Here is an 84,478-nt window from a genome sequence, read left to right as displayed (position 1 = left end):
AAAACTTCACGGCCTTTCCCCGATAGAATATCGGGAAAAGGCCGTGGCATAATACTCTTTTTATGACTGTCTACTTGACAGGGAGATGACCAATTTGGCCCTTTTTTTATTGCTGATTTCTCATAATCCACTCTGCATGAGCATTCGTAGAAGGAGGGGGATCAGTTGGTGTTTTGTCCTGATTCGTTTCTTTCTTCGCTTTTTCGTTAGAGTTAGAATTTGAAGAAGGATTAGATTCGGTTTTTGTTGTTGTATTTTCTTGCGTGTTTACCTTTTCTCCTAATTCTTTTTTAATTTCGTTACGTACTGCCTCAACACCGTTTGGATCTGGAAGGAAGTAATAAACACCACCTATTTTTTTATCTTCTCCTTCCAGTTTGAACGTTTGTATTGTAGAAGGATCAAATCCAGAGAGTTTATTGTAAAGAGCAAGACCATCTGAAATAGGAATGTCAGTTTTTATATATTTTCCAACGACTGCCGTTAAATCTTTAATTTTAAATACGGTAGAGGTAGAATTTAGTTTTTGAGCAACAGCAGCTAGTAATTGTCTTTGTCTAGCGGCCCGACCATAGTCGCCATTCGGATCTTGCTTTCGCATACGAACGTAAGCGAGTGCTTCTTCACCATTTAATTCTTGTTGCCCTTGCTTAAATTCGATTTTTTTGTAGTAATCCACGTCTGAACGCTCCCAAAAATCGAAGGGGACATCAACAGTAACACCGCCAACAGCATCAACAATACCTTTAAAGCCTTGGAAATCAATTTTAAGATAATGGTCTACAGGCACTTTTAGAAAACCTTCGACAGTTTTGATTGCCATTTCTTCTCCGCCGTAAGCATGCGCAGCGTTAATTTTGTCCTCTTTATTCTTTCCGACAATTGGAACGCGACTATCACGAGGGATACTCATAAGCGAAATTTTTTGCGTTTTCGGATTGACTGTCGCAAACATTATTGAATCTGTACGGCCGTTTTGACCGTCTGTTGCATAATCTTCTATCCCCATAATAAGGAGTGTAAAGGGCTCCTTTGTAATTTCTACATCTTCGGTTCTCAAATCCGATTTTTCACGAGTAAAACCACTATACATCCCCATGAGAGAAGAGTAGGAATTTAATATATAAAGTCCTACACTACCAAATAAAAATAAGAAAATAAGGAAGTAGAAAAACTTTCTTCTTCGTTTCTTTTTTATTCTGCTATTTTGGAGATGATAATAACGTTCTTCCATATATAATCTCCTTAGTTCATTTGTAGGAAAGTAATTCACTACATTAATCTTTAAAGGCGATAAAGTAGTTATTCTTAGATAACATCTTGTTCTAAGTACAACATATCTCCTTCTGTAATTGTACATTTCCCATTTGTTAATTCAATCATCCAATCCGTGAATGCTTGTTTTCCATCTTCTTCTACATACGTATCAAATGTGACATTTTCGAGGTAATGTATATCTTTAATGGCATATTTTGAATTACGTAATTCATTTTCAATTTTGCCAAGTAATGTGTAATCAATTTCGGTCTGCATAACACGCATTAGCTTTCGCTCGACAACACCGACATGATTAATGCCTTCGCTTGTACATTTTCCATATGCACGAATTAATCCACCAGCGCCCAGTTTGATGCCACCAAAATAGCGGGTAACGACAACGACGGTATCTTTTAAACCGCGTTTTTTGAGTACCTCTAACATAGGTACACCAGCTGTACCACTAGGTTCCCCATCATCATTTGCTTTTTGGATTTGATCTTGTTCGCCAATTAAATATGCAGAACAATTATGTGTTGCATTCCAGTTTTGTTTTTTGATTTTTTGTATGAATTCTTGAGCTTCTTCTTCGGTTGTAGCACGACTAACATAACAAATGAATCTTGATTTTTGAATAACAATTTCGTGTTCACCGTAGTCTTTTATTGTTAAATATTGTAATAACACTTGTATACGCCCCTATCCATCAAAGTGACTAGTACTTTACATTTTAAAAGCGGGCGTTTTTATATTCAAACATTTTTTATAAATAAGCTGAAATTTTTGGTGAGTATTTTACCTTTTTGTTGTAATTTGTCGAGATGATGAGTATAATTTCAAACCCGCATTTTCATGTATGGATGCACCATTTTTAGTTTTCGTGTAAAATTAGGAAATAAAAACTTTTTTATAAGGCAGGTACGAAAATGAAAACAGCTATTGTTACTGATAGTACAGCATATATACCGAAGCATATTCGTGATGAACTCAATATATATATGATTCCATTAAACGTTGTGTTTGGAACGGAATCTTATCAAGAAGAAGCTGAAATTTCAGCAGATGATTTTTATGTAAAAGTACGTGAGCAAGAAGAACTTCCGAAAACTTCTCAACCAGCAATCGGAAAGTTTGTTGAGCTATATGAAGAATTATCTAAGGATTATGATGCAGTTATTAGCATTCATCTTTCAAGTGGAATTAGTGGTACATATCAAACGTCAACAACAGCGGGTCAAATGGTAGAGGGTATCGATGTATATACGTACGACTCTGAAATTAGTTGTGAAGTGCAAGGATTCTATGTGCGTGAAGGTGCAAGGCTAGCAAGCGAAGGAAAGGATCCAAAAGAGATTATCGCCCGTTTTGATGAAATGAAGAAAACGATGGACGCTTATTTTGTAGTAGATGATTTACATCATTTACAACGTGGAGGACGATTAAATAGCGCGCAAGCTTTCATTGGCAGTCTGTTACAAGTAAAGCCGGTTTTATATTTTAGAGACAAAATCATTATTCCATTTGAAAAGATTCGTACGCGTAAAAAAGCGTTAAAACGTATCATTGAAATTTTTGATGAGCAAGCGAGTAAAGGTGTACCTATGGAAGCAGTTATCATTCATGCACAACGTGAAGAAGAAGCGAATGAATGGAAGAAAGAATTAGAAGAAAAATATCCACATGTTACAATTCGTACCGGTTATTTCGGTGCTGTAATTGGAACGCATTTAGGTGAAGGTGCACTAGGTCTTGGATGGTATACGAAGTAATAAAGATATAAAAAGCTCTCTTTCGGAAGAGGGTTTTTTTACGGATATTTTACGTTTAGTTGACAAGTTAATATTTGGAAATGGTAAAATGTACGTAAAATAAAATAATGAGGAAAGTTTTATAACTTACTTTTTACAAGAAACTATATTATAATAGAAGAGAGGTGAAACATATGGAGCATAATTCTTGTTTATGTCCAAAGTTTGAGTCAGCTTTTACTTTGCTTAGTAAGAAGTGGACTGGCTTAATTATTAAATCTTTGCTGGAAGAGTCAAAACGTTTTAGGGAAATCGCAGATATTATACCGAATATGAGCGATCGTATGTTATCAGAGCGTTTAAAGGAATTGGAAAGCGAAGGCATTGTAGTTCGTAATGTTTATCCAGAAGTACCAGTTCGAATCGAGTACGGCTTAACGGACAAGGGAAAAGCGTTAGAAAGTGTTATGGATGAAGTCCAAAATTGGGCTGAGAAATGGATGAAATAACGTTTTGATTTCATCCGTATTAGTATATTTAATAAAACGTAAGGGAAACCTTGCGTTTTTTTCTTTGCTTATAAAAACCTTTTAAAACTCTACACATATATACAAAAATATGCATATTTTGCGATAGAGTTACATATAATATTACATTTGTTTTACAAAAGCGTAACATTAGCAAAAAAAATCCCGAATTATGGTATAAATTTTATAGGTTATATACGGAAAAAAGAAAAAAGAAAGCGGTGTAAAAAATAAAATGAAAAAGCTAAAAATGGCATCTTGCGCATTAGTTGCAGGGTTAATGTTTTCAGGGCTAACACCAAATGCATTTGCAGAAGATAAAATTTCTGACGTGAAATCACAAATTAATACACAAAATGACACTTTACATAAACAACAACAAGAGCGTGATGAATTACAAAAACAAATGAATGACTTAAACAAAACAATTCAAGGTTTAGATAAGTCTGTTCAAGAGAATGCTGCAAAACTTGATGAAACAACGAAAAAAGTTGCGGATACTGAGCAATTAATTGAAAAGAAAAATAAAGATATTGCAGAATTACAAACGAAAATTGCAAAACGTGAAGAGTTATTAAGAAAACGCTTAGTTGCACTTCAAGAGCAACCAAACACGAACGTTGTAACAGAAGTTCTTGTAAACTCTAAAAACGTTGCAGATTTAGTTGATCGTTTAGCTTCTGTTTCTAAAATTCTTGAGTCTGACGAAGATATCATGAAAACACAACAAGAAGATCAAGCGAACGTGAAAAAAGATGTTGAAACGGTAAAAACGAAGCAAAAAGAATTAAAAGAAGCACAAGCACAAATTGAAACTGCTAAGAAAGAACTTGACGCTGAAAAAGCGAAAAAAGCAACAGCAGTAAACGATTTAAGCGGTAAAATGGATACAGTTGTAAATTCAATGACAAGTACAGAAAGCCAATTAAAAGAGCTTGAACAACAGGCATTAAGATTACAACAAATTGCTGAAAAAGAAGCACAAGAAAAAGCTGCGCAAGAAGTTGCTGCTCAAAAACAAGCAGAACAAGCTGCTCAGCAAGCTCAGGCTCAACAAGCTCCAGCTCAACCAGCACAAACACAAGCAGAGCCAGCAGCTCCAGCAAACAATGCTGTACAAGCTCCAAAAGAAGAATCTAAAAAAGAAGAGCCTAAAAAAGAAGAAGCGAAAAAACCAACACCAGTAGTAACAAATGATGGTGGCGGAAGACAAGATGTTGTTGAAAAAGCTAAAGGCTTAGTAGGTCTAAAATACGTATGGGGTAGTGCGTCAATTTCAAATGGTGGATTTGACTGCAGTGGTTTAATCTCTTACGTTTATGGTTTAGGTCGTCAAGATACTAGAGGTCTATGGAACTCTGTACAAAAAATTAGCGCATCTGAAGCAAAACCAGGAGATCTTATCTTCTTACAAGGTACTTATAGAGCAGGCGTATCTCACGTTGGTATTTACATTGGTGGCGGTCAAATGATTCATGCTGCTGATGAATCAACAGGTGTTACTTACGGTAGCGTAAATAGCTCTTACAACCAAAAGCATTTCTTAGGTTACGGAAGATTATAGGATTATAATTCAATAAAAAAACGTGTATAAAGTCGATAGCTTACTATTTTATAAGTAGGTTATCGGCTTTTTTGAGTTTTTACGAAATTATAAGAAAGGTTTATAGTAATACTGGGGGTGGTTGCTGATGGTTGCTGGAAAGCAGTTACTATTAGAAGAACTCTCTTCAGATTTACGGAGAGAATTAAGTGATTTGAAAAAGAAGGGAGAGATCATATGTGTACAAGGCGTAATAAAGAAGGCTTCTAAATATATATGTCAGCGCTGCGGAAATATAGAGCAGCGGCTATTTGCATCATTTTTATGTAAAAGGTGCAGTAAAGTATGTACGTATTGCCGGAAGTGTATAACGATGGGGAGAGTTAGTGAATGTGCTGTACTTGTTCGCGAGATTCATGAAAGAAAAGGAGAAAGGGAATTACATTCGTTACAGTGGAAAGGGAGTTTGTCTCTTGGTCAGGAGCTGGCGGCGCAAGGTGTTATAGAAGCTATTAAGCAAAAAGAATCTTTTTTTATTTGGGCTGTGTGCGGGGCTGGAAAAACAGAAATGTTATTTTACGGTATAGAAGAGGCACTTCAAAAAGGAGAAAGAGTGTGTATCGCAACGCCAAGGACGGACGTTGTACTGGAATTAGCACCGAGATTACAAGAAGTGTTTCCAAGTATAAATGTAGCTGCTTTATACGGAGGAAGTGTAGATCGTGAAAAAGATGCAGCGTTAGTCGTTGCAACGACTCACCAACTGTTACGTTACTATAGAGCATTTCATGTGATGATTGTAGATGAGATTGATGCCTTTCCGTATCATGCGGATCAAATGTTACAGTATGCAGTGCAGCAAGCAATGAAAGAGAAAGCAGCGCGTATTTATTTAACTGCAACCCCTGATGAAAAGTGGAAGCGCAATTTCAGAAGAGGGAAACAAAAAGGTATCATTGTCTCTGGACGATACCATCGTCATCCGTTACCAGTTCCTCTATTTAGCTGGTGCGGAAATTGGAAGAAAAGCCTCCATCATAAAAAAATTCCTCATGTGTTACTACAATGGTTAAAAATGTACGTAAACAAAAAATACCCTATTTTTTTATTTGTTCCTCATGTGCGATATATAGAAGAAATAGGCCTGTTATTGAAAGGGTTGGATCATAGAATCGATGGCGTACATGCAGAAGATCCGATGAGAAAAGAAAAAGTGGCAGCGTTTAGAAAGGGAGACATTCCGTTATTAGTTACAACGACAATTTTAGAAAGAGGGGTAACTGTGAAGAACTTACAAGTGGCTGTGTTAGGGGCTGAAGAAGAAATATTTTCAGAAAGTGCGCTCGTACAAATTGCAGGCCGAGCAGGTCGTAGTTTTGAAGAACCGTATGGTGAGGTTGTTTATTTTCATTACGGTAAGACAGAGTCGATGGTACGTGCGAAAAGACATATTCAAAGTATGAACAAAAGTGCGAAAGAACAAGGATTAATTGATTAATGCATTGTTTACTTTGTGATGAATATATTTTGGAAACAGTTAGTTGGTACACTTTCTTTGTAAAGTCTCATAAAAAATATGTATGTGATAGATGTGAGCGGAAACTTTCCTATATTATAGGAGAGATTTGCATGGAGTGCGGGCGACCTTTAGAACTTCTCTCTACTGTATTTAAAAAGGATGATATTTGTATGGATTGTATACGGTGGATGAAGGAAGAGAAGTATCGACCTTTAAAAAATCGTTCTTTGTATGTATACGATGATGAGATGAAAGAAGTGTTGGCACAGTTTAAGTTTCGAGGTGATGCGGAATTAGTTCGTATTTTTTATCGATCTTTTCGGGAGCTATTTCAAAAGTATTTTACGAGCGTTTCAACTGTTATTCCTGTTCCGCTTAGTAGGGAACGGGAATATGAACGTGGTTTTAATCAAGCAGAGTTATTAGCAGCTTGTTTGCCTGTCGAAATTTCTTATTTATCATTAAGAAGAAGGGAAACAGAAAAGCAAAGTAAGAAGACACGTAAAGAAAGGCTATCGGGAAGTAATCCTTTTTATTTTCAAGGAGAAGAGATGTTTCATGGTCAACGCATTTTACTCGTTGACGATGTATATACGACAGGAATTACAGTGAGACAAATTGGAAGTCTTTTGTATGATAGAGGAGCAAGGGAAGTTTCTAGTTTGACGCTCTGTAGAAGTTGATCTGTAACTGTCGAAAGTGATAATAAAAAGGCGATAAGTCTTCTTTGACTTCGTATGTTGTCATTCGTTATAGTCAAATTATGGGGCGAATGTCCTGATTTTTAGAGTGAAGGGAATGGAATGAACATGCAAGGAAGAGTGAAATGGTTTAATGCAGAAAAGGGATTTGGGTTTATTGAGCGTGAAGATGGTGATGATGTGTTTGTTCATTTTTCTGCTATTCAACAAGATGGATATAAGTCATTAGAAGAAGGGCAACAAGTTGAGTTTGATATTGTAGATGGAGCACGTGGACCACAAGCAGCTAATGTGGTAAAACTGTAGGTATATTGTTTTTGGGAAGAGAAAGCTGCGTTTGTGGCAACGTTATATATATGTAGTAGAACCTCTTGTTTTTTTTGCAAGGGGTTTTTGTTATAAAATGAGTTGTCAAAAAGTTGTTTCTTTTCTGTAACGAATTGTCCACAGTTATATTCGTTATTCACGATGTTAATAGGATAAAATAAAGATAGAAACGATGCATCTTTTCATTTCAACAAAAAACGATAAAAAAATCGCAATTCCACTAATTTTTTTAAAAAAGTTAGAAGGGGTTTTTAAGCCAGTGTCGAAATTATAGTACATAGGCTTGAAAGGAGGAATTCATCTATGAAATTCAACATTCGTGGTGAAAATATTGAAGTAACTCCAGCATTAAAGGAATATGTAGAGAAAAAACTAAGTAAGTTAGAGCGTTATTTTGATACATTTCCAGAGATTAAAGTTAATTTAAAAGTATACTCTGACAAGCAACGTGTCGAGGTAACAATTCCATTTACTGATTTATTACTTCGTGCAGAAGAAACTAATAGCGATATGTACGCTGCTATCGATTTAGTAGTTGATAAACTAGAGCGACAAATTCGTAAACATAAAACAAAAGTAAATCGTAAGTTACGTGAGAAAGGTTCTATGAAAACGAACTTTATCCTTCCAGAAGCAGTAGCTGTTCTGGATGAGGTAGAAGAGGATGAACTAGAGCTTGTACGTACAAAACGATTCGATTTAAAACCGATGGACGTTGAAGAAGCAATCCTACAAATGGATATGCTAGGACATAATTTCTTCGTCTTCACAAATGCTGATACAAATGAAACTAATGTTGTATATGGCCGTAAAGATGGGAAATATGGTTTAATCGAAACTAAATAATAATTCAAAAGCGCAGCCGAAATGGCTGCGCTTTTTTGAGCTAAAAATAGATCTTTTAAAAAAGTTTTCTTAATTTAGAACGTGACATTCGGCCGATTGTTGTCATAGTTATAAGACAAGTGTTACAATTATCATTAGGTATATACATTTTAGTTTTTTTAATTAGGAGAAAAATTGGCATAACATACATTTGATTTTTATAACGACTGATTGTAATAGAGAAAAAGAAAAACAATCGGAAGTTTTATTTTAATAAAAAGAGGAGCGTATTTCCTATGATCGGTATTTTAAAAAAGGTGTTTGATGTAAATCAACGCCAAATTAAACGTATGCAGAAAACAGTTGAGCAAATTGATGCATTAGAGTCATCTATTAAGCCACTAACTGATGAACAATTAAAAGGGAAGACGCTTGAATTTAAAGAACGTCTAACAAAAGGTGAAACAGTAGATGATCTACTACCTGAAGCTTTTGCGGTTGTTCGTGAAGCTGCGACTCGTGTTCTTGGAATGCGTCCGTATGGCGTACAGTTAATGGGTGGTATTGCCTTACATGAAGGGAATATCTCTGAGATGAAAACGGGTGAAGGTAAAACGTTAACATCTACATTACCTGTATATTTAAATGCTTTAACAGGAAAAGGTGTTCACGTCGTTACAGTCAATGAATACTTAGCGCAACGTGATGCGAGCGAAATGGGACAACTTCATGAGTTCCTAGGCTTAACAGTAGGAATTAATTTAAACAGTATGTCACGCGAAGAGAAACAAGAGGCTTATGCTGCTGATATTACGTATAGCACAAATAATGAGCTTGGATTCGATTACTTACGTGACAACATGGTTTTATATAAAGAGCAGTGCGTTCAACGCCCACTTCACTTCGCTATTATCGATGAAGTCGATTCTATCTTAGTCGATGAAGCGCGTACGCCACTTATTATTTCTGGACAAGCTCAAAAATCAACAGAGCTGTACATGTTTGCAAATGCATTCGTTCGTACGTTAGAAAATGAAAAAGATTATTCATTTGATGTGAAGACGAAAAATGTAATGTTAACAGAAGATGGTATTACGAAAGCGGAGAAAGCTTTCCATATTGAAAACTTATTTGATTTAAAACATGTAGCACTTCTTCACCATATTAATCAAGCACTTCGTGCGCACGTTGTAATGCACCGTGATACAGATTATGTTGTACAAGAAGGCGAAATCGTAATTGTAGACCAATTTACTGGTCGTCTTATGAAAGGTCGTCGTTATAGTGAAGGTTTACACCAAGCTATCGAGGCAAAAGAAGGCGTAGAAATTCAAAATGAAAGTATGACGCTTGCGACAATTACGTTCCAGAACTACTTCCGTATGTACGAAAAGTTGTCTGGTATGACTGGTACAGCGAAAACAGAGGAAGAGGAATTCCGTAACATTTACAATATGAACGTTATTGTAATTCCAACGAACAAACCGATTATTCGTGATGATCGTGCGGATTTAATCTTCAAATCAATGGAAGGTAAATTTAATGCTGTTGTTGAGGATATTGTAAATCGTCATAAACAAGGGCAACCTGTTCTTGTCGGTACAGTGGCGATTGAAACGTCAGAGCTTATTTCAAAAATGTTAACGCGTAAAGGTGTACGTCATAACATCTTAAATGCGAAAAACCATGCGCGTGAAGCGGATATCATTGCAGAAGCTGGTATGAAAGGTGCTGTAACGATCGCGACGAACATGGCAGGGCGTGGTACTGATATTAAGCTTGGAGACGATATTAAAAACATTGGTTTAGCAGTTATCGGTACAGAGCGTCACGAAAGTCGTCGTATTGATAATCAGTTACGTGGTCGTGCTGGTCGTCAAGGGGACCCAGGTGTTACGCAGTTCTACTTATCAATGGAAGATGAACTAATGCGCCGCTTCGGTTCTGATAATATGAAAGCAATGATGGATCGCCTTGGTATGGATGATTCTCAGCCAATCGAAAGTAAAATGGTTTCTCGTGCAGTAGAATCTGCGCAAAAACGTGTAGAAGGAAATAACTATGATGCACGTAAGCAGTTACTACAATATGATGATGTACTTCGTCAGCAACGTGAAGTTATTTACAAACAGCGTCAAGAGGTAATGGAGTCTGAGAACTTACGCGGTATTATTGAAGGTATGATGAAATCTACAGTAGAGCGTGCGGTTGCGCTTCATACACAAGAGGAAATTGAAGAAGATTGGAACATTAAAGGTCTTGTTGACTACTTAAATACAAACCTTCTGCAAGAAGGAGATGTGAAAGAAGAAGAATTACGTCGCCTTGCTCCAGAGGAAATGAGCGAACCAATTATCGCGAAATTAATAGAGCGTTACAATGACAAAGAAAAGCTTATGCCAGAAGAGCAAATGCGTGAGTTCGAAAAAGTTGTTGTATTCCGTGTTGTAGATACGAAATGGACAGAGCATATCGATGCGATGGATCACCTTCGTGAAGGTATTCATTTACGTGCTTACGGTCAAATTGATCCACTTCGTGAGTATCAAATGGAAGGGTTCGCAATGTTCGAATCAATGATTGCTTCTATTGAAGAGGAAATTTCTCGTTACATTATGAAAGCTGAAATTGAACAAAACTTAGAGCGTCAAGAAGTTGTTCAAGGTGAAGCTGTTCACCCATCTAGCGATGGCGAAGAAGCGAAGAAAAAACCAGTTGTAAAAGGTGACCAAGTCGGCCGCAACGATTTATGTAAATGTGGTAGCGGTAAAAAATATAAAAACTGCTGTGGTATCGGGAAGTAATATAGGGCGGTAGCCCGGGCTGTTTTGCAAACTTTTACATCAAAAATGTATAATTAAGAAGGATTAAACTCTCTCCGTCATAAGTGGAGAGAGTTTCCCTTGTTTTCATACGAAAGTAACAGCAATTACATAGAGGTGAAGGAAATGGAATTAGTAGAAATTAGACAGGAATTAGAGAAAATGGCTAAGAGATTAGCGGCTTTTAGGGGGTCTCTTTGACCTCCCTACTAAGGAGAAACAAATTGCAGAATTAGAAGAGAAAATGATGGGCGCAGGATTTTGGGATGACCAACAAGGTGCACAAGCTGTAATTAATGAAGCGAATGCACTGAAAGATATGGTTGGAAAGTTCCGTCAGCTAGATGAGACGTTCGAGAATCTAGAAATTACGCATGAGCTTTTAAAAGAAGAGTATGATGAAGATTTACATGAGGAGCTTGAATCAGAAGTAAAAAGCTTAATTCAAGAAATGAATGAGTATGAACTTCAGTTACTACTTAGCGATCCTTATGATAAAAATAACGCGATTTTAGAATTACACCCAGGTGCTGGTGGAACAGAGTCACAAGACTGGGGCTCTATGTTACTACGTATGTACACACGTTGGGCTGAAAAACGTGGATTTAAAGTAGAAACAGTTGACTACTTACCAGGTGATGAAGCTGGTATTAAGAGTGTTACGTTATTAATTAAAGGTCATAACGCTTACGGTTACTTAAAGGCAGAGAAAGGTGTACATCGTCTTGTACGTATTTCTCCATTCGATTCTTCAGGCCGTCGCCATACATCGTTCGTATCTTGTGAAGTTGTACCTGAGTTCAATGATGAAGTTGAAATTGAAGTGCGTACAGAAGACTTGAAAATTGATACGTATCGTGCAAGTGGAGCTGGTGGACAGCACGTTAATACGACAGATTCAGCAGTTCGTATTACGCATACACCGACAAATACGGTTGTAACGTGTCAGTCAGAGCGTTCTCAAATTAAAAACCGTGAGCATGCTATGAAGATGTTAAAAGCGAAATTATATCAAAAGAAATTAGAAGAGCAACAAGCGGAGTTAGATGAAATTCGCGGAGAACAAAAAGAAATTGGATGGGGTAGCCAAATCCGTTCTTACGTATTCCACCCGTATTCTCTTGTGAAAGACCACCGTACAAATACAGAGGTCGGTAACGTGCAAGCAGTTATGGATGGAGAAATTGATCCATTCATTGATGCTTACTTACGTTCTCGCATCTAATGAGAAAAAGGCCAACAAAATTGTTGGCGCATGTTGAGGACAATAGAGGATATACAGAGTTTGATTTTATTTCTATAGATGAAGTAAAGAGGAAGAGAAGTTGGAAACGACAACTTCTCTTTTTGATGGGATTATATGTAGCATACAATGTTGTATATTGTTTTGTAAAAAGTAGAAAATAGTAAAACAGAGTGACAATAGAGTAAGGCTTTATACAGGATTCTTCTAAATTCCCTTTCAAAAAGGATTCTTTATAGAAATTTTTACGTTGTTCACAGAATTGAAACAACTTATAAAAGCTTTATATCATTAGGGTTCTTACTGTATTTTTGAAGAATGTGAAATATACCTTAGTTTTTCTATATAAAGATAATGCTTATAATGAAAATGAGTGTGTTAGGAATGAAAAGAATATCAACAGTGGGGAGCGATAGAAGTGAAAAAGAAATTGTTGGCTATTGCGCTAGGAACATCAGTCGTTTTTGCTTTAGGAGCATGTGGAAATAAAGAAGAGAGTAAGCCTTCGAAACAATCTGCAAGCACAGATAGCGCAGAGCAAATTTACCAAAAAAGTTGTATAGGCTGTCATGCAAAAGATTTATCTGGAGCAACTGGACCGGATTTACGAAAAGTAGGACAGAAATATGATGCGGCAGACATTGAAAAGATTATTGAAAAAGGTCGCGGTTCTATGTCACCAGGAATTATTCAAGGTGAGGATGCGAAAAAAGTAGCTGAGTGGTTAGCTGAACATAAATAAAAAGGGTAAAATGGACGAGTTGATTCATATAGTCAACTCGTTTCCCTTTTTTTGGAATGTAACATAACTGTAACAAAAATGTATCCAAACTGGAAACCGTTTGATGTTACAATGAGGTTTGTAGAATTTTGCTGAAATATATTACATAGTAGTATTGCTTATAAAAAGAGCATAAGTAGGCTACCTTCAACAAGAGTGGTTTAAACGAGAATAAAAGTTCATCTTTTATTTTCAAATGTACAGAAAAGTATTTCGAAAAAAATCATTAAGTATTGGGTGATAAATAATGATAAAAATGACGAATGTTTATAAGGAGTACCCGAATGGTATGAAAGCCATTGCTGGTCTTACAGTTAACATTAAACAAGGTGAGTTTGTATACGTAGTTGGACCGAGTGGAGCCGGGAAATCTACATTTATTAAAATGATGTATCGTGAAGAGAAGCCATCTACAGGATCAATTAATGTAAATGGTCTTACTATCGAGTCGTTAGCAGAAAGAGACGTTCCATATTTCCGTCGTCAATTAGGCGTAATTTTCCAAGATTTTAAATTACTACCTAAATTAACGGTATATGAGAATGTTGCGTTTGCCTTAGAAGTAATTGAAGAAGAGCCAGATGCAATTCGTGAGCGTGTAACAGAAGTGTTAGGTCTTGTAGGTCTTGAAGATCGTGCAGACGCACTTCCAGGCGAACTTTCAGGCGGGGAGCAGCAACGTGTTGCGATTGCGAGAGCAATTGTTAATAGACCAAAGGTTGTAATTGCCGATGAGCCAACAGGTAACTTAGATATTGAAACAGCTCTTGATATTATGAAGATTTTCACGCGCATTAATGAGCGTGGTACAACGATTGTTATGGCGACACATAACGCAGATATCGTAAATACAATCCGTCATCGTGTAATCGCGATTGAAGGCGGAAAAATTGTTCGAGATGAGATTGAGGGAGGATACGGATATGAAGGCTAAGACCCTTAGTCGACATTTGCGAGAAGGTGTAAAGAATCTATCACGTAACGGATGGATGACGTTTGCTTCTGTTAGTGCAGTAACAGTTACATTATTACTTGTAGGTGTCTTTTTAACAGCGATTATGAATATGAACCATTTTGCGACGAAAGTAGAGCAAGATGTAGAGATTCGTGTACACATTGATCCAGCAGCAAAAGAAGCTGATCAAAAGAAATTAGAAGATGATATGAGTAAGATTGCAAAAGTAGAATCTATTAAATATTCTTCTAAAGAAGAAGAATTAAAACGTTTAATTAAAAGCTTAGGTGATAGCGGAAAAACGTTTGAGTTATTTGAACAAGATAACCCACTGAAAAACGTGTTCGTTGTAAAAGCGAAAGAACCAACAGATACAGCAACAATTGCGAAAAAGATTGAAAAAATGCAGTTTGTAAGTAATGTTCAGTACGGAAAAGGGCAAGTTGAACGATTATTTGATACTGTAAAAACTGGTCGTAACATTGGTATTGTGTTAATTGCTGGTCTTTTATTCACAGCGATGTTCTTAATCTCTAACACAATTAAAATTACAATTTATGCTCGTAGTACAGAAATCGAAATTATGAAACTTGTAGGTGCAACAAACTGGTTTATTCGTTGGCCGTTCCTATTAGAGGGATTATTCCTAGGAGTATTAGGATCAATTATTCCAATTGGCTTAATTCTTGTTACGTATAATTCACTACAAGGTATGTTTAACGAAAAACTTGGCGGAACAATTTTCGAACTTCTACCATATAGTCCGTTCGTATTCCAATTAGCTGGTTTACTAGTATTAATTGGGGCTTTAATCGGTATGTGGGGAAGCGTAATGTCAATTCGTCGTTTCTTAAAAGTATAAAAAGTTGCAAACATAATTCGTACAAGCTTATCATATAGTAGAAATAGGTAAAGGCATCACACGCTGTGTGATGCCTTTTGCTACACCACCTGTGTGTTTTGGAAAGGGGAATTCCGCATTGAAACGTAGAGTTGCAATTATTGGAATGGTTGTTGCATTTTTAATTGGTGCTGGCGGAATGTTTGCAGGTATGTCTTTATTTGGGGTTAACCCAGCAGAAGTAACGCAAACAATTTCGAGTGGAAACGCTAGCACTGCACAAGGGAATTTGGCAAAAATTAATGAGGCGTATGCACTAATTGATTCACGTTATGTGGAAGACGTGAAAGATGAAAAGCTAGTCGAAGGTGCAATACAAGGCATGTTGTCTACGCTGAAGGACCCTTATTCCACGTATATGGATAAAGAAACGGCTAAACAGTTTAGTGAATCGCTTGATCCTGAGTTAGAAGGGATCGGGGCTGAGGTGAACAAAACGGACGGTAAGCTTATTATCGTATCTCCAATTAAAGGCTCACCGGCAGAAAAGATTGGAATTAAACCAAATGACCAAATTTTATCTGTAGATGGAAATAGTGTGAAAGATTTATCACGTGAAGAAGCAGTGTTAAAGATTCGTGGTAAAAAAGGAACGACTGTTGCGATTGAAATTAAGCGTGCAGGAGTAGCTGATCCGATTGTATTTAAAATTAAGCGTGAAAAAATTCCAATCTTCACAGTGTTTAGCTCTGTGAAACAAGAGAGCGGAAAAGATATCGGTTATATGCAAATCACTTCTTTTGCTGAAAATACAGCGAAAGAATTTAAGGATCAGTTAAAAGAGTTAGAGAAGAAAAACATAAAAGGGCTAGTTATTGACGTGCGTGGTAATCCTGGTGGCTACTTAAATAGTGTAGAAGAGATACTAGGGGAAATTATGACGGATAAAAAGCCGATGCTACAAGTAGAGCAAAGAAATGGTGAGAAGAAGAAATTCTCTACGGAACTAAAAGAGAGAAAGCCATATCCAATTTCAGTATTAATTGATAATGGAAGTGCTTCTGCTTCAGAGATTTTAGCGGGTGCGCTAAAAGAGGGAGAAGGATACGATTTAATTGGTGAAAAAACGTTTGGCAAAGGTACTGTTCAGCAAGCTGTTCCATTTAAAGATGGCAGCAATATCAAATTAACGATGTTCAAATGGTTAACACCGGATGGAAACTGGATTCATAAAAAAGGAATCAAGCCAACTGTAGAAGTGAAACAACCAGATTATTATCATGCGACACCAATTCAAATTGAAAAGACACTTTCATACAATGCAAATGATGTACAAGTAAAACACGCACAAGAAATGCTTAAGAGTTTAGGATATGTACCAGGACGTGAAGATGGATACTTTAGTAAAGAGACAGAATCAGCACTGAAAGCATTCCAAAATGCGAATAAGATGGAAGCGACAGGGCAGCTTGATAAAAAGACAGCTGAGGCGATTCAAACGAAAATTATTGAAAAAATCCGTTCTGGAGAAAATGATTTACAATTACAGTCAGCATTAAAATTAATGGCGAAATAAAAAGAAATACAGGCAGTTTGCTGCCTGTATTTTTTTGTGTTAAACAAACGCTTGTCCAGTTATGATAATATAAAAAGAAAGAATGATATAAATGGTGGTGAATGGGTTCGTGGAGGCATGGATTTTTGAAATAATGCGGGCAGTTGGACGTTTTTTCTTACACCCTGCTGTCTATGTATTTTTAATAAGTAGTATCTTCGTTGGATACTTACGTATGTTACGAGAACGAAAAGATTTTTCTTTTAAAGTTTATGATATTTGGTTTGAACTGCGAACATCTTTATTTGCGGGGATTGGGTATGGATTAGTAGTATCTATTATTACGATTGGGCTCGGACTTGTCGTTTCTAAAGCGAGCTTATGGGCCATTTTACTTTGGACATTACTATTTGGATTAACTGCTATGTACCGATATTTATCAGCAGCTTATACGTTTAGTATCGCGATTGTATGTGTTCTATTATCTTCTAAGCTACCAGTTTCCTTCTTACAGCTTGGGGAAGGTGAAGAGAATACAATTGTGTCCCTTGCTATTTTGCTAGGCATTATGCTCGTTGTAGAGGGCTTGTTGATTTCTAAAAATGCAGTAGGATATTCGACGCCGAAGATTAGGAAGGGTAAGCGTGGACTAAAGATTGGTTTACACGAATCAAAGCGTTTATGGATCATTCCTATTTTTATTCTCGTACCAGGTGACGCAGTAACACAGTTTATTTCATGGTGGCCTGTCGTTTCAATCGGTTCACATACATATTCTCTATTCCTCGTTCCATTTTTAATTGGATTTATGAGAAGGATTAGAAGTTATGAGCCGACGGAAGCTTTATTATTTACAGGAAGACGTGTGTACGGATTGGCAGGGCTTGTGCTTATTTTAGGAATCGCAAGTTATTGGTGGCACGTACTTGCAATTATCGCAATGGGAGTTGCGATGCTTGGACGGTTCACGATTTCCATGCAAGAGAAAATTTCAGATGAGACAAGACCAGCGTATTTCGCTGCACGTAATGATGGACTCGTTGTATTAGATACAATCCCGAATACAATTGGGGCAGAGCTGAATTTACTACCCGGAGAAATGATTACGAAAGTAAATGGAGTCATTCCAAGAAGCGCTGAGGAATTTTATGATGCGCTTCAAACGAAGACGACAGGAGCATTTTGTAAATTAGAAGTATTAGATACAAATGGTGAGCTTCGCCTTGCTCAAACGGCATTATACGCCGGAGGACATCATGAACTAGGTATTGTATTTGTTCAGCAGGAGCATGAGTGGGATTCGGAAGCGATGTAATAGATGTGAGGGTGTCACCTTGAGGTGAAGCCCTTTTTTTGTTGGGTGGGCGGGGGAAGGTAGTTAGTAAATGAAATTTATATCGGCGATTTTCCGAATATATCAGCGCAACTTGAGATATATCGGCGATTTTGAAAATATATCAGCGCAACTGAAATTATATCGGCGATTATTGGAATATATCGACTTTCCGGCAAAAAACGACAACTATCGCAAACCTTATTTTTAGTTTTATAGACGGATAACTTGAATAATTATTTGATAATGGTTATCATTTAGGGAGTCTTTTTAATTTTGGAAAATGGAGGGAAGATATGCTACGTAAATTTTTTTCTTACTATAAACCGTACAAAGGTTTATTTATACTCGACTTTTCTTGCGCAGTTGTCGCAGGATTACTAGAGCTTGGCTTCCCACTTATCGTAAATCAATTTATTGATAAGTTATTGCCAGGGCAAAACTGGACGCTTATTTTATGGGCTTGTTTCGGTTTACTTGCAGTTTATATGTTAAATGCAGGTTTGCAATACGTTGTTACATATTGGGGACATATGCTTGGTGTTAACATTGAAACAGATATGAGGCAGAAATTATTTGATCATATTCAAAAGCTATCATTCAGATTTTTTGACAATAATAAAACGGGTCATCTAATTTCGCGTCTTACAAACGATTTAATGGAAATTGGGGAAATTGCTCACCACGGGCCAGAGGATTTATTTATCGCTGTTATGACTTTAGTTGGGGCGTTCTCATTTATGATGATGATCAACTGGAAGTTAGCGCTATTAACGTTCTTTGTCATTCCATTCTTATTATGGTTAGCGCTTTACTTCAATAAAAAAATGACAGGTACATTTAGACGTTTATTCTCAGACGTTGCTGATTTCAATGCATGTATTGAGAACAACGTTGGTGGTATTCGCGTTGTACAAGCATTCGGAAATGAAAAGTTTGAGAAAGAGCAATTTGCTGTGAACAACGCTCGTTTCCGTACAACGAAATTAATGGCATATAAAATTATGGCATTAAATTCATCGATTAGTTATATGCTTATGCGTCTCGTAACGCTCTTCGTCTTAATATGCGGTACATGGTTTGTTCTGCAAGGTGAATTAACGTACGGTGGATTTATCGGATTTGTTTTATTAACGAATATTTTCTTCCGCCCAATTGAAAAAATTAATGCGGTAATTGAAAGCTATCCGAAAGGGATCGCCGGTTTTAAAAGGTATGTAGAGCTTCTTGAAACAGAGCCTGACATTGTAGACTCTAAAGATGCAATGGAAGTGAAGCATGTACACGGTGATATTCAATATAACAACATTACGTTCGGTTATGAAAATAAAGAACCGATTTTAAATGATATTAGTTTGAAAATCCACGCAGGTGAAACGGTTGCGTTCGTTGGACCATCTGGAGCTGGGAAAACGACGTTATGTAGCCTATTACCACGTTTTTATGAGCAATCATCTGGATCGATTCAAATTGATGGTATTGATACGAAAGATATGACGTTATCTTCACTTCGTAAGCAAATCGGAATTGTGCAGCAAGATGTGTTCTTATTCTCAGGAACGATTCGTGAAAATATTGCTTACGGAAATTTAAAAGCATCAGAGGCTGAAATTTGGCAGGCGGTAAAGAGAGCTCAATTAGAAGATTTAATTTACTCACAACCAGACGGTTTAGATACTGTTATCGGTGAGCGCGGCGTGAAACTTTCAGGCGGACAGAAGCAACGTTTAGCGATTGCTCGTATGTTCTTGAAAAATCCGCCAATTTTAATATTAGATGAAGCAACTTCTGCGCTAGATACAGAGACGGAACTTGCGATTCAAAAATCACTTGCTGAACTATCTGTCGGTCGTACAACATTAGTTATCGCTCATAGACTTGCAACGATTAAAAATGCAGATCGCATCGTCGTTGTAAATAAAGATGGGATTGCAGAACAAGGTTCACATGATGAATTAATTGAGCAAGGCGGAGGATACAGCAGGTTATACGAAGCGCAGTTTAGTTCGTAAATATAATTTTTGCCGAATTAGCGCACCATAAGTAAGTGGAAATCTTATATGGGAGGCTATACAGTATGATTGTAACAACAACTTCTACAATTCAAGGGAAAGAAATTATTGATTATGTCGATATCGTGAATGGAGAAGCGATTATGGGGGCGAATATCGTTCGTGACCTTTTTGCTTCTGTCCGTGACGTTGTCGGTGGTCGCTCAGGCGCTTACGAAAGCAAATTGAAAGAAGCACGTGACATCGCAATGGAAGAGATGAAAACTCTCGCAAGACAAAAAAATGCGAATGCCATCGTTGGTATCGATGTGGATTACGAAGTAGTTCGCGAAGGGATGCTAATGGTTGCTGTGAGCGGGACTGCTGTCCGTATATAAAGTAAAAGGCCGTGCTGATGAACTGCACGGCTTTTTGTATGCTATGTCGAAAATTCAATATTTCTTGGGAAATGTGGAAGGCCCCGTCGATATATAGGGAAGACATTAAAGTGCTTCTTTACATTTCCGGATTTTAACTAATAATGTTTCGTATTCTTGTTCGAGAGATGTGATGTCATCGTGATGATTTGGTATGGAAATTCGGCCGATGATTTCTGTTAATTTTGTTTGTAATCGTAATAATTCTTGTGCAGTAACGTTTACAGAAGCATCGGTTGTTCTGTTTGTGTATTGCTCGTAATTACCGTGGAATACTCTTGGTTCACTTTCATCTACTTGTAGAATATGGTCTGCAACAGAACGAATGAAGGAACGGTCATGGCTAATGAAAAGTATAGTGCCAGGATATTCTTGTAGCATGCGTTCTAATTCCTCTTGCGTTGCTAAGTCTAAATAGTTTGTCGGTTCATCGAGCAGAAGCATATTGTAATTTCCTAAAAATACTTTTGCGAGTGCAACCTTCATTCGTTCACCCCCGCTTAGAACGTGCACAGGTTTATGAACATCTTCACGGCGGAATAGAAGCCGTGCAAGTATTGTGCGAACGAACGACTCTGTATAGTTTGTTTCTTCTAGAACATTTTCTAAAATGGTTTTATCTGTTTTTAAAATGGATAGTGTTTGTTCAAAGTACCCAATCTTACAACTTTTTGAAAGCTGAATGCCACGCTCGTTTGCGAGAAGCATGTTGAACAGGGTCGTTTTTCCACTTCCGTTTGCCCCTAAAATAGCAAGCTTTGCACCAGGAGCAATCGTTCCATTCATATTTTTAAATAGTGTGCGGTCACCTATTTTCTTTGTTGCTTTATTGAACTGTACTGCCACTTTACTATGAATGGGTGTATGGTATTGTACGTCAAACTGGGCTTGAGAAAGCTCCTTTGGCTTTTCTTTCTTTTCTAGTTTTTCAAGACGTGTCTCTAATGCTTTTGCTGCTTTACTAACCTGTTCTTGGCCATGAGCCCCACTTAATTTATAAAGTTTAGATTCAGATGAACTGAACCGTGTTGGGATTTTGGTCATGCTAGAAGCACGTTGCTTTTTTTGTAAAATGGATTGCTCTAAACGATTTTTTTCTTGTACATATTGCTCATATTCTGCTTGTTTTTGTATTTGCTCACGTTCTTTTTGTTTGCGATAGTTTGAATAATTACCTTTATACTCTTGAATAGTACCGTCTTCGATTTCGATGATTTTTGTACATATCGCATCTAAAAAATCACGGTCATGTGATATTAAAACAAGTGCCCCTTTATAGGATAAAAGTGCTTTTTCTAATTGCTCTGTACCGGCCATATCTAAGTGGCTTGTTGGTTCATCAGCGAATAGAAGGCCTGCATCTTGTTCGAGCGCATGGGCAATCTTTAGGCGCATTCGTTCCCCGCCGCTCATTGAATCTGCAACGTTTGAAATACGCCATTTTCCTTTTGCGAGAGAAGTAGCAGTTTCCGGCAGTTCCTCGCTAAGCTGAGGAATGATGGAGATAGAACTATGATGAGTTACTGTACCTTTGTCAGCTTCTATTTCTTTACTTAATATTTGTAGTAACGTAGACTTTCCAGCCCCGTTGACGCCAACAATTCCTATGCGATCCTTTGCTTGAATTTCCAGTGATGGTAACGTAAATAGGGTGCGATCACCAAAGCTCTTCTCAATATTACGTGCGAATAAAATAGTCATAAAAAAACCTCCCTAGTTTCACTAGAGAGGATAAACGTCGCCCTTGCATGTAAAAATCGTACATAAATAAACGATTTTTTTACATGATCGTTTCGAAAGAAAGTATCGACAAATGGACAGACTAATCCCCTGCTAGTTTTCATCATTTTTGTTCACTATTTGTGATGGATGAAATAAATAAGAGAATTAGAACTTCATTGGTCAAAGTACCTTCCTTTCATAATATTACTTTTATTGTATGCGCATACAAACGAATTTGTCAAACTTATTTCTGCTTGTGATTTTTGAATTCTTTATTATAAATTTGTGCCTTCGCTAGCGCCTCAGCCTCATTTTGAATTTCATCCAGTCCATTCGCATCCCCAATAACATACCCTTCAAATGATGAATCAACAAAATCAAAGATGTATTGAAACTGAGTGATAAGCGGTAATGCTTTTAGCTTTGGGTTATCTCCGCCAACGATGACAACATACATTTTTTTACCTTTCATTTTCTCTTTGAAATGAAGTGATGTATCGCGTAAGCTTTGTGACCAGCGATCAACGAAGTTTTTCATATGTCCGCTCATTCCGTACCAGTATAGCGGTGTAGCAAAGATAATTGTGTCGTGCTCTAACATGCGTTTCATTAACTGCTCGTAGTCATCATCTACAGGTTGGAATCCTTCTGCATTATGACGTTGGTCTGTAATAGGATGGATTGTATGGTCTCGCAAGTAAATTTGTTCTGTTTCAATGCCCTCTATCATCATATGTGTTAAAGCTTCTGTATTTCCGTTTTGTCTTGAACTGCCATGTATAACAAACATGTAATCATTCCTTTTCTTTTGCTTGTTTTAGGAGTGAAACGTGTTTTTGCAAATTCGTTTGAATGCTGGAAAGTAATGAGATTTGTTTTGTTACTTCATTAAGTTTATCTTCGTAAAGCGTAAGGATGCTGCTGCACGGATTGTCGTACAAGTGCGGTTCAATTTCAAGGCAGCGCAGCATCCTTGCTGTCTCGTCTAAATTTAGGCCGAGCTGTAAGTATATTTGGATAAGCTCTACTTTTTCGACGGCACTTTTGTCGAAATCACGATAGCCATTTGCGAGGCGCTTCGATGGGAGTAATCCCTTTTCTTCGTAATGTCTTAGTGATCTTTCGCTAACGCCAGTTTCTTTTGATAACTCCCCGATTCGCAATGCGTTTCACTCCTTTTACATGTATTGTAAACCTTCACACTAATGTGAGGGTCAACTCTGTTTTTTCGCAAAAGAATCTACATGATTTAAAAACACTTGAATAGCTTTAGATGGGATGAAATATTTGCCACGCACGATGGAGAATGGACGGATAAGTTGTTCATTAGGAACTTCGACGTGGAATAGCTCTTTTGCCAGTAGCTCTTTCCGTACAGTCCAATCAGAAAGTATAGCAATGCCAAGCCCAGCACTAACCGCTTCCTTCACGCTTTGTATACTGCTGAATGTAAAAAATCGCTTCATTTTTAAATGGTGTTGATGAATAAAGCGGTCACTATAAGCGCGTGTACCAGAACCACTTTCTCTTAATACCCATACTTGATCTTGAAGTGTGCTTTCATTCACTTCATTTGTGCGGAGCAGTGGATGGTTTGGTGGAACGACGAGCTTCATTTCATCTTGCATAAACGTTTCAACGTCAATGTCGGCGTATACGACTTGCCCTTCTACTAAGCCGATATCGATTTGATTAGAGCGAAGGCTTTGCAAAACGTCTTCTGTATTTGAAATGAAGGTGTGAACTTCGACGTGTGGATTTTCATTCGCGTAGTTAGCTAGTATTTTCGGAAGTAAGTATTCGCCAATTGTAAAACTAGCACCGATGCGAAGAGTTCCTGTTACAACGTTATGTAGCTCGTTAATTTCTTGCTTAGCATCTTCGTAAAGAGAGAGCATTTGCTTTGCATGTATATATAAAATGTTTCCGGCCTCGGTCACTTGAACGTGCTTCGGTGAGCGCTGAATAAGTGTAGTTCCAAATTCATTTTCTAAGTTGCGTATATGCATGCTTACGCCAGGCTGTGAAAGGTTTAATAATTCTGCTGCACGGGAGAAATGTTTCTGCTCAACGACAGTAACAAAGATTTTTAAAATGTCTACATTCATATAATCGGCTCCTTTCTTTTTCTATCATCTTATCATAAGTATTTCTGATGATAGAGATTTGGTATTGGTATTAAACTTATTATAGAAACTCTCTTATAATGTAAGTAGAAAGAACATGCATGTTCCAATACGATTATTGGAGTGGTTCAAAGTGGAACAAACACTTGTTATACAAAAGAAGAAGCGTTTTGGATTTTCGCAAGGAATTGGGATTACACTATTAATCGCAATCGTGGCGAAATATTTAGCGGAGCTTCCATTCTTAAATATTATGGGACAATTAGTAATTGCTATTCTAATTGGGATGGTTTGGCGCGCGGCAATTGGAGTCCCTCATGAAGCAATTGCGGGGACGAACTTTGCCAGTAAGAAATTGCTTCGCTTTGGGATTATCTTACTTGGAATGCGGTTAAATCTTGTTGATATTGCAAAGGCAGGACCGAAAGTATTGGTTATCGCTGCGGTTGTTATTACATTTACCATTTTCGTTGTATATGGGCTAACGAAAGTGTTTAAAGTAGAGAAAAAACTTGGGATTTTAACAGCATGTGGAACAGCAATTTGCGGCGCCGCAGCGGTTGTGGCAATTGCACCGCAAGTGAAAGCGAAGGATGATGAAACAGCAGTTGGTGCTGCAATTATTGCGATTTTAGGTACGATATTTACACTTATTTATACGCTATTATATCCAGTGCTTGGCTTTTCTCCGTACGGTTACGGTGTATTCTCGGGTGCGACGCTGCATGAAATCGCTCATGTCATCGCAGCTGCGGCGCCAGGAGGAAGCACGGCTGTAGACATCGCAGTTATCGTGAAATTAACGCGCGTAGCAATGCTTGTACCAGTAGCGATTTTAATTGGAGTATGGTTTGGGAAGAGTGAAGGTAGCAAGGAAAAAAGATCGTGGCGTGACCTTCCAATTCCATGGTTCATCTTCGGATTTTTAGCAATGAGTGCAGTGCATTCGCTCGGGGTTATTCCAGAAGTTGTTGCTGGGTACATCGTTGTTCTTGCTTACATGCTTATCGCAATGGCGATGGCGGGACTTGGTTTAAATGTAGAGTTTAAAACATTCCGTAAGTTAGGAAGCAAAGCATTCGTGGCGGGGCTGATCGGCTCGGTTTGTCTATCGGTTCTTGGATACGTTCTTGTATATGCGTTAGGATTTATGTAGTAGGAAGAAGAAGCTGTTCCAAAAGATATTTTGGGACAGCTTCTTTCTTATGTTTATAGTGCTACGGATGTCGGTATTTGTCGGTAAGTCGATATATTGAAAAAATCGCCGATATAAATGGAGTTGCGCTGATATATTTGGGGAATCGCCGATATAATTTCAGTTGCGCTGATATATTTAGGAAATCGCTGATATAAATTTAATTCCCCCTGTACTTTGTTAGAAAAGATGTTCAGTGAAATATTTTTCTAAAATTTGTAAAGATATCTTTACTTGTAACTGGAAAATATTTATAATTTAAGTAAAGATATCTTTACTTTCGAAGGTGGAGCCTATGGGTGTAAAAAATAAAATTAAAGAATTAAGAAAGCAGCATCATATAACGCAAGTTGAAATGGCAAAAGCGATGCAGGTGACGCGGCAGACAATTGTGGCGATTGAAAACCATCATTACAATCCGAGTCTAGAGTTATCCTTAAAAATCGCCAAATATTTTGGAGTGAAGGTGGAAGAAATATTTACGCTAGAGTAAGGGGAGAGAAAAATGCAGGATGAGTTTGAGAGATTTCAGTCGGATAAAGCGTTTAAATATGTAGGGTTATTTTTCGCGATTAGTTTAGCTGTGTGGAGTTTGTACAATTTAATCATTTACGGAAGTGCTGGTATGCCGTTTGTGTTATTTGTACTAGGGCAGTTTGTTTATTTCTTTGTGAACTATTGGCCGAAATGGAAATATAGAAATCAAAAAGAGGCTGATCATGTATGAGTAAGCAAGATGTTATAAGGTTTATAGGAAGTTTATTTATAGCGGGGCTTATTTTAAATGCGAGTTTAATAATGTTAAGTATTTCGTGGGGAACTATTTTCATATCGAATGTAGCGCTAGTTATTTTATATGGAGTTTCAGAATATAAAGAACAGAAGCGTTTGAAAGAAGAGGGAGTGCCGTCGATTGATGAGCGTGTTGTGAATAAGATGAAGTCATATTTTACGATTTGTATGACAAGCTTCGTTTTTTTGTTCATTATGTATCTTTGCGTAAATAAGTATTTAGATAGGCCAGTAGTACATGTAAATGAGTTATTATATATTGTTATTTTTGGTTTATCAATAAGTATGGCATCAACGAGTATTTTCGCAACAAGGAATAGATAGAAAAAGGGGAACTGGGATGGGATTACCGGTGTTATGTGTCGCTACAGTCATATTTGCGCTTCTTTGGGGAATGCAAAATTTTTCTCGTAATCCAGTGCCAAGCATTTGTATTGTGATTGGTACTGTAGGTTTATCGTATTATTTATTACTATTAGCTCATTATCATAAAACAGCAACGAGCGTTGTTGTTGGAGCACTTATTTTATTTTGTGGGCGTGCTGTACACAAGGGGTTATTTCCATAAAAGCTGTTTATACAAAGAGTATAAACAGCTTTTTGTATTTTTTTACAAAAGGCTTGAAAGTTACGTAACGTCATCTTTTATAATGAAGGGGGAAGAGGTGATGGTAGTGATTTCAATACAACAATTGACGAGAGAAACAGGGGTTACGGTACGTACATTACGTTATTATGATCAAATAGATTTATTGAAGCCGAGTGGTAAAACAGAGGGTGGACATCGATTATATAGTGAAGCTGATGTTATTCGTTTGCAACAAATTTTGTTTTTAAAGGAAATGGGATTTTCATTAAAAGAAACTGCGAATATGTTAGTAAAAGGTGAGCTCGATTTAAAAAATTCGCTTGAAAAACAACTTCGGTTTGTACAGGAAGAACAAAAGAAATTTAATCGAATGGAGAGTGTTTTACAAGCAGTTGTTTATTCGGTAGATGTGGAAGGAGAACTCGATTGGAAAGTTATGTTTGAACTGATTCAGCTTTCGAAGCAGTCTTCTCGTATACGTGAAATATTTCAAAATGAAGTGTTTTCAAAGGAAGAACAAAAATTGCTTCATAATTTACCAAACATGAGTAAGGAAGACCCGAATGTTTTAGAATGGGTAGATTTATTAAAGCAATTTCGTACTTTTATGAAAGACGGTAAAGAAGTAGCTAGTGATGAGGTACAAGGGGCAACGAAGAAATTAATGCAGAAATGTTTAGAAATGGCTAATGGTGATGAAGCGTTTTTAGATAAGTTATGGGAAGTTAGAAAATCGAAGGAAGATTCACAGAAAATGAGCCTGTATCCGATTGAAGAAGAACTTTTACTATATATGGATGAAGCTTTTCGTATTTATGATGAAAAGGAGAGGGATAAATGAGTATGCTCGCAGAATATCGTTGGTATTTTTTAATTGGGGCAGAAATTGTATTTTGGTTATCGGCTATCGGTTTCTTTTTACTCCGTTACGGATTTCGTTTGAAAAAGGCGAGTTTTATTATGGGGATTGTACTACTCGTAAACGAAGTATTCATTTTAACCTTAGGGGTAGTGGACTATTATCAAACAGGAAAGTTCTCTAACTTTCAAATCATTACTGTAATTATTTTATTGTATGCGGTCTTTTACGGAAAAAAGGATTTGAAGAAGCTTGATATATTTGCGCAAAAGCTAGTTGCGAAACGGAGGAATGAACCATTACCAATTATGGAAGAACAGATAGAATTAACAGGTATGGCCTATGCGAAGCAGGAAATAAAAAATTGGGTATTGCACCTTAGTTTGTTTGTTGTTGTGCATATTTTCTTTTTCTTTCTGTACGGTTTTGTACCATTTGAACAATGGGGGAATTGGTTAGAATCAGGAATCGTTTTAAATAAAGCAGCGAGTCGCGTTAGCCAAGTTTGGGCGATTATACTTTTAGTGGATACAGCTATTTCATTTTCATATGTTCTTTTTCCGAAGAAGGAGAAAGGGAAAGAGAAGCTACTTTCGTAGAGGAAAGTAGCTTCTTTAGTATACCAATAGTTTGTATAGGAGAGGATGACAGTAGGAAAAAGAGCTGATTTTAAATGAAGTGGAATCTTAATCAGTGTGGTGCTTACTGTTTGTTCATGCGGAAGAAGATTTGATAAGGAAGGAAGTGTACTCTCCTTCCTTTTTCTATATATATTGTCGAAAACTTTACCGAATATCTGTTCGTTTTTTTAGGTTTTTTATGGGCATTCGTGGTAAAATAATAATACAGATTTTTATGAGGAGGTCGGATTTTTTTGGAACGTCAATTTGAAATTGTCTCAGCGTATTCCCCGCAAGGTGATCAGCCGGTAGCTATAGAGAAGCTTGTAGAGGGAATTAATAGTGGAAAGAAAAAGCAAGTGTTGCTTGGGGCGACAGGAACGGGTAAGACATTTACGATTTCAAATGTCATTAAAGAAGTGCAAAAGCCAACGCTTGTCATGGCTCACAATAAAACGTTAGCAGGACAGTTATATAGTGAGTTGAAAGACTTTTTCCCGAATAATGCAGTTGAATATTTTGTTAGTTATTACGATTATTATCAGCCAGAAGCGTATGTGCCACAAACAGATACATTTATTGAAAAAGACGCACAGATTAATGATGAAATTGATAAATTACGTCACTCAGCAACGTCTGCATTATTTGAACGGGATGATGTAATTATTGTTGCGAGTGTTTCATGTATATATGGTTTAGGTTCTCCAGAAGAATACCGCGAGTTAGTTGTTTCACTTCGAGTTGGTATGGAAAAGGACCGCAATCAATTGCTTCGTGAACTTGTTGATGTGCAGTATGGACGTAATGATATTGATTTCAAGCGTGGTACATTCCGTGTGCGCGGAGATGTAGTTGAAATCTTCCCGGCATCACTTGACGAGCATTGTATTCGAATTGAGTTTTTTGGCGATGAAATTGACCGTATTCGCGAAGTAAATGCTTTAACGGGGGAAATATTAGCAGAACGTGATCATGTAGCAATCTTCCCAGCATCTCACTTCGTTACACGTGAAGAAAAGATGAAGGTCGCTATTGAAAATATCGAAAAAGAATTAGAAGAGCGTTTAAAGGAATTAAATGATAACGGTAAGTTGTTAGAAGCGCAGCGTATAGAACAGCGTACACGCTATGATTTAGAAATGATGCGCGAGATGGGCTTTTGTTCAGGGATTGAAAACTATTCCCGTCATTTAACACTCCGTCCAGCGGGGGCAACGCCGTATACGTTATTAGACTATTTCCCGAAAGATTTCTTAATCGTTATGGATGAGTCGCACGTATCAGTGCCGCAAGTAAGAGCGATGTATAACGGGGACCAAGCGCGTAAGCAAGTGCTTGTGGATCATGGATTCCGTCTGCCATCAGCTTTAGATAATAGACCGCTCACATTTGATGAGTTTGAAGAGAAAACGAATCAAGTTATTTACGTTTCAGCAACACCAGGACCGTACGAATTAGAGCAGTCGCCAGAAGTAATAGAACAAATTATTCGTCCAACAGGGCTTTTAGATCCGCCAATTGATATACGACCAATTGAAGGGCAGATTGACGATTTATTAGGAGAGATTCAAGATCGCATTGCAAAAAATGAACGTGTATTAATTACAACTTTAACGAAGAAGATGTCAGAGGATTTAACAGACTACTTAAAAGATGTAGGAATTAAGGTGAATTATCTGCATTCTGAAGTGAAAACGTTAGAACGTATTGAAATTATTCGGGATCTTCGCCTTGGTAAGTTTGATGTTCTTGTTGGTATTAACTTATTGCGAGAAGGATTAGATATTCCAGAAGTATCTCTTGTAGCGATTTTAGATGCGGATAAGGAAGGGTTCTTACGTTCAGAACGTTCATTAATTCAAACAATTGGCCGTGCAGCACGTAATGAAAACGGCCGCGTTATTATGTACGCAGATCGTATAACGAGATCGATGGGAATTGCGATTGAAGAAACGAAGCGTCGTCGTAGTATACAAGAAGCTTACAATGAAGAGCATGGTATTACGCCGAAAACGATTCAAAAAGGTGTGCGTGATGTAATCCGTGCAACGACAGCTGCTGAAGAGCCGGAAACGTATGAAGCAACGCCAGCTAAGAAGATGACGAAAAAAGAGCGTGAAAAGACAATTGCGAAGGTGGAAGCAGAAATGAAAGAAGCAGCAAAAGCGTTAGACTTCGAGCGTGCAGCTGAATTAAGAGATTTACTATTAGAATTAAAAGCGGAAGGGTGAAAAGAGTGAGTAAGAGCAAGGATTTTATCGTTGTAAAAGGTGCTAGAGCACATAACTTAAAAAATATTGATGTAACCATTCCGAGAAATCAACTTGTCGTTGTAACAGGATTGTCAGGTTCAGGGAAATCCTCATTAGCATTTGATACGATTTATGCAGAAGGGCAGCGCAGATACGTAGAATCGTTATCTGCGTATGCACGCCAGTTTTTAGGGCAAATGGATAAGCCGGATGTAGATACGATTGAAGGCTTATCTCCAGCAATTTCAATCGATCAAAAAACGACGAGTCGTAATCCGCGTTCAACTGTCGGAACGGTAACGGAGATTTATGATTACTTACGTTTATTATTTGCGCGAATTGGTACGCCAATTTGTCCGAATCATGGCATTGAAATTACATCACAAACAGTAGAGCAAATGGTAGACCGTGTACTTGAATATCCTGAACGTACGAAATTACAAGTGTTAGCTCCTATCGTTTCTGGGCGTAAAGGTGCACATGTGAAAGTACTTGAAGATATTAAGAAACAAGGATATGTTCGTGTTCGCGTTGACGGTGAAATGCTCGATGTGTCTGAAGATATTGCGTTAGATAAAAATAAGAAGCATTCTATTGAAGTTGTAATTGACCGTATTGTTGTAAAAGAAGGAATCGCAAGCCGTCTTGCTGATTCACTTGAAAGTGCATTAAAGCTTGGCGGGGGACGAGTGTTAATCGATGTTATGGGAGAAGAGGAGCTTCTATTTAGTGAACATCATGCTTGTCCGCATTGTGGTTTTTCAATTGGAGAATTAGAACCGCGTATGTTTTCATTCAATAGTCCGTTCGGGGCATGTCCTTCTTGTGATGGGCTTGGTTCAAAGTTAGAGGTAGATTTAGAACTTGTTATTCCGAACTGGGATTTATCATTAAATGAGCATGCGATTGCGCCTTGGGAACCGACAAGTTCACAATATTACCCACAGCTTTTACAATCTGTATGTAATCATTATGGCGTGGATATGGATGTGCCTGTAAAAGATATACCGAAAGATTTATTTGATAAAGTGTTGTACGGAAGCGGTGAAGAGAAAGTTTATTTCCGCTATGTAAATGAATTTGGTCAAGTAAAGGAAAATGAGATTTTATTTGAAGGTGTTATTCCAAATATTGAACGTCGTTATCGTGAAACGAGTTCGGATTACATTCGTGAGCAAATGGAAAAGTATATGGCCGAGCAGGCTTGTCCGAAGTGTAAAGGCGGACGCTTAAAGCCTGAAAGTTTAGCTGTTTTCGTTGGCGGAAAAACGATTGCTGATGTAACGAAGTATTCTGTTCAAGAAGTACAGGAATTCTTCTCAAATGTGGAGCTAACAGAGAAACAACAAAAAATCGCTCATTTAATTTTAAGAGAAATTCAAGAGCGCGTTGGGTTCTTAGTAAACGTTGGTTTAGATTATTTAACGTTAAGTCGTGCCGCAGGAACTTTATCTGGTGGTGAGGCGCAACGTATTCGTTTAGCAACGCAAATTGGTTCGCGTCTTACTGGGGTGCTTTACATTCTTGATGAGCCTTCTATCGGTTTGCATCAGCGCGATAACGATCGTCTTATTCGTACATTGCAAGAAATGCGTGATTTAGGTAATACGTTAATTGTTGTTGAGCATGATGAAGATACGATGATGGCAGCTGACTATTTACTTGATATCGGGCCTGGCGCAGGTATTCACGGTGGACAAGTTGTATCAGCAGGTACACCAGCTGAAGTGATGCAAGATGAGAATTCGCTAACAGGGAAGTATTTAAGCGGCAAAGAGTTTATTCCGGTTCCACTTGAAAGACGTAAAGGTGATGGACGTAAAGTGGAGATTGTCGGTGCAAAAGAGAATAACTTAAAGAACGCGAAGATGTCATTCCCGCTTGGTACGTTTGTAGCGGTAACGGGTGTATCTGGATCAGGTAAAAGTACGATGATTAATGAAGTACTATATAAATCGTTAGCGCAAAAGTTATATAAAGCGAAAGCGAAGCCGGGTACTCATAAAGAAATTAAAGGTCTTGAGCATTTAGATAAAGTTATCGATATTGATCAATCGCCAATCGGTCGTACACCACGTTCTAATCCAGCAACGTATACAGGTGTGTTCGATGATATTCGTGATGTGTTTGCGCAAACGAATGAAGCGAAAGTGCGCGGATATCAAAAAGGGCGTTTCAGCTTTAACGTAAAAGGTGGACGTTGTGAAGCGTGCCGTGGTGATGGAATTATTAAAATCGAAATGCACTTCTTACCAGACGTATACGTGCCGTGTGAAGTTTGTCACGGTAAACGTTACAACCGTGAAACGTTAGAAGTGAAATATAAAGATAAGAACATTTCTGAAGTGTTAGGGATGACGATTGAAGACGGAGTAGAGTTCTTCGCTAATATCCCAAAAATTAAGCGTAAACTTCAAACACTTGTAGACGTTGGGCTTGGTTATATGAAATTAGGGCAACCAGCTACGACTTTATCTGGTGGTGAAGCACAGCGTGTGAAATTAGCTTCTGAATTACACCGTCGTTCTACAGGTCGTACACTATACATTTTAGACGAGCCAACGACTGGTTTACATGCGCATGATATCGCCCGTCTTCTAGAAGTGCTGCAACGTCTTGTTGAGAGCGGTGAGACGGTACTTGTCATTGAACATAATTTAGATGTAATTAAAACAGCTGATTATATCGTTGACCTTGGACCAGAAGGCGGAGACAAAGGTGGACAAATCGTTGCTTCCGGAACGCCAGAGCAAGTAGTGAAAGAAGAGCGTTCGTATACGGGTAAGTATTTAAAAGAGATTTTAAATCGTGATAAAGCAAGAATGAAAGAGAAAATAAAAGAAGTAGAGTTATCACAATAAGGGGATTACGAAAAACCGAGTGGAAATAACACTCGGTTTTTCGTTCATAGGGGGAGAAAATGGAATTTGTAGATGTTTTAAGAAAGAAAAATATGAAGGTAAGAGAGTTTCAAAAGTGGGGTGTTTATTTCCGTAAGCGCTGGGAGGACCATTTTGCAAATCATGTAAGTGATGAGGAAAAAGAAGATATTTTCCTTTATGGAGATAAGCATGCATGTGGGTATCTATGGCACATATTTAGTTATGAGAGAAAGAAGTGTTTAGAGGGAGAAGAAGCGGAGAACGCGTTTCATAATGAAGTGAAAAAGGATTGCTACATCTTCTATCAACACTGTGCTGATGTACTACTAATAAAAGATGCGAGTTTATTAAGTATGGATGATATATTGCGTGAAACAGATGATATGTATAAAGGCGATGTTTATATTGTAGATAAAGATTTCACTTGGACTTTTGTAAAAACGCATGAGCATAGATGGTATGGGCCGTATTTCGCTAAGAAGTGTTAGTAGGTATACAAGCATGAAGAGTAGAATAAGTTGATATAAGTGTTTGCATGATACTTGCGTTTATTATCTATTAGCGTATGATGAAATATATATGTTAAAAGGATGTGTAAAGAAATGAGATGGATTGTATCACTTCTTGTAAATAGCGTTGTGTTAATCGCTGTATCGGGACTTTTAAAAGGGATTGCACCTGACGCGTTTTACGTAGCAAATATACAAACTGCAATTATTGCGAGTATTATATTAGCTGTTTTAAATGTGTTCGTAAAACCGTTTTTAATTTTAATTACGCTACCAATTACAGTTGTAACTTTCGGGTTCTTCTTAATTGTTATTAATGCGATTACGTTAAAAATAGCAGATTCATTATTAGGAGATGCATTTAATATATCAGGTTTCGGTGTAGCAATTGTTGCGGCCATTTGTATTTCAATTTTTAATATGATTATTGAAAAGGCAATTGTGGAACCTTTATATGAAAAAAAGAGAAAATGACAAAAAGAAAAACATTTCATGATGTGTATGAAATGTTTTTTTCTATTTATTAGAAACCGTATTTCTTGTTTCCAGAAAAAAATGGTACAATATCCGGTAGAATGGAATTTTACATCAAATGAGACTGAACCCGCAGCGGAGTGGAGGTTTATACATATGCCAAAAGTAAGGACAAAAGATTTGATTGAACAATTTCAATTGGAGTTAATAAGTGGTGAAGAAGGAATTCATCGTCCGATTGATACAAGTGATTTATCACGACCTGGAATTGAAATGGCAGGATTTTTTACATATTATCCAGCTGATCGCGTGCAGCTTCTTGGAAAGACGGAGCTTACATTCTTTGACACGTTAACGTCAGATCAAAAACAAGAGAGAATGAAAGCGCTTTGTACTGAGGAGACGCCATGTATTATTATAACTCGTAATCAAGATGTACCAGATGAGTTACTGCAAGCATCACGTGAATCCGGCATGCCTTTATTACGTTCTTCTCAAACGACAACAAGATTATCAAGTCGTTTAACAAACTATTTAGAAGGTAAGTTAGCGCCAACAACTGCCGTTCATGGTGTGTTAGTAGATATTTACGGCGTTGGTGTTTTAATTACAGGTCAAAGTGGTGTTGGTAAAAGTGAGACAGCTCTTGAACTTGTAAAACGTGGTCATCGCCTTGTTGCGGATGATAGTGTAGAAATTCGCCAAGAAGATGAAGACATGTTGGTCGGAAGCTCTCCAGATTTAATTGAGCATTTATTAGAAATTCGTGGCTTAGGCATTATTAACGTTATGACGTTATTCGGTGCAGGGGCAGTGCGAAATTATAAGCGTATTACACTTGTTATTAATCTTGAAATTTGGGATCAAAAGAAAAATTATGATCGCTTAGGTCTTGATGAAGAGAAGATGAAGATTATTGATACAGAACTTACGAAGATTACACTTCCAGTTCGCCCTGGTCGAAACTTAGCTGTTATTATTGAAGTGGCAGCAATGAACTTCCGTCTAAAACGTATGGGAGTGAATGCAGCACAGCAGTTCTCAGAACGATTAATGAGTGCGATTGAGTTAGGGAATCAGGAGTAAACATTGGAGAGGGAGGTCATACATATGCTGTTAGGTTCTGTACCGCAGCTTGACCGCGTAGCTGTCCAACTTGGACCGTTTCCTGTTTATTGGTACGGGATTATTATCGGTACAGGTGTGCTATTAGGTCTTTGGCTAGCAACTCGTGAGGGAGAAAGGCTAGGTATTCCAAAAGATACATTTGTTGACCTTGTATTAATTGCAGTACCGATCGCTATTCTATTTGCGAGAATGTACTATGTTATTTTTGAATGGGAATATTACGCACAAAACCCGAGTCAAATTATTAATATTCGTCAAGGTGGCTTGGCGATTCATGGTGGTTTAATCGGGGCTGTTATTACAGGAATTCTTTTTGCCAAACGTCGCGGGGTTTCATTCTGGAAGTTGGCGGATATTGCTGCACCAAGTATTTTACTAGGACAAGCAATTGGCCGATGGGGAAACTTTATGAACCAAGAGGCACATGGTGATGAAGTAACGAGACAGTTTTTAGAAGGTCTTCATTTACCGGATTTTATTATTAATCAAATGTATATTGATGGTGTATACTACCATCCGACGTTTTTATATGAATCACTATGGAATTTTGCAGGTGTCATTTTATTACTCGCATTACGAAAAGTGAATTTACGCCGCGGAGAATTATTCTTCACATATTTAATTTGGTATTCAATAGGACGCTTCTTCGTAGAAGGGTTACGTACAGATAGTTTAATGCTAGGACCGCTTCGTATTGCACAAGTAATGTCAATTGGACTTGTTGTTATTTCTATTATTTTCATTATTGTGAGACGAAAAATGGGGCAAGCTGATAAAAGATATTCAGAAAATTAGAGACAAGTAGCATCTTATTATAAGATGCTGCTTCTTTCATATTCAGGAAAGAGAAAGGACTAAGGCAATGAAAATAAATACAGTGTTATTTGATTTAGATGGAACGTTAATTAATACAAACGAACTTATTATTTCTTCTTTTTTACATACTTTACATACATATTATCCAAATCAATATAAGCGTGAAGATGTATTGCCATTTATCGGTCCATCTTTACATGATACTTTCAGTAAGATTGATGAAAGTAGGGTTGAAGAGTTAATTACGAGTTATCGTCAATTTAACCATGATCATCATGATGAATTAGTAGAAGAATATGAAACTGTATATGAAACAGTTCAAGAGTTAAAAAAGCAAGGCTATAAGGTTGGTATTGTTACAACGAAAGCACGACAAACTGTTGAGATGGGATTAAAGTTATCGAAGCTTGATGAGTTCTTTGATGTTGTCGTGACAATTGATGATGTAGAGCATGTGAAACCACATCCAGAGCCGCTTCAAAAAGCGCTCCAGTTATTAGATGCGAAACCGGAAGAAGCATTGATGGTTGGGGATAATCATCATGATATTGTTGGCGGACAAAATGCGGGTACGAAAACAGCGGCGGTTTCATGGACATTGAAAGGTAGAGCGTATTTAGAAGCTTACAAGCCAGACTTTATGCTAGATAAAATGAGTGATTTATTGCCGATTTTGTCCGACATGAATCGTTCGTAAAGATAAGTAGAGGAGCGATTTAAGTGCGACGGACAACGCGCTATCCTGTTTCAGGAGAAAATTCACTATGGAATGTGTATAAAACAGTGTCTTTTTGGAAGGTAATGAAGAATTTTATTATTATCCAAATTGCACGTTATACACCTTTTTTATCCGTAAAAAATTGGTTGTACCGCACATTTTTGCGGATGAAAGTAGGAAAGAAAACATCGTTTGCGCTTATGGTAATGCCGGATATTATGTTCCCGGAAAAGATAACTGTGGGAGACAATTCGATTATTGGTTATAATACAACGCTTTTAGCACACGAATATTTAATTCGCGAATATCGACTTGGAGAGATCGTCATTGGAAACGAAGTGATGATCGGAGCAAATACGACTATATTACCAGGTGTGAAAATTGGGGATGGCGCGATTGTTTCAGCTGGCACACTTGTTCATAAAGATGTGCCGGGCGGTGCTTTCGTGGGTGGGAATCCAATGCGTGTTATTTATACGAAAGAGCAAATGGAGGCTAGAGAAGGTTCATACTAAAAATGTAACATTTCTCTTCTTTTTTAATGAATAAAAAGGAAATAATTGAGTATAATATACTGTTTTGTTTTTTACGGAATCGTTTATACTTATAGATAGAAGAATGTGTGAACGAAGAAAACAAAAAACTGGAGGATATATGGGGAAAAATCAAAGAATATATAAGGAGAACGGACAAGTTATCTCTTTTAATCAATTAGCGGACTTCTTTTATAAAAAAGGGATGAGGGCTTACAAAGGGCAAAAATTGCAAGATGCAATTAAATATTTTCGAAGAGCGGCACAAAGTGAGAAGGAGCCGTTTATTTTATGTCAATTAGCAACAGTATTATCTGAGGCTGGTGAATACCAAGAGTCGAATCAAACCTTCTTTAAGCTTGTTAGATCTAATCCAGAACTTGAACAGTGTTATTATTTTATTGCAAATAATTATGCATATATGGGACTATTCCAGCAGGCGAAGAAGTATGCGGATCGCTATTTAGAAGTTGCAGAAGAGAAGGAATTTGTTGAAGATACATTAGAATTACTTGAAATTATGGAAGAAGAAGCGATGGGTGCGGAAGAGATTGAGGATGAAGATGATTTAATTGTTATGCAGGAAGAAGCCAATCGTTATATTCGTAACGGACAATTGGAAGAAGCAATTGCTACATTAGAAATTGTTACGAAAGATTATCCGGAATTTTGGTCGGGGCATAATAATTTAGCCATTGCGCATTTTCAATCTGGTAATGTAGATAAGGCGCTGAAATTAACGGAAATGATTTTAGATAAAAATCCTGGTAATATACATGCGCTTTGTAATACGCTTATTTTTCTATATTCAATTGGAGAGCATAAACAAGTAGAAGTATTAGCTACTCAGTTAGTTGCAGTATATCCAATTTCATTTGAACATCGTTTGAAACTTGGAACGACACTTGCAACAATTGGTCATTTTGAGCATGCGTACAAATGGTTTAAAGTATTAAAACGTCAAGGATACGAAGGAGACGTTAGTTTTTATTATTGGTTTGCATATTCTGCTTACATGGTGAAAGATCAGCAAGTAGCTGAAAAAATGTGGCAACATGTTATAGAATTGCACCCTGATAAAAAGGGGAAAGAACCGTGGAATGCAATGAATTTAGCGGATGAAGGACAAAACGTGTTATTTGAAGAATTACGAAAATCATTTCAGCAAAGTGCGACGCTAGAGGAACAAATGCTAGCTTTATATTTAATGAATGAATTATCAACGCCGGAGAAGGTGGGATTCTTCTTTGATGTAACGCAGGCAAAGAATGGTGTTCCAATCGTATCGCAACTTGCAAAGTATTTCTTTTTACTGAATAGCCATAAGAGCATCCCAGCTGATTTACAGCAATTTGAACAGTGCGCGCGAATCGCGGATGCTTTATACAATTATACGAAAAAAGATGATGAATTAATCGAAGAATGTTTACAATTTTGGTTTTGTACATTCATACGTTTATATACATCTGGGGCAGTTTTCACAAATGTATACGGCTGGTCAGCTGCAGTGGAATATATCGTACGCAGCGAACAAGGAAATAAGATGACACAGTCAGAGCTCGGAGATGTATATAATGTATCTGTAGCGACTGTTCGAAAGTATGTGCAAGCTGTTAAGCGTACGCACACATAAGTAAGCAAATCATTGGGAAAAAAATGATGCGAACAGTATAATGAAGGTAACTTAATTGTGTAGGAATGAATAGGAGTGAATAGTGTGTCAGAAGAAAAAATTTATGATGTCATTATTATTGGTGCAGGACCAGCTGGTATGACAGCTGCAGTATATACATCTCGTGCAAATTTAAGCACATTAATGCTTGAGCGTGGTATTCCAGGCGGACAAATGGCAAATACAGAAGATGTAGAAAACTACCCAGGTTATGAGTCTATTTTAGGACCAGACTTATCAAATAAAATGTTCGAGCATGCGAAGAAATTTGGTGCTGAATATGCATACGGTGATGTGAAAGAAGTCATCGATGGTAAAGAATACAAAACAATTATTGCTGGTAAAAAAGAATATAAAGCACGTGCAATTATCGTTGCAAGTGGTGCAGAGTATAAAAAAATTGGTGTACCAGGTGAAACAGAACTTGGCGGCCGTGGTGTATCATATTGCGCGGTATGTGATGGCGCATTCTTTAAAGGTAAAGAGCTTGTAGTTATTGGTGGCGGAGATTCTGCTGTTGAAGAGGGTGTGTTCTTAACACGCTTCGCATCAAAGGTAACAATCGTTCACCGTCGTGACACGCTTCGTGCACAGAAAATTTTACAAGACCGTGCTTTCCAAAATGAAAAAGTAGACTTCATTTGGAACCACACGATAAAAGAAATTAACGAGGCAAATGGTAAAGTAGGAAGTGTAACACTTGTAGACGTAAATAGTGGAGAAGAGAAAGAAGTCAAAACTGACGGCGTATTCGTATACATCGGTATGTTACCACTTTCAAAACCATTTGTTGAACTAGGTATTACAAATGAAAATGGTTACCTTGAAACGAACGAACGTATGGAAACGAAAGTTCCTGGTATTTTCGCAGCTGGTGATGTTCGCGAAAAAATGCTTCGTCAAATTGTAACTGCAACAGGTGATGGTAGTATTGCAGCCCAAAGTGCACAACATTACGTAGAAGAATTATTAGAAGAACTAAAAACTGTATCAGAAAAATAAGGAATAACATACCTTTTGAGAAGAAAGCTACCGATAGGAGCTTTCTTCTTTTTTATGAAAATGTCAAAGTTTTGTCAAAAAATATTGGGATTATAAGCTCTCTTATTGATATACTGAACTTTACGGAAAAAATCACTATAAGAAATGAGGAATTTATTCAGTATGGAATGGCGTAATATATATCGTGGATTTTGTATGGGCGTTAGTGATTTAATTCCTGGTGTGAGCGGCGGTACAATCGCTGTTGTGTTAGGGATTTATGAACAATTGCTTGCGGCAATTAGTGGATTCTTTAGTCGTGAATGGAAAAAACATTTAGGATTTTTAATTCCACTTGCAGCTGGTGTGGCAGCAGCGTTTTTAACGTTAAGTCACGTTATTAAATATTTACTTGCAAATCATTATGAACCGACTCAATTTTTCTTCCTCGGTTTAATTATTAGTATATTACCGATGTTAATGAGGGAAGCTGATGCAAAGTCATCGTTTAAAGGTAAGCACATTGTTTTATTAATAGTTGCAGCAATTCTTGTTGCGATCACAGCTTTCTTTAAACCAGATAAGACAGCAGATCCAATTACGACGTTAACAATTTTAAATGCAATTGGCTTATTTTTCGCAGGATGGATGGCTAGTATGGCTATGTTACTTCCTGGAATTAGCGGATCATTTATTTTATTAATTATTGGTGTGTATCCAACAGCAATTAATGCTTTAACTACACTCAACTTGCCTTTAATTGCAGTTATTGGTGCTGGTGTTATGGTAGGGTTTGTTGTAAGTAGTAAAGGAATTAGTTTCTTATTAGATCGTTATAAAAGTATGACATTTGCGGCAATTATTGGACTAGTTATCGGTTCGATTGTAATTGTGTTCCCTGGTATTCCAACTGGAGGATTTTCAATTATAAGTTCAATTATTACCTTTATTTTAGGATTTGCGATTGTTACTTATTTCGGTAAGAAATAACGGCTTTAATCCCCTTGGCGATAAAAATCGTTAAGGGGATTTTTCATGCTATACATTGAAGGGCCAGGCATTTACATTGCTTGTTATAGAAAGCTTTTTTAAAATTGTTGAGTAGCATATGCTTAGCGGAAGAGGACTGGCTCCTTCGTTGTAGCAAACTGTTTTTGATAGTATAATGAAATGAGTATGCAGTGAGAAATTTGCTGCAAGTAGCTGAGGTGAAGAAACATGCAAAGAGTGACAAACTGTGTGTTAATTAGAGATAATGAAGTACTCTTACTCCAAAAGCCTCGTCGGAATTGGTGGGTTGCACCAGGCGGGAAAATGGAGCGTGGTGAGACGGTAAGAGATTCCGTTGTTCGCGAGTATCGTGAGGAAACAGGTATTTATTTAAAGAACCCAGCGTTAAAGGGGGTCTTCACCTTTGTTATCCAAGAAGGTGATAAAGTTGTTTCTGAATGGATGATGTTCTCCTTTTTAGCGACAGATTTTGCAGGAGAAAACAAACTAGAGAGCGAAGAAGGCATCATTGGTTGGCATACATTTGATAAAATTGATGATTTAGCAATGGCACCAGGAGATTATCACATTATTGATTATTTAATTAAAGGAAATGGAATAATCTACGGTACATTTGTATATACCCCAGATTTTGAGTTGCTTTCATATCGATTAGATCCGAGTTAAACCGTCAAGGAGAGGATACGATGACAGAGAATAATGATATAAAAATGGTAATTATTACAGGAATGTCTGGAGCTGGAAAGACAGTAGCTTTACAAAGTTTTGAAGATTTAGGATATTTCTGTGTAGATAATTTGCCACCGATGTTATTGCCGAAGTTTATTGAGCTTATGGCGGATTCAAAAGGAAAAATGAATAAAGTAGCACTTGGCGTTGATTTACGTGGCCGAGAGTTTTTCGAACATTTATGGGGAGCGCTTGATGATTTATCAGAACGCACATGGATTATTCCTCATATTTTATTCTTAGATGCGAAAGATAGCACGCTTGTAACTCGCTATAAAGAAACGAGACGTTCGCATCCACTTGCACCAACTGGTTTGCCGTTAAAGGGAATCGAGATAGAGCGCAGCTTATTAACTGATATGAAGGCACGCGCTAACATTGTGCTTGATACATCGGATTTAAAACCGAAAGAATTACGTGAAAAAATTGTTCACCTATTTTCAACTGAAACGGAGCAAGCATTTCGTGTAAATGTTATGTCATTTGGATTTAAGTACGGCATTCCAATTGATGCAGATTTAGTATTTGATGTTCGTTTTTTACCAAATCCATATTACATTCCACATATGAAGCCATTAACAGGACTAGATGAAGAAGTTTCATCGTATGTGCTGAAATTTAATGAGACGCATAAGTTTTTAGAGAAATTGACGGATCTTATCACTTTCATGCTGCCTCATTATAAAAGAGAAGGCAAGAGTCAACTTGTAATTGCAATTGGATGTACAGGTGGACAGCATCGTTCTGTTACGCTTACAGAATACCTTGGGAAACATTTGAAACCAGAGTATAGCGTTCATGTATCTCATCGTGATGTGGAGAAGAGAAAGGGCCATTAAGGGATGAAAAAAGAGAGAAAACCTAAAATTGTTATCATGGGAGGCGGAACGGGACTTTCTGTTTTATTACGAGGGTTAAAACAATATCCGGTCGATATTACAGCAGTTGTTACAATCGCTGATGATGGTGGCAGTTCAGGTAGATTACGTGATGAGCTAGAAATTCCACCCCCAGGTGACATTCGTAACGTACTTGTTGCGTTATCAGATGTAGAGCCACTGGTGGAAGCTTTATTTCAGCATCGTTTCACAACCGGAGATGGGCTGAAAGGTCATGCGTTAGGAAATTTATTATTGGCAGGTATGACCTCGATTACAGGAGACTTCTTCCATGCCATTACAGAAACAAGTAAAGTTTTAAATGTTAGAGGACGTGTATTACCGGCAGCGAATCAAAGTGCAGTACTGCATGCGGAACTAGAAGATGGAGAAATTGTAACAGGTGAATCAAAGATTCCTTATTTCGGAAAGAAGATTAACCGTGTCTTTTTAACTCCAGAAGATGTAGAGCCGTTACATGAAACGTTGACTGAGATTAAACGAGCTGATTTACTTGTTTTCGGTCCAGGAAGTTTGTATACGAGTATATTACCGAATTTAGTTGTTAACAAAATTGGGGACGCTGTTCTTGCTGCAAAAGCGAAGAAGGTATATGTGTGTAATGTTATGACGCAAGCTGGTGAAACAATGGGATATACTGCGTTTGACCATGTGCAGGCGTTACATGATCATTTAGGTAAACCATTTATCGATACTGCAATTGTAAATAACCGTGATATTCCTTGTGAATTACGTCAGTTATACGAGGAAGAAATGTCGGCACCAGTTGTAGTAGATGAAGAGCGTTTTATTGAAAATAATATTAATGTGATTCAAGATCAATTAGCGAAGTATGATGACCGTGTTGTAAGGCACGATACATTAAAATTAGCTTCTATTTTATATTCACTGTTGTAGATGTGCGTTATCTCGTTTGAGGTAACGCTCCTCACTTCATATAGGACAAGATTTTTGTTCCACAATAATCGTATAAGGAGGTGTTGGCTGTGTCATTTGCATCAGAAACAAAGAAAGAGTTGACGAATCTAGAGATGAAGGAATGCTGTGAGAAAGCAGAATTATCAGCGTTACTTCGCATGAACGGATCGCTTTCTTTTTCAAACCGTCGTCTATCAATCGATATTCAAACGGAAAATGCGGCAATTGCAAGAAGGATTTATACGCTTTTGAAAAAAGGATATGACGTGACGGTAGAATTACTTGTTCGTAAAAAAATGCGATTGAAGAAAAATAATGTATATATCGTAAGGCTTGTTGAGAAGTCGCGCGAAATATTAGCTGATCTTCATATCGTTCGAGATGACTTTTCATTTATTCGAAATATATCACAAGAATTGATTGAGAAGAAATGTTGTAAACGATCGTATTTACGCGGTGCATTTTTAGCAGGTGGTTCAGTAAATAACCCAGAAACATCATCTTATCATTTAGAGATCTTTTCGTTATATAAGGAACATAATGATGCTATATGTGAACTGATGAACGGATTTGATTTAAATAGTAAGACGTTGGAAAGAAGAAAAGGGTACATTACGTATTTGAAAGAAGCAGAAAAGATTACAGAGTTTTTAAATATTATAGGTGCTCATAATGCACTTTTAAGATTTGAAGACATTCGAATCGTACGTGATATGCGTAATTCTGTAAATCGTTTAGTGAATTGCGAAACAGCTAATTTAAATAAAACAATCGGTGCAGCGCTAAGGCAGATTGAAAATATCCGCTATATTGATGAGACGGTTGGTCTTGATATATTGCCGGATAAACTACGCGAAATTGCGCAATTGCGAAGAGATTATCAAGATGTAACATTGAAAGAGTTAGGTGAGATGGTATCCGGGGGGAAAATTAGTAAATCGGGTATTAATCATCGTTTGCGTAAAATCGATGATATTGCAGAGAAATTACGCGCGGGGGAAACAGTAGCAAAAAAATAAGAGGTTAAAGGGGAAATGGAGCTGTGGTTCAAAAAAGAGTTCAGGTTTCATTAAAAAACGGTTTACAAGCACGTCCGGCTGCGTTGTTTGTACAAGAGGCCAATCGCTTTCATGCAGATATCTTCATCGAGAAAGATGGAAAGACAGTAAATGCAAAGAGCATAATGGGGATTATGAGCTTAGCAATTGGAACTGGTAGCATGATAACAATTACAACAGAAGGTTCAGATGCAGAAGAGGCTTTAGAAGCATTAGCTGCATATGTACAGTAAGAAAGCTATCGCGTATGTGCGATAGCTTTTTTGTTTTGTTATTTGCGCGGATTGGTGGGGAGGGTATGTGGGGTGTGCATGCTTGTCGAGGATTGTCGGTAAGTCGATAAGTTGTGTCGAAACGTCGATATATGAAAATAATCGCCGATATAATTGGAGTTACGGTCGATATATTTGAAAAATCGCTGATATATTTAGGTCGATACCGGGTGGAGTATACGTGTGCAGAGATCTAATTATAAAAAAAGCGCCCTGTGAGAGGGCGCTTTTTTATGTATCCAGCTCCAGCGGCTAGAATCTCCGGTCGCTTCGCCCCTTCATTCGAGGCAAAAAGCGCCTCGGAATCAGGGGCTCCATCGCCCTGCGATTCTAAACGAGCCGCTTCCGCTTTAAATTAATTAACGATTTGTAAAGATCTTATCGATTAAACCGTATTCTAAAGCTTTTTCTGCTGTCATGAAGTTGTCGCGGTCAGTGTCGCGTTGTAGTACTTCAAGTGGTTGACCTGTGCGGTCAGCAAGAATTTGGTTTAGTTTTTCACGTAAGAATAGGATACGTTTAGCAGCGATTTCGATTTCAGTCGCTTGACCTTGTGCACCACCAAGTGGTTGGTGAATCATTACTTCACTGTTTGGAAGTGCATAACGTTTTCCTTTTTCACCTGCTGCAAGTAAGAATGCACCCATAGATGCAGCCATACCGATACAGATTGTTGATACTTGCGGTTTAATAAACTGCATTGTATCGTAAATTGCCATACCTGCTGTGATAGAACCACCAGGGCTGTTGATGTAGATATGAATATCTTTTTCAGGATCTTGAGATTCCAAGAATAAAAGCTGGGAAACGATTGAGTTAGCTACGTTGTCATCAATTGCACTACCAAGCATAATGATGCGGTCTTTTAATAGTCGAGAGTAAATATCGTAAGCGCGTTCTCCACGATTTGTTTGTTCAATTACTGTAGGAATTAAATTCATCTGTTATTTCCTCCTTCAAAAGCTTTCTTAGTCTTATAATACAATTATGGTCAATAAAGGTCAAACGAAACCACTTTAAATCAAAAAAATATGTAGTTGTACCATGAAATATTCGCTATGTTTTTGAAATTCCCTGCTTATGTATCTTCAACATCATAACCGAATTACATAAATTTAAACGTTAGAAAAGCGATAGGAAAAAAGAAAAGAACGCCTTTTTACTGAAGCGTTCTTTCGATATCTATTCTTTTAAAAGATAGGTCACTTTATTTAAAATCTTTTCGATTTGTTTCGCGTTTTTACTATACATTTCGCTTGCTGATTTCGACTTTGTTTCTAAGGAAAATAGTTCAAGATCAGCATGACATTTTTTTAAAGATGCCAATAATAAAGGTTTGTTTTGAGGAGAAGGCATTTGTAGTTTGTCATTATAAATGTCGATAGTAAGTTGTCCATATGAATCCACTTGACCGAGAAAGACGTTTTCAATGACAACACCGAGTTTTTCTAGTTCAGAATGTAGCCAAGCTCGGTTATGACCGCTTGCGGAAAGTGGTTCATCTAGTACATTCCCATCCATAATAACAGTTTGTGGTTCTTTTTCATTCGGCACTTTTAAACCGAGATCTTTTGCAGTAAGTGGCTGAAAATCTTTCTTTAATAATACATTTAATTCTCCGCTCGGTTCTAAGACAGCAAATTCGACTTCAGCTATACTGAATGCACCATTTCCTCTAAGAAGTTCAAGTAACTCATCACTTGTATATTTTTCTTGTTTTAAATTATCCTCAAGTACTTTGCCATCTTTTATTAACACTGTAGACTTCCCTTCAAAAAAATCTCTAGCAGTTTTGTTTTTTAGGGAGAGAATTCCGACAAAGAAGGGTACTGAGGCGAAAATAAGTATGGCAAAGACACCATGGAAAAACTTTTGATCAAGCCCTGTAGCTATTTGAGCGGCGATATCACCGATTGTCATTCCTGCTATGTATTCAAAAAAGGAAAGTTGGGAGATTTGCCTTTTTCCTAAGCATTTTGTAATAGTGAATAAAATGATTAATATGAATACAGAGCGAAGAATGACCAGTGTCCATTCCGGCAGGTGAGACATAGTCATTTCCTCCAGTCTACTTAAAACCCTTTATATTGAGGTTCTTCACGTTCTAATACGGAAACTCTATTTTGTAAATCAACGATGATGCTGTCCATTTCTAACATACATTCATGAAATACGCGTTTTGCTTCATCGTCTGTAGAATTTAGCGAAAGGGAGCTTAAGCTTGCTTGAGCGCCCCTGACACTAGCAAGGCAGGTTTTTACGCTAGCGATAACAGTCATACAAACACTCCTTATCCTTTCGGTTTGAATAGCAATGCTCCGATGAAGCCGAAAATAATAGCTGCGGACACACCGGCGCTCGTTACTTTAAACATGCCAGTAATAACGCCAACGATGCCATGTTTTGCAGCTTCTTCCATTGCACCGTGAACGAGGGCATTACCGAAGCTTGTAATAGGTACGGTTGCCCCAGCTCCAGCGAAATCAATTAATGGTTCATATAAATTGAATCCATCTAATATAGCTCCAGCAACAACGAGTGTTGCCATTGTATGAGCTGGTGTTAGCTTTCCAACATCAAACATAAGTTGGCCGATTACACATATAAGTCCGCCAATGACGAAAGCCCAGAAAAAAATCATTGCGTTGCACCTCCAAATTCAATCGAAACGGCGTGAGCGATACACGGAATCGTTTCTTCTTGTTGGAATGTAAGTGGAGATAGTAAAGCGCCTGTCGCAACGACAAGTATTTTATTAAACTCTCCTCTTTTCATTCGGTTTAATAAGTGACCGTATACGACAGTTGCAGAGCATCCTGGTCCGCTAGCACCAGCGATGACAGGTTGCCCTTCTCTATAAATGAGTAGCCCGCAATCTTGAAACTGTTCGCTCGTTACTTTCGTTCCATGTTTATGTAGTAAGTCATAAGCAATTTCGCGTCCTACATGTCCGAGGTCACCCGTTACGATTAAATCGTAGTAAGAGGCATCAATTTGTCGTTCGCGTAAATGGGCTTCAATTGTATCAACGGCAGCTGGAGCCATTGCACCTCCCATATTAAATGGATCTGTTAATCCCATATCAACCACTCGTCCGATTGTGGCAGATGTTACCCTAGGGCCGTGTCCAGTATCGCTTAAAATAGCAGCACCAGCACCGGTTACTGTCCACTGCGCGGTAGGCGGCTTTTGCCCGCCATATTCGGTAGGATAGCGGAACTGTTTTTCTACAGCGGTGTTATGGCTTGATGCCCCGGTTAATAAATATTTTGCGCCTTTTGCATTTACGATACTTGCTCCAAGTGCTAAACCTTCCATAGAAGTAGAACAAGCACCGAATAGTCCGAGATAAGGAGTGCCCAGTGTACGGCAAGCAAAGCTTGTAGGGGTAATTTGATTAATTAAATCGCCTGCGAGTACAAACTGAATATCGTCTTTACGAAGGTTTGCTTTTTCAGTAGCGCGGCTACAAGCTTCTTCGAATAAAATTTTATGTGCTTTTTCATAGGAATCTTGTCCGAGCCATAAATCTTCATGGAGGGTATCGAAGTCTTCTGGAATTTTTCCTTTAGCTTCAAACGGCCCACCAACGACTCCCGTCGAAATAATAACTGGTTTGTTTTCAAATACCCATGTTCGGTGTCCTTGTAACATTTATAGCCCTCCCCATTGAACGAGAATCGTTTTAATAAGTGCGATGACGAAAGCGGAAAATACACCAAATAAAATAACAGAACCAGCTAATTTAAACATGTTACCGCCAACACCAAGGACAAAACCTTCTGTTCGGTGTTCGATACATGCGGCGATAACAGAGTTGCCAAATCCAGTGACAGGTACAGCTGTGCCTGCTCCGGCAAACTGGCCAAACCGATCGTATATACCAAATCCAGTTAATAGCATGGAGATGAAAATAAGAGTTGCGACTGTTGGATTTCCTGCTGAGCGTTCAGTGAAATCAAAATATGTGATATAAAATGTAGAAATGAGTTGTCCGATGAAGCAAATAAAACCGCCGACGAAAAAGGCTTTTATACAATTTTTCAAGACAGGGCGCTTCGGTTCTCGTTCTTGTTCGAATTTTTTATACTCCTGTTGCACAGGGGTTAAGTTTTTATCTTTACTAGACATTGCAATCCTTCCTTTTCTTAAAAAAAAGCGTTAAGTGTTAGACTCCATTTTTTTCCCAATGAATTTTAATTGTTTATTAATTTCATCTTTAGATACTTCTTTTTCCTTAATTTTTCTTTCGAGTTTTTCGAGTAACATAAAGATTTTTTTATCTGTACTGACACGAACATCGAAAGTAGGATGCTCATCACTTAGCTGCTTTTGAAGCTTCTTACGAAGAGGTTTTAATCCAAACCTTTCGTGATGCTCCGGTATAACTGCTATATAGAGATCTAAATTTGAATTTACTGCCGCACTTTTTATAATCCCATCCATAGCGAGGGCCCTTTTCTTGGCTCCTTGTGATATAGATTGATTAAAGGATTCCGTACTCATCTTTGTTAGTTTAGGACCTTTTTCTTTCTCCGTTCGTTTTGCTTCTTCTTTCACTTTTTTATCTAAGGGACTATTATCACATCCGGTAAAAGAGCTAAATAGAAGGGCAAATAATGCGGTTATGAGTCCGAGTTTTCGCATAATTATCATTCCATTTCTATTGCAATATGTAATGTGATAGAAAAAGGATGACTGCATATCATCCTTTTTCTATTTCACAGCATGGCGAATCCGTTATTGCTGTGAGTATTGTGGTTCTTCTTGTTGGACTTCTTCAACGCGAGGGTTTAAAGAATCGATAATCGTTTGTGTTTGCTGCGCAGCTGTTTGGAACAGTTGCTTTGCTTGTTGGTTATCCGTATCAAGAGCGAATCCCTCTAAGCTAGCTTGTGCACTTTTTAATCCAGAAACAGTTTGCTTTAATTTCGTAATTACAGTCATTGAATGAAGCCCCCTTTGGAATATCAATTCAAAGATTATAATTTGTGAGTTGGGGGGAATTTATGATTGGAAAATTTAGGGCATGGTGCTTTGTTGATGTAATCATAACTAAGGTGCATAAAGGATTATGGGGATATTTTTATTGATTTAGATGGATTTTATTGCTATTATTATGAGAAGAAAATGAAGTATATTTTATAATCATGCGCCCATAGCTCAGTCGGATAGAGCGGTGGTTTCCGGTACCACGTCTGCCGGGGGTTCGAATCCCTCTGGGCGCGTTACTTATCGTTAAAGTCTTGCTATATCTACATTCTTTTAAGAAATAATTTGGATAACCGTCATACATTTAGCGTTAATATGACACGTTCTATTCCAAAACGGAAAGAATTAAGGTATTAAGTAAGCGGCACTCAACAGCGTGAAGAACGTGTTGAAAATTAATAGTAAATCTAGTGAAACCCCTTGTATGTGATTAGAAATAATCGTGTACAGGGGTTTTGTTATGAAAAGAATGAAAAGGCGTGCTGTTGGAAAGAGACGTGATGTTGATACGGATATTGTTCTATATAAGCCGTCTATCACTGTGAATAAGCCGTTAGAACGTGTTATGGGTATTTTAATTTAAATGAAGAAGTAAATAAGCAAAGTATAGAATTATGAAAAAACAAAAAAGCCATACAAGTAGTATGACTTTCTTTATGAAACAGTTAAGCTTTTGGTGCAGGTGTGTCACCTTTATTGTAAGTTGGTGAACCAGTATTACCATCAGTTATACCCCAAGGTTCCCCGTGTGTGTAAGATGGAGACCAACCTTCTCCATGTGTATATTCAGGAGAACCACCAGTATGACCGTGACTATACGCTAAGTCAGGTCTTTGTGGTGCAGGTGTGTCACCCTCAGCCATTGCTAAGAAACTAAATACCGTAACCGATAATAGTAGTACTGTTTTAAGCTTTTTCATTATATTAACGCCCCTTTTTCTTCATATTTTTTTCTTGCTTCATTACTCATGTAAAAATACCTACTTGCCTTCTTTTCGTTTGCTTCCTTATAAAACATAGTTGCTAATATTTCTGTGTATTCTTGTACGCAACGTGTTAAATTTTCTTCTTCGAAGTAGGAAATTCCTTCTAAAACAACACTTTCTAACGTTAGAGAATCAGAACCATTATTCATTTCCTTCAAGATATTAAAGCGATGTACGTATTCCTTATTTTCTATCTTAGTACAAGCTGCAAGCCCTTTTTCAATGAGTGTATCAACCTTATTGTGTTCACCCAATTTATAATATTCCCTAGCCTGTAAGAATATAGCTTTATAATGGTTTGGAAGATGTTCTGTAACTTCTGATAAGTGACGGATAGCTAATTCAGAAAGACTTTGACTTGCATATAACCAGCCTAAATTATTTCTAATACGTAACAGTAGTTCGGTGTTATTAAGTTCTTTAATAATGTCAATCGCCTTATGTAAATGTTCTTCTGCTTGTTCAAATTGTCTTATCTGTATACATGTTAAGCCTAGGACGTTATAACATAAAGCAATGTTAATGTTATAACGGTTAGTTTTGCTGAAAAAGTCTTTTGCTTTGTTAGCATATGAAATAGATGGTAGTGGTTTATAAGTTTGGTAATAGAAAGATGCCAACCTATAATTAAATTCTGCTTTTTCTACTTCGGCAGGCACATACATTAAAAGTTTCTCTGCTTTTCCAAAGTATTCATTTGCTTCATTATAGTCTGCAAGAATTGTGCTGTGAATAGCTTTGAAGAAGTGATAATAATAGGATAAAAAACTACTATCAGGTACATCAAAGGAGTTAATTTCATTAAAGCTATCTTTTGTAATGTTAAGTCCATCGGTTAGTACTTTATATCTAAAGTCTAATAACGAATAGTATAATAATAAATTTTTATCTTCTTTTATGCTGGAAAGCTTATCTTCAACTTCTTGTTTTAAGTTTGTTGCTTGTATATTTTGATGTTGTAGTATAGCTTGATACCAGTCATTAAGTAACTTTGAAATCTGTTCATTCTCCTTCACTGGAACACGCATATAATCCCTTCCTTTTCTGAATAGTATTACATTAAATGATAGCAAGAATAGAATATAATGGAAATTGAATTTCGATATTTCTCAACATTTGTTTGAGAATTATATTTTAAAGGTAAAAGTTCATTAATTCATTTTGTTTAGTAAATTCAAGCATTTAAGGTAGTGAGGGAATTTAACATGGCATAATTTTCGGGTGGAAGAAGTAGAGTTAAAGGTGTACAAGAAGTAATAAAAGATTATGCGGATAAAGTTCTTGATAGAGTTGAAGTGAAAAATGAGTATCCTGATTCGTATACAGCATCTAAAATATTACGTGAAGAACTTAAGGATGCAGGGATTGAACCACCCCCATATTCTAATGCAGCACATCATCTAACACCTTGGAACGATAGTAGGGCAGAAAATGCACAAAAATTATTAAGGGAATTTGGGATAGATCATGATTCGGCGGCTAATGGAGTATTTTTACCTTATAAAGTTAATGAATACGTGACTACTGAGGTCTTACACATAGGAAAGCATAGTTCAGAGTACATACTTGAAGTAGAGAGAGTATTAAGTCTTGTTAAGAAACGGGGCGGTACGCAAGAAGATGCTGTTGAAGCTTTACATGATATCAGAGAACGTTTATTGGATGGTGAATTAAAATTAAATAAACCGAAGAAAAAGTAATCTTATTTATACTAGAAAAATAGCAAAGGAGAGTAAAAATGAAAATTTGGGAATTAAAGAGTTCATTTGATGACTATGAATCCTTTCAATTATTGAATTTAGAAGAAGATTCTAAAAAGTATTTTGAAGGAAAAATTGACTCGGCAGCAAAAGCATCTAATTCATGGGGAGAAATACGTATTAAATGTGTAGAAGAAGGAAAGCAAAGTGATTTTCCTCATTTTTGGGGAGAAGTTGGTACACCAATGGTTAGTGAGAAAGCTAAAAAATTCCTAGAACCTAAGCTGGTTGATAATGTAGAATTTCTTCCCCTAATTCATGATGTGACAGGCGAAGTGTATTATATAATTAACGTTTTAAATGCAATAGATGCTGTTGACTATGAAAAAGCTATACTAAAGAAATTACGTTCTGGCTTAGTAATAGATTTTAAAAAATACGCATTCTTATCTAATATGGTTAAGAACCAAACAATATTTAAAGTTTACTTAAATGAAATATTACATATTCCTTCCGTCTTTGTATCGGATGAATTAAGAAATGCAATTTTAGAAAGTGATTTAAAAGGTTTTGAATTTGTAGAGGTATGGGATTCAGAAGCAAACATGTAAAAGATAGTCCTAAAATAACTGATAGTTAACAACATGGACGAAAAAATTTCAGAAATTCTAAGAATGTTAGACAATTATGAGGGAAATGAGAAAGGAATTTTTGAAATGATTCAAGCTGAAGCAATGGTGAAATATAAACAATGTGAAGAAATAATAGATACGATACTGAATAATAAGTCTAGAAGTGAAACAGAAAGACATGAAGCTATAATGAATATGATAGGGTACGTTTTTACTTGTGGTGTATCTTATGGAACTGTTCAGATTCCAGTAGCAATGATCTCAAAACATCAATTACCTACACATTAATTTGTATTTTAAAACAAAGGTGAAACAATAGAAGAAATGAAATTAATATTGAAAAAAGTACGCAAGCGATTTTATAATCGAAATAGTTTAGCATACATACCGTTGTATGTTCATTTCAAAAATTTTTATTTCTACATTACATGCAAGGTAAAACCTTGATTTTACTGATAATTTTACATAACCGTTACTGTGTGGTTTCCGGTACCACGTCTGCCGGGGGTTCGAATCCCTCTGGGCGCGTCAAAAAGTCCTAACTTACGTTTTGTAGGTTAGGACTTTTTTTATTTCCCTCTTGTTATATCTAGTGATAAGATTTACTATTAGTACTTGGTAATAATTTTTGGTCTTAATATTTTCTTTCAATATTATTCAAATTTCGGTTGTAAGTTGTAAATCTCATTAATACATATAAATTAATAATATTTTGGAATGGGTGTCTGTGATAGCATTCTCCTTTTACCAAACTTATTGTACAATAGAAACAAGGGGGAGATTAGTTTGAAGGCAAGTCTTTTACAAGAACAAAGCTTACGTTTGGCAATGACACAAGAGTTAAGGCAAGCGATTACAATGCTCCAGTATAATGTACAAGAATTATCGGAGTTTTTGTATGAGCAATCGTTAGAGAATCCCCTTATTGAGTTAGGTGGTTTTGAGAGGGAGAAGAAAAAGAGCTCTAACAACAGTAAAAGTACCAGCAAACAAGTCGAGAATCAGATGGAAATCTACAGTGTGGATTCAACAACGATTCAGCAACATTTATTAAATCAAATACAGTATTATAAAATAGAGGAAGAAGAGCGGAAGGTAGCTTCTTTCATTATTATGAACATGGATGGAAATGGATATTTACAAGAAACGAATGAAGAGTTAGCAAATCTTCTTTCCGCACCACTTCATGTAGTTGACCGCTCTGTAGAGCTTGTCCAATCACTTGAGCCAGCAGGGGTAGGGGCGCGGAATATTCAGGAATGTCTAACTTTACAATTGAAGCGCTTACAAAGACGGAATGGATTAGCGGAGGAGGTTATAGAGGATCACTTTGCTTATTTCGTGAAGAAAGATTGGCGAAAGCTCGCTCAAGTGTTGAAGTGTAGTAATGAAGAATTGCAGGATGCGGTAAATTGTATAACGTCATTACAACCAAAACCAGGTCTTGCGTTTTCTTCCGATAAACCACTTTATATTGTGCCTGATATGGCGGTGAAAAAAGATGGCGATCGTCTCGTTTTACAAATGAATGAGAGAAATATGCCGAGAATTGAGATTCATTCTGAATATAGTGCGCTTCTTAATAATAGTGAAAGTGAAGTAGCATCTTACGTATCAGAAAAGTATCAGCATGTGCAGTGGATTATGCGTAGTTTGAAACAGAGAAAACAAACGCTTTTGCAAGTAATGACCATTATTATGGAAAAACAACGTGATTTCTTCTGGAAAGGTCCAGAGTATTTAAAGCCACTTGCTTTAAAAGAAGTAGCAGAAGAGTTAAGTGTGCATGAATCGACAATTAGTCGTGCGACGCGAAATAAATATGTGCAAACACCACACGGTTTATTTGAGATGAAATCGTTCTTTAGTAATGCCGTTTCGACTACTGAAGATGAAGCAGTTTCTACAAAGCGTGTAAAACAATTTATTCAAACGCTTGTTGAGGCGGAGAATAAGAAAAAGCCACTTTCAGACCAAAAGATTTCAAAATTATTAGAAGAAGAGCATGAAATCGTTATTTCTCGAAGAACAGTGGCGAAGTATAGAGAGCAAATGCACATTCCGGCTTCGTCATTACGAAAAACGATCGGATAGGTGAAGAAGATGAAAGTTGTACTGTATACAAAAAAAGATTGTGGCCTTTGCGTGAAGGCGAAACAAGTTTTACAGGAAGTGCAATGTGAATATTCTTTTCAAATTGAGGAAATAGATATATATGAAGATAATGACCTTTTAGAAAAATATCACCTAATGATTCCGGTTGTAGAAATGGACGGAAAACAAGTAGAATATGGTAACATTCACAAAGGTGTCATAATAAACTATATAAAGAATGCAGTTAAGAGTTGAATAAGTTTCTATCTCCTGTTACAATAATACACGTAGCAGGGATTATTTTTTTAACCTATGTGGGACACAAAATGTCACTACGGGACGTAAAGTGACCACGAGGGAAAATGAACCGATGTAGTGAGGAGAAAAGATATGCGCTCATGGATTCAGAACACAAAAAAATTATTACCTGATCTGCTACCTGTTATGCAAACGAGAATGCAAATTCTTCAATACATTAGGCTCATGCAGCCGATTGGAAGAAGAAACTTATCAGCAAGTCTCGGTATGACAGAACGAGTATTGCGAAGTGAAGTTCAAGTTTTGAAAGAACAAAACTTAGTTCACGTCGCTTCTTCTGGAATGACATTGACAGAAGAAGGAACAGCTTTAGTTCTTGCTTTGGAAGACTTTATGAAAGAAATTTCCGGGTTAAAGGTTTTAGAAAAGCAACTTAAGGAAACATTAGACTTGGATGAAGTTTTCGTTGTCCCTGGTGATAGTGATGAATCGCCTTGGGTCAAACTGGAGATGGGCCGTGCTTGTGTGACTTGTATAAAAGACCGTCTGACAGCGAATAATATCGTTGCTGTGGCTGGAGGAACTACGCTAGCTGCTGTTGCGGACATGATGCAGCTTGATTGCAAAGATTTACATATGCTATTTGTCCCAGCACGTGGTGGAATTGGAGAAGGCGTCGAATTAGAAGCCAATACCATTTGTGCCAAGATGGCGCAAAATACGATGAGTAATTATCGCTTATTGTATGTCCCAGACCATGTTAGCAGCGAAGCATATGCGTCTATTGTGACAGAGCCTTCCGTGAAAGAAGTTCTTGAGTTGATTCGATCTTCCAATATCGTCATTCATGGAATAGGTGATGCGTTAACAATGGCACGTCGCAGAAATACTTCAGAAGCAGATTGGTTAAAGATTCAGGCAAGCGAAGCAGTTGGCGAAGCTTTCGGTTACTACTTTAATGAACAAGGAAATGTTGTTCATAAAGTAAGAACAGTTGGTATGCAACTAGAGGATTTACAACATGTATCTCACGTTGTTGCAGTCGCTGGAGGTTCTTCAAAGGCAAAGGCAATACAGGCTGTAATTAAACAAGGGCACACTTCAATTCTAATTACAGATGAAGGTGCAGCAAAACAGTTAACAAAGGGTATTACCCTTTAATATAATCCCCCAAGGAGGAAATTCAAATGACTAAAATTGGTATTAATGGATTTGGACGTATCGGACGTAACGTATTCCGCGCAGCTCTTAACAACTCTGAGGTAGAAGTAGTAGCAATCAACGACTTAACAGATGCTAAAACATTAGCTCACCTTTTAAAATATGACACAGTTCACGGAACTTTAAATGCAGAAGTATCTGCTAACGAAAACAGCATCGTTGTTAACGGTAAAGAAATTAAAGTTATCGCTGAGCGTGACCCAGCTCAATTACCATGGAGCGACTACGGAGTAGAAGTAGTAGTAGAATCTACTGGCCGTTTCACTAAAAAATCAGACGCTGAAAAACACTTAGGTGGATCAGTTAAGAAAGTTATCATCTCAGCTCCAGCTTCTGACGAAGATATCACTGTAGTTATGGGTGTTAACCACGAACAATACGATGCAGCTAACCACAACGTAGTATCTAACGCTTCTTGTACTACAAACTGTCTAGCTCCATTCGCTAAAGTATTAAACGAAAAATTCGGCGTAAAACGCGGAATGATGACAACAATTCACTCTTACACTAACGACCAACAAATCTTAGACTTACCACACAAAGATTTACGTCGTGCTCGTGCAGCAGCTGAAAACATGATCCCAACATCTACTGGTGCAGCTAAAGCTGTAGCATTAGTATTACCAGAACTTAAAGGTAAATTAAACGGTGGCGCTGTACGTGTTCCAACTGCTAACGTTTCTCTAGTTGACCTAGTTGTTGAACTTGACAAAGAAGTAACAGTTGAAGAAGTAAATGCAGCATTCAAAGCAGCAGCTGAAGGCGAATTAAAAGGTATCCTTGGATACAGCGAAGAGCCATTAGTATCTATCGACTATAACGGATGTACAGCTTCTTCTACAATCGATGCATTATCTACAATGGTAATGGAAGGTAACATGGTTAAAGTACTTTCTTGGTACGATAACGAAACAGGTTACTCTAACCGCGTAGTAGACTTAGCAGCTTACATGACTTCAAAAGGTCTTTAATTCTTAATTATATAAGTTATCAATGACAAAACGAGGGAGAGGGTTTGTTCCCTCTCTCTCTTCTTTCGTTTTAAAAGCAAATGTGTTAAGCTTTTGAGTGGGTTTTGTCAATCCTAACTAGTAGTCGGAGGGAAATCCAATGAACAAAAAATCAATTCGTGACGTAGATTTAAAAGGTAAGCGTGTATTTTGCCGCGTTGACTTCAACGTACCTATGAAAGAAGGCAAAATTACAGATGAAACTCGTATCCGTGCAGCTCTTCCTACAATTCAATATTTAGTAGAGCAAGGTGCGAAGGTTATTTTAGCAAGCCACTTAGGCCGTCCAAAAGGTCAAGCAGTAGAAGAATTACGTCTTACTCCAGTAGCAGCACGTTTAGGCGAGCTTCTTGGTAAAGATGTTAAAAAAGCAGACGAAGCATTCGGACCAGTTGCACAAGAAATGGTTGCAGCAATGAACGAAGGCGACGTATTAGTTCTTGAAAACGTACGTTTCTATGCGGGCGAAGAAAAGAACGATGCAGAACTTGCGAAAGAATTTGCAGCTCTTGCTGACATCTTCGTAAACGATGCATTCGGTGCAGCTCACCGTGCTCATGCTTCTACAGCAGGAATCGCAGACTACCTACCAGCAGTATCTGGTCTATTAATGGAAAAAGAGTTAGAAGTATTAGGTAAAGCACTTTCTAACCCAGAACGTCCATTCACAGCTATCATCGGTGGTGCGAAAGTAAAAGATAAAATCGGTGTAATTCGTCATCTATTAGACAAAGTAGATAACTTAATCATCGGTGGCGGACTTGCTTACACATTCGTTAAAGCTTTAGGTCATGAAATTGGTCTATCTCTATGTGAAGACGACAAGATCGAACTAGCAAAAGAATTTATGCAACTTGCAAAAGAAAAAGGCGTAAACTTCTACATGCCAGTTGATGTTGTAATCACTGAGGAATTCTCTGAAACTGCAACAACTAAAATCGTTGGTATCGACTCTATCCCTTCTAACTGGGAAGGCGTGGACATCGGTCCTAAAACACGTGAAATTTATGCAGATGTAATTAAAAACTCTAAGCTTGTTGTATGGAATGGACCAATGGGTGTATTCGAAATGACTCCATTCGCAGAAGGTACAAAAGCAGTAGGACAAGCATTAGCAGATGCAGAAGGTACATACTCTGTTATCGGCGGTGGTGACTCTGCAGCAGCTGTTGAAAAATTCGGTATGGCTGATAAAATGAGCCACATTTCTACTGGCGGCGGTGCGTCATTAGAATTCATGGAAGGTAAAGAGCTTCCAGGTGTAGTTTGTCTTAACGACAAATAAGTAGCAGCCAAAGAAAAAGGACGGTGCAAAGCATGCGTAAACCAATTATCGCAGGTAACTGGAAAATGAATAAAACTCTATCTGAAGCAGTTAGCTTCGTAGAGGAAGTTAAAGGTCAAATCCCAGCAGCTTCAGCTGTTGATGCAGTAGTTTGCTCTCCAGCTCTATTCTTAGAGCGCCTTGTAGCAGCGACTGAAGGAACTGATTTACAAGTAGGTGCACAAAACATGCACTTCGAAAAAAATGGTGCATTCACTGGCGAAATTAGCCCAGTAGCACTTAGCGACTTAAAAGTAGGCTACGTAGTACTTGGCCACTCTGAGCGTCGTGAAATGTTTGCTGAAACAGATGAGTCAGTAAACAAAAAGACTATTGCAGCATTTGAACATGGTTTAACACCAATCGTATGTTGTGGTGAGACTTTAGAAGAGCGCGAAAGCGGAAAAACATTTGATCTAGTAGCAGGTCAAGTGACAAAAGCACTTGCAGGTTTAACAGAAGAGCAAGTTAAAGCAACTGTTATCGCTTATGAGCCAATCTGGGCTATCGGTACAGGTAAATCTTCTTCTTCTGCAGATGCAAACGAAGTATGTGCGCACATCCGTAAAGTTGTTGCAGAAGTTGTTTCTCCAGCGGCTGCAGAAGCTGTTCGTATTCAATACGGCGGTAGCGTAAAACCAGAAAACATTAAAGAGTACATGGCACAATCTGACATCGACGGCGCTTTAGTTGGCGGTGCTAGCTTAGAGCCTGCTTCGTTCTTAGGTCTTCTGGGGGCGGTAAAATGAGAAAGCCAACAGCTTTAATCATTCTTGACGGTTTCGGACTTCGTGAAGAAACTTACGGGAATGCTGTAGCACAAGCTAAGAAACCTAATTTTGATGGTTACTGGAACAAATTCCCTCACACAACGCTTACAGCTTGTGGCGAGGCAGTAGGTCTTCCAGAAGGTCAAATGGGTAACTCTGAGGTTGGTCACTTAAATATCGGTGCTGGCCGCATTGTATATCAAAGCTTAACACGCGTAAACGTTGCAATTCGTGAAGGTGAGTTCGATAAGAACGAAACGTTCCAAAGTGCAATTAAAAGCGTAAAAGAAAAAGGTACTGCACTTCATTTATTCGGTTTACTTTCTGACGGTGGTGTGCACAGTCACATGAACCACATGTTTGCTCTTCTTCGCTTAGCAGCTAAAGAAGGCGTTGAGAAAGTATACATTCATGCATTCTTAGATGGCCGCGATGTTGGACCAAAAACAGCACAAAGCTATATCGATGCAACAAATGAAGTAATTAAAGAAACAGGAGTAGGACAATTCGCGACTATCTCTGGTCGTTATTACTCGATGGACCGTGACAAGCGTTGGGATCGCGTAGAAAAATGTTACCGTGCTATGGTGAATGGTGAAGGCCCTACTTATAAATCAGCAGAAGAGTGTGTAGAAGACTCTTATGCAAATGGTATCTATGATGAATTCGTATTGCCGTCTGTAATTGTTAACGAAGATAACACGCCAGTTGCAACAATCAATGATGATGATGCAGTTATCTTCTATAACTTCCGTCCAGACCGTGCAATTCAAATTGCTCGTGTATTTACAAACGAAGACTTCCGTGAGTTCGATCGTGGTGAAAAAGTACCTCACATTCCAGAATTCGTATGTATGACACACTTTAGTGAAACAGTAGATGGTTACGTGGCATTCAAGCCAATGAACCTTGATAACACATTAGGTGAAGTTGTTGCGCAAGCGGGATTAAAGCAACTTCGCATCGCGGAAACGGAAAAGTATCCGCACGTTACATTCTTCTTTAGCGGTGGTCGTGAGGCTGAATTCCCAGGAGAAGAGCGTATCTTAATTAACTCACCGAAGGTTGCAACGTATGACTTGAAACCTGAAATGAGCATTTACGAAGTAACGGACGCTTTAGTAAATGAAATCGAAAATGATAAACATGATGTTATCATTCTTAACTTTGCGAACTGTGATATGGTTGGCCATTCTGGGATGATGGAACCAACAATTAAAGCAGTAGAAGCAACTGACGAATGTTTAGGAAAAGTTGTAGAAGCGATTCTTGCAAAAGATGGTGTAGCACTTATTACTGCTGACCATGGTAATGCTGACGAAGAATTAACTTCTGAAGGAGAGCCAATGACAGCTCATACAACTAACCCGGTTCCTTTCATCGTTACGAAGAACGACGTAGAATTACGTGAAGATGGTATCTTAGGTGATATCGCTCCAACAATGCTTACACTTCTTGGTGTTGAGCAACCGAAAGAAATGACAGGTAAAACAATTATTAAATAATTTGCTTATATAAAAAGGAGAGAATTTATTATGTCAACAATTATTGATGTTTATGCTCGCGAAGTCCTTGACTCTCGTGGTAACCCAACTGTAGAAGTAGAAGTTTACACAGAAAGCGGCGCTTTCGGACGCGCTATCGTACCAAGTGGTGCATCTACTGGTGAACACGAAGCAGTAGAATTACGTGACGGTGACAAATCTCGTTACCTAGGTAAAGGTGTTATGAACGCAGTAAACAACGTTAACGAAGCAATCGCTCCAGAAATCGTTGGTTTCGACGTAACTGACCAAGCTGGTATCGACCGTGCTATGATCGAATTAGATGGCACTCCAAACAAAGGTAAACTAGGTGCTAACGCTATCCTTGGTGTATCTATGGCAGTAGCTCACGCAGCAGCTGACTTCGTAGGTCTTCCATTATACCGTTACCTTGGTGGATTCAATGCAAAACAATTACCAACTCCAATGATGAACATCATCAACGGTGGTTCTCACGCTGATAACAACGTAGACTTCCAAGAGTTCATGATCTTACCAGTTGGTGCTCCAACATTCAAAGAATCAATCCGTATGGGTGCTGAAGTATTCCATGCACTTAAAGCTGTATTACATGACAAAGGTCTTAACACTGCAGTAGGTGACGAAGGTGGATTCGCTCCAAACCTTGGTTCTAACCGTGAAGCATTAGAAGTAATCATCGAAGCTATCGAAAAAGCTGGTTACAAAGCTGGCGAGAACGTATTCTTAGGAATGGACGTTGCTTCTTCTGAGTTCTACAACAAAGAAACTGGTAAATATGACCTTGCAGGCGAAGGCCGTACTGGCTTAACTTCTGCAGAAATGGTTGATTTCTACGAAGAGCTTTGCAAAGACTTCCCAATCATCTCTATCGAAGATGGTTTAGACGAAAACGACTGGGATGGTCACAAATTATTAACTGAGCGTATCGGTGATAAAGTACAATTAGTTGGTGACGATTTATTCGTAACTAACACTCAAAAACTTGCTGAAGGTATCGAAAAAGGTATCTCTAACTCAATCTTAATTAAAGTTAACCAAATCGGTACTTTAACTGAGACTTTCGAAGCTATCGAAATGGCTAAACGTGCTGGTTACACAGCAGTTGTATCTCACCGTTCTGGTGAAACTGAAGATGCTACAATCGCTGACATCGCAGTTGCAACTAACGCTGGCCAAATCAAAACTGGTTCTATGAGCCGTACTGACCGTATTGCTAAGTACAACCAATTATTACGCATCGAAGACGAACTAGGCGAAATCGCTGTTTACGATGGTATCAAATCTTTCTACAACATCAAACGATAATTGTAGAAAATAATGACAGACCGTGAGAAATCACGGTCTGTTTTTTTATGTTAAAATTGCTCACCCGTCATAAGTGACATGAAATGTTTAAAGAAACGGTTATAATCAAAATCAATTGCGATTTGATGACTCGGCCAATCCATAAATGGTTTAGGTTTTCCTAAGGAACGAAATTCTCCAATGCTTGCTCCTTGTGCATAAGATTCTGCCATGACAACGATAGGTGATTTGTGATACGTAAACATAGAGTTATCAAGTAAAGCGAGTATTGGCATTGTGTCATGGAAGGGGCTACCTTTTAAATCTGGCAGGGCATTTTTATAATATCCATAGTAATAATGATCGAATAACGGTTTGACGAGTGGGGCTTTTCCTTTTGCTTCAATGTACTCGGCCATTTCTGGTGTAATGACGGAGTATTGGGTAACGTTTAACGGGTATATGTACATGTTCGCTGCAGATTGAAGAACAATGTTAGCAGCAGTAGGATCGCCATAAAAGTTTGCTTCGGAAATAGGGGTAACGTTACCAGGGTGTAAAAAGGCACCGCCCATTACGTAGTAAGATTTAATTTGTTTCATTAACTGTTTGCACATAATAAACAAAATTGCTAGAGAGGTAAGTCTTCCTAAACTTACAATAATTAATTCATCTTTATACTGTTCAATAAGAGGGATCACTTCGAAGAAATTCTCCATTTCTCCGTCAGCCACATTCCCCTTTGGAATGATTGACCCAAGCCCTTGTTTTCCGTGTACATCTGTAAAAAAAGCAGGCGGGGCACCAGTAAGCGGACGCTCTGATCCGCCAAATATCTTAATATTTCTATTCCTTGTTTCGTTCGTAAGAAAATGAGCATTTTGTACGGCCATCTCTTTTGGAACATTGCCGTAATCAGCAACGATGCCGATGATTTCTATTTCATCGATAAAGAATGCTAAGAGGAGAGCCATCGTATCATCAATCCCAGGATCACAAAAAATAAGAACTTTTTTGGGCATATGTTCACCACCTATCTTCTTTATATATATGTAAGCTTAAGAATAAAAAGATTATTTTATTGAAATAACAACCTTTAAAATTCAGAAAATAAAAACTTCTTATATTAGGTCAAGGTTTTTGACTTAATTTTTATTTAGAAATGTAGTCATATCAAGGTTGTAAGCGGATAACATAGGCGTTTTTTGCTGTCAAGTTGATAAATTGCAGCTTTTTACAATTTATACTATGATAAAGATATTAACAGAAGATCGTATAAACAAGAGGGATGATGAACATGAAATTTACAAAAATTCTTGTCCAAATTGCTGCTCTTTACGTCTTTTATATGGTTGGAACGTGGGTACAAGAAATGCTAAATATTCCAATCCCAGGAAGTTTAATTGGAATGTTCCTCTTACTTGTTTTACTTAGCCTAAAAGTTCTTCCAGTGAAATGGTTCGATTTAGGAGCAGAAACACTCGTTGCTATTATGCCGTTTTTATTAATTCCGCCAACGCTTGGCCTAATGAATTACGGTGCTTTTTTTATGAGTAAAGGAATTTCTCTTTTCATTACAGTTGTAGCGAGTACATTTTTAATTATTATTGTCGCAGGACATACAGGACAATATCTTGCGAATAGAAAGGAAAGAGAGTCGCGATGAGTCAAATATTAATCGGAATTGGTTGGGTTCTTTTTACGGTGCTATTATATCAATTATCTAAAAAAATCTATAAATTATTTCCAACACCATTCACCATTCCAATGCTTGTAGCAACAGGATTAATGGCTTTTTTATTAATCGTGCTTGATATACCGTATCAACATTATATGGAAAGTGGCGGCGGCTGGATTGCAAAGCTGCTCGGACCCGGTGTTGTAGCATTTGCAATTCCTCTTTATAAACAACGTCACGTTCTGCAAAAGTATGTTGTACCGATTGCTGGTGGTGTACTAGTAGGTACAACAGTTGCCATCGCAAGTGACTTTGCTATTGCCTCACTTATGGGAACAGATAAAAGCTTAATTTTATCTTCTTTACCAAAATCGGTGACAATGCCAGTTGCGATGAGTGTTTCGGAGCAAGTTGGTGGTGTACCGTCATTAACAGCAGCTTTCGTTGTTATTGCAGGTATTACTGGAACGATTACAGGCCCGCTTTTATTAAAATGGAGCCGCGTTACAAACTCAGTTGGTAAAGGGATCGGATTTGGATGTGCTTCTCATATTATGGGCGTCATGAGAGCGATGAAAAATAATGAACATGAAGGTGTTATTGGATCGGTAACAATGACATTAACAGCCATTTTGACATGTTTGCTCGGGCCGTTATTTGCAATGATGTTCATGTAAGAGAAGAAAAGCGAGAGCGACTGTATAGCTCTCGCTTTTCTATAGAATTTATGCTACAGTTACAATAACTGAATTTTTGTAGGAGGTACGCCAAGTGCATACGTTATTATCCGTTTTACTTATTATTGTATCGATTTTAATGATTGTTATGGTACTTATGCAGTCTAGTAATAGCTCAGGCCTTTCAGGTGCAATTTCAGGCGGTGCAGAGCAATTATTTGGTAAGCAAAAAGCACGTGGAATTGAAGCGGTATTAAACCGTATTACAATTGTTTTAGCTGTATTGTTCTTCGCATTAACAATTGGTGTTACGTACTTAAACTTATAGAATGGAAAGAAGAAGCGTTAGTAAGATGTACTAATGGTTCTTCTTTTTTTGTTTTGCCATTTGAAAGATGTTTCTAATTAGATTATAGAAATACAAATATGGTACACTAGATATAGAAAGAATACGACTAGATTACAGAAGAGAAAGAGGAGAAGTACATGATGAAATTAGCATCTCCGAAACCATTTACATTTGAGGGTGGAGACCGCGCTGTTTTATTACTACATGGATTCACAGGAAACTCAGCTGATGTACGTATGTTAGGGCGTTTCTTAGAAAAGAAAGGCTACACTTGTCATGCGCCAATTTATAAAGGGCACGGTGTCCCACCAGAAGAGCTTGTTCATACAGGTCCTGAAGATTGGTGGCAAGACGTAACGGAGGCATATCAGCTTTTAAAAGATAAAGGTTTTGAGAAAATTGCTGTTGTTGGTTTATCTTTAGGCGGAGTATTTTCTTTAAAATTAGCGTATACAACACCGGTTTTAGGTGTAGTACCAATGTGTGCACCGATGTATATTAAGAGTGAAGAAACGATGTACCAAGGTATATTGGCATATGCCCGCGAATATAAAAAACGTGAGCAAAAATCACCAGAACAAATTGAACAAGAAATGTTGGAATTCCAAAAGACACCTATGAATACATTAAAAGCATTACAACAATTAATTGCTGACGTACGTAACAATGTGGATATGATTTATGCACCAACATTTGTTGTACAAGCACGTCATGACGAAATGATTAATACAGATAGTGCTAACATTATTTATAACGGTGTAGAATCTACGTTAAAAGACATTAAATGGTATGAAGACTCTACGCATGTCATTACACTTGATAAACAACGTGACGAGCTACATGAGGATGTATATAACTTCTTGGAGCAACTAGATTGGTAAGATCTAGTTGCCTCTTTTTTTCATAAGGAATTTTTTGTGAAAACTGTAAAAATCATAAGGGGAGTATTGAAGTTTCACTTTATACATCCCCTATCTTTCGGATACACTAAATAATATAAGGTTTTAAAGGAGGTATTTTTGCTTGGAAGAAATCATACAAGAACATATTGATAAGTTGTTATTATTTATGAGAGAAGAAGCGTATAAACCGCTAACGATACAAGAGTTAGAAGAGGCATTTGGGATTGAAGGTTCTGAAGGCTTTAAAGATTTTGTAAAGGCACTTGTAATGATGGAAGAGAAGGGACTTGTTATTCGTACTCGTAGCAACCGTTACGGTCTTCCGGAAAAGATGAATTTAGTACGTGGTAAGTTAATTGGACATGCACGTGGCTTTGCATTCGTTGTACCAGACGAGAAGAAAACAGGAGACGATGATCTTTTCATCCCGCCTACAGAATTAAACGGTGCACTTCATGGCGATACAGTATTAGCACGCCTTAGTTCCCAATCGAGCGGTTCGCGTCAAGAAGGTTCAATTGTACGCATTTTAGAACGCGGCACGAAAGAACTAGTTGGTACATATACAGAATCGAAAAACTTTGGATTTGTTATACCTGACAATAAGCGCTGGACGAGTGATATCTTTATCTTGAAAAGTGCATCGATGGGTGCTGTAGAAGGTCATAAAGTAGTTGTGAAAATTACGAGTTATCCAGAGAATCGTTTAAGTGCAGAAGGTGAAGTTATTCAAATTCTAGGTCATAAAAATGATCCAGGAGTAGATATTTTATCTGTTATTCATAAACATCATTTACCTTTAGCGTTCCCTGAAGAAGTGATGGAGCATGCAAACAGTGTACCAGAAACGATTTCAGAAGAAGATTTAAAAGATCGTCGTGACCTACGTGACCAAATGATCGTAACAATTGACGGTGCAGACGCGAAAGATTTAGATGACGCTGTCACAGTAACGAAGCTCGAGAACGGTAACTACAAGCTTGGCGTTCACATTGCGGATGTAAGTCATTACGTTCAAGAAGGTTCTCCAATTGATGTAGAAGCAGCGGAGAGAGCGACAAGTGTCTATCTTGTAGACCGTGTAATTCCGATGATTCCGCACCGTCTATCTAACGGTATTTGTTCATTAAATCCGAAAGTAGACCGCCTGACGTTATCTTGTGAAATGGAAATCAATAACTTAGGTGACGTTGTAAAACACGAGATTTTCCAAAGTGTAATTAAAACGACAGAGCGTATGACGTATGCTGACGTAAGAAGCATTTTAGAAGATGAGGACGAAGAATTAATTAAGCGCTATGAGCCGCTCGTACCGATGTTTAAAGAGATGGGGCAATTAGCACAAATTTTACGTGAAAAACGTATGCGCCGCGGTGCGATCGACTTTGACTTTAAAGAAGCGAAAGTATTAGTAGATGAAGAAGGAAAACCGACCGATGTTGTCATGCGTGATCGTTCTGTATCAGAAAAACTAATCGAAGAATTTATGCTTGTTGCGAACGAAACAGTAGCAGAGCACTTCCACTGGATGAACGTACCATTCATGTACCGTGTCCATGAAGATCCAAAAGAAGATAAGTTAGAGCGTTTCTTCGAGTTTGTAACGAACTTCGGATATGCGGTAAAAGGACGTGCGAATGAAGTACATCCTCGCGCGCTACAACAAATTCTTGAAATGGTGCAAGGGCAGCCTGAAGAAGTAGTCATTTCAACAGTAATGCTTCGTTCAATGAAGCAAGCGCGTTACGATGCGGATAGCTTAGGACATTTCGGTTTATCAACTGAGTTTTACACGCATTTCACATCGCCAATTCGTCGTTACCCAGATACGATCGTTCATAGATTAATTCGTGAATATATTATTAACGGTAAAGTCGACAATGAAACACAAGCAAAATGGCGTGAAAACTTACCTGAGATTGCAGAACACTCTTCTAATATGGAACGCCGTGCTGTTGAAGCAGAACGTGAAACAGACGAAATGAAAAAAGCAGAGTATATGGTTGATAAGATCGGCGAAGAGTATGACGGTATGATTAGCTCTGTAACAAACTTCGGTTTATTCGTAGAGCTTCCAAATACAATTGAAGGTCTTGTACACGTTAGCTACTTAACGGATGATTACTACCGTTATGACGAGCAGCATTTCGCAATGATTGGAGAACGTACAGGTAACGTATTCCGCATCGGTGACGAAATCACAATTCGCGTTATTAACGTAAACAAAGACGAGCGTGCAATCGACTTTGAAATCGTTGGCATGAAAGGTACGCCTCGTCGTAAGTTCAAAGACCGCCCAGTCGTTATCGAACAGCCAAGAACAGGCAGAAAGAAACGCGGTGGACGTAGCGAACGCAGTAATGAGCGCGGCGGAGAACGTGGCACAGGAAGAAAATTTGACCGTGGTGGCAAAGGAAAAGGAAGAGGAACAGCTTCCGCGTCCACATCAGCATCAGCTAGTCAGCCAGGGAAAAAAGATGGTAACGGCAAGAAGAAAAAAGCATTCTTCGAAAATGTACCAGGATTCAAGAAGAAAAAGAAAAAGCGTAAGTAAGAAAAGAATGGCTTCGCTTTGATGAAAAGCGAGGCTTTTTCTTTTTTTGTTGGTGGCTTGAGAGCGAGTCACTTTCGCTTTTTAGTAACATTTGTTAAAATAATAAAAATAGGGGAGGAACAGTAAGTATATATTTATAAAAATATATACTTAACAATGAAATATTTATAGATAAAAAACGATTGTCGGGAGAAAGTAGTTTCCTGGGATGAAAAATCTGAAACTATATTCAATTGGTGATTTTGCAAAAAAGACAGGTTGGACGGAGCAAACTAATTGCCATCTTTAAGGAAAAAGGAAAATAAAGCTAAGAAGATGGTTAAGGAGCTGCTGGAAAGTGATGCTTGCGAAGAAAGTGAGAATCAAGCCGAATAAAGAACAAGAATTTCAACTTTGGAAATCTGTTGGTACGGCAAGATGGGCTTATAATTGGGCACTGGCGAAGCAAGAAGAGAATCATAAGAATGGCGGAAAGTTCATATCAGACGGTTTTTTACGGAAAGAATTAACCGCATTAAAGCAGACTGAAGAATATGCGTGGTTGTATGATGTTTCGAATAATATAGCCAAACAAGCGATTAAAGATGCTTGTGAAGCTTATAAGCGATTTTTCAAGGGAGTGGTTGAGAAACCGCTATTCAAAAGCAAAAGGAAATCAAAACCCTCTTTCTACAACGATAACATCAAGTTAAAAGTAAAGGAAAAACAAGTTTTGATTGAGAAAGTTGGCTGGGTAAAAATATCCGAAAAGTTACCTTTAGGGGTTAAGTATTTTAATCCGCGAGTTAGCTTTGATGGTAAGTATTGGTATTTATCTGTCGGTATTGAACAGGTGGTTGAAAAAGAACAGCTAACGGATGTTTCGTTGGGAATAGATATTGGAATCAAAGAATTAGCATATTGTTCTGATGGCCAGAAAAAGAAAAATATCAACAAAACAAAGGTAGTAAGACAGGCAGAGAAACGCCTGCGGAGGTTGCAGCGTCAAGTTTCTCGTAAATATGAAATGAATAAGGAGGGAAACCGCTTTGTCAAAACGAGCAACATTATAAAAATCGAACAAAAGATACGACAACTACATAGAAGGTTATCAAACATCAGAAAGAATCATCTTCATCAATCAACGAACGAGATTGTGAAAACCAAGCCATTTCGTATTGTGATGGAGACGTTGCATATTCAAGGTTTGATGAAGAATAGACACGTAGCTAAAGCGATTGCGAAGCAGTGTTTGTATGAGTTCAAAAGACAAATGCAATACAAGTGTGAAAAATATGGTATTGAATTTGTAGAAGCTGATACATGGTATCCCTCTTCAAAAATGTGTTCGAATTGCGGAAGCATCAAAAAAGAACTAAAACTTTCTGACCGTATATACAAATGCACTTGTGGTCACGAAATGGATAGGGATTTAAATGCGGCTATCAATTTGTCACGCTATGAATTAGCAAGCTAACATCTAAAAAGTTACTGCTAATATGTAGGATTCGTTGTATCCGAATTTACGCCCTCGGAGTGTTAGATCAAACGAAAGTAGCTTCTGCGAAATCGGACACTTAGAACAGGGAAATAAACAAAAATTTATAGATTTTTATAAGTTTATGGCAACGGGACGTTATATGCCAAAAGGTTCAGGTAAGGTTATTGCACAAAATAAAAAAGCATTTCATGATTATTTCATCGAAGAAACATACGAAGCAGGGCTTGTCCTTCAAGGAACGGAAATTAAGTCGATTCGCGCTGGACGCGTGAACTTGAAAGATGCGTTTGCACGTGTACATAATGGTGAAGTATGGGTTCATAATATGCATATTAGTACGTACGAACAAGGAAATCGTTTCAACCACGATCCGCTTCGCACGAGAAAGTTACTTCTTCATAAAAAAGAAATTGAGAAGTTAGCGGGTGCTTCAAAAGAAACAGGATATGCACTAGTTCCAGTTAGAATCTATTTGAAAAATGGATTTGCGAAAATGGCACTTGGTTTAGCAAAAGGTAAGAAACAATACGATAAACGTCACGATTTAAAAGAGAAAGAAGCTAAACGTGAAATTGCACGCGCGTTCCGTGATCGCCAAAAGATGTAATACAGATATTTACATTTGTAAAATGGCGCGCGTATGTTATAATAACTTATGTAAGATTGTTGCACATTGAAAAACAGCTCTTAGTAGCTATCACGAAATTTTCTTCGTATGCTCCATTTTTATCATGGGGACGTTACGGATTCGACAGGGATAGTTCGAGCTTAGGTTGCGAGTCGAGGGGATCGGCCTCGTTAAAACGTCAAAGCCTATAATTGGCAAACAAAACAATCTTTCTTTAGCTGCTTAATTGCACTAAAGGTTCCTCCCTCCATCGTCCATGTGGTAGGGTAAGGGACTCAAACTAAGTGGACTACGCCGGAGTTCGCCGTCTGAGGACAAAGGAAGAGAACAATCAGACTAGCAACTTGGAAGCCTGTCGATAGGCCGAAGAGTTCGCGAAATGCAAATATATCGACTACACTCGTAGAAGCTTAAGTGCCGATATTTTTGGACGTGGGTTCGACTCCCACCGTCTCCACCAATACATATTTGGTGGTTTTTTATTTTGTTGTGATTTGAACCATAACTTTGCCCAAACGGCAAGGTTATGGTTCTTTTTGTTTGTGGCAAATTTATGGTTCCGAAAATAGAATATATCTAAATTTTTGTAATTTAGATTATAAATTGTTCTAAATGAAAGTATATGTTATATTTTTTAAGGAAAAATTATGCTTTATGGAATAGTGAGTAGTTAATTATTTAAAACTGTTCTCAGCTTTTTTTAAAAGGAAATAGAATATATTAGCGTTGAATAGTTAAAATTGGAGAACGGATACTTATATAATATAGGGGTATTTTTATATTTGATTTATAGGGTGTATATTCTTACTATTTATATATCTCCAGTAAGGTAATATTACAAAAGTGTAATTTTAGTGTAAGAAAACTTGATTGTACTCTCTTTCCATGTAAAGCATAATTAAGGTGAGGATTAACCTTAAAAATAAATAAGTAGAAAGGTGAGGAATTTTTGTATGAAATGGTTATGGAAAGTATTTCTACTATTAGCAGTGATTTTTGGAGGGGTATTTTACTATCTTACTTCGAGTAATGGATACTATGCAACAAAAGAATATTATGTAAAAGTAACAACAGATCCAAAAATAGAACAGGAAAAATTGAGTACTGGAGAAATCCACACTTATAATGTCTATGATGTGAAAGCGTATGATAAAGATGGAAAAGAAAGAGATCTTCGCATTTCTTCAAGGGACTTATTTGAAAAAAATCAATATTACACTATTGATTGGGAAGATAGACGTGGAGTTCTCATTAAGAAAGAGAAGATCGATAGAACTAAAATAGATAAAAGTGTAGCAAATAAATTGGATAGTGCATCATAATAAATATGAGTTCACTCGTATTTATATTTAGGGAAAGGCTTATAAGAATAAGTAAGGAGGATAGTATAGAAAAATATTAGAGATTTTTATACATCGAATCAGACCGGTCGGTTTGGTCTGATTCGGTTTTTTAGGAGGTTAATATGAATACAACTTTGTCTTCAAAAAATCGAATTGTATCATTGGATATTATTCGTGGCTTTGCATTATTAGGTATTTTATTTATTAATATACCGGCATACCAAGTGACGGTTGAAGGAATGGCAAGTAATACAAATTATAGTGCTATAGATGAAATGGTTGATGTCTTAATTTCTATATTCATTACTAAGAAATTCTTTTCTATTTTCTCATTTTTATTTGGAATAGGATTTTATATTTTCACTTCACGTGTTGAGGCACGTGGTGATAATCCTAGAAGAAGATTCACACGTCGTTTACTTTCATTATTATTTATTGGTATTTTGCATTTCTTTATCTTTTGGGGAACGATTTTGCCAGTTTATGCGCTTATTGGATTTTTACTCCTGCCATTTTACAATGCAAATCTTTCTACAATAAGTAAGTGGTTAGGTGGTATTTCATTTATTTATTTAGTAGCAATAATGGTACAATTTTTTATTCCTGAACAATCAATTGTGAAATCAATATCATCAGATTCCACTTTGATTTTTATTATGTTTTTAGCTGGCTTTGGAGTTGCAAAAGCAAAATGGATTGAAAATATAGGGGAGATAAAAGAACAAATTAAACGGATACAGCTTATAACACTTCCTTTATTTATTGGAGGTTCAGTTTGGATCTGGATTGCACCTCATTCTAATAATGAACAGTTAACACTAATTATCTCTTTAAGTAGTATTCCAACTGTTATATTTTACTTAAGTACAATGTTTTTACTACTAGAAAATAAAAAAGTTATCACCTTATTTAGCCCTGTGGCCTTTGTAGGAAGAATGGCTCTTACAAATTATGTGGCGCAAAGTTTGATTGCGACAGTTATTATGTCATTTATGAATATTGAGGCTGTAACACCTATACAAACAGTTTGGATAGCAATTCTCATATTTATAATCCAAGTTATTTATACTTCAATTTGGTTTAAATTCTTTAAAATGGGACCATTAGAAAAACTATGGCGTTTTATGACATATGGAAAGAGAAAAACACAACCAATTCAAGGATAAAAGTGATTTTATTTCGTAACATAAAGCACCTATAAATTTAAGGAGATTATGTCCTGATATAACAAAGAATCATTAAGTTAAGCTTGAGAGGGGAAAAGTATTAATTTAGATGAAAGTGCTATAGCTACCTTCACAACGGACAATAGCTGCAGTAGAGGGAAATAATTAGCTAAATACAACACTAATAAATTACTTTAAGTATTTAAAAATATAAAACTGTAGTGAAAAAATATATAAGTAAAATTTTAAAGTATAACAAAAAATATAAGTGAGGTAATAATATGTCGTTTAACAGACAAGTTGGTAGAGTAATTGAAGAGGGGATAAATCTATCTTCAGCTGAGTTTAAAGAGAATTCATATAAAATTTATAAAAACTCCCGCGAGTCACAGCCAGTTTTATTTGTTTATAAAGGGGAGTTAGGTACAGAATGGCTTATTACTAGATATGAAGATGCGAAACTATTGTTAAAAGATCAGCGATTAAAAAAAAATCCATCGAATGTATTTCCAAAAGGAAAGGAACCGAAACTTTTTACGGGTGCCAATATTGATGCTCTAACACCATTTATGTTTCAAACTGATGCACCCGATCATAATCGTTTAAGGTCATCAGCTCAAAAGCCATTTTCATTTAATAGGATTATACAACTAGAAGAGAAGATTAAGCAGATTGCGAATGATTTATTAGATGAAATTGAATTAAAAGGTACTTTGAATCTTATTGAGGACTACGCACGACCTTTACCGATTTTTGTAATTGGTGAAGTGTTGGGTGTTCCTAGAGAAGATAGAGAGAAATTTAGAGAATGGGCAGATCTAATATTAGAATCTCAAACCAGTGATACAAAGATTTTAAATAAGGAAAAAAAGTTATCTGAATTTATGACGTACCTTCAAAAATTGATTGAATTAAAAAGAATTCAACCTGAAAATGATTTAATAAGTCATTTAATGTCAAAGGAAAATGAAGAGAGAAAATTGAGTTCTCGAGAACTGTATTCTATGATCACTTTAGTCATGTTAGCTGGTTATAAGCCTACGGTACATTTAATTACAAATACAGTATTAGCACTATTAGAAAATCCAGAACAACTTGAAAAATTAATAACAAATCCGGATTTAATAGATTCTACAATTGAGGAAGGTCTACGTTATTATCCAGCAGCTGAGACTACGACGCCAAGGTGGGCGGTTGAGCCGTTTGAAATACATGGTCAAAAGATAAAAGTCGGAGACCAAATTACTATTTCTATCGCTTCTGCCAATCGGGATGAAACTGTTTTTGAAAACCCAGAAGTATTTGATATAACGAGAGAAAATAATAAACATATTAGTTTTGGTATGGGGAGTCATGCTTGTTTAGGGCCAATCCTGGCAAGATTAGAAGGGAAAATTGGAATTGCTATTTTATTAAATCGTATGCCTACAATAAAACTAAAGGGTAAGCGCGAAGATCTTAAATGGCAACCAAGTTATGCATTACGTTATTTAAAGGAATTACCTTTAACATATTAGGATTTAAATACTAAGATAAAAATGAGTTCATTAAGCAACATGAAATATCGATATAATTAAGGGGCATTCGTTCTTGAATGTTCTTTAACTTTCTTATTAACAATATGATAGCAATGAAAGTAGAGGGTTTAAAGTGAATAAAACAGTTGTAAAAGCGGAAAATGTAAAAAAAATATATGGTAAAAATGGGGAGAATCAATCCTATGCTTTAAAAGGTGTCTCATTTGCAATGAGAGAAGGAGAGTTTATTGGGATAATGGGACCATCTGGTTCTGGTAAAACGACATTACTAAATGTAATTTCTACATTAGATAAAGCGACAGGTGGAACAGTTGAAATTGCAGGTACGGATATTACAAAAATGAAACAAGGGGAGCTTTCGGATTTTCGTTCACAAAAATTAGGTTTTATTTTTCAAGATTTTAATTTGCTAGAGAACTTATCTATTTATGAAAACATTGCACTTCCCCTTTCTCTTCAAGGTGTATCATCACGGAATATTGGTCCAAAAGTAGAAAAAGTAGCAGAGATGTTAGGGATTTCAGCAATACTTCAAAAGTATCCATCTGAAGTATCTGGTGGACAAAAGCAGCGTTCAGCAGCAGCGCGTGCACTTGTACATGAACCAGCAATTATCCTAGGGGATGAGCCTACGGGAGCACTTGATTCAAAAAATGCAAAAAGTTTGCTTGAAGCTATGAAAAGCCTCAATGAAGAACAAGGAGTATCTATTATGATGGTTACTCATGATCCATATAGTGCGAGTTATTGTGAACGTATTTTGTTTATTAAAGATGGAGAGCTATATAAAGAACTAAAATGTACAAGTAATCGTGAAGTGTTTTATAAAGAAATTTTAGATGTCTTGGCAAACATAGATAGCCCAAAGGCATAAGAGAGGAGGTCTAGAAATGTTATTTAAATTATCTATTTCAGCTTTAAAAAGTAAGAGTAAAGATTATATTATTTTACTTTCAGGGCTAATTATAGCGATATCAATTTTTTATATGTTCCAAACATTAGGTGCGAATGAGGCATTCCTGAAAGGAAATACTGCAATCAGCTCAATACTTTTTATCTTTAAAGCTGGTTCATTTTTGGTTGGGATTGTGACATTTTTCTATATTTTATATGCCAATTCCTTTTTATTCTCTTTACGTCAAAGAGAATTTGGAATGTATATGATGTTAGGAGCAAAAAAAAGTAAGATTGCAACACTTATGTTTATGGAAACTGTTATTTTGGGAATTATATCTCTTATTATTGGGAGTATAATCGGAATAGGGGTTTCACAAATTACAGGGCAGTTGCTCATGACACAACTTGATTTTGACGCAGCTGGGTACCATGCATTTCATCTTCCAGCCTTAAAGGCAACTTACATTTTCTTTTTAATAGTATTCTTCTTAAATGCGATTATTAATACCATTAAATTATCAAGTATTTCTGTATTACAACTTGTACATGGAAATTCTAAAATAGATCGAGTCAATATAGGTGGTATAAAAACAATTTTAATCGCAGTATTTGCAATTGTTTTATTGGCAATTGGCTATGTCTCTATGATTTATATGAGTGAATTAAAAATTATTGGGATTATCCTGGCGCTAATTACTGTGACATTAGGTACGTACATGTTATTTGGCGCTTTTTTACCTCTTATTATGAAAAGAATAAAGAATAATAAAAAGCTTAATGAGAAAGGTATTAATGCATTTACGTTTGCTCAATTGAACTACCGTATTAATAATTTAACAAAAATTTTAGCTACAATTACAATGCTAGTTGCATTAGGTGCTGGAGCGATTTCTGGTGGAATGGCATTCAAGAACAATATACCATTCCAATTAGATAAATATAGCTATTATGATTTATCAATTCATAATCCAACTGTTGAAGAAAAAAATATATTAAAGGACATTACGTTTACTGAGAAAAAAGAATACCGTTATAAAGTGGATAATCAATTTGTATATTATGTAAAAGAAGATTTAGAAAAAAATCCTTTGTTAATAAAGGATGAGCAAAAAGATGATGAATTGATACGCATTTCGGAAGAACTCCCACTTAATTCGGTCTTGGGTGAAAATATAGAATATGGACCAAACATGATAGAAATCCCACAAAATTGGAAAGCGGTATTAGGTACAATTGTACCTGAATATGTATATTTAGATCTAAATCGTCCTATTAAAATTGTAGATAAAAAGATGTATGATGCTATTTTAGAAAAAGAAAATATAGCATTAGTTGGAAAATCAGATAATTACTTAAAATACGTAAAGGAATGGAAACAGCTTAATGAACTACAACTTATTAAATATGAGAAGTTAGTTAATGAACTAGAAGAGACAGTTGGTAATGGAAAGTCGTTAATGTTAGAATCAACGAAACATTATTATTACACGCTATACTCTGGATTTGTAAATGGTATCTTGTTTATGGCATTTTTCTTAGGGATAGCTTTCCTTACAATGATGGCAAGTTGTTTAATGTTTAAAATCTTATCGGGTGCTTCGAGTGATATTACACGATATCAAATGCTTCGTAAAATCGGAGTTCGACGTGAGGTATTAACTAAGTCTATTTATAAAGAATTATTTTTAGTTTTCTTATTCCCGGCAATTGTTGGGATTGTTCATGTACTTGTAGGTATGAATATTTTTGCAGATTTCTTAGTAAATCCATACTTAAATATTTGGATTCCAATTTCTGTTTTTATAATAATTTATGGAGTTTACTATTTCATTACCGTTCAAATGTATAAACGAATTGTATTGCCAAAAGAAAGTTAAAAATTTTTATGTGAAATTATTCTAAAAGGTGATAAAAGATCACCTTTTAGAATGATTAATAAGGATGTATGAAAAGTTATCTTTTGGAGGTTAAAAGTATGGGGGCTTATTTATTCCCAATTAAAACAGCGATGATCACATTTCCAATTGCTGGATTTATTTTACTGGTTCCATTTTTAATCTGGCAATATCGGAAGTATGGGTATATTAACTATTTACGTATGGTGGTTTTATATTCTTTATTACTATTTGCAATGACGGCCTATTATTTAATTATTTTACCTTTTCCAAAGACCTTTGATACGTGTAGCTTGCAACGTCCAGGAACACAACACTATCAATTAATGCCGTTTACATCAATTCTGGATATTGCAAGAGAGACGAATGTAAATATTAAGAATCCTATGTCATATATTTGGATTTTGAAAGAAAGAGCATTTTTACAAGTTGCATTTAATTTTCTTTTATTACTACCGTTAGGTGTGTATTTACGTTATTATTTCCGTCGTAATTTAGTGCAAACAGTCAGTATTACATTTTTTGTTTCTTTATTCTTTGAAGTCACACAATTAACAGGATTATATGGAGTTTATAATTGTCCATATCGTTTATTTGATGTTGATGATTTATTTTTAAATACACTTGGAGGATTTATAGGGTATAAGATTGCACCTATATTCACGTATTTCTTACCAGATGTAAAAGATCTGGATGAAAAAGTAAATCTACAAAATAAACCTGTGCGTATGACACGCCGTTTTCTGGCTCTTTGGATTGATTGGATAATTCTTGGTATCCTGTCTTCTATTCTATTTGGTGTTAAAATTTCTATGACAACTATATTCCATCCTGTGGAAAATTTAGACGAACTATTCTATATGGTGATTTTAACCTTTATATATTTCATTGTTATTCCTTATTTTACAAATGGAAGAACTATAGGGAAATGGATTCTCCACATTAAGATACAAGGATTGAATGATCATATTAATTTTAGAGAATTATTGAAACGATATGGTTTACTATACTATTGTATTGGTGGCATAAATTATATTCTGTTAGCTGCCGAAAGCTTAAATGAACAATTTTCTATAATTTTCATCTTGATTTTCTGTATTTTTAATGGATTAATCTTCTTACATTTTGTACTTCTTATATTTAAACGAGACAAACGTTTGTTTTATGAGAAAATGAGTAAAACCCATAACATAATAACTTTTAAGAAGAATAAGTAATAGACAGTCTTTAGAAGGGTTAAATATAAATGTTTAGTATGTAATGAAGAGAGAAAATTACAGTAGCAAATGTGTTATATAAAATTAATATAAAAGAGGAGTAATTCTTTAAATGATTAACCTGTCTGTAATTTTATCAATAACTGGTATTGTTATAATGTCTTTAGCACGAATTAATTTTAAAATAAGGGCGATTGCTAATAAACCTGCTTGGGGCGGATTAACTCTTCCTTTAGTTCTAATTGGGATTATTTTATTTTTTGTTGGTATGATTTTTGCTTTTATAACTCATTCACTATAAGAAGAGAATATGGGCAAGACGAGAATCTTAATGATTCTCGTCTTTTTGCAATTCTCTAATTAAAAAAGATAAAGTGAAAGTCATGTATGAAATACATGTAAGTAAAACTAGAAAGAATATATCGCAACCGTTCCATTCTTTTTTCAGCTGAATGTGCTTTGTTTTTTTTTAGTGAGTATGGTGAATCCTAATTTATCAAAAAGCCAACCTTCTTAACAGAAAGTTGGCTTTTAATATGTTGAAGTTTTGTTACATTACTATGATTTTATTACTTTTATTCCTTTTATTATATTCCAAATAAAGTAATAAATATCAATGATGAAACATATTACAACTACTATAATAGCTGCGATATAAAATGTTCCATCTGGTTCTACAGACCCCATATTTATAAGGAATAATATTCCTGTACCAATAATAGCTGCGATTGTTGGTATAATATGTGTCCATAAAGCACGCTTTGCATGATTTTTAGTTTCATCATTTCCTAATAACCAAATGATGACTGGGAATAAGATTGGTGCAAATAAAACACTCCAATAACTAAAAGCAGATAAGAGCTTATTTCCATTCATTAAATTCACCTCGCAAAAAAATTATATCAATAAAATATTATATCTCTTTTAAAAGGGAAATTAAAGGTATTTGTCTAAAGTTAATATAGAGAATTTGGGCATAGTTAAATAAGTATTTAAAATCTATATACATAAGAGATAGCATTTTCTCATTAATAAATAAAAGATCTATTAATAATTTAGAGTCAAAGAAGGCGTAATTTTATTGAATTAGATCCATGTTCTTGTTAATGAATTAGAAAAATCCGTAACCCAAAAGTTATTTTCTCAGCTTCTTTATATGTTTCCAACATTATTTCTTCTCCGTTGTCTCCATATGCAATTAATTCTTCATCATGAATTGCATATCTGATGTAATCATTAACGAAAAAACGATAAAAAAGGTCAGCACTATATTTAGAGCCGACCTTTACCATTATCACTTAGTTATTTGTAGAAACTCAAAAAAGTTGGTTCGTTTCTATTTTGTGAATTTTACCATTTGTTTTGGAGATTGAATGATTTTAATTCAAATTATTTTTCAGAATATGAATTAAGATGATGTCTTATTTGTTCTATAAAATAATGATGGTGTATATTATTATTTGCTACTCGACTGGCCATAATAGCTCCCTCCATAGAAGAAGCAAGAAAAGAAGCAAGTGACATAATATCTATATCATCCTTAAGTTCTCTTTTTTCAATACCTTCTTTAATAAGAGACTCCATCAGTACTACTGTATTATCATATCCTTTTGCAGCTGCAGCATGTAACTCAGGGAAGACATTTGTACTTTCAATTGCAACATTAAGTAAAGGACAACCACCAGCTATTGGAGGGTTGTTGGCGGCATCTTGGTATACAAGAAAAATAGCGATGATTTTATCGATAACGTTCTCTTTCTTTTCTATAGCTTCATAAAAATGTTTCCATATGATTTCTCCGCCTTTATGAAAGGCAGCTAATGCAATTTCTTCTTTACTTTTAAATCGGCGATAAATTGCACCTTTAGGTAGAGAAGCGGCATCCATAATATCTTGAATTGATGTGCGGGAAATCCCTTGTGTATTAAATAAATATAAAGATGTTTCAATTATTTTTTCTTTTACCTTATCAACTTTAGTCATAATTTATATCCCTCTCGAATTGAAAATTCAGAATCATTAACCTTTGAATCCTGAATTTTTTCTATACTTATAATAGAAGTTTTTTGTATCACTTGTTACCAAATATTTTTATTTTAAAATGATAAATATATAGTAAATCATGAGTTTCTTTCTTTTCTCATGATACAAAATTTGAATGATACTTACATATTATTATTATATACGTGGTTGTTAAAAGCAAGTGCTAAAATTACCGGTATATTCGTTTTTTATCGGGTATTAGTATACACTTTAAATGTTACGTATTTTGATTGCAATTGCATTACTTTTATAATTTAATAAAAAAGTGTTTAGAAACAGAAGGAATTATTGTATGATAATAATCGAACCAGACCGACCGGTTTAGTCATATAAGATTAGAAAGGATCAGCATTTGTTAATAAAGGAAGACATTTTTAGTTTGATATTCTAATAAGGTTACCAATACTAAATGTAAATATTAGAATATACAACAGTAAAGGGAGTAGGGTATGAAAAAAAATCTAACAATATTTATGACACTGTGTTTGTTAATTCAGTTGGCGTTTCCCGGATTTAATGTTTTTGCTGAATCCGTAGAGGGAATAGACCATACACTAAAAACTAATGAAACAGAGAATATGTGTTACAGAGAGCATGAGGGACACTTAAAATTTCAATGGCCATTGCATAAAAAGAAAATAGATTTCGTAATTGTGCAGGATGCGAGTGGAAGTTTTAAAGATTCTATAGGTAGTGTTAAAAATGCATTAAAACAAACTGTGGGACAGTTAGATCCTAAATATGATCGGGTACTGGTTACTAGCTACCAAGATTATAAAGGATATAAGGCAATGAATGGTAGTATCTTAAATAATAACGGTTCTGGCGTGAAAACAAATTTACACTCTGGTTTGAATAGTGGTTTAGAATCAGCAAAGCAAGGAATTGATAAAATCACGCCTTTTAGTGGTACGCCAACGGCAAGTGGTCTTCAATTTGCATTACAACAATATGAGCAGGAAAAAGGGGCAAATGACCCAAATCGAGAAACGATCTTTTTACTTGTAACGGATGGGGTAGCTAATGTTCAATTAGATGGATATATTTACAAGACATCTAATAGGGTAAGTGATTGGACAGGAAGAGCTTATTCAGGAGAGTATCATCAGGATTATAAAGGAGCAATGAATGAAGTTACGAGTATAGCTAATGACATAAAAGGAAAAGGTTATAAACTAGTAACAGCCTTTTGGGAAAATAAAGAAGCATTATCAGCACCAAATAATTATTATGACAAGTATGAAAGTGAAGTCGGACCAGTATCACGACAAGCGCTTCAAAGTATGGCTACGAAGCCAGATTGGTTTGTTTTATCAAATAACATTGATGAATTTTCTAAAAGTTTAATTCAAACAGTAAGTTCAGTTGCAAAAATTGAAAAAGATAAAATGGTTTTAGATTTTAATGGTGATTTAGATGTTAAGGATATTCGTGTCGAAGGCCCAAATGGTTTTAGCACAAACCCGGTTATAAAAAATAATCAGTTGATTTGGGATTTAGAGAGACAACCAGAGGGTGAATACACTCTTATTTATAAGGGGAAAGAAACAAAGCCTGATGTGAATGGATCTGATATCATTGGAGGATACCTCATTTCCAGTGATAAGAAGTTTGAAATTCCAATTATAAAAGTAGCACCTAATCCGAACGCAATAAACTGTATACCAGGTAAGGTTCAGGCTGAAAAACTAGTAGATAAAAATCTAGTAAAAGTAGGAGACAGTGTAACATATACAATTACTGCGAAGAATGTATTAGAAAAAACAACTGCAAAAGATGTTGTGATAGAAGATGCATTGCCAGAAGGTCTAGAATTAGATGCATCAAGTATTTTGTTGGATGGCAAGAAGGTAGAAGCTGAAGTAAAAGGAAATAGTTTAAAAGTATTAGTGCCACAGATTAGAGGTGTAGGGGAAGCGAAAGTAACCTTTACAGCAAAAGTAACAAAAGAGGAAGCCGGAACAATTGAAAACATGGCAATTGTTTTGGATCCAAATGATCCAGAGAATCCTCATAAGCCTAAAGTATCAATTGAAGTAGAACCGAAAAAAGAGGGAAACGTTGTAACGAAGTACGTAGATAAAGAAGGAAACGAGTTAGTTCCAGGAACAAGTACAACGGATCAAGTAGGAAAAGACTACAAAACAGAGTCAAAAGAGATTCCGGGCTATAAGTTAGTAGAAAAACCGAAAAACGCCGAAGGTAAATATGAAGAAGGAACGAAGGAAGTAATCTACGTATATGAAAAAGTAGAAGGAAACGTCGTAACGAAGTACGTGGATAAGGATGGAAACGAGTTAGTTCCAGGAACAAGTACAACGGATCAAGTAGGAAAAGACTACAAAACAGAGTCAAAAGAAATTCCGGGTTATAAGTTAGTAGAAAAACCGAAAAACGCTGAAGGTAAATATGAAGAAGGAACGAAGGAAGTAATCTACGTATATGAAAAAGTAGAAGGAAACGTCGTAACGAAGTACGTGGATAAGGATGGAAATGAGTTAGTTCCGGGAACGAGTACAACGGATCAAGTAGGAAAAGACTACAAAACAGAAGCGAAAGAAATTCCAGGATATAAATTAGTAGAAAAACCGAAAAATGCTGAAGGAAAGTATGAAGAAGGAACGAAGGAAGTAATCTACGTATACGAAAAAGTAGAAGGAAATGTCGTAACGAAGTACGTGGATAAGGATGGAAATGAGTTAGTTCCGGGAACAAGTACAACGGATCAAGTAGGAAAAGACTACAAAACAGAGTCAAAAGAAATTCCGGGTTATAAGTTAGTAGAAAAACCGAAAAACGCTGAAGGTAAATATGAAGAAGGAACGAAGGAAGTAATCTACGTATATGAAAAAGTAGAAGGAAACGTCGTAACGAAGTACGTGGATAAGGATGGAAATGAGTTAGTTCCGGGAACAAGTACAACGGATCAAGTAGGAAAAGACTACAAAACAGAAGCGAAAGAAATTCCAGGATATAAATTAGTAGAAAAACCGAAAAATGCTGAAGGAAAGTATGAAGAAGGAACGAAGGAAGTAATCTACGTATACGAAAAAGTAGAAGGAAATGTCGTAACGAAGTACGTGGATAAGGATGGAAATGAGTTAGTTCCGGGAACAAGTACAACGGATCAAGTAGGAAAAGACTACAAAACAGA

General features: G+C 36.7%; 85 protein-coding genes, 1 tRNA gene, 1 other RNA gene and 1 pseudogene. 68 read left to right on the top strand and 20 right to left on the bottom strand.

Annotated elements, in window-relative coordinates; translation table 11 throughout:
* Positions 1 to 106 precede the first annotated feature (106 nt).
* Together ACVWY7_RS24270 and ACVWY7_RS24265 are read right to left on the bottom strand one after the other, a co-directional pair.
* Positions 107 to 1,234: an LCP family protein gene (locus ACVWY7_RS24270; RefSeq protein WP_000392768.1), complete on the bottom strand. Its 1,128-nt coding sequence runs from the start codon at positions 1,232 to 1,234 to the stop codon at positions 107 to 109.
* A gap of 74 nt (positions 1,235 to 1,308) precedes the next feature.
* Positions 1,309 to 1,944, bottom strand: a complete 636-nt coding sequence (locus ACVWY7_RS24265) for a YigZ family protein (protein ID WP_000926682.1) — start codon at positions 1,942 to 1,944, stop codon at positions 1,309 to 1,311.
* Between the two features lie 239 nt (positions 1,945 to 2,183).
* On the opposite strand from ACVWY7_RS24265, the gene ACVWY7_RS24260 reads away from it, so the two are divergent.
* From ACVWY7_RS24260 to ACVWY7_RS24185, 16 genes and pseudogenes are all read left to right on the top strand, one after another.
* Positions 2,184 to 3,026, top strand: a complete 843-nt coding sequence (locus ACVWY7_RS24260; RefSeq protein WP_000844767.1) for a DegV family protein — start codon at positions 2,184 to 2,186, stop codon at positions 3,024 to 3,026.
* Positions 3,027 to 3,199: 173 nt separating this feature from the next.
* Positions 3,200 to 3,514, top strand: a complete 315-nt coding sequence (locus ACVWY7_RS24255) for a winged helix-turn-helix transcriptional regulator (RefSeq protein ID WP_000400857.1) — start codon at positions 3,200 to 3,202, stop codon at positions 3,512 to 3,514.
* Between the two features lie 147 nt (positions 3,515 to 3,661).
* Positions 3,662 to 5,096: pseudogene (locus ACVWY7_RS24250) on the top strand (C40 family peptidase).
* Positions 5,097 to 5,223: 127 nt separating this feature from the next.
* Positions 5,224 to 6,573 carry an ATP-dependent helicase ComFA gene (gene comFA, locus ACVWY7_RS24245; protein WP_105989594.1) on the top strand — a complete coding sequence of 450 codons (1,350 nt, stop codon included), beginning with the start codon at positions 5,224 to 5,226 and terminating at the stop codon, positions 6,571 to 6,573.
* Positions 6,573 to 7,277, top strand: a complete 705-nt coding sequence (gene comFC, locus ACVWY7_RS24240) for a comF operon protein ComFC (protein ID WP_033682573.1) — start codon at positions 6,573 to 6,575, stop codon at positions 7,275 to 7,277. Before comFA ends, comFC begins: the two co-directional genes overlap by 1 nt.
* Before the next feature lie 126 nt (positions 7,278 to 7,403).
* Positions 7,404 to 7,601 carry a cold shock protein CspC gene (cspC, locus tag ACVWY7_RS24235; RefSeq protein ID WP_001990088.1) on the top strand — a complete coding sequence of 66 codons (198 nt, stop codon included), beginning with the start codon at positions 7,404 to 7,406 and terminating at the stop codon, positions 7,599 to 7,601.
* Between the two features lie 324 nt (positions 7,602 to 7,925).
* A complete protein-coding gene (hpf, locus tag ACVWY7_RS24230) occupies positions 7,926 to 8,468 on the top strand; it encodes a ribosome hibernation-promoting factor, HPF/YfiA family (RefSeq protein WP_000671190.1) in 543 nt (180 codons plus the stop codon).
* A 275-nt stretch (positions 8,469 to 8,743) separates the two neighbouring features.
* Entirely contained in the window at positions 8,744 to 11,251 is a 2,508-nt protein-coding gene (gene secA, locus ACVWY7_RS24225) for a preprotein translocase subunit SecA (protein ID WP_000579383.1), read from the top strand.
* A gap of 144 nt (positions 11,252 to 11,395) precedes the next feature.
* Positions 11,396 to 12,494, top strand: a protein-coding gene (gene prfB / locus ACVWY7_RS24220) for a peptide chain release factor 2 (protein WP_105989593.1) whose coding sequence is annotated in 2 segments (ribosomal slippage) — positions 11,396 to 11,467 and positions 11,469 to 12,494 — 1,098 coding nt in all. Because the reading frame shifts where the segments join, the coding sequence is not laid out codon by codon here.
* 436 nt (positions 12,495 to 12,930) lie between these two features.
* Positions 12,931 to 13,254, top strand: coding sequence for a cytochrome c551 (gene cccB / locus ACVWY7_RS24215; RefSeq protein WP_000727964.1), 324 nt, complete (start codon positions 12,931 to 12,933; stop codon positions 13,252 to 13,254).
* 286 nt (positions 13,255 to 13,540) lie between these two features.
* Positions 13,541 to 14,227 (top strand): cell division ATP-binding protein FtsE, encoded by a 687-nt coding sequence (ftsE, locus tag ACVWY7_RS24210; protein ID WP_000594316.1) that lies wholly within the window; start codon positions 13,541 to 13,543, stop codon positions 14,225 to 14,227.
* On the top strand, positions 14,217 to 15,110 hold the full coding sequence (ftsX, locus tag ACVWY7_RS24205) for a permease-like cell division protein FtsX (RefSeq protein WP_000645021.1): 894 nt from the start codon (positions 14,217 to 14,219) through the stop codon (positions 15,108 to 15,110). The genes ftsE and ftsX overlap by 11 nt, the downstream gene beginning before the upstream one ends.
* Positions 15,111 to 15,228: 118 nt before the next feature.
* Entirely contained in the window at positions 15,229 to 16,665 is a 1,437-nt protein-coding gene (locus ACVWY7_RS24200) for a S41 family peptidase (RefSeq protein WP_000830297.1), read from the top strand.
* Between the two features lie 91 nt (positions 16,666 to 16,756).
* On the top strand, positions 16,757 to 17,959 hold the full coding sequence (locus tag ACVWY7_RS24195; RefSeq protein WP_073524388.1) for a PDZ domain-containing protein: 1,203 nt from the start codon (positions 16,757 to 16,759) through the stop codon (positions 17,957 to 17,959).
* Positions 17,960 to 18,273: 314 nt separating this feature from the next.
* A complete protein-coding gene (locus tag ACVWY7_RS24190) occupies positions 18,274 to 19,989 on the top strand; it encodes an ABC transporter ATP-binding protein (protein WP_000944619.1) in 1,716 nt (571 codons plus the stop codon).
* A gap of 65 nt (positions 19,990 to 20,054) precedes the next feature.
* On the top strand, positions 20,055 to 20,366 hold the full coding sequence (locus ACVWY7_RS24185; protein ID WP_000637521.1) for a YbjQ family protein: 312 nt from the start codon (positions 20,055 to 20,057) through the stop codon (positions 20,364 to 20,366).
* Positions 20,367 to 20,471: 105 nt separating this feature from the next.
* Here the strand turns inward: ACVWY7_RS24185 and abc-f are convergent, their stop codons facing one another.
* From abc-f to ACVWY7_RS24165, 4 genes are all read right to left on the bottom strand, one after another.
* Positions 20,472 to 22,106: a ribosomal protection-like ABC-F family protein gene (gene abc-f / locus ACVWY7_RS24180; RefSeq protein ID WP_456524009.1), complete on the bottom strand. Its 1,635-nt coding sequence runs from the start codon at positions 22,104 to 22,106 to the stop codon at positions 20,472 to 20,474.
* A 265-nt stretch (positions 22,107 to 22,371) separates the two neighbouring features.
* Positions 22,372 to 22,917, bottom strand: a complete 546-nt coding sequence (locus ACVWY7_RS24175) for a flavodoxin family protein (protein ID WP_000497623.1) — start codon at positions 22,915 to 22,917, stop codon at positions 22,372 to 22,374.
* A gap of 4 nt (positions 22,918 to 22,921) precedes the next feature.
* Positions 22,922 to 23,290: a MerR family transcriptional regulator gene (locus tag ACVWY7_RS24170; RefSeq protein WP_001219214.1), complete on the bottom strand. Its 369-nt coding sequence runs from the start codon at positions 23,288 to 23,290 to the stop codon at positions 22,922 to 22,924.
* Between the two features lie 51 nt (positions 23,291 to 23,341).
* Positions 23,342 to 24,235 (bottom strand): LysR family transcriptional regulator, encoded by an 894-nt coding sequence (locus tag ACVWY7_RS24165; RefSeq protein ID WP_456524008.1) that lies wholly within the window; start codon positions 24,233 to 24,235, stop codon positions 23,342 to 23,344.
* 151 nt (positions 24,236 to 24,386) lie between these two features.
* Here ACVWY7_RS24165 and ACVWY7_RS24160 point away from each other — a divergent pair, with 151 nt between their 5' ends.
* From ACVWY7_RS24160 to ACVWY7_RS24050, 23 genes are all read left to right on the top strand, one after another.
* On the top strand, positions 24,387 to 25,409 hold the full coding sequence (locus ACVWY7_RS24160) for a YeiH family protein (protein WP_139242292.1): 1,023 nt from the start codon (positions 24,387 to 24,389) through the stop codon (positions 25,407 to 25,409).
* Positions 25,410 to 25,743: 334 nt separating this feature from the next.
* On the top strand, positions 25,744 to 25,941 hold the full coding sequence (locus tag ACVWY7_RS24155; protein ID WP_000538359.1) for a helix-turn-helix transcriptional regulator: 198 nt from the start codon (positions 25,744 to 25,746) through the stop codon (positions 25,939 to 25,941).
* Between the two features lie 12 nt (positions 25,942 to 25,953).
* Positions 25,954 to 26,175 carry a hypothetical protein gene (locus ACVWY7_RS24150; RefSeq protein ID WP_001150196.1) on the top strand — a complete coding sequence of 74 codons (222 nt, stop codon included), beginning with the start codon at positions 25,954 to 25,956 and terminating at the stop codon, positions 26,173 to 26,175.
* Positions 26,172 to 26,564, top strand: a complete 393-nt coding sequence (locus tag ACVWY7_RS24145; RefSeq protein ID WP_000043103.1) for a hypothetical protein — start codon at positions 26,172 to 26,174, stop codon at positions 26,562 to 26,564. Before ACVWY7_RS24150 ends, ACVWY7_RS24145 begins: the two co-directional genes overlap by 4 nt.
* 16 nt (positions 26,565 to 26,580) lie before the next feature.
* A complete protein-coding gene (locus ACVWY7_RS24140; protein WP_000524149.1) occupies positions 26,581 to 26,808 on the top strand; it encodes a hypothetical protein in 228 nt (75 codons plus the stop codon).
* 100 nt (positions 26,809 to 26,908) lie between these two features.
* Entirely contained in the window at positions 26,909 to 27,670 is a 762-nt protein-coding gene (locus ACVWY7_RS24135; protein ID WP_000260365.1) for a MerR family transcriptional regulator, read from the top strand.
* Positions 27,667 to 28,287, top strand: coding sequence for a hypothetical protein (locus tag ACVWY7_RS24130; RefSeq protein ID WP_073524382.1), 621 nt, complete (start codon positions 27,667 to 27,669; stop codon positions 28,285 to 28,287). The genes ACVWY7_RS24135 and ACVWY7_RS24130 overlap by 4 nt, the downstream gene beginning before the upstream one ends.
* 275 nt (positions 28,288 to 28,562) lie before the next feature.
* Positions 28,563 to 30,539 carry an excinuclease ABC subunit B gene (gene uvrB, locus ACVWY7_RS24125; RefSeq protein WP_456524007.1) on the top strand — a complete coding sequence of 659 codons (1,977 nt, stop codon included), beginning with the start codon at positions 28,563 to 28,565 and terminating at the stop codon, positions 30,537 to 30,539.
* Between the two features lie 5 nt (positions 30,540 to 30,544).
* Positions 30,545 to 33,421 carry an excinuclease ABC subunit UvrA gene (uvrA, locus tag ACVWY7_RS24120; RefSeq protein ID WP_000045565.1) on the top strand — a complete coding sequence of 959 codons (2,877 nt, stop codon included), beginning with the start codon at positions 30,545 to 30,547 and terminating at the stop codon, positions 33,419 to 33,421.
* Between the two features lie 59 nt (positions 33,422 to 33,480).
* Positions 33,481 to 33,930 (top strand): DUF4275 family protein, encoded by a 450-nt coding sequence (locus ACVWY7_RS24115; protein WP_456524006.1) that lies wholly within the window; start codon positions 33,481 to 33,483, stop codon positions 33,928 to 33,930.
* Between the two features lie 114 nt (positions 33,931 to 34,044).
* Positions 34,045 to 34,425, top strand: a complete 381-nt coding sequence (locus ACVWY7_RS24110; protein WP_001267308.1) for a phage holin family protein — start codon at positions 34,045 to 34,047, stop codon at positions 34,423 to 34,425.
* A gap of 156 nt (positions 34,426 to 34,581) precedes the next feature.
* Positions 34,582 to 35,511 carry an HPr(Ser) kinase/phosphatase gene (gene hprK / locus ACVWY7_RS24105; protein ID WP_001127243.1) on the top strand — a complete coding sequence of 310 codons (930 nt, stop codon included), beginning with the start codon at positions 34,582 to 34,584 and terminating at the stop codon, positions 35,509 to 35,511.
* Between the two features lie 24 nt (positions 35,512 to 35,535).
* Complete coding sequence (gene lgt, locus ACVWY7_RS24100) at positions 35,536 to 36,348, top strand: prolipoprotein diacylglyceryl transferase (protein WP_000924238.1); 813 nt, start codon at positions 35,536 to 35,538, stop codon at positions 36,346 to 36,348.
* 67 nt (positions 36,349 to 36,415) lie between these two features.
* Positions 36,416 to 37,066 carry a pyrophosphatase PpaX gene (gene ppaX / locus ACVWY7_RS24095; protein WP_000700961.1) on the top strand — a complete coding sequence of 217 codons (651 nt, stop codon included), beginning with the start codon at positions 36,416 to 36,418 and terminating at the stop codon, positions 37,064 to 37,066.
* A gap of 23 nt (positions 37,067 to 37,089) precedes the next feature.
* Complete coding sequence (locus tag ACVWY7_RS24090) at positions 37,090 to 37,602, top strand: acyltransferase (RefSeq protein ID WP_001255062.1); 513 nt, start codon at positions 37,090 to 37,092, stop codon at positions 37,600 to 37,602.
* Positions 37,603 to 37,741: 139 nt separating this feature from the next.
* Positions 37,742 to 39,253: a tetratricopeptide repeat protein gene (locus tag ACVWY7_RS24085; protein WP_000517730.1), complete on the top strand. Its 1,512-nt coding sequence runs from the start codon at positions 37,742 to 37,744 to the stop codon at positions 39,251 to 39,253.
* Positions 39,254 to 39,337: 84 nt separating this feature from the next.
* Entirely contained in the window at positions 39,338 to 40,294 is a 957-nt protein-coding gene (gene trxB, locus ACVWY7_RS24080) for a thioredoxin-disulfide reductase (RefSeq protein ID WP_001288072.1), read from the top strand.
* A gap of 162 nt (positions 40,295 to 40,456) precedes the next feature.
* Positions 40,457 to 41,263, top strand: coding sequence for a DUF368 domain-containing protein (locus tag ACVWY7_RS24075; RefSeq protein ID WP_000455203.1), 807 nt, complete (start codon positions 40,457 to 40,459; stop codon positions 41,261 to 41,263).
* Positions 41,264 to 41,491: 228 nt separating this feature from the next.
* Positions 41,492 to 41,950 (top strand): NUDIX hydrolase, encoded by a 459-nt coding sequence (locus tag ACVWY7_RS24070; RefSeq protein WP_001190080.1) that lies wholly within the window; start codon positions 41,492 to 41,494, stop codon positions 41,948 to 41,950.
* 20 nt (positions 41,951 to 41,970) lie between these two features.
* Positions 41,971 to 42,852: an RNase adapter RapZ gene (gene rapZ, locus ACVWY7_RS24065; RefSeq protein ID WP_000138464.1), complete on the top strand. Its 882-nt coding sequence runs from the start codon at positions 41,971 to 41,973 to the stop codon at positions 42,850 to 42,852.
* A 3-nt stretch (positions 42,853 to 42,855) separates the two neighbouring features.
* Positions 42,856 to 43,809: a gluconeogenesis factor YvcK family protein gene (locus ACVWY7_RS24060; protein ID WP_000712178.1), complete on the top strand. Its 954-nt coding sequence runs from the start codon at positions 42,856 to 42,858 to the stop codon at positions 43,807 to 43,809.
* An 89-nt stretch (positions 43,810 to 43,898) separates the two neighbouring features.
* The gene (whiA, locus tag ACVWY7_RS24055) at positions 43,899 to 44,849 is read left to right on the top strand and encodes a DNA-binding protein WhiA (protein WP_000006561.1); all 951 of its coding nucleotides are present in this window, start codon (positions 43,899 to 43,901) and stop codon (positions 44,847 to 44,849) included.
* 23 nt (positions 44,850 to 44,872) lie between these two features.
* On the top strand, positions 44,873 to 45,121 hold the full coding sequence (locus ACVWY7_RS24050) for an HPr family phosphocarrier protein (protein WP_000250307.1): 249 nt from the start codon (positions 44,873 to 44,875) through the stop codon (positions 45,119 to 45,121).
* 398 nt (positions 45,122 to 45,519) lie between these two features.
* On the opposite strand, the gene clpP is transcribed toward ACVWY7_RS24050, so the two are convergent.
* The 8 genes from clpP to ACVWY7_RS24010 all read right to left on the bottom strand — a co-directional run bounded on the left by clpP (position 45,520) and on the right by ACVWY7_RS24010 (position 50,107).
* Positions 45,520 to 46,101: an ATP-dependent Clp endopeptidase proteolytic subunit ClpP gene (gene clpP / locus ACVWY7_RS24045; RefSeq protein ID WP_001049162.1), complete on the bottom strand. Its 582-nt coding sequence runs from the start codon at positions 46,099 to 46,101 to the stop codon at positions 45,520 to 45,522.
* Between the two features lie 241 nt (positions 46,102 to 46,342).
* Positions 46,343 to 47,212, bottom strand: a complete 870-nt coding sequence (locus ACVWY7_RS24040; RefSeq protein WP_000018934.1) for a DUF421 domain-containing protein — start codon at positions 47,210 to 47,212, stop codon at positions 46,343 to 46,345.
* Between the two features lie 20 nt (positions 47,213 to 47,232).
* Positions 47,233 to 47,439 carry a DUF1657 domain-containing protein gene (locus ACVWY7_RS24035; RefSeq protein WP_000215915.1) on the bottom strand — a complete coding sequence of 69 codons (207 nt, stop codon included), beginning with the start codon at positions 47,437 to 47,439 and terminating at the stop codon, positions 47,233 to 47,235.
* A gap of 11 nt (positions 47,440 to 47,450) precedes the next feature.
* The gene (gene spoVAE, locus ACVWY7_RS24030; protein WP_000575919.1) at positions 47,451 to 47,801 is read right to left on the bottom strand and encodes a stage V sporulation protein AE; all 351 of its coding nucleotides are present in this window, start codon (positions 47,799 to 47,801) and stop codon (positions 47,451 to 47,453) included.
* Positions 47,798 to 48,814: a stage V sporulation protein AD gene (spoVAD, locus tag ACVWY7_RS24025; protein WP_000938967.1), complete on the bottom strand. Its 1,017-nt coding sequence runs from the start codon at positions 48,812 to 48,814 to the stop codon at positions 47,798 to 47,800. The genes spoVAE and spoVAD overlap by 4 nt, the downstream gene beginning before the upstream one ends.
* Positions 48,815 to 49,291, bottom strand: coding sequence for a stage V sporulation protein AC (gene spoVAC, locus ACVWY7_RS24020; RefSeq protein WP_000095399.1), 477 nt, complete (start codon positions 49,289 to 49,291; stop codon positions 48,815 to 48,817). It lies immediately after the preceding gene.
* A 30-nt stretch (positions 49,292 to 49,321) separates the two neighbouring features.
* Positions 49,322 to 49,807 carry a YhcN/YlaJ family sporulation lipoprotein gene (locus tag ACVWY7_RS24015; RefSeq protein ID WP_001228539.1) on the bottom strand — a complete coding sequence of 162 codons (486 nt, stop codon included), beginning with the start codon at positions 49,805 to 49,807 and terminating at the stop codon, positions 49,322 to 49,324.
* A gap of 93 nt (positions 49,808 to 49,900) precedes the next feature.
* A complete protein-coding gene (locus ACVWY7_RS24010) occupies positions 49,901 to 50,107 on the bottom strand; it encodes a DUF1657 domain-containing protein (RefSeq protein WP_000216166.1) in 207 nt (68 codons plus the stop codon).
* A 205-nt stretch (positions 50,108 to 50,312) separates the two neighbouring features.
* Here ACVWY7_RS24010 and ACVWY7_RS24005 point away from each other — a divergent pair.
* A tRNA-Arg gene (locus tag ACVWY7_RS24005) sits at positions 50,313 to 50,388 on the top strand.
* A 224-nt stretch (positions 50,389 to 50,612) separates the two neighbouring features.
* Positions 50,613 to 50,735: a hypothetical protein gene (locus ACVWY7_RS24000; protein WP_000827158.1), complete on the top strand. Its 123-nt coding sequence runs from the start codon at positions 50,613 to 50,615 to the stop codon at positions 50,733 to 50,735.
* Positions 50,736 to 50,817: 82 nt separating this feature from the next.
* Here the strand turns inward: ACVWY7_RS24000 and ACVWY7_RS23995 are convergent, their stop codons facing one another.
* Together ACVWY7_RS23995 and ACVWY7_RS23990 are read right to left on the bottom strand one after the other, a co-directional pair.
* Positions 50,818 to 51,072: a hypothetical protein gene (locus ACVWY7_RS23995; RefSeq protein WP_000734399.1), complete on the bottom strand. Its 255-nt coding sequence runs from the start codon at positions 51,070 to 51,072 to the stop codon at positions 50,818 to 50,820.
* Complete coding sequence (locus tag ACVWY7_RS23990) at positions 51,072 to 52,166, bottom strand: Rap family tetratricopeptide repeat protein (protein WP_001265861.1); 1,095 nt, start codon at positions 52,164 to 52,166, stop codon at positions 51,072 to 51,074. Before ACVWY7_RS23990 ends, ACVWY7_RS23995 begins: the two co-directional genes overlap by 1 nt.
* Before the next feature lie 267 nt (positions 52,167 to 52,433).
* Between ACVWY7_RS23990 and ACVWY7_RS23985 the strand changes: the two genes are divergently transcribed.
* The 11 genes from ACVWY7_RS23985 to eno all read left to right on the top strand — a co-directional run bounded on the left by ACVWY7_RS23985 (position 52,434) and on the right by eno (position 62,978).
* Positions 52,434 to 52,838: an AHH domain-containing protein gene (locus tag ACVWY7_RS23985; protein WP_073524374.1), complete on the top strand. Its 405-nt coding sequence runs from the start codon at positions 52,434 to 52,436 to the stop codon at positions 52,836 to 52,838.
* A 38-nt stretch (positions 52,839 to 52,876) separates the two neighbouring features.
* The gene (locus ACVWY7_RS23980; RefSeq protein ID WP_073524373.1) at positions 52,877 to 53,449 is read left to right on the top strand and encodes an imm11 family protein; all 573 of its coding nucleotides are present in this window, start codon (positions 52,877 to 52,879) and stop codon (positions 53,447 to 53,449) included.
* 33 nt (positions 53,450 to 53,482) lie between these two features.
* Positions 53,483 to 53,758 (top strand): hypothetical protein, encoded by a 276-nt coding sequence (locus ACVWY7_RS23975; protein ID WP_073524371.1) that lies wholly within the window; start codon positions 53,483 to 53,485, stop codon positions 53,756 to 53,758.
* Between the two features lie 498 nt (positions 53,759 to 54,256).
* The gene (gene rpoN, locus ACVWY7_RS23970; protein WP_000647965.1) at positions 54,257 to 55,564 is read left to right on the top strand and encodes an RNA polymerase factor sigma-54; all 1,308 of its coding nucleotides are present in this window, start codon (positions 54,257 to 54,259) and stop codon (positions 55,562 to 55,564) included.
* A gap of 9 nt (positions 55,565 to 55,573) precedes the next feature.
* Complete coding sequence (locus tag ACVWY7_RS23965) at positions 55,574 to 55,819, top strand: glutaredoxin family protein (RefSeq protein ID WP_000869730.1); 246 nt, start codon at positions 55,574 to 55,576, stop codon at positions 55,817 to 55,819.
* Positions 55,820 to 55,954: 135 nt separating this feature from the next.
* The gene (gene cggR / locus ACVWY7_RS23960; protein WP_001258186.1) at positions 55,955 to 56,983 is read left to right on the top strand and encodes a gapA transcriptional regulator CggR; all 1,029 of its coding nucleotides are present in this window, start codon (positions 55,955 to 55,957) and stop codon (positions 56,981 to 56,983) included.
* Positions 56,984 to 57,009: 26 nt separating this feature from the next.
* Positions 57,010 to 58,014, top strand: coding sequence for a type I glyceraldehyde-3-phosphate dehydrogenase (gene gap, locus ACVWY7_RS23955; protein ID WP_000161236.1), 1,005 nt, complete (start codon positions 57,010 to 57,012; stop codon positions 58,012 to 58,014).
* Positions 58,015 to 58,153: 139 nt separating this feature from the next.
* Positions 58,154 to 59,338, top strand: coding sequence for a phosphoglycerate kinase (locus ACVWY7_RS23950; protein ID WP_001036338.1), 1,185 nt, complete (start codon positions 58,154 to 58,156; stop codon positions 59,336 to 59,338).
* Between the two features lie 32 nt (positions 59,339 to 59,370).
* The gene (gene tpiA, locus ACVWY7_RS23945; RefSeq protein WP_001231039.1) at positions 59,371 to 60,126 is read left to right on the top strand and encodes a triose-phosphate isomerase; all 756 of its coding nucleotides are present in this window, start codon (positions 59,371 to 59,373) and stop codon (positions 60,124 to 60,126) included.
* Entirely contained in the window at positions 60,123 to 61,652 is a 1,530-nt protein-coding gene (gpmI, locus tag ACVWY7_RS23940; RefSeq protein WP_001231152.1) for a 2,3-bisphosphoglycerate-independent phosphoglycerate mutase, read from the top strand. The genes tpiA and gpmI overlap by 4 nt, the downstream gene beginning before the upstream one ends.
* 30 nt (positions 61,653 to 61,682) lie before the next feature.
* A complete protein-coding gene (gene eno, locus ACVWY7_RS23935; protein ID WP_000103949.1) occupies positions 61,683 to 62,978 on the top strand; it encodes a phosphopyruvate hydratase in 1,296 nt (431 codons plus the stop codon).
* 50 nt (positions 62,979 to 63,028) lie between these two features.
* On the opposite strand, the gene ACVWY7_RS23930 is transcribed toward eno, so the two are convergent.
* The gene (locus ACVWY7_RS23930) at positions 63,029 to 63,979 is read right to left on the bottom strand and encodes a nucleoside hydrolase (RefSeq protein ID WP_072192597.1); all 951 of its coding nucleotides are present in this window, start codon (positions 63,977 to 63,979) and stop codon (positions 63,029 to 63,031) included.
* 275 nt (positions 63,980 to 64,254) lie between these two features.
* On the opposite strand from ACVWY7_RS23930, the gene ACVWY7_RS23925 reads away from it, so the two are divergent.
* The 15 genes from ACVWY7_RS23925 to ACVWY7_RS23855 all read left to right on the top strand — a co-directional run bounded on the left by ACVWY7_RS23925 (position 64,255) and on the right by ACVWY7_RS23855 (position 79,582).
* Positions 64,255 to 64,623: a CidA/LrgA family holin-like protein gene (locus ACVWY7_RS23925; protein WP_000673222.1), complete on the top strand. Its 369-nt coding sequence runs from the start codon at positions 64,255 to 64,257 to the stop codon at positions 64,621 to 64,623.
* On the top strand, positions 64,620 to 65,312 hold the full coding sequence (locus tag ACVWY7_RS23920; RefSeq protein ID WP_000078306.1) for an LrgB family protein: 693 nt from the start codon (positions 64,620 to 64,622) through the stop codon (positions 65,310 to 65,312). Before ACVWY7_RS23925 ends, ACVWY7_RS23920 begins: the two co-directional genes overlap by 4 nt.
* A 94-nt stretch (positions 65,313 to 65,406) precedes the next feature.
* Complete coding sequence (gene secG, locus ACVWY7_RS23915) at positions 65,407 to 65,640, top strand: preprotein translocase subunit SecG (protein WP_000557262.1); 234 nt, start codon at positions 65,407 to 65,409, stop codon at positions 65,638 to 65,640.
* A gap of 161 nt (positions 65,641 to 65,801) precedes the next feature.
* Positions 65,802 to 66,542, top strand: a complete 741-nt coding sequence (gene estA, locus ACVWY7_RS23910; protein ID WP_168392677.1) for a carboxylesterase — start codon at positions 65,802 to 65,804, stop codon at positions 66,540 to 66,542.
* Positions 66,543 to 66,684: 142 nt separating this feature from the next.
* Complete coding sequence (gene rnr, locus ACVWY7_RS23905) at positions 66,685 to 69,117, top strand: ribonuclease R (protein WP_456524005.1); 2,433 nt, start codon at positions 66,685 to 66,687, stop codon at positions 69,115 to 69,117.
* A gap of 337 nt (positions 69,118 to 69,454) precedes the next feature.
* Entirely contained in the window at positions 69,455 to 70,573 is a 1,119-nt protein-coding gene (locus ACVWY7_RS23900; RefSeq protein ID WP_000978849.1) for an RNA-guided endonuclease InsQ/TnpB family protein, read from the top strand.
* Positions 70,574 to 70,736: 163 nt separating this feature from the next.
* The gene (gene smpB / locus ACVWY7_RS23895; protein ID WP_001123905.1) at positions 70,737 to 71,204 is read left to right on the top strand and encodes an SsrA-binding protein; all 468 of its coding nucleotides are present in this window, start codon (positions 70,737 to 70,739) and stop codon (positions 71,202 to 71,204) included.
* A 126-nt stretch (positions 71,205 to 71,330) separates the two neighbouring features.
* Positions 71,331 to 71,685, top strand: a transfer-messenger RNA (tmRNA) gene (gene ssrA, locus ACVWY7_RS23890).
* A gap of 493 nt (positions 71,686 to 72,178) precedes the next feature.
* Entirely contained in the window at positions 72,179 to 72,547 is a 369-nt protein-coding gene (locus tag ACVWY7_RS23885) for a YxeA family protein (RefSeq protein ID WP_000871792.1), read from the top strand.
* A 143-nt stretch (positions 72,548 to 72,690) separates the two neighbouring features.
* Positions 72,691 to 73,734, top strand: a complete 1,044-nt coding sequence (locus ACVWY7_RS23880) for a DUF418 domain-containing protein (protein WP_001098402.1) — start codon at positions 72,691 to 72,693, stop codon at positions 73,732 to 73,734.
* 281 nt (positions 73,735 to 74,015) lie between these two features.
* Positions 74,016 to 75,251 carry a cytochrome P450 family protein gene (locus ACVWY7_RS23875; RefSeq protein ID WP_144507534.1) on the top strand — a complete coding sequence of 412 codons (1,236 nt, stop codon included), beginning with the start codon at positions 74,016 to 74,018 and terminating at the stop codon, positions 75,249 to 75,251.
* 133 nt (positions 75,252 to 75,384) lie between these two features.
* The gene (locus tag ACVWY7_RS23870; protein ID WP_144507536.1) at positions 75,385 to 76,146 is read left to right on the top strand and encodes an ABC transporter ATP-binding protein; all 762 of its coding nucleotides are present in this window, start codon (positions 75,385 to 75,387) and stop codon (positions 76,144 to 76,146) included.
* Between the two features lie 16 nt (positions 76,147 to 76,162).
* Positions 76,163 to 78,046 (top strand): FtsX-like permease family protein, encoded by a 1,884-nt coding sequence (locus tag ACVWY7_RS23865; protein WP_144507538.1) that lies wholly within the window; start codon positions 76,163 to 76,165, stop codon positions 78,044 to 78,046.
* A 98-nt stretch (positions 78,047 to 78,144) separates the two neighbouring features.
* On the top strand, positions 78,145 to 79,281 hold the full coding sequence (locus ACVWY7_RS23860; protein ID WP_000501572.1) for a VanZ family protein: 1,137 nt from the start codon (positions 78,145 to 78,147) through the stop codon (positions 79,279 to 79,281).
* A gap of 112 nt (positions 79,282 to 79,393) precedes the next feature.
* Entirely contained in the window at positions 79,394 to 79,582 is a 189-nt protein-coding gene (locus ACVWY7_RS23855) for a hypothetical protein (RefSeq protein ID WP_000609243.1), read from the top strand.
* A gap of 257 nt (positions 79,583 to 79,839) precedes the next feature.
* Here ACVWY7_RS23855 and ACVWY7_RS23850 read toward each other — a convergent pair whose 3' ends face one another.
* The 3 genes from ACVWY7_RS23850 to ACVWY7_RS23840 form a co-directional block, all read right to left on the bottom strand.
* The gene (locus ACVWY7_RS23850; RefSeq protein ID WP_001014118.1) at positions 79,840 to 80,157 is read right to left on the bottom strand and encodes a DUF4870 domain-containing protein; all 318 of its coding nucleotides are present in this window, start codon (positions 80,155 to 80,157) and stop codon (positions 79,840 to 79,842) included.
* A gap of 227 nt (positions 80,158 to 80,384) precedes the next feature.
* On the bottom strand, positions 80,385 to 80,579 hold the full coding sequence (locus tag ACVWY7_RS23845) for a hypothetical protein (RefSeq protein WP_151301983.1): 195 nt from the start codon (positions 80,577 to 80,579) through the stop codon (positions 80,385 to 80,387).
* A gap of 91 nt (positions 80,580 to 80,670) precedes the next feature.
* A complete protein-coding gene (locus tag ACVWY7_RS23840; RefSeq protein ID WP_000169662.1) occupies positions 80,671 to 81,264 on the bottom strand; it encodes a TetR/AcrR family transcriptional regulator in 594 nt (197 codons plus the stop codon).
* A gap of 683 nt (positions 81,265 to 81,947) precedes the next feature.
* Between ACVWY7_RS23840 and ACVWY7_RS23835 the strand changes: the two genes are divergently transcribed.
* The coding region (locus tag ACVWY7_RS23835; RefSeq protein WP_456524004.1) for a MucBP domain-containing protein at positions 81,948 to 84,478 on the top strand (2,531 nt) is incomplete at its 3' end.

The sequence above is a fragment of the Bacillus sp. TE9106W genome, assembly GCF_054062215.1.
Note: the sequence above shows the minus strand (reverse complement) of the source record. Positions and strands in the feature narration are given on the sequence as shown.

Coding starts and splice junctions, on each gene's coding strand:
- ppaX (WP_000700961.1), top strand. CDS start 36,416: ATGAAAATAAATACAGTGTTATTTGATTTAGATGGAACGTTAATTAAT.
- ACVWY7_RS24035 (WP_000215915.1), bottom strand. CDS start 47,439: ATGACTGTTATCGCTAGCGTAAAAACCTGCCTTGCTAGTGTCAGGGGC.
- ACVWY7_RS24010 (WP_000216166.1), bottom strand. CDS start 50,107: ATGACTGTAATTACGAAATTAAAGCAAACTGTTTCTGGATTAAAAAGT.
- ACVWY7_RS24185 (WP_000637521.1), top strand. CDS start 20,055: ATGATTGTAACAACAACTTCTACAATTCAAGGGAAAGAAATTATTGAT.
- secA (WP_000579383.1), top strand. CDS start 8,744: ATGATCGGTATTTTAAAAAAGGTGTTTGATGTAAATCAACGCCAAATT.
- ACVWY7_RS24195 (WP_073524388.1), top strand. CDS start 16,757: ATGGTGGTGAATGGGTTCGTGGAGGCATGGATTTTTGAAATAATGCGG.
- comFA (WP_105989594.1), top strand. CDS start 5,224: ATGGTTGCTGGAAAGCAGTTACTATTAGAAGAACTCTCTTCAGATTTA.
- ACVWY7_RS24155 (WP_000538359.1), top strand. CDS start 25,744: ATGGGTGTAAAAAATAAAATTAAAGAATTAAGAAAGCAGCATCATATA.
- ACVWY7_RS24060 (WP_000712178.1), top strand. CDS start 42,856: ATGAAAAAAGAGAGAAAACCTAAAATTGTTATCATGGGAGGCGGAACG.
- clpP (WP_001049162.1), bottom strand. CDS start 46,101: ATGAATTTAATTCCTACAGTAATTGAACAAACAAATCGTGGAGAACGC.
- ACVWY7_RS23950 (WP_001036338.1), top strand. CDS start 58,154: ATGAACAAAAAATCAATTCGTGACGTAGATTTAAAAGGTAAGCGTGTA.
- gpmI (WP_001231152.1), top strand. CDS start 60,123: ATGAGAAAGCCAACAGCTTTAATCATTCTTGACGGTTTCGGACTTCGT.
- ACVWY7_RS23875 (WP_144507534.1), top strand. CDS start 74,016: ATGTCGTTTAACAGACAAGTTGGTAGAGTAATTGAAGAGGGGATAAAT.
- ACVWY7_RS23850 (WP_001014118.1), bottom strand. CDS start 80,157: ATGAATGGAAATAAGCTCTTATCTGCTTTTAGTTATTGGAGTGTTTTA.
- ACVWY7_RS24115 (WP_456524006.1), top strand. CDS start 33,481: ATGGAATTTGTAGATGTTTTAAGAAAGAAAAATATGAAGGTAAGAGAG.
- ACVWY7_RS24260 (WP_000844767.1), top strand. CDS start 2,184: ATGAAAACAGCTATTGTTACTGATAGTACAGCATATATACCGAAGCAT.
- ACVWY7_RS24085 (WP_000517730.1), top strand. CDS start 37,742: ATGGGGAAAAATCAAAGAATATATAAGGAGAACGGACAAGTTATCTCT.
- ACVWY7_RS23885 (WP_000871792.1), top strand. CDS start 72,179: ATGAAATGGTTATGGAAAGTATTTCTACTATTAGCAGTGATTTTTGGA.
- ACVWY7_RS24145 (WP_000043103.1), top strand. CDS start 26,172: ATGAGTAAGCAAGATGTTATAAGGTTTATAGGAAGTTTATTTATAGCG.
- tpiA (WP_001231039.1), top strand. CDS start 59,371: ATGCGTAAACCAATTATCGCAGGTAACTGGAAAATGAATAAAACTCTA.
- lgt (WP_000924238.1), top strand. CDS start 35,536: ATGCTGTTAGGTTCTGTACCGCAGCTTGACCGCGTAGCTGTCCAACTT.
- ACVWY7_RS24040 (WP_000018934.1), bottom strand. CDS start 47,212: ATGTCTCACCTGCCGGAATGGACACTGGTCATTCTTCGCTCTGTATTC.
- smpB (WP_001123905.1), top strand. CDS start 70,737: ATGCCAAAAGGTTCAGGTAAGGTTATTGCACAAAATAAAAAAGCATTT.
- ACVWY7_RS23865 (WP_144507538.1), top strand. CDS start 76,163: ATGTTATTTAAATTATCTATTTCAGCTTTAAAAAGTAAGAGTAAAGAT.
- ACVWY7_RS24175 (WP_000497623.1), bottom strand. CDS start 22,917: ATGTTTGTTATACATGGCAGTTCAAGACAAAACGGAAATACAGAAGCT.
- hprK (WP_001127243.1), top strand. CDS start 34,582: ATGCCAAAAGTAAGGACAAAAGATTTGATTGAACAATTTCAATTGGAG.
- ACVWY7_RS23860 (WP_000501572.1), top strand. CDS start 78,145: ATGGGGGCTTATTTATTCCCAATTAAAACAGCGATGATCACATTTCCA.
- ACVWY7_RS24000 (WP_000827158.1), top strand. CDS start 50,613: ATGAAAAGAATGAAAAGGCGTGCTGTTGGAAAGAGACGTGATGTTGAT.
- ACVWY7_RS24110 (WP_001267308.1), top strand. CDS start 34,045: ATGAGATGGATTGTATCACTTCTTGTAAATAGCGTTGTGTTAATCGCT.
- spoVAE (WP_000575919.1), bottom strand. CDS start 47,801: ATGATTTTTTTCTGGGCTTTCGTCATTGGCGGACTTATATGTGTAATC.
- ACVWY7_RS23990 (WP_001265861.1), bottom strand. CDS start 52,166: ATGCGTGTTCCAGTGAAGGAGAATGAACAGATTTCAAAGTTACTTAAT.
- ACVWY7_RS24135 (WP_000260365.1), top strand. CDS start 26,909: ATGGTAGTGATTTCAATACAACAATTGACGAGAGAAACAGGGGTTACG.
- ACVWY7_RS23920 (WP_000078306.1), top strand. CDS start 64,620: ATGAGTCAAATATTAATCGGAATTGGTTGGGTTCTTTTTACGGTGCTA.
- ftsE (WP_000594316.1), top strand. CDS start 13,541: ATGATAAAAATGACGAATGTTTATAAGGAGTACCCGAATGGTATGAAA.
- ACVWY7_RS24140 (WP_000524149.1), top strand. CDS start 26,581: ATGGGATTACCGGTGTTATGTGTCGCTACAGTCATATTTGCGCTTCTT.
- ACVWY7_RS23840 (WP_000169662.1), bottom strand. CDS start 81,264: ATGACTAAAGTTGATAAGGTAAAAGAAAAAATAATTGAAACATCTTTA.
- ACVWY7_RS24130 (WP_073524382.1), top strand. CDS start 27,667: ATGAGTATGCTCGCAGAATATCGTTGGTATTTTTTAATTGGGGCAGAA.
- ACVWY7_RS24270 (WP_000392768.1), bottom strand. CDS start 1,234: ATGGAAGAACGTTATTATCATCTCCAAAATAGCAGAATAAAAAAGAAA.
- cspC (WP_001990088.1), top strand. CDS start 7,404: ATGCAAGGAAGAGTGAAATGGTTTAATGCAGAAAAGGGATTTGGGTTT.
- ACVWY7_RS23925 (WP_000673222.1), top strand. CDS start 64,255: ATGAAATTTACAAAAATTCTTGTCCAAATTGCTGCTCTTTACGTCTTT.
- spoVAC (WP_000095399.1), bottom strand. CDS start 49,291: ATGTCTAGTAAAGATAAAAACTTAACCCCTGTGCAACAGGAGTATAAA.
- cggR (WP_001258186.1), top strand. CDS start 55,955: ATGCGCTCATGGATTCAGAACACAAAAAAATTATTACCTGATCTGCTA.
- ACVWY7_RS24070 (WP_001190080.1), top strand. CDS start 41,492: ATGCAAAGAGTGACAAACTGTGTGTTAATTAGAGATAATGAAGTACTC.
- comFC (WP_033682573.1), top strand. CDS start 6,573: ATGCATTGTTTACTTTGTGATGAATATATTTTGGAAACAGTTAGTTGG.
- ftsX (WP_000645021.1), top strand. CDS start 14,217: ATGAAGGCTAAGACCCTTAGTCGACATTTGCGAGAAGGTGTAAAGAAT.
- rapZ (WP_000138464.1), top strand. CDS start 41,971: ATGACAGAGAATAATGATATAAAAATGGTAATTATTACAGGAATGTCT.
- abc-f (WP_456524009.1), bottom strand. CDS start 22,106: ATGACTATTTTATTCGCACGTAATATTGAGAAGAGCTTTGGTGATCGC.
- eno (WP_000103949.1), top strand. CDS start 61,683: ATGTCAACAATTATTGATGTTTATGCTCGCGAAGTCCTTGACTCTCGT.
- hpf (WP_000671190.1), top strand. CDS start 7,926: ATGAAATTCAACATTCGTGGTGAAAATATTGAAGTAACTCCAGCATTA.
- ACVWY7_RS24150 (WP_001150196.1), top strand. CDS start 25,954: ATGCAGGATGAGTTTGAGAGATTTCAGTCGGATAAAGCGTTTAAATAT.
- ACVWY7_RS24255 (WP_000400857.1), top strand. CDS start 3,200: ATGGAGCATAATTCTTGTTTATGTCCAAAGTTTGAGTCAGCTTTTACT.
- ACVWY7_RS23980 (WP_073524373.1), top strand. CDS start 52,877: ATGAAAATTTGGGAATTAAAGAGTTCATTTGATGACTATGAATCCTTT.
- ACVWY7_RS23880 (WP_001098402.1), top strand. CDS start 72,691: ATGAATACAACTTTGTCTTCAAAAAATCGAATTGTATCATTGGATATT.
- ACVWY7_RS24165 (WP_456524008.1), bottom strand. CDS start 24,235: ATGAATGTAGACATTTTAAAAATCTTTGTTACTGTCGTTGAGCAGAAA.
- ACVWY7_RS24075 (WP_000455203.1), top strand. CDS start 40,457: ATGGAATGGCGTAATATATATCGTGGATTTTGTATGGGCGTTAGTGAT.
- ACVWY7_RS23975 (WP_073524371.1), top strand. CDS start 53,483: ATGGACGAAAAAATTTCAGAAATTCTAAGAATGTTAGACAATTATGAG.
- gap (WP_000161236.1), top strand. CDS start 57,010: ATGACTAAAATTGGTATTAATGGATTTGGACGTATCGGACGTAACGTA.
- estA (WP_168392677.1), top strand. CDS start 65,802: ATGAAATTAGCATCTCCGAAACCATTTACATTTGAGGGTGGAGACCGC.
- spoVAD (WP_000938967.1), bottom strand. CDS start 48,814: ATGTTACAAGGACACCGAACATGGGTATTTGAAAACAAACCAGTTATT.
- ACVWY7_RS23855 (WP_000609243.1), top strand. CDS start 79,394: ATGATTAACCTGTCTGTAATTTTATCAATAACTGGTATTGTTATAATG.
- ACVWY7_RS24015 (WP_001228539.1), bottom strand. CDS start 49,807: ATGCGAAAACTCGGACTCATAACCGCATTATTTGCCCTTCTATTTAGC.
- ACVWY7_RS23930 (WP_072192597.1), bottom strand. CDS start 63,979: ATGCCCAAAAAAGTTCTTATTTTTTGTGATCCTGGGATTGATGATACG.
- ACVWY7_RS24190 (WP_000944619.1), top strand. CDS start 18,274: ATGCTACGTAAATTTTTTTCTTACTATAAACCGTACAAAGGTTTATTT.
- ACVWY7_RS23995 (WP_000734399.1), bottom strand. CDS start 51,072: ATGAAAAAGCTTAAAACAGTACTACTATTATCGGTTACGGTATTTAGT.
- ACVWY7_RS23965 (WP_000869730.1), top strand. CDS start 55,574: ATGAAAGTTGTACTGTATACAAAAAAAGATTGTGGCCTTTGCGTGAAG.